This is a genomic window from Streptobacillus felis, from assembly GCF_001559775.1.
GTDB classification, from domain to species: domain Bacteria; phylum Fusobacteriota; class Fusobacteriia; order Fusobacteriales; family Leptotrichiaceae; genus Streptobacillus; species Streptobacillus felis.
Genome location: NZ_LOHX01000152.1, coordinates 57,672 through 153,966 on the forward strand (window position 1 = coordinate 57,672; position 96,295 = coordinate 153,966).

Annotated in this window: 95 protein-coding genes (1 of these 95 running past the window's edge); 89 read left to right on the forward strand and 6 right to left on the reverse strand. The window is 25.4% G+C overall.

From position 1 onward, the window contains the following. From ruvC to eno, 14 genes are all read left to right on the forward strand, one after another. Nucleotides 1–74, forward strand: the end of a protein-coding gene (ruvC, locus tag AYC60_RS02925) for a crossover junction endodeoxyribonuclease RuvC (RefSeq protein WP_067321078.1). Its footprint begins 529 nt before the window's first position; only the last 74 of its 603 coding nucleotides appear in the window; the start codon falls outside the window, past its left edge; the stop codon is at nt 72–74. A 6-nt stretch (nt 75–80) separates the two neighbouring features. Then, nucleotides 81–1,031 carry a DHH family phosphoesterase gene (locus AYC60_RS02930; RefSeq protein ID WP_067321081.1) on the forward strand — a complete coding sequence of 317 codons (951 nt, stop codon included), beginning with the start codon at nt 81–83 and terminating at the stop codon, nt 1,029–1,031. Further along, the gene (locus AYC60_RS02935) at nt 1,028–1,309 is read left to right on the forward strand and encodes a hypothetical protein (RefSeq protein WP_067321084.1); all 282 of its coding nucleotides are present in this window, start codon (nt 1,028–1,030) and stop codon (nt 1,307–1,309) included. Before AYC60_RS02930 ends, AYC60_RS02935 begins: the two co-directional genes overlap by 4 nt. Nucleotides 1,310–1,432: 123 nt before the next feature. Further along, on the forward strand, nt 1,433–2,719 hold the full coding sequence (gene uraA, locus AYC60_RS02940) for a uracil permease (RefSeq protein WP_067321087.1): 1,287 nt from the start codon (nt 1,433–1,435) through the stop codon (nt 2,717–2,719). Between the two features lie 135 nt (nt 2,720–2,854). Continuing rightward, complete coding sequence (locus AYC60_RS02945) at nt 2,855–3,865, forward strand: Fe(3+) ABC transporter substrate-binding protein (protein WP_067321089.1); 1,011 nt, start codon at nt 2,855–2,857, stop codon at nt 3,863–3,865. Next, nucleotides 3,856–5,433, forward strand: coding sequence for an ABC transporter permease (locus AYC60_RS02950; protein ID WP_067321092.1), 1,578 nt, complete (start codon nt 3,856–3,858; stop codon nt 5,431–5,433). The genes AYC60_RS02945 and AYC60_RS02950 overlap by 10 nt, the downstream gene beginning before the upstream one ends. 1 nt (nt 5,434) lies before the next feature. Continuing rightward, entirely contained in the window at nt 5,435–6,052 is a 618-nt protein-coding gene (locus tag AYC60_RS02955) for an ABC transporter ATP-binding protein (protein WP_067321095.1), read from the forward strand. A gap of 118 nt (nt 6,053–6,170) precedes the next feature. Then, nucleotides 6,171–7,082: an N-acetylmuramic acid 6-phosphate etherase gene (murQ, locus tag AYC60_RS02960; protein ID WP_067321098.1), complete on the forward strand. Its 912-nt coding sequence runs from the start codon at nt 6,171–6,173 to the stop codon at nt 7,080–7,082. Then, nucleotides 7,060–7,905, forward strand: coding sequence for a MurR/RpiR family transcriptional regulator (locus tag AYC60_RS02965; protein ID WP_067321100.1), 846 nt, complete (start codon nt 7,060–7,062; stop codon nt 7,903–7,905). The genes murQ and AYC60_RS02965 overlap by 23 nt, the downstream gene beginning before the upstream one ends. A gap of 16 nt (nt 7,906–7,921) precedes the next feature. Continuing rightward, the gene (locus tag AYC60_RS02970) at nt 7,922–9,328 is read left to right on the forward strand and encodes a PTS transporter subunit EIIC (RefSeq protein ID WP_067321103.1); all 1,407 of its coding nucleotides are present in this window, start codon (nt 7,922–7,924) and stop codon (nt 9,326–9,328) included. A gap of 26 nt (nt 9,329–9,354) precedes the next feature. Further along, nucleotides 9,355–10,140, forward strand: a complete 786-nt coding sequence (locus AYC60_RS02975; protein WP_067321106.1) for an alpha/beta hydrolase — start codon at nt 9,355–9,357, stop codon at nt 10,138–10,140. A 14-nt stretch (nt 10,141–10,154) separates the two neighbouring features. Further along, nucleotides 10,155–11,936 carry a penicillin binding protein PBP4B gene (pbp4b, locus tag AYC60_RS02980; RefSeq protein ID WP_067321108.1) on the forward strand — a complete coding sequence of 594 codons (1,782 nt, stop codon included), beginning with the start codon at nt 10,155–10,157 and terminating at the stop codon, nt 11,934–11,936. Then, a complete protein-coding gene (locus tag AYC60_RS02985) occupies nt 11,933–12,949 on the forward strand; it encodes a MupG family TIM beta-alpha barrel fold protein (RefSeq protein WP_067321111.1) in 1,017 nt (338 codons plus the stop codon). The genes pbp4b and AYC60_RS02985 overlap by 4 nt, the downstream gene beginning before the upstream one ends. A gap of 103 nt (nt 12,950–13,052) precedes the next feature. Continuing rightward, nucleotides 13,053–14,351: a phosphopyruvate hydratase gene (gene eno / locus AYC60_RS02990; protein WP_067321114.1), complete on the forward strand. Its 1,299-nt coding sequence runs from the start codon at nt 13,053–13,055 to the stop codon at nt 14,349–14,351. Nucleotides 14,352–14,372: 21 nt separating this feature from the next. On the opposite strand, the gene AYC60_RS02995 is transcribed toward eno, so the two are convergent. From AYC60_RS02995 to sppA, 4 genes are all read right to left on the reverse strand, one after another. Then, nucleotides 14,373–15,239 (reverse strand): DUF4300 family protein, encoded by an 867-nt coding sequence (locus AYC60_RS02995; protein ID WP_067321117.1) that lies wholly within the window; start codon nt 15,237–15,239, stop codon nt 14,373–14,375. A 1-nt stretch (nt 15,240) separates the two neighbouring features. Next, nucleotides 15,241–15,801: a hypothetical protein gene (locus tag AYC60_RS03000; RefSeq protein ID WP_067321119.1), complete on the reverse strand. Its 561-nt coding sequence runs from the start codon at nt 15,799–15,801 to the stop codon at nt 15,241–15,243. Then, a complete protein-coding gene (locus tag AYC60_RS03005) occupies nt 15,801–18,017 on the reverse strand; it encodes an ATP-dependent helicase (RefSeq protein WP_067321122.1) in 2,217 nt (738 codons plus the stop codon). The genes AYC60_RS03000 and AYC60_RS03005 overlap by 1 nt, the downstream gene beginning before the upstream one ends. Nucleotides 18,018–18,089: 72 nt before the next feature. Beyond that, nucleotides 18,090–19,841, reverse strand: coding sequence for a signal peptide peptidase SppA (gene sppA / locus AYC60_RS03010; protein ID WP_067321124.1), 1,752 nt, complete (start codon nt 19,839–19,841; stop codon nt 18,090–18,092). A 134-nt stretch (nt 19,842–19,975) separates the two neighbouring features. On the opposite strand from sppA, the gene pdxS reads away from it, so the two are divergent. The 21 genes from pdxS (at nt 19,976) to AYC60_RS03115 (ending at nt 44,782) form a co-directional block, all read left to right on the forward strand. After that, on the forward strand, nt 19,976–20,851 hold the full coding sequence (gene pdxS, locus AYC60_RS03015) for a pyridoxal 5'-phosphate synthase lyase subunit PdxS (RefSeq protein WP_067321127.1): 876 nt from the start codon (nt 19,976–19,978) through the stop codon (nt 20,849–20,851). Between the two features lie 2 nt (nt 20,852–20,853). Continuing rightward, nucleotides 20,854–21,432: a pyridoxal 5'-phosphate synthase glutaminase subunit PdxT gene (pdxT, locus tag AYC60_RS03020; RefSeq protein WP_067321128.1), complete on the forward strand. Its 579-nt coding sequence runs from the start codon at nt 20,854–20,856 to the stop codon at nt 21,430–21,432. Further along, nucleotides 21,419–21,868, forward strand: coding sequence for a GNAT family N-acetyltransferase (locus AYC60_RS03025; RefSeq protein ID WP_067321131.1), 450 nt, complete (start codon nt 21,419–21,421; stop codon nt 21,866–21,868). The genes pdxT and AYC60_RS03025 overlap by 14 nt, the downstream gene beginning before the upstream one ends. Nucleotides 21,869–21,876: 8 nt before the next feature. Further along, nucleotides 21,877–22,482: a class I SAM-dependent methyltransferase gene (locus tag AYC60_RS03030; RefSeq protein WP_067321134.1), complete on the forward strand. Its 606-nt coding sequence runs from the start codon at nt 21,877–21,879 to the stop codon at nt 22,480–22,482. 1 nt (nt 22,483) lies between these two features. Further along, on the forward strand, nt 22,484–23,176 hold the full coding sequence (yaaA, locus tag AYC60_RS03035) for a peroxide stress protein YaaA (protein WP_067321137.1): 693 nt from the start codon (nt 22,484–22,486) through the stop codon (nt 23,174–23,176). A 7-nt stretch (nt 23,177–23,183) separates the two neighbouring features. Further along, nucleotides 23,184–23,960 carry an inositol monophosphatase family protein gene (locus tag AYC60_RS03040; RefSeq protein ID WP_067321139.1) on the forward strand — a complete coding sequence of 259 codons (777 nt, stop codon included), beginning with the start codon at nt 23,184–23,186 and terminating at the stop codon, nt 23,958–23,960. Nucleotides 23,961–24,263: 303 nt separating this feature from the next. After that, nucleotides 24,264–26,366: a hypothetical protein gene (locus AYC60_RS09305; RefSeq protein WP_067321142.1), complete on the forward strand. Its 2,103-nt coding sequence runs from the start codon at nt 24,264–24,266 to the stop codon at nt 26,364–26,366. Between the two features lie 136 nt (nt 26,367–26,502). Further along, the gene (locus AYC60_RS03050; RefSeq protein ID WP_067321144.1) at nt 26,503–28,302 is read left to right on the forward strand and encodes a peptidylprolyl isomerase; all 1,800 of its coding nucleotides are present in this window, start codon (nt 26,503–26,505) and stop codon (nt 28,300–28,302) included. A gap of 56 nt (nt 28,303–28,358) precedes the next feature. Then, the gene (locus AYC60_RS03055) at nt 28,359–29,687 is read left to right on the forward strand and encodes a TrkH family potassium uptake protein (RefSeq protein ID WP_067321147.1); all 1,329 of its coding nucleotides are present in this window, start codon (nt 28,359–28,361) and stop codon (nt 29,685–29,687) included. A gap of 7 nt (nt 29,688–29,694) precedes the next feature. Further along, nucleotides 29,695–30,348: a potassium channel family protein gene (locus AYC60_RS03060; RefSeq protein ID WP_067321150.1), complete on the forward strand. Its 654-nt coding sequence runs from the start codon at nt 29,695–29,697 to the stop codon at nt 30,346–30,348. Nucleotides 30,349–30,356: 8 nt separating this feature from the next. Continuing rightward, complete coding sequence (gene mnmG, locus AYC60_RS03065; RefSeq protein WP_067321153.1) at nt 30,357–32,267, forward strand: tRNA uridine-5-carboxymethylaminomethyl(34) synthesis enzyme MnmG; 1,911 nt, start codon at nt 30,357–30,359, stop codon at nt 32,265–32,267. A 15-nt stretch (nt 32,268–32,282) separates the two neighbouring features. Further along, entirely contained in the window at nt 32,283–34,136 is a 1,854-nt protein-coding gene (locus AYC60_RS03070) for a ribonuclease J (RefSeq protein ID WP_067321156.1), read from the forward strand. Nucleotides 34,137–34,148: 12 nt separating this feature from the next. Further along, the gene (locus AYC60_RS03075; RefSeq protein WP_067321158.1) at nt 34,149–35,762 is read left to right on the forward strand and encodes a uracil-DNA glycosylase; all 1,614 of its coding nucleotides are present in this window, start codon (nt 34,149–34,151) and stop codon (nt 35,760–35,762) included. A 2-nt stretch (nt 35,763–35,764) separates the two neighbouring features. Continuing rightward, nucleotides 35,765–37,225: an IMP dehydrogenase gene (gene guaB / locus AYC60_RS03080; protein WP_067321161.1), complete on the forward strand. Its 1,461-nt coding sequence runs from the start codon at nt 35,765–35,767 to the stop codon at nt 37,223–37,225. An 8-nt stretch (nt 37,226–37,233) separates the two neighbouring features. Continuing rightward, complete coding sequence (gene ligA, locus AYC60_RS03085; RefSeq protein ID WP_082762553.1) at nt 37,234–39,249, forward strand: NAD-dependent DNA ligase LigA; 2,016 nt, start codon at nt 37,234–37,236, stop codon at nt 39,247–39,249. 3 nt (nt 39,250–39,252) lie between these two features. Beyond that, nucleotides 39,253–40,266 (forward strand): aspartate--ammonia ligase, encoded by a 1,014-nt coding sequence (asnA, locus tag AYC60_RS03090; protein WP_067321166.1) that lies wholly within the window; start codon nt 39,253–39,255, stop codon nt 40,264–40,266. A gap of 108 nt (nt 40,267–40,374) precedes the next feature. Continuing rightward, nucleotides 40,375–40,776, forward strand: a complete 402-nt coding sequence (locus tag AYC60_RS03095; protein WP_067321168.1) for a Fur family transcriptional regulator — start codon at nt 40,375–40,377, stop codon at nt 40,774–40,776. Between the two features lie 113 nt (nt 40,777–40,889). Next, nucleotides 40,890–41,906, forward strand: coding sequence for an ABC transporter ATP-binding protein (locus AYC60_RS03100; protein ID WP_067321171.1), 1,017 nt, complete (start codon nt 40,890–40,892; stop codon nt 41,904–41,906). Continuing rightward, nucleotides 41,906–42,853 carry an ATP-binding cassette domain-containing protein gene (locus tag AYC60_RS03105; RefSeq protein ID WP_067321174.1) on the forward strand — a complete coding sequence of 316 codons (948 nt, stop codon included), beginning with the start codon at nt 41,906–41,908 and terminating at the stop codon, nt 42,851–42,853. Before AYC60_RS03100 ends, AYC60_RS03105 begins: the two co-directional genes overlap by 1 nt. A 3-nt stretch (nt 42,854–42,856) precedes the next feature. After that, a complete protein-coding gene (gene opp4B, locus AYC60_RS03110; RefSeq protein ID WP_067321176.1) occupies nt 42,857–43,819 on the forward strand; it encodes an oligopeptide ABC transporter permease in 963 nt (320 codons plus the stop codon). Between the two features lie 12 nt (nt 43,820–43,831). After that, complete coding sequence (locus tag AYC60_RS03115; RefSeq protein WP_067321179.1) at nt 43,832–44,782, forward strand: ABC transporter permease; 951 nt, start codon at nt 43,832–43,834, stop codon at nt 44,780–44,782. 27 nt (nt 44,783–44,809) lie between these two features. On the opposite strand, the gene AYC60_RS03120 is transcribed toward AYC60_RS03115, so the two are convergent. Continuing rightward, complete coding sequence (locus AYC60_RS03120) at nt 44,810–45,820, reverse strand: M24 family metallopeptidase (protein WP_330996902.1); 1,011 nt, start codon at nt 45,818–45,820, stop codon at nt 44,810–44,812. Nucleotides 45,821–46,025: 205 nt separating this feature from the next. Between AYC60_RS03120 and AYC60_RS03125 the strand changes: the two genes are divergently transcribed. The 26 genes from AYC60_RS03125 to rplS all read left to right on the forward strand — a co-directional run bounded on the left by AYC60_RS03125 (nt 46,026) and on the right by rplS (nt 73,030). Then, on the forward strand, nt 46,026–48,086 hold the full coding sequence (locus AYC60_RS03125; protein WP_067321184.1) for a hypothetical protein: 2,061 nt from the start codon (nt 46,026–46,028) through the stop codon (nt 48,084–48,086). Between the two features lie 92 nt (nt 48,087–48,178). Continuing rightward, a complete protein-coding gene (locus tag AYC60_RS03130; RefSeq protein WP_067321187.1) occupies nt 48,179–48,574 on the forward strand; it encodes a hypothetical protein in 396 nt (131 codons plus the stop codon). 17 nt (nt 48,575–48,591) lie between these two features. After that, entirely contained in the window at nt 48,592–50,157 is a 1,566-nt protein-coding gene (rny, locus tag AYC60_RS03135; protein ID WP_067321190.1) for a ribonuclease Y, read from the forward strand. A 74-nt stretch (nt 50,158–50,231) separates the two neighbouring features. Next, nucleotides 50,232–51,011, forward strand: coding sequence for a TIGR00282 family metallophosphoesterase (locus AYC60_RS03140; protein WP_067321193.1), 780 nt, complete (start codon nt 50,232–50,234; stop codon nt 51,009–51,011). 10 nt (nt 51,012–51,021) lie between these two features. Continuing rightward, nucleotides 51,022–51,681 (forward strand): (d)CMP kinase, encoded by a 660-nt coding sequence (cmk, locus tag AYC60_RS03145; protein ID WP_067321196.1) that lies wholly within the window; start codon nt 51,022–51,024, stop codon nt 51,679–51,681. Further along, complete coding sequence (gene alr, locus AYC60_RS03150) at nt 51,659–52,684, forward strand: alanine racemase (RefSeq protein ID WP_067321198.1); 1,026 nt, start codon at nt 51,659–51,661, stop codon at nt 52,682–52,684. Before cmk ends, alr begins: the two co-directional genes overlap by 23 nt. Then, complete coding sequence (locus AYC60_RS03155) at nt 52,684–53,241, forward strand: CvpA family protein (RefSeq protein ID WP_067321201.1); 558 nt, start codon at nt 52,684–52,686, stop codon at nt 53,239–53,241. The genes alr and AYC60_RS03155 overlap by 1 nt, the downstream gene beginning before the upstream one ends. A 1-nt stretch (nt 53,242) precedes the next feature. Then, the gene (locus tag AYC60_RS03160; RefSeq protein ID WP_067321204.1) at nt 53,243–54,463 is read left to right on the forward strand and encodes a M16 family metallopeptidase; all 1,221 of its coding nucleotides are present in this window, start codon (nt 53,243–53,245) and stop codon (nt 54,461–54,463) included. After that, nucleotides 54,453–55,568, forward strand: coding sequence for a rod shape-determining protein RodA (gene rodA / locus AYC60_RS03165; protein WP_067321206.1), 1,116 nt, complete (start codon nt 54,453–54,455; stop codon nt 55,566–55,568). The genes AYC60_RS03160 and rodA overlap by 11 nt, the downstream gene beginning before the upstream one ends. Then, entirely contained in the window at nt 55,558–56,400 is an 843-nt protein-coding gene (locus AYC60_RS03170; RefSeq protein ID WP_231724619.1) for a pseudouridine synthase, read from the forward strand. The genes rodA and AYC60_RS03170 overlap by 11 nt, the downstream gene beginning before the upstream one ends. Before the next feature lie 87 nt (nt 56,401–56,487). Next, nucleotides 56,488–56,685: a cold-shock protein gene (locus tag AYC60_RS03175; protein WP_067321212.1), complete on the forward strand. Its 198-nt coding sequence runs from the start codon at nt 56,488–56,490 to the stop codon at nt 56,683–56,685. A gap of 77 nt (nt 56,686–56,762) precedes the next feature. Continuing rightward, nucleotides 56,763–57,698 carry an ABC transporter permease gene (locus AYC60_RS03180; protein WP_067321215.1) on the forward strand — a complete coding sequence of 312 codons (936 nt, stop codon included), beginning with the start codon at nt 56,763–56,765 and terminating at the stop codon, nt 57,696–57,698. Further along, on the forward strand, nt 57,688–58,467 hold the full coding sequence (locus AYC60_RS03185; protein WP_067321218.1) for an ABC transporter permease: 780 nt from the start codon (nt 57,688–57,690) through the stop codon (nt 58,465–58,467). The genes AYC60_RS03180 and AYC60_RS03185 overlap by 11 nt, the downstream gene beginning before the upstream one ends. Further along, a complete protein-coding gene (locus tag AYC60_RS03190; protein ID WP_067321219.1) occupies nt 58,448–59,158 on the forward strand; it encodes an ATP-binding cassette domain-containing protein in 711 nt (236 codons plus the stop codon). Before AYC60_RS03185 ends, AYC60_RS03190 begins: the two co-directional genes overlap by 20 nt. Continuing rightward, nucleotides 59,145–59,822 (forward strand): ABC transporter ATP-binding protein, encoded by a 678-nt coding sequence (locus tag AYC60_RS03195; RefSeq protein WP_067321222.1) that lies wholly within the window; start codon nt 59,145–59,147, stop codon nt 59,820–59,822. Before AYC60_RS03190 ends, AYC60_RS03195 begins: the two co-directional genes overlap by 14 nt. A gap of 63 nt (nt 59,823–59,885) precedes the next feature. Further along, entirely contained in the window at nt 59,886–60,515 is a 630-nt protein-coding gene (locus AYC60_RS03200) for an O-methyltransferase (protein ID WP_067321336.1), read from the forward strand. Nucleotides 60,516–60,526: 11 nt separating this feature from the next. Next, nucleotides 60,527–61,846 carry a glycoside hydrolase family 10 protein gene (locus AYC60_RS03205; protein WP_067321225.1) on the forward strand — a complete coding sequence of 440 codons (1,320 nt, stop codon included), beginning with the start codon at nt 60,527–60,529 and terminating at the stop codon, nt 61,844–61,846. Nucleotides 61,847–61,857: 11 nt separating this feature from the next. After that, nucleotides 61,858–63,834, forward strand: a complete 1,977-nt coding sequence (gene uvrB / locus AYC60_RS03210; RefSeq protein ID WP_067321227.1) for an excinuclease ABC subunit UvrB — start codon at nt 61,858–61,860, stop codon at nt 63,832–63,834. Continuing rightward, nucleotides 63,835–64,179 (forward strand): Spx/MgsR family RNA polymerase-binding regulatory protein, encoded by a 345-nt coding sequence (locus tag AYC60_RS03215; protein ID WP_067321230.1) that lies wholly within the window; start codon nt 63,835–63,837, stop codon nt 64,177–64,179. Nucleotides 64,180–64,187: 8 nt separating this feature from the next. After that, nucleotides 64,188–65,516: an exodeoxyribonuclease VII large subunit gene (xseA, locus tag AYC60_RS03220; RefSeq protein ID WP_067321233.1), complete on the forward strand. Its 1,329-nt coding sequence runs from the start codon at nt 64,188–64,190 to the stop codon at nt 65,514–65,516. An 8-nt stretch (nt 65,517–65,524) separates the two neighbouring features. Continuing rightward, a complete protein-coding gene (locus AYC60_RS03225) occupies nt 65,525–66,004 on the forward strand; it encodes a deoxycytidylate deaminase (protein WP_067321236.1) in 480 nt (159 codons plus the stop codon). A gap of 11 nt (nt 66,005–66,015) precedes the next feature. Beyond that, on the forward strand, nt 66,016–69,558 hold the full coding sequence (smc, locus tag AYC60_RS03230; RefSeq protein WP_067321238.1) for a chromosome segregation protein SMC: 3,543 nt from the start codon (nt 66,016–66,018) through the stop codon (nt 69,556–69,558). Between the two features lie 8 nt (nt 69,559–69,566). Beyond that, nucleotides 69,567–70,904: a L,D-transpeptidase family protein gene (locus tag AYC60_RS03235; RefSeq protein WP_067321241.1), complete on the forward strand. Its 1,338-nt coding sequence runs from the start codon at nt 69,567–69,569 to the stop codon at nt 70,902–70,904. Nucleotides 70,905–70,963: 59 nt separating this feature from the next. After that, nucleotides 70,964–71,671, forward strand: coding sequence for a queuosine precursor transporter (locus tag AYC60_RS03240; RefSeq protein WP_067321243.1), 708 nt, complete (start codon nt 70,964–70,966; stop codon nt 71,669–71,671). A gap of 18 nt (nt 71,672–71,689) precedes the next feature. Next, complete coding sequence (locus AYC60_RS03245; protein WP_067321246.1) at nt 71,690–72,544, forward strand: YitT family protein; 855 nt, start codon at nt 71,690–71,692, stop codon at nt 72,542–72,544. Nucleotides 72,545–72,679: 135 nt separating this feature from the next. Then, entirely contained in the window at nt 72,680–73,030 is a 351-nt protein-coding gene (gene rplS / locus AYC60_RS03250) for a 50S ribosomal protein L19 (RefSeq protein WP_067321249.1), read from the forward strand. 68 nt (nt 73,031–73,098) lie between these two features. Here the strand turns inward: rplS and AYC60_RS03255 are convergent, their stop codons facing one another. Next, on the reverse strand, nt 73,099–73,578 hold the full coding sequence (locus AYC60_RS03255; protein ID WP_067321250.1) for a YbaK/EbsC family protein: 480 nt from the start codon (nt 73,576–73,578) through the stop codon (nt 73,099–73,101). 150 nt (nt 73,579–73,728) lie between these two features. Between AYC60_RS03255 and mnmA the strand changes: the two genes are divergently transcribed. From mnmA to AYC60_RS03395, 28 genes are all read left to right on the forward strand, one after another. Further along, a complete protein-coding gene (gene mnmA, locus AYC60_RS03260) occupies nt 73,729–74,808 on the forward strand; it encodes a tRNA 2-thiouridine(34) synthase MnmA (protein WP_067321253.1) in 1,080 nt (359 codons plus the stop codon). A gap of 9 nt (nt 74,809–74,817) precedes the next feature. Continuing rightward, a complete protein-coding gene (locus AYC60_RS03265) occupies nt 74,818–76,608 on the forward strand; it encodes a hypothetical protein (RefSeq protein WP_067321255.1) in 1,791 nt (596 codons plus the stop codon). Nucleotide 76,609: 1 nt separating this feature from the next. Next, nucleotides 76,610–77,146, forward strand: coding sequence for a hypothetical protein (locus AYC60_RS03270; RefSeq protein ID WP_067321257.1), 537 nt, complete (start codon nt 76,610–76,612; stop codon nt 77,144–77,146). Next, on the forward strand, nt 77,121–78,389 hold the full coding sequence (locus tag AYC60_RS03275; protein WP_067321260.1) for a transcription antitermination factor NusB: 1,269 nt from the start codon (nt 77,121–77,123) through the stop codon (nt 78,387–78,389). The genes AYC60_RS03270 and AYC60_RS03275 overlap by 26 nt, the downstream gene beginning before the upstream one ends. 9 nt (nt 78,390–78,398) lie before the next feature. Continuing rightward, nucleotides 78,399–80,129 (forward strand): NUDIX domain-containing protein, encoded by a 1,731-nt coding sequence (locus AYC60_RS03280; protein ID WP_067321263.1) that lies wholly within the window; start codon nt 78,399–78,401, stop codon nt 80,127–80,129. A 14-nt stretch (nt 80,130–80,143) separates the two neighbouring features. Then, on the forward strand, nt 80,144–80,707 hold the full coding sequence (locus AYC60_RS03285) for an RNA methyltransferase (RefSeq protein ID WP_067321266.1): 564 nt from the start codon (nt 80,144–80,146) through the stop codon (nt 80,705–80,707). Nucleotides 80,708–80,715: 8 nt separating this feature from the next. Beyond that, on the forward strand, nt 80,716–81,117 hold the full coding sequence (locus tag AYC60_RS03290) for a PTS-dependent dihydroxyacetone kinase phosphotransferase subunit DhaM (RefSeq protein ID WP_067321269.1): 402 nt from the start codon (nt 80,716–80,718) through the stop codon (nt 81,115–81,117). Between the two features lie 6 nt (nt 81,118–81,123). Further along, on the forward strand, nt 81,124–81,771 hold the full coding sequence (locus tag AYC60_RS03295; protein ID WP_067321272.1) for a hypothetical protein: 648 nt from the start codon (nt 81,124–81,126) through the stop codon (nt 81,769–81,771). A 2-nt stretch (nt 81,772–81,773) separates the two neighbouring features. Beyond that, a complete protein-coding gene (gene rimM, locus AYC60_RS03300; RefSeq protein ID WP_067321275.1) occupies nt 81,774–82,265 on the forward strand; it encodes a ribosome maturation factor RimM in 492 nt (163 codons plus the stop codon). Further along, nucleotides 82,266–83,003 (forward strand): tRNA (guanosine(37)-N1)-methyltransferase TrmD, encoded by a 738-nt coding sequence (trmD, locus tag AYC60_RS03305; protein WP_067321277.1) that lies wholly within the window; start codon nt 82,266–82,268, stop codon nt 83,001–83,003. It abuts the gene before it with no gap. A 38-nt stretch (nt 83,004–83,041) separates the two neighbouring features. Then, nucleotides 83,042–83,737, forward strand: a complete 696-nt coding sequence (locus AYC60_RS03310) for an ankyrin repeat domain-containing protein (protein WP_067321279.1) — start codon at nt 83,042–83,044, stop codon at nt 83,735–83,737. 18 nt (nt 83,738–83,755) lie between these two features. After that, the gene (gene ptsP, locus AYC60_RS03315; protein ID WP_067321282.1) at nt 83,756–85,465 is read left to right on the forward strand and encodes a phosphoenolpyruvate--protein phosphotransferase; all 1,710 of its coding nucleotides are present in this window, start codon (nt 83,756–83,758) and stop codon (nt 85,463–85,465) included. A 7-nt stretch (nt 85,466–85,472) separates the two neighbouring features. Next, a complete protein-coding gene (locus tag AYC60_RS03320; RefSeq protein ID WP_067321285.1) occupies nt 85,473–85,790 on the forward strand; it encodes a hypothetical protein in 318 nt (105 codons plus the stop codon). Between the two features lies 1 nt (nt 85,791). Beyond that, a complete protein-coding gene (locus tag AYC60_RS03325) occupies nt 85,792–86,343 on the forward strand; it encodes a DJ-1 family glyoxalase III (RefSeq protein WP_067321288.1) in 552 nt (183 codons plus the stop codon). Nucleotides 86,344–86,394: 51 nt separating this feature from the next. Next, the gene (locus AYC60_RS03330) at nt 86,395–87,621 is read left to right on the forward strand and encodes an aminopeptidase (RefSeq protein WP_067321291.1); all 1,227 of its coding nucleotides are present in this window, start codon (nt 86,395–86,397) and stop codon (nt 87,619–87,621) included. Nucleotides 87,622–87,730: 109 nt separating this feature from the next. Further along, nucleotides 87,731–88,006, forward strand: a complete 276-nt coding sequence (locus AYC60_RS03335; RefSeq protein ID WP_197416936.1) for a co-chaperone GroES family protein — start codon at nt 87,731–87,733, stop codon at nt 88,004–88,006. Next, complete coding sequence (gene groL / locus AYC60_RS03340) at nt 87,999–89,600, forward strand: chaperonin GroEL (protein ID WP_067321297.1); 1,602 nt, start codon at nt 87,999–88,001, stop codon at nt 89,598–89,600. The genes AYC60_RS03335 and groL overlap by 8 nt, the downstream gene beginning before the upstream one ends. Nucleotides 89,601–89,608: 8 nt before the next feature. Continuing rightward, nucleotides 89,609–90,463 carry a rod shape-determining protein MreC gene (mreC, locus tag AYC60_RS03345; RefSeq protein WP_067321300.1) on the forward strand — a complete coding sequence of 285 codons (855 nt, stop codon included), beginning with the start codon at nt 89,609–89,611 and terminating at the stop codon, nt 90,461–90,463. Beyond that, nucleotides 90,460–90,963, forward strand: a complete 504-nt coding sequence (locus tag AYC60_RS03350) for a hypothetical protein (RefSeq protein WP_067321303.1) — start codon at nt 90,460–90,462, stop codon at nt 90,961–90,963. The genes mreC and AYC60_RS03350 overlap by 4 nt, the downstream gene beginning before the upstream one ends. Continuing rightward, nucleotides 90,963–91,610 carry a DNA repair protein RecO gene (gene recO, locus AYC60_RS03355; RefSeq protein WP_067321306.1) on the forward strand — a complete coding sequence of 216 codons (648 nt, stop codon included), beginning with the start codon at nt 90,963–90,965 and terminating at the stop codon, nt 91,608–91,610. The genes AYC60_RS03350 and recO overlap by 1 nt, the downstream gene beginning before the upstream one ends. Before the next feature lie 14 nt (nt 91,611–91,624). Then, nucleotides 91,625–92,089 carry a PTS sugar transporter subunit IIA gene (locus AYC60_RS03360; RefSeq protein WP_067321309.1) on the forward strand — a complete coding sequence of 155 codons (465 nt, stop codon included), beginning with the start codon at nt 91,625–91,627 and terminating at the stop codon, nt 92,087–92,089. 8 nt (nt 92,090–92,097) lie between these two features. After that, complete coding sequence (nrdR, locus tag AYC60_RS03365; RefSeq protein WP_067321312.1) at nt 92,098–92,562, forward strand: transcriptional regulator NrdR; 465 nt, start codon at nt 92,098–92,100, stop codon at nt 92,560–92,562. Nucleotide 92,563: 1 nt separating this feature from the next. Continuing rightward, nucleotides 92,564–92,938, forward strand: a complete 375-nt coding sequence (locus tag AYC60_RS03370) for a septum formation initiator family protein (RefSeq protein WP_067321314.1) — start codon at nt 92,564–92,566, stop codon at nt 92,936–92,938. A gap of 1 nt (nt 92,939) precedes the next feature. Further along, nucleotides 92,940–93,422, forward strand: coding sequence for a hypothetical protein (locus tag AYC60_RS03375; protein WP_067321317.1), 483 nt, complete (start codon nt 92,940–92,942; stop codon nt 93,420–93,422). 7 nt (nt 93,423–93,429) lie between these two features. Then, nucleotides 93,430–94,581 (forward strand): ABC transporter permease, encoded by a 1,152-nt coding sequence (locus AYC60_RS03380; protein ID WP_067321319.1) that lies wholly within the window; start codon nt 93,430–93,432, stop codon nt 94,579–94,581. Nucleotides 94,582–94,589: 8 nt separating this feature from the next. Next, the gene (locus tag AYC60_RS03385; RefSeq protein ID WP_067321322.1) at nt 94,590–95,249 is read left to right on the forward strand and encodes an ABC transporter ATP-binding protein; all 660 of its coding nucleotides are present in this window, start codon (nt 94,590–94,592) and stop codon (nt 95,247–95,249) included. 62 nt (nt 95,250–95,311) lie between these two features. Then, on the forward strand, nt 95,312–95,620 hold the full coding sequence (gene hpf / locus AYC60_RS03390) for a ribosome hibernation-promoting factor, HPF/YfiA family (protein ID WP_067321339.1): 309 nt from the start codon (nt 95,312–95,314) through the stop codon (nt 95,618–95,620). A gap of 287 nt (nt 95,621–95,907) precedes the next feature. After that, the coding region (locus tag AYC60_RS03395; protein ID WP_197416937.1) for a helix-turn-helix domain-containing protein at nt 95,908–96,295 on the forward strand (388 nt) is incomplete at its 3' end.

Consider the following 96,295-nt stretch of genomic DNA (forward strand, 5'->3'; position numbering starts at 1 on the left):
AAAAGACTAAACTTAAGAATAAAAATGTAATAAGTATAGAGGATTATAAAAATATATTGAAAAAAAAGAAATGAGGAAAAATGAAAGAACTAATTAATATAAAAAATGAGATAGATAAATATAATAACATAGTGCTTTCTGCACATGTAAACCCAGATGGTGATGCATTTGGTGCATTATTTGCATTTAAGTTTATGATAGAAAAATATAATTCTAATAAAAAAGTTGATATAGTAATGCAATTTGAAATTCCTAAATTTATGAAAAAATTTGATGAAAGCAAGTTAATTAAAGATAATTATAGTGATGATGTTGAATTGGTTATTATGCTTGATACTGCAAATATAGATAGAGCAGCAATAGATAATAGAATTTTTGAGATTGCAAAACAAACAATAAATATAGATCATCATGTAAGCAACACTAAATATTTAAATATTAATTATGTAGAAGATATTTCATCGGCTAGTGAGTTATTATATAAGTTTTTAGATATATTTAATATAGAATTAGATGAACAAATAGCCAAGTTTATGTATTTAGGAATAATAAATGATACTGGTAATTTTAGACATTCTAATGTAAAAGAAAGCACTTTTAATGTTGCTGCAAATCTTGTAAAAGTTGGAGTAGATATAAGAAAAATAAATAATATACTATTTTCTAAATCTAGAGAAAAGGTTAAAGTATTTGGTAAAGCTTTAATTGAGTATAAATATTTAGAAGACATAAATTTTGCTTACTTATATATCTCACAAAATGACATGAAAGAACTTGGAGTTACTGAAGAAGATACAGATGGTATTTCTGAATTATTATTAAGTATAGAAGATGTTGATGTATCACTTTTTGTAAGGGAAGATAGTGAAAAAATGTTAAAGGGTAGTTTTAGATCAAAAAATGTTAATGTAAATAAGATTGCTTCTAATTTTAATGGTGGAGGTCATGTATTAGCTGCAGGATTTAAATTTAATGGTAGTTTTGATGAAATAATAGAAAAAGTGATATCAGAATTGAGAGGTTTAAAATGATAAAAAAATTTATTACTATTTCTATAGTTATTTTTTCTTTATCTTGCTCTGCGGTTACCCCTTTATCCAAATATCATATAAAAGAAATTGCAAGTATAGCCTCAAAAAGGATTTTTAGTGAATCCTTTGATAAGGTTCAATATAAAGATATGAGAATATATAAAAAGGGATACGGTACTTGGTATATAAGTGCATATGGGGACTATGGTATATATTTATTGGAAATTGATGAAGATGGAAATGTTATGAAATTTTTAAAAAATGAATATAGTGAATAATACTGAGATAGCTCAGTATTTTTTTCTTTGGAAAACTATTGACAAATATTTTTTGTTTTTGGTATAATTTTAAAAATTACGGTGAATTCTAAGTAGGACTGTAATTAATAAGGAGGAAAAATTATGTCAATTAGAAAAATTATTCAAGTTGATGAAAAAGTGCCAGCTAAATTATTAGTGCCACTAAGTTTACAACACACTTTTGCAATGTTTGGTGCCTCAGTGCTAGTACCTATTATTTTTGGAATTGATACAGGTATAGTATTGCTGATGAATGGTATTGGTACATTGCTTTTTATTTTAATTACAAAAGGGAAAGCACCAGCTTATCTAGGTTCAAGTTTTGCTTTCTTGGCACCAGCAGGTATGGTTATAGCTAATATGAGTTATGAATATGCTTTAGGTGGTTTTGTTTTTGTAGGTCTTGTAGGATGTATACTTGCAGGAATAATATATAAATTCGGGACATCTTGGATTAATATAATATTACCACCTGCTGCTATGGGATCTGTGGTTGCATTAATAGGTTTTGAACTTGCAAGAATAACAATAACTGGAGGTAAAATTGGAGCTAATATTATGACAGATACTTCTACTTTAAATGATAAAATAGTATTTGGGGTAACTTTAACATTTGCTATATTAGGTTCAGTATTATTTAGAAAGTTTTTTGCTACCATACCTATACTTATTGCAATAATAGTAGGATATGTAACTTCAATATATTTAGGAATGGTTGACTTTTCAACAGTTACAAACACAGCTTTATTTACAATACCTAAATTTCAAGTTGCAAAATTTAATTTTACTGCAATATTAACAATGCTTCCTGTAATATTTGTAATAGTTTCAGAACATATATCTCATCAAGTTGTTACAAGTAGAATTATAAATAGGGATTTAATTAAAGATCCAGGATTACATAAAAGTTTATTTGCAGATAATTTTTCAACTATGTTATCAGGTTTTGTTGGAGGAGTACCAACAACAACTTATGGTGAAAATATAGGAGTTATGGCAATAACAGGAGTATATAGTGTACAAGTAATAAAAGGTGCTGCTATTATTTCAATATTTATGGCCTTTGTAGGACCTTTTTCTGCATTAATACAATCTATACCAGGAAATGTTATAGGAGGAGTTACTTTCTTACTATATGGTATGATAGGATCATCAGGGTTAAGATTATTAGTTGAAGAAAAAGTAAACTTTAATAAACCGCAAAATTTAATACTTACATCAGTTACTTTTATTGCTGGATTATCTGGTTTACAAATACAATTATTTGATATTACTTTCCAAGGTATGAATTTAGCAGCGATAATAGGAATATTAATTAGTTTATTATTCTATGTATTTGATAAATTTAATATAATGAATGAAAAATGGAATGAAGAAGTAGAAATATAACTAATAATATATATTATGAGAGAAAGATAAAGATATAAATTTATCTTTCTTTTTATTTACATAAAAAAAAATATATGATATAATATTTTTGTAAGCAAATACTTTTGCTATCAAAATATTTGGAGGTCAAAGTAAATGAAAAGATTATTATTGTTAATTACAGTATTAGTAACAAACTTAATTTTTGGAAGTGGTGTAGTAAATGTATATACATCTAGACATTATGATTCTGATAAATCAATTTATTTAGAATTTGAAAGACAAACAGGGATAAAAGTGAATGTTGTTCAAAATAATGACGTTTCAGCATTAATTAAAAGATTAGAATTAGAAGGTAAATCTACAGATGCTGATGTTTTTATTACTGTAGGTGTAGGAGATCTTTATACAGCTAAAATGAAAAATTTATTACAACCTATTACTTCAAGAAAAGTATTAGATAATGTACCAGCTAATTTTAGAGATAAAAGTAATAATTGGGTTGGATTAACATATAGAGCTCGTATTTTAGTATATAATCCAGAAAAAGTAAATGTTAAAGAACTATCAACTTATGAAGCACTTACAGATAAAAAATGGGATAATAGAATACTTACAAGAAGTTCTTCAAGTTCATATAATAAACATTTAATTTCATTTATGATAGCAAAAAAAGGTGAAAAATCTGCAACTGAATGGGCTAAAGGCTTAGTAGAAAACTTTGCAAGAAGTCCTAAAGGTAATGATAGAGATCAAGCTAAATCTGTATTAGCAGGTGTTGGTGATATAGCTATTATGAATAGTTACTATATGGGTAAAATGACTGATTCTAAAGATCCTCTTGAAAGAGAAGTTGCTTCAAAATTAAAAATATTTTTCCCTAATCAAAAAGATGGTGGAACACACATTAATCTTTCTGGGGCAGGAATTACAAAATATAGTAAAAATAAAGAAAATGCAGTTAAATTTGTAGAATTTTTAACTGATAAATATGCACAAATGGTTTATTCATATGAAAATTATGAATATCCTGTAAATCCAAAAACAGAAATAAGTCCAGTAGTTAAATCATGGGGAACATTTAAACCATCTAAAATAGATTTTGATAAAATTGGTCAAAATTTAGAAAAAGCAAAATTTGTTGCGGATAGTGCAAATTGGAAATAAAAAAAATTGATGTTTGGAAAATACTATCATATATTTTAATAGGGCTAATAATTAGCCCTATAATATATATATTTATAAATAGTTTTAAACCTAATAGTGAGTTAACTAATCATATATTTGATTTTCTATTAAAAGAATATATTATTAATACCACATTAATACTAATACCTACAGTAATATTTACTTTAATTATAGGTTTTGGTTTAGCATATTTTGAAACATTTTATGAATATAAATTTAGAAGTTTTTTTAGATATACGAATTTTCTATCATTTGCTATACCCAGTTATTTATTTGCATATATTTATGTTGATTTTTTAACAGGTCCCTTACATTTATTTCTTGGCAAATATGGATTTAATGTATATATTGATATTGCTAATATTAAAGGAGTTATTTTTATACTAAGTATATCTTTTTACCCTTATGTATATATTACTACAAGAGCGTATATGAAAAGAATTTCTATGGATTTAATTTATTCATCTAAACTACTAGGACAAAGTAATTTTCAAACTTTATATAATATAATATTACCATTATCAAGACCTGCTATAATTACAGGGATTATGTTGGTTATTATGGAAACTCTTAATGCTTTTGGTGTGCCATATTTTTTTGGTATTAGAGTTTTTAGTACAGGAATTTATGACAGTTGGATTAATAATTATGATTTAGATGGCGCCAATAAACTATCTTTAATTTTAATTATTGTAGTACTTCTGTTTCTATTTATAGAAAAATTAAGTAGGAGAAAAATAAAATATGTATTTAATAAAAACACAAAAATAAAAAGAAAAAAATTGATAGGTATTAAACATATATTAGTTTTATTATTCTTTTTTTCAGTATTTTTATTTACTTTATTTTTCCCGATATTATATATATTTAGATGGATGTATTTATCTATAGGTTATGTATATTTTTCAGATATATTAATTAATACCAAAAATACATTGGGTATATTAATGTATTCATCTTTTTTTGTCTTATTTATAGCAATTTATTTAACAAATACAAATAGACTTGATAAGAAAAAATGGATAATTAATAAACTTAGTTCTATTGGTTATTCTATACCGGGTTCAGTAATAGCGGTAGGTTTTTTATCTATATTTATTAGTATAGATTTATTGTTAATAAAATTAGGAATTACAGAGAGTATGACTCTTATAAAAAGTCCTATTATAATAATATTTGCATATACTACTAGATTTTTATCACTATCATATAATCCTATTGAATCAAGTATAGAAAAAAATGGTAATAGTTTACATGAAAGTTCAAGATTATTAGGAATGAATAGATTGAATACATTTTTTAAAGTTGATATATTTATGCAAAAAACAGCTATTATTTCTTCTTTCTTATTATTATCAATAGAAATAATAAAAGAAATGCCACTAGCATCTATGCTTTTAAGTAACAATACACTTTCAATACAAATGAAAAATTATGCAAGTGATGAAGAATTAGTGTTGGTTGGTTTTCCAGCTTTAGTTTTAATATCAATAACACTATTTTTAATTAGTGTATATAATTATATAGATATGAAGGGAGAGGAATAGTTTGAAATTTTTAGAATTTAATAATGTAAGTTTCTCTTATGAAAAAGATCTTATAATCGATAATTATTCTTTTTCTATGGATAAATCAGAAATACTTATGATTAAAGGTAAGTCAGGTATAGGGAAATCTACACTTTTAAGGTTGATATCTGGTTTAGAAAAAATTAAAACTGGTACAATATTTTTAGATGGTGTGAATATAACTAATGAAAAAATAGAAAAAAGGAATATAGGGTATTTATTTCAAGAATTTGCCTTATTTCCACACTTAGATGTATTTCAAAATATTTCATTTGGATTAAATAAATTAAGTAAAAAAGAAAAAGAAGAAAAAGTTTTAGAAATGCTTGATTTAATTGAATTAAAAGGTTATGAAAAAAGATATCCCCATGAACTATCTGGTGGGGAAAAACAAAGAGTTGCATTAGCAAGATCTCTTGCAGTTATGCCAAAGTTATTATTATTAGATGAACCATTTTCATCATTAAATATAGAGCTTAGAGAAAAGCTAAGACTGGAACTTAAAGAAATACTTAAAAAAGTAGGAATTACAACTATTATTGTAAGTCATGATTTAGATGATAGTACTATAGCAGATAGAGTTATTAATATGAGGTAGAAGCAATGCTTCTACCTTTGTTTTTTTCAATATTTGAAAATCACTTTCAATAAAAATTGATTTTTTTGAAAATCAAGGTATAATATATTATACAAAAATAGTAAAGGTGGTGAATGTGATGGTAGACTTATCTAAATTATCAACAGAAAAGAATAACGAAAATAGTAAAGATATTGAGTTACAAGATAGTTATGAAATAGTAAGAAGGATAAATGAAGAAGATAAGAAAGTTGCTTATTGTGTTGAAAAAGCACTTCCTTCTATAGCTAAATTAGTTGATGAGATAGTTTTAAGAACTGCTCCTACTACAAGGATAATATATATAGGAGCAGGGACATCTGGAAGGTTAGGCGTTTTAGATGCCTCGGAATGCCCGCCAACTTATGGAGTTGATTTTGAAGTAGTTCAAGGTTTAATTGCTGGTGGTAAAGATGCTATGTTTAAAGCAAAAGAAAATGTTGAAGATAGCCCTGAACAAGGCAGAAAAGATCTTGAAGAAATAAAATTAACTAAAGATGATGTTGTTATTGGTATAACAGCTTCAGGAAGGACACCTTATGTACTTGGTGCTGTTAAATATGCAAGAGAAGTTGGTGCACTAACAGGAAGTATTACTTGTTCTGAAGATTCAGAACTTTCTAGAAATGTTGATATACCTATAGAGGTTGTAGTAGGAGCTGAAATAGTTACTGGTTCAACTAGAATGAAATCAGGAACTGCACAGAAATTAGTTCTAAATATGATATCTACAAGTGTAATGATTAAAAGAGGAAAAGTTTTTTCAGGGTATATGGTCGATGTTAAAACTTCAAATTTAAAATTAATTGAAAGAGCAAAAAGAATTCTAATGAATACAACTAATATAAGTTATGAAGAAGCTGGAATTTATTTAGAAAAATCAGGTATGAGTGTTAAGGTTGCGATAGCAATGATATTATTAAAAATTGAGAAAGAGGATGCAGAAAAGAAACTTGAACAATACAAGTTTAATGTTGCGCAATTGATACATGAGTTTACTAGTAAAGATTAGAGAAAATAAAAATTTTACGTCAAGTGAAACTGATATATCAAAATACTTGATGGAAAATTATAAAAAGATAAAGAATTTAGATGCAAAAAAAATTGCTTCTGACACTTATACAAGCATTTCAGCTGTAACTAGAACTTGTAAAAAAATAGGATTGTCAGGATTTCAAGAATTTAAGATATCTCTGATAGAAGAGTTGGCAAATTTAGAAGAAAATAAGTTAGAATTTGAAAATGTAGATATTGAAAGAAATAATGATACTAAAATGATAATTGAAAAATTAAACAAACTTAGTATTAGTTCTTTAAGAGAAACTAAATTATTACAAGATGCAGTAATGATAGATAAAGTAGTAGATCTAATAAGAAGTAAAAAAGTTATTGATTTTTATGGAGTTGGAGCATCTCATATAGTGTGTTTAGATGCACAGTATAAGTTTATGAGAATAGGTAAAGTTTGTAATGCATTTGGTCCTTATGATTTACAGCATATACAGGCAATAAACAGTACTAGTGATAATCTTGCAATAATAATATCTTATTCAGGTATGACTGAAGATATAGTTAAAATTAGTGAAGTATTAAAAAATAGAGGAATAGAGACTATATCTATTACTAAATATGGAAGTAATGAAGTTGCATCAAGAGCAAATCATAATCTATATGTAACATCTAGAGAAGCATTAAAAAGAAGTGCTGCAATATATTCAAGAATTTCAATGCTAAATTTAATAGATGTTATTTATTTGAAATATTCAAATATGAATTTTGATGAAGTAAGTACTAAAATTAATGAAACAAAAATAAAAAAAATAAAAGAAAAATAAGAATGGAGTGAAATGTATGGATGCTAAAAAAGTCGCAAAAGAAATCTTTGATGCCCTTGGTGGAAAAGATAATATTTTAAGTAATGCAGTTTGCATGACTAGATTAAGAGTTGGAACAAAACAAGAAGTTAATGTAGAAGCTCTTAAAAAAATTGATGGAGTATTAAGTGTTGTTGAAGCTGATACTTTACAAATAGTTTTAGGACCAGGAAAAGTTAATATGGTAGGTGATGAATTTACTAAATTAACTGGTATACCTTTAGGATTTGCTGATGTTAAAGACGTAGCTAATGAAAATAAAAAGGTAAATAAAGCTAAACATAATGGTCCAGTACAACAATTTTTACAAAAAATTGCAAATATATTTGTTCCATTATTACCTGGAATTATTGCTGCAGGATTGATCTTAGGATTATCTAATGTAGTAAATGTTACAACTAAAGGAGCATTTGCAGGGCAATGGTGGTTTGCTGCTATTAAAACTATAGGATTTGGTATGTTTACATACTTAGCTATTTATGTTGGAATGAATTCTGCAAAAGAATTTGGTGGAACAGCTATTTTAGGTGGAATTATTGGAGCTTTATTTGTTGGTAATGCTGCACATCCATTACTTGCAAAGATTAATGATGTACCAATGAATTTACCAATAGTTGATAAACCTTTCTCACCTGGTATTGGTGGATTACTTGCTTCTTTATTTATGGGAATTATAGTTGCTAAATTAGAAAGAAGTATAAGAAAAGTTATGCCTACAATGTTAGACACATTCTTTACACCATTATTTACATTATTAATAAGTGTTTTCGTTGCTATTTTAGTAATACAACCAGTAGGAACATTTGTAACTAAAGCAATATTTACTGTATTAGATGTAGTTTATAATAAATTTGGTATAGCAGGTGGATATATCTTGTCAGCTGGATTCTTACCATTAGTATCAGTTGGATTACACCAAGCATTAACACCAATACACGTATTATTAAACAGCCCTGATGGACCAACTCAAGGAATTAACTACTTATTACCTATATTAATGATGGCAGGTGGAGGACAAGTTGGAGCAGGACTTGCAATTTACTTTAAAACTAAAAATAAAAAACTTAAAACACTTACAAGAGACGCATTACCAGTTGGTATATTAGGTATAGGAGAACCATTAATGTATGCAGTTACACTTCCTTTAGGTAAACCATTCATTACAGCTTGTTTAGGTGCAGGTTTTGGAGGATTATTAGCATCATTATTCAAAGTTGGTACTATAACTCAAGGTGTTTCAGGATTATTTGGATTATTAATAGTTAAACCAGGAACATGGCATTTCTACTTAATAGCAATGATAGGTGCATATATAGGTGGATTTGTATTAACATATTTCTTTGGAGTAGATGAAGAAAGAATAGAAGAAATTTACGGTGAATAATAAAATAAAAAACTAGGAGTGATTATATGAAAAAATATTTATTAATTTTTTTAATGTTTTTTGCAACACTGGGATACTCTTTTAAAAGAGAAGATATTAAAGTATTTTCAAAAGAAATGAATAAAGAAATACCGGTAACAGTAGTTTTACCAGATTCATATAGTAAAGATAATAAATATTCAGTAATCTATACATTACATGGATGGTCTGGATCAAATAAAAACTTTGTAGAAAAAACTCCTATTGGTGAATTAGCTGATAAATATAATGTTATTTATGTCTCTCCAGATGGAAATTATGATAGTTGGTATGTTGATTCTGAAATAGTTAAAGAATCTAAATATGCTACATTTATTGCTAAAGAGTTAGTAGAAAGTATAGATAAAATGTATTCAACTGTTACTGAATCTAAAAATAGAGCAATAACAGGATTAAGTATGGGTGGATATGGAGCATTTTTCATAGGTATACATAATCAAAAAGTGTTTGGTAATATTGGAAGTATGAGTGGTGGATTAATACCTGAAGATTATAAAGGAAATTGGGGAATTTCTAAATTCATCAATGCTAACTGGGAAAATTATAATATTGATTCATTAGCTCACAAATTATTATTTACAAAAACTAATATAATATTTGATTGTGGTGTAGATGATTTCTTTATAGAAGTAAATAGAGAAGTACATAATAAATTACTTTCATTAAATATTAATCATGACTATGCTGAAAGACCTGGAATGCATAACTGGGTATATTGGGGTAACTCAATTAAATACCAAACATTATTTTTTGTAGAAAATTTTAATAAATAATTGGAAGTGAAATTATGAAAAAAATACTATTGATTATAATTACATTGATATCAACGTTTTTTTCTTATAGTTTTCAATTAGTTAAAGAATTTCCTACAACTAAAGGTTTTGACGATTCTATATTAACTAATCAAATGTTTGAATTTAAAGGATTTAAAGAACAGGGTTATCTAATATTAGAATATAAGAACTTTAAAAAAGCTAACATTTTTATTAATGGTAAAAAATTATATTTAAATAATATAAAGGGAGAAGGTACTGTAAAAATTGATATATCAAAATATACAAGAAATGATAATAATATTTTTCAAATTTCATCACTAGATGGTGAAGTAAAAGTTAAAGTACCTTATCCTGAAATAAAAGTTAATTTAATAAAAAATGAGAGAACTAAATTTTTAGACGAATTTTTAAACTCTCAAATTAAAGCAGGATTTCCATCTGCACAACTTAGTATAGTTAAAGATGGTGTATTAATATATCAAAATAGTTTTGGTTATGTTAATAACTATAAACAAGATGGTACTGTTTTAGAAAATAGAATAAAAGTAAATGATGACACTTTATATGACCTAGCTAGTAATACAAAAATGTATGCAACTAATTATGCAATTATGAAACTTGTATCTGATGGTAAATTAAAAGTTGAAGATTATGTAAATAAATATTTTCCTGAATTCACAGGAGGTGGGAAAGAAGAAATACAGGTAAGTGATCTTCTTAAACACCAAGCAGGATTTCCTGCAGATCCACAATATTTTAATGATGTATATGATAAAGATGATGGAATAGTTAATGGTAAAAATGATTTATTTGCTATAGGTAAAGAAAATGTAGAAAAAGCAATCATGAAAACACCATTGATATATAAACCTAAAACTAGTACAAAGTATTCAGATGTTGATTATATGTTGTTAGGATTATTAGTTGAAAAAATATCAGGACAGGATCTAGATGTATTTTTAAATAATGAAATTTATTCAAAATTATGTTTAAAACATACATATTTTAATCCATTAGAACACGGGTTTGTGAAAGATAATGTTGCTGCAACAGAGTTAAATGGTAATACTAGAGATGGATTTGTATCATTTAATAATGCTAGAACATATACTATTCAAGGAGAAGTACATGATGAAAAAGCATTTTATTCTATGAATGGAATATCAGGTCATGCAGGACTTTTCTCTAATTCATTTGAAGTAGCTAAATTAGCACAAATAATGATAAATCAAGGAGGATATGGAGAATATAAATTCTTTAATAGAACTACTTTAGATCATTTTGTGAAGCCAAAAGATATTAATTCTAGCTATGGATTGGGATGGAGAAGACAAGGAGATTATATATATAGATGGGCTTTTTCAGGAATAGCTTCAAAAGATAGTATAGGTCATACTGGATGGACTGGAACACTTACTATAATTGACCCTTCACAAAACTTAGTAGTTGTATTACTTACAAATGCTAAGAATACAAGTGTAATTAATCCAAAAGCTAATCCAAATAAGTTTTACGGAGATAGATACTATGTTAAAAATTATGGAGCAGTAGCTTCATTGGCATATGATTTAGTATCAACTAAAACTAATTCTAAAGAAGATAAAATTAGATTAAATGAAACTCTAAAAGACTTAATTATGGGTAGATATAAATTAATGCAAGAAGATGCTAATTATACTACTAAAGCTGATTTTATGGAAGTGCTGGAATTAATTAACTTACTTGAAAAAAGAGAGGGTAAATTAAGTCAAGAATTTAAAGAAATAAAAAGGGAAATGGAAATAAATAAATGAGAATAGGATTTTCAATATATTTAAGCACAGAGCTTAATAAAAATAAAGAGATAATAGTTAAAGCAAAAAAATATGGAGCAGAATTTGTTTTTACATCTTTAAATGTACAAGAAGAAGATGTTGACAAGGGTGATCAAATTAACGAAATAATTAAATTATGTTTAGAAAATGATGTCAAGTTAATTGTAGATATAAATGAGAATAGTAAAAATATGCTTAAAACTCATGAAGGTGTATATTATAGAATAGATGATGGATATACTTTAGATGAAATAATTGAATTTAGTAAAAATAATAAGGTAGTTTTAAATTCGAGTGTTTTAAAAGAGAAGGATTTAGAGTATATGAAATCAAAAAATGTTGATTTTAGTAATATTTTAAGTCTACATAATTTCTATCCTAAAAAATATACAGGTATATCTATAGATTTTTTAAGAGAACAAAATAAAAAATATTCTAAATATGGAATATTAAATATGGCATTTGTTCCAGGTGATGAAAAGAGAGGACCGGTTTTTGAAGGGTTACCAACAGTTGAATCACATAGAGAAAAAAGAATATTAACATCAGCACTAGAATTATTTGATAATTATACAGATGTTGTTTTAGTAGGAGATATAGATTTAAATGATGAAAATTGGGAAGAATTAAATTATTTAACTAAAGATATTATACCAATTAAAATTGAAGAAAAAATATTAGTTGGAAATGTATTTGAAGATAGAAGAGACTCATCTGAATATATAATTAGAAATATGGTACATAATAGAAAAGAATTTGAAAAATTTATACTTGAAAATGTTGATACGAATAATCTTGTTAGAGGTGAAGAAATAAAAATGGGAGATGTTTTAATTAGCAACCATCTTTATAAAAGATATTCTGGAGAATTAGAAATAGCACTTAAAGATTTAGGTTTGGATGAAAAAAGAGATAGACTTACTAGAGTAATTACTAATGATTTAGAACTATTAAAATATATTGGAAAGTTTAAGAAATTTATATTTATATAGTTATACATAAATATGCCCACAATTGTGGGCATATTAACTTGTAATTTTTTCCACACTGTGATATAATTAACGATATAGAAAAACAAAAAACGGAGGTTTTAAAATGACAATAATTGAAAATGTTTATGCAAGAGAAATCCTTGATTCAAGAGGAAATCCTACAGTTGAAGTAGAAGTTTACTTAGAAGGTGGAGCTATGGGAAGAGCTTCTGTACCATCAGGTGCATCTACAGGAATACACGAAGCTGTAGAATTAAGAGACGAGGATAAATCAAGATACTTAGGGAAAGGTGTTTTAAAAGCTGTTGAAAACGTAAATGATATTATTGCTGAAGCAATAATTGGTATGGACGCTTTAGATCAAGTAGCTATCGATAAATTAATGATAGATTTAGATGGAACACCAAATAAAGGTAAATTAGGAGCAAATGCTATACTTGGAGTATCTTTAGCAGTAGCTAAAGCAGCAGCAAATCAATTAGGGTTACCTTTATATAGATACTTAGGAGGAGTTAATGCTAAAGAATTACCTGTTCCTATGATGAACATCTTAAACGGTGGATCACATGCTGATTCAGCTGTTGACGTTCAAGAATTCATGGTACAACCAGTTGGTGCTAAAACTTATAAAGAAGCATTAAGAATGGGTGCTGAAATTTTCCACCACTTAGGAAAATTATTAAAAGCTAACGGAGATTCTACTAACGTAGGAAACGAAGGAGGATATGCTCCATCTAAAATCAATGGTACTGAAGGTGCTTTAGATATTATTTCAGAAGCTGTTAAAGCTGCAGGATATGAATTAGGTAAAGACATTACTTTCGCTTTAGATGCTGCTTCTTCAGAATTCTACAATGCTGAAAAAGGTAAATATGTATTCAAAAGAGAAGGTGGAGTTGAAAGAACTTCAGAAGAAATGGTTGCTTGGTATGAAATGTTATGTGCTAAATATCCAATAGTTTCAATAGAAGATGGATTAGCTGAAGACGATTGGGACGGATTCAAATTAATGACAGAAAAATTAGGACACAAAATACAAATAGTTGGAGACGATTTATTCGTTACAAACACTAAGAGATTAGAAGAAGGAATTAAAAAAGGAATTGCTAACTCTATCTTAATTAAATTAAACCAAATCGGTACTTTAACTGAAACATTAGATGCAATTGAAATGGCTAAAAAAGCAGGATATACTGCAGTAGTATCTCATAGATCAGGAGAAACTGAAGATGATACAATAGCAGACGTTGCAGTAGCTACAAATGCAGGACAAATTAAAACAGGATCAGCTTCAAGAACTGATAGAATCGCTAAATACAATCAATTATTAAGAATAGAAGATGATTTAGCTGGAGAAGCATTATACAAAGGAATTGAATCATTATATACAATTAAAAGATAATAAATAAAGAAGAAGGAATTTTTATTTTCCTTCTTCTTTTATTTTATATGTTTCTAATAATTTGTTATTTTCAAGTAACATAGCATGAGCTGTTGGTTGATTATATGAAGTATCATAATGATTCATTAGGTAATCATTAAGTTCTGTTTTATTATTAAATATTATTACTTGGTAAGGCTCTTGGAAAGATAATTTTTCTATGAATACAAACTTATCTTTATTTTTAACAAGTACTCCTATGTGACCTATAAATAGTGAATTTGGTTCATCAAGATCACTATGTAAGAATACAGATATCATACTAATATTATCATTAGTGAAGCTTATTTTTCTATTTTCCCATTCAGTCTGTATATTTTTTAAATGTATGTTATAGTCTTTAGTTTTTTCAGTAGGTATATCTGTATAAAGAGAAATAAATTTATCTCTATCAAGTTTTAGTTCTAGCGGTATGTTTTCAAGACTGTTTTTGTCTAAGAATAAGAAATTAGAACTACCATTTATTTTACCATCATTTTCTATATTAATTAAATCTTTCATTATAGTATATGAAGTTATTCTGCAATTACATCCTACAAAATCAGGATATTTTTTTTCAAGCTTTTCTATCATAAACTCAACATCATATTCTAAAGACTCTAAATTGTCAATTTGTTTAAAATCATCAATTAAATCTTTATTTTCAACTGCTTCATTAAATAGTTTAACTTGTTCTAAAAATGAATCTACATTTTCTTCTTTAATTCCATTTTCAATTAATAAATTTTTTACAAAAGTCTGTGATTTTTCACCTGCTAGATTACTATACATAATTACATCATTATTTGCTTTTTGATTACAAGAAATGATAGTAATAACAGTAATAATTATTATTAAAATTTTTTTCATGTTATTCTTCTCCTAAATATATGTTTTCTAATTTTTCGCTATAGAAAAAATCAAATGGAAGTATAGGGAATCTATTTTTAACTAAATTAATTTCTTCCATATTAAGATTTTTACTTGCTTCGTTAAATATGTTAAATACAAAATTTGAACAGTAAGTATAAAGATTATCGGGATCATTACCTACAAATACTGTGTAATGTTTGTTATAGTATTTTGGTAATAATCTATCTATTTCATTTGATAACTCTTCTGTCATATTTTTGTATCTTAATATAGATATTTTTCTATCTTTTATATGTGCGAATGAATAAATTGGATTATCTGAATAATATTCACTCATCCCTTTAATTTCAACTAATTTTTTATCCTTGTTTATTATAAATAAATGTCCAAACTGTTGAGTTATTTCTTTACCTCTACTTAAAACTACTATATCAAATGGTTCTAATTTACTAATATTTCTATTTACATGTCTAAAAGTATACCAATGGAAATCATCAAGATTACTTGAAAAAATATTTAATGATAAAAATAGTGTAAGTATTAATATTATTTTTTTCATTAATCTAACCTTTCTAAGAATTTTTCAGCAAATTTTAATGCTATTTTCTTTGTCCCTAACGAGAAGTTTACACTTATTGATTTTGGTGTTATTTCTTTTACTACTCCAATACCATATTCATTATGCTTAACTTTATTTCCTACTTTAAAATTAGTTTCTATTTCTGGTATATTAATTTTAGTGTTGTTAATAAACTTGAATGGATTAAAATTTTCTATAGATTTTTTGTTAGGATTTACATATCTATAATTTTCTAAATCTTCATCTTTTTTATTAGTTCTGATATTTGGATTAAATATTTCTGTTTTAAGATTACTACTTATTTCTCCAATAAATCTAGATGGTCTAATAAAATAGTTAGTCATACTTCCCCATGTTTTTCTTTCAAGGGAATGTGAAATAAATAAATTCTCTTCAGCACGTGTAACAGCTACATAGAATATTCTTCTTTCTTCTTCAAGTTCTTCTTCTACAAGTGAATTATCTTCATTAGGAAATAAACCTTCTTCTACTCCTACTAAAAATACAGTGTTAAATTCTAAACCTTTAGATGCGTGTATAGTCATAAGTTTAACAAAATTTTCTTCTTCAACTAGATTATCAGAAGGTGAGTTTAAAGCAACATTCTCTAAGTATTCCTCTATTGATAAAAATCCGGTTTCTTCTTCCATAGTTATTATAGAGTTTATTAATTCTTGTATGTTTTCAGCTCTATCTTCTTTATTTTCATAAGTATCTAGTGCAGAATTATAGTCTATATCATCCATTAATTCTCTTAATATTTCAGATGTTGTTAATTCATTTTTAAGCATAATATATTTATCAATTAAGTTTTTAAATGCTGTTATTTTACTTTTTGCACTAGCGCTAATCTCATTTTCTATACTTAGTATTGCATCATATAAAGATAATTGATTTTTTGTAGCTATTTGAACTAAAGTTTCTATAGTTTTAGGTCCTATAGATCTTTTAGGGAAGTTTATTATTCTTTCAAAGCTTAAATCATCTTTGGTATTATTTATTAATAATAAGTATGAAATTATATCTTTTATTTCTTTTCTATCAAAGAATCTTAACCCTCCGTATACTTTGTATGGTATCTTGTTTTGAATTAAACTTTCTTCTAAAGCTCTCGATTGAGAATTAGTTCTATATAGTATTGTAAAGTCTTTATATTCTTTATCTTTTTTTATTTTTAATTCTGATATTTTATTTGTTACAAAGTTTGCTTCGTCAGATACATTTGTTGCTGTATAAATTCCAATTTTTTCACCAGCATTATTGTCTGACCATAATTTTTTACCTTTAGAGGTTTTATTATTTCTTATTACTGAATTAGCTGCATTTAATATAGTTTGAGTAGATCTATAGTTTTGCTCTAATTTAATAATTTTAGCATTAGGATAATCTTTTTCAAAGTTTAATATATTTTTTATGTTAGCTCCTCTAAAAGCATAAATACTTTGATCTTCATCACCAACTACACATATATTCTTATATTTTTTTGCTATTTTTTTTACTATTTGATATTGTATTTCATTAGTATCTTGATATTCATCTATTAAAATATATATGTATCTATTTTGAATTTTATCTAAAACATAGTCATCATCTAAAAGAGCTTTTGCATTTACTAATAAATCAGAAAAATCCATAGCATTACTTCTTTCAAGTTTTTCTTGATATTCTCTAAATATTTCTTTAAATTCTCTGTTGAAAGGTAAATTCATATCAAGTTCCATACCTAAATTAGTGTAATTTAAGCCTAATTCTTTTAATCTACTGATTTTAGAAATAATCTGTGATTCTTTGTATTTTTTTTCAAAACCAAGACTTTTTAATATTTTTTTTATTATGGACTTTTTATCATTACTATCATAAATATTAAAGTTTGTAGTATATCCAATTCTTTCGGCATAAGTTCTTAATAATCTAACAGCAAAAGAGTGGAAAGTTGAAATTAAAACATCGTTATAGTCTCCTACTAATGTACCAACTCTTTCTTTCATTTCTTTAGCTGCTTTATTGGTAAATGTAAGCGCTAATATATTTTTAGGATTAATATTTTTTTCTTTTATCATATATGCTATTTTAAAAGTTAAAGTTCTTGTTTTACCACTACCTGCTCCAGCTAATATTAATGTTTGTCCTTCTATTAATTTTGCAGCTTCCTTTTGCTGTGGGTTTAAGTTGTTAATGATACTCAATTTTTTCATCTCCCTTTAAAAATATTATATAAATTATATCATAAAAATGAGAAACTGTAACTATAAAGTTACAGTTTCTTTTTAATATTCAAGTGGAAGGATGTCAGAATAGTACATTGCCTTACCTTTTTGATTTAATATAAATTGTAATTTTTCTTCTATTTGGTTTATTGCTTCAATTTTTTTGTTTTTTAGTTTAAATTTTATGAAAAATCTATTAAATAAAGAGAATACATCTTCATAATTTTGTTCAGAATATATATTTACTATATTATAGTCTTCATTTAATTTTAAATCTTTTTGTAGTGAATTAATAGTGTGATTTAAACCACCAAATTCATCAACTAGTTTAAGATTTAGTGCCTCTGACCCTAACCAAACTTTACCTTGTGCTATAGATTCTAAACTATCTGGTGTAAGTTTTTTATTATTGCTTAATATATCGTTTTTAAATTCTTCATAAACATCTTGAAGTTTTCTTTGGTATACATTTCTTTCTTCATCATTTAGTTCTTTTTCTGGATCTAATAATCCTATATATTTTCCTTTATTTACTCCATCTATATTAATTCCAAATTTTTGTAAAGTTCCATAGTATTTTGGTATCATAGAAACTACTCCAATAGAACCTGTTAGTGAAGATGGGTTAATAAATCTCTTGTCCCCAGCACTAGAGATATAGTAACCACCACTTGCGGCTATATCTCCTATAGAAATATATACTGGAACTTTAGAATTCATTATTCTTTCATATATTTGTTTAGCTTCTATTGCGGAACCACCAGGAGAGTTGATTCTAATAACTATACCTTTTAGACCATCTAATTTCTCTGCTTTTTCCATTTTATAATTAAAGTTATCATAAGAAATGAATGGTATAGAAGGATTATTATTGTATTCTGAAATATCTCCATCTAAATATATTACTGCAATTTTATTTGAACTAGTATTTATTTCTTTAACTTTTTTTTCTGCATATACTTGTATAGGTGTTGTATTTTCTTCATTTAGTTCTATTTTTTCAGATAATTTATCATAGAACATTAAATGATCTATAAGTGATAAATCTCTTGCTTTCTCAGGACTAATATATGCATATTCTCCATTTAATAATTTATCTTTAAATGTTTCTGAATTAATTTTTCTAGCATTCGAATTTTTCTCTATGAAATTATTTAATCTCTTATCAAGTATTCTAGTTAATGTTTCTTTTTCTTCTTCACTTATACTATTTCTAACATAATTCTGCCCGAAACTTTTATGTGTTCCTACATGTATTACTTCAAATTTAAATCCATATTTATCAAATAAATCTTTATAATATTTATTGCTATTTGAATAACCAGTTAGTATAATATCTGAATTTTGTGTATCAGGCATTATTATTTCGTTAGCATAAGTTGCAATACCATAATTCCTATTATTTATTACAGTACCATATGCGTATATTTTTTTATTTGATTTTTTGATTTTATCTAAAACAGTATCTAATTCTTCAAGCTGTGTAGGAGAAAATGCAGTAGTATCCAAGTTAATAAATATGTTTTGTACTTCATCATCTGATGCAATTAAATCAAGTGATGAATATATATCTGAAAAACTTATTTCTTTTCCTTCTATGTATTTTATAGAATTTGAAAATTTATCTTCTCCAGGGAAGTATATATCAGAAATAAGTATGTTAGTATTATTTGTATGAATTTCTTCCTTAACTAGTAATCCTCCGATTATTGCTGTAAATACTATGAATAACAGGAAAATATATACAAAAAAAGAATAAATTTTCTTTAAAGTATAAACAAAAAGATTTTTTAAAAATTTAAAAATAAACATTATATAATATATCTCCTTTCTTTTTCTTTCATTGTAAATAATATCACATTTGGTATATAAAAGCAATTTAAAGTTGTTAAAACATGTATAGTTATGATATAATTAAGAAAAAAATAAATATAAGGGAGATAGATATGGAAAATAACAGATATGAACTTAATAAAAATTTAGCACAAATGTTAAAAGGTGGAGTTATAATGGATGTATCTACACCAGAACAAGCAATAATTGCTGAAAGAGCTGGAGCATGTGCAGTAATGGCATTAGAAAGAATACCTGCAGATATAAGAGCAGTTGGAGGAGTAGCTAGAATGAGTGATCCTGCGATGATAAAAAGTATACAAGAAGTAGTAAGTATTCCTGTAATGGCAAAAGCTAGAATTGGACATTTTGTAGAAGCTCAAATATTAGAGGCAATAGAAATAGATTATATAGATGAATCTGAAGTATTAACGCCAGCAGACGATGTTTTACATATAAATAAAAAAGATTTTAAAGTTCCTTTTGTTTGTGGAGCAAAAGATTTAGGTGAAGCATTAAGAAGAATTAATGAAGGTGCATCTATGATAAGAACTAAAGGTGAACCTGGAACAGGTGATATAGTACAAGCAGTTAGACATATGAGGGCTATGCAAAATGAAATAAGAAGAATCGCTTCTTTAGATGAAAGAGAGTTATATAATGTTGCTAAAGAACTACAAGTTCCATATGATTTATTAAGATATGTTTATGAAAATAAAAAATTACCAGTAGTTAATTTTGCAGCAGGTGGAGTAGCTACTCCTGCAGATGCAGCATTAATGATGCAACTTGGAGCAGAAGGTGTATTTGTTGGTTCTGGTATATTTAAATCTGGAGATCCAGAAGCAAGAGCAAGAGCTATAGTAAAAGCAGTAACAAACTATAATGATCCTAAAGTTTTAGCAGAGGTATCAAGTAATCTAGGTGAAGCTATGGTAGGAATTAACGAATCTGAAATTAAAATTTTAATGGCTGAAAGAGGGAAATAGTAATGTTGATAGGTGTATTAGCATTACAAGGCGCTTTTGCAGAACATAAAAAAATATTAGATAAATTAAATGTTGAAAGTTTTGAAATAAGACAAAAAAAAGATATTCTTAAAGAATTTGATGCTGTGATCTTACCTGGGGGTGAAAGTCCTGTTATTGGTAAATTACTTAAAGAATTGGATATATTTGAAGAACTTAAAATTAAAATAGTAAATGGTATGCCAGTATTTGGTACTTGTGCAGGAATGATACTACTTGCAAAGGAAATTGAAAATGATGATAGAAGACATTTGGCGCTTATGGATATTAAAGTTAAAAGAAATGCCTATGGTAGACAATTGGGTTCTTTTACATGTAGTGAAAAATTTGGTTTAATAGAACAATTTCCTATGGTATTCATAAGGGCACCTCATGCTATAAATGCAGGTTATAATGTTGAAGTTTTATCTGTAGTAGATGATAAAATAGTTGCAGCTAGACAAAACAATATTCTTGTTACAGCATTTCATCCGGAACTTACTGATGATACTAGAATACATGAATATTTTATAGGAATGGTAAAAGAAAATGATAGAGTTTAAATTATTAGATCCTATTAAGGATGAAAATATATTGTATTCTATAGTTGAACTTGAAGATGTTATATTTGAAGGGGCATCTATAGGTAACTATAATATTAAGCCTATGGCTAAATATGGAAGAGTATACGCTTTGTTAAATGGTGAAGAAATTGTATCAGTAATAGAAGTTATGTCATCTTTTAATAGAGAACTTGCATATATTTATGGATTATTTACTAACACTAAATATCAAAATCAAGGTATGGGTCATAAGATTTTGGAATTAGTATTAAAAGAATTAAAAAAAATAGGTATAAAAAAAGTACAATTAACAACTGGTACGGGAAATGTTAAAGCAAATAAACTTTATCTAGATTTTAATTTCTATATTAAAGAACTTCTTAAAGATGAATACAAGGATGGAGAAGAAAGATATCTTTATGAAGTTTTAATTTAAGGAGTAGCATGAATCACTATTATACAAACAACACTGATTTAAAAACAAATAGAAAAGAAATGCAAATAGAATTTTTGAATAGAAAATACACCTTTATTACAGATATAGGTGTATTTTCTAAAAATAAGTTAGATTTTGGTACAGAGGTAATGCTTGAAGAATTTATAAAAAATAATAAAAAGAATAAGTTTTCTTTATTAGATATAGGTTGTGGATATGGAACAGTTAGTGTCATCTTATCTAAATTTTTTAATGATTCGTTTTATACATTAACTGATGTTAATGATAGAGCTTTAGAACTTGCAGAATTAAACTGTGTTAATAATTTGGTTAATAATTATAATATTTTTAAATCAAGTTCTTTTGAAAATATAAATGAAAGTTTTGATGTAATAATATCAAATCCACCAATTAGAGCAGGGAAATCAACTATATTTGATATTTATGAAAATTCATTTAAATATTTAAATTTTGATGGGGAATTTTATTGTGTAATTCAAACTAAGCATGGAGCTAAAAGTACTGAAAAAAAACTATTAGAAATATTTGGAAATTGTAAAACTTTAGGAATACATTCAGGTTATAGGGTTTATTATTGTAAAAAGGAAAAATAAGATGAAAATATTAATACCTACAGCAAAACAAATGAAGGAAAGAAAAGAAGTTGAAAAAAAGGGAATTAGTGATAAAAGTAGAAAAGTACTTTTATCTATATTAAAAGTTGAAGACTTAGCAAAATTTTTTAAAATTAAAAATGAACAGGCTATAGTTGAAAGAAAAAGATTTGAAGATATTAAAAATAATAGATCTAAGGAATATTGTGCATTGGAATTGTTTGATGGTTTAATGTACAGAAATATTAAAAGAGATAACTTAAATGAAGTAGAAAAAAAATATTTGAAAAATATTTTTATTACTTCATCTTTTTATGGAATAATTAATGTTTTAGATAATATTTCCCCACATAGATTGGATTTTTTAAACAATTTAGATGTTGAAGGTGAAAGTTTAAAAAAATTTTGGCAAAATGAATATGATGATGCTTTAAAAAATGAAGAAATTATTTTATCATTGTTATCTTCAGAATTTGAAGAAGTTTTTAGTAAAGAAATAAGAGAAAAAATGTATAAGGTAGTATTTAAAGATAATGGTAAAATTCATTCAACAATTTCTAAAAAAGCAAGAGGGATGTTTATTACTAAAATGATGGAAGAAAATATTCTAGATATAGAAGAAATTGAAAATATTGAATTTGAAGGATATAAATTGAAGGAAAAAAAAGAAAGATTATATATTTTTGAAAGATGAGGTATTTATGTTAAGTAATGAATTAATTACAAAAGTTATAGAAATTGTAGTAGAAGCAGGGAATCTAATAGAAGGTACAGAAATTAGTAATATTTATTCTAAAGGTGATTTAGTAAATGTGGTAACTGATGTAGATATTAAAAGTCAAAATTTCTTAATAAAAAACTTGAATCCATTAATAGAAAATGCAATTTTTTTGGCAGAAGAAAAAGAAAATGAAATTCTAACTGATGAATATACATGGATAATAGATCCTATTGATGGTACTACAAATTACACATATTCATTTAAACACTCTGCAGTATCAGTGGCATTATTAAAAAATAAAGAAGTAATATTAGGTGTTTGCTATAATCCATATTTAGAAGAAGTGTTTTATGCAATAAAAAATAATGGTTCATATTTAAATGGAGAATTATTAAAAATAGAAGATAAAAAGTTAGAAGAAAGTTTGATAATGTGTGGAACTAGTCCATATAAAAAAGAATTAGCAGATGAAACTTTTAGAGTAATGAAAGTACTTTATTTAAAAGGTAAAGATATAAGAAGAAGTGGTTCGGCAGTAAATGATCTATGTTATTTAGCTGCAGGTAGAGTAGATGGATTTTATGAAGGTGAACTTGCTATATGGGATTTTTCTGCTGCAAAATTAATAATAGAAGAAGCAGGAGGGGTATTAGAGATATTAAATGGAAAATGGGGAGATAAACATTCGGTTAAAGTAATAGCTGGTAATAAAAAAAATATATCTGAAATTAAGGAAATAGTATTAAAAAATAAATAATTTTAAAAAATACTTGCAATTATATAGAAATTAGAGTATAATAACTTTGACTAACATAGCGTTAGTCAACCTCAATTAACCCCCCCTTTAAGGGTTACCCGGCAGGGTAACTCTTTTTTTTTAAAAGTGTTGGAAAGCTAGAAAAATGATTTTGAGAAAAATATACTTTAATATAGATAATTATTTGCTCTAAGGTTATTTTTTTAGCATGATTGAATTTTCAAATAAATATTGACAAAAAAACAGAAGTAAGGTATAATATTTTTGAAAATATATAATAAAATAAAATTAGGAGGATAAGACATGAAAAAAATCTTATTAGGAGTTATAGCATTAACTTCTGCTGCATCTTTTGGTGCTAAATATGAACACTTACATGGTTACTTAGAATTAGAAGGTAAAGCTTCTGTTGAAAAACCAGTAACTTATGAAGAAGTAGATGGAGAAGTAAAAGTTAAAGATTTAGGTTCTCAAGAAGATGTAACTTATAAATTAGGTGCAAAAGGTGACTTAGGTGTATTTATGCACAAAGATAAAGAAGTATTTGCATTTATAGGAACAAACTTAAGTGGAACTAAAAAAGGTCAAGAAGATCTAGCATTTAATCAAAAAACTCCATATCATTTTGGATTAAGATGGGATTCTGACATAATTGATACATTTAATGTACAATTAACTGCAGCTCACAGAAGAGGTGGAGAAGGAATTGCATGGGTTGAGAAAACTAAATTAAATGATGAAAAAGAAAAAGTACACAACGTAAATGGAATCAAATACGCAGTTGAAAAACACTTAGGAGCTAAAGGTAAAGAAACTAAAGCAACTACAGATCAAGGATACAAATTAAGACCAGAAGATACATTCTTATTATCAGGTGTATTAAATGGTAAAATTTACAACAACTTTGAATTAACAGTAGCTGGATTATATAACTCAGCTGATTTCAAAGATGGTACACATGAATTAGAAACTTATGTTAAAACTAATGGAAATTTAAGAGAAAACGTAAGAATAGCTAATGCTGAAATCAAACATACTTTAAACAGTGCTAACTATGATAGAATAGGTAAATTATATGGAGACGTTAAAGTTGAAACTAAAGCAAGCGATGTTGTTGAATTAACTAACGAAGCTAAATTTACTTTAGATAGCATCTTAAAAGGTCAAGAAAGAAAAACTAAAGTTGAAGTATTAAACCACGGTAAATATACTGGAATCAAAAATGTTGAGTTAAGAGGAGATGTAAACTATACTTTAGGAATTAAAGAAACAGCAGCAACTGAATTAACTCACGAACCAGAAGCTAAATTAGGAATTACTTTCAAACCAGTAGCTGGTTTAACTGTAAGTTCTGATAATACAAACAAAGTTACTTATAAACATGAAGTAGGTCAAGCAGGAACTGAATTTAAAAACAACTTTAAAACTACAAACAAAATTATGTACAATGTTGCTAAAGGTGTAGATTTACATACATTAGCAGAATACAAATTAGAATCTAACTTATTAAGCAATGCTTCAGACCCTAAACATTCACATGCTGTATTAGCAGGTGCTGGATTAAATGCTAACACAGAAGTAGCAGGAGCTAAAGTAGAATCTTCATTAGAAGGAAGATACTTATTCAATGCTAAATCTAAAGATGCAAATAAAGAATTCAGACATCAAGGATTTGTATGGTCAGAAAATAAAGTATCATATGATATTAACGATAACAACAAATTAAGTGGAAAAGTTAATTTATATAACTATATTAACTTATCGACTAAAGATGATAACGGTAAACATAAATTAGATAAAGCAAAAGATTTTGGTGATGTATTCTTAGCAAACGTTGCTGTTGATTATACTAACATGACAGGGAAATTTACTAACAAAGTTTATGTAGATGCTAAATATGGACTAGAAGCTGAATTAAAAGCTAAAGAAATTAAACAAGGTGTTATAGTTGGGTTTGGTGGAGAAACTTCATTCAAAGCTAGTGAAAATGTTGATGTAATCTTTACATTAGATAATGAATATACATTAAATGGATTAAATGGAGATGTTCATGGAGTTTATGTAGATTACATTAAAGATGCATCTAATTATCAAGAAAACGTTCATGCATATGCTGCTGATAAATATGATGCTTCTAAACAACATGATTTAAGAAAAGCTAAAGACACAATTAAAGATTTAACTGATGGTGCTTTACAAACTAAAGAACAATTAGAAGCTGTTAAACATGATTTATCAGTATCACCTAAATTAACAACTAAATTTACTTATGTAGATGGTAGATTAGTAGTTAAACCATGGATAGGTGCTGGATTTGACTTTAATAACAGAGGAACTGAAAAAGAAGGATTTGCTTTAAGAAAAATAAGTGGAAATGCTGGAGTAAACGTTAAATATACTTGGTAATTATAATTAATATAAATTGACTACAACTTAGGTTGTAGTCTTTTTTTTCTACATATATTTTACTTATAAAACTTGAATTTAATAGGCATAATATGATATAATTACATATAAAACATTTAATAGGAGGAACAAAAAAATGGCATTAAAAAAAATGGGAAGACCTATGAAAATTATTACGGTCTTTATAGCAATTGCAATGCTAATTCCAGTATTTATGTCTGCTTATACTTACTTTACTAATAAAGAGAGCAAAACTGTTATATTAAAAATTGATGGAGAAAAAATATATAAAGAGGATTTTGAACAAAAATTCGCTGATTTTTCAAAACAAATTGAAGGCTTAAACGAGCAAGTAATTAAAGCAAATAACTTGGATAAAGAAAAATTTGAAGCTTTGCCTGAAGAAATTACAAAAGGGTATGTATTAGCTGGACAAATTTATGAAGCATTAAGCAATGTACTTACAACTGAATTAGGAGCAACAGTTTCTAAAACTGAGATTAATCAAAAATTTAAAGAATTAGAAGATCAAATGGGTGGAAGTAAAGGTCTTGTAGCAGCTTTAAATGCTCAAGGACAAACTATAGAAGGTTTAAGAGAAACAATAAAAGGTTTCTTATTAAATGATAAAAAATTAGATATTATTAAACAAAAAATATCAGTTTCTGATACAGAAATTGAAAATAGATTTAATCAACAAAAATTCACTGAATTTGAGGGTAAATCATTTGCTGAAGTTAAGGATGATGTTAAAAATCAAATATTAACTGAAAAAGCAAGAATATATGAAAAATCTTTAATGGAAAATAAGTTTAACACTGCTAATTTTTCTGTAAGTGATAAAACTATTGAACCAGTTTTAAATAAATTAAAAGAAATAATTTTTGAAAAAGATGAATATAAATTTACATATATGGATGTAATATCTCAAGTAGTAAATTTATTCTTCCAAGAAGGAAAAGGATATACTGAAGAATTCCAAACTAAAGTAAGAACTTTACTAGAAACTGATTTAGATAAAAAAATTAGAATTAAAGATAAAGCATTAGAAGCTGGATTATCATTAAATCAAGATTTATTACCAAAATATCAATTAGAATATATAGCTGAAGATTATGTTTCTCAATTATTAGGGTCATATAAAGCTAGTGAAGAAGAAATGAGAGCTATATTTAATAAATATGAAGGTGCATTTGATATACCACATACTGTGAGTGGTGAAATAATAGGTATGGCATTTATACCAAATGATGAAGATGCTAAAGAAACTGAAGCTAAGGTTGCAGAATTAATGAAAACAATTACTAAAGAAAATTTTGCTGAAAAAGCAAAAGAATTATCTAAAGACCCAGGAAGTGCACAAAATGGTGGAGATTTAGGTAAGGCAAATATTAATAATTATGTACCTGAGTTTAAAGAAGCAGTTGCAAAAGCTGAAGCAGGAACTATAGTAGGACCTGTAAAAACACAATTTGGATATCACATTATCTTAGTTGAAGAAAAAGATAAAGATAATAAAGATATTGCAACATTAAAACATATATTAATAGGTGTTGAACCTGGAGATAAAACTAAAGAAGAAACTAAAGGTAAAGTTTTAGAAATAAAAGATTTAATTACAAGTAAAAAATTAACTTGGGAAAATATTACTAGTGATACAACTGGTAAGTATAAAGAATTTGGTATTAAAGATCATTTCTCAAAAATAAAAGAAAATGATAAATTACCTGTAGTTGGTTATGATAAAGCTATTAATTCAAAATTATTCTCAGCAAATGTAGGGGAATTTATAGAAATATCATTAGAAGATTCTTTTGTAATTATTCAAAAAACAGAAGATATACCATATAAAAAAGTTGGATTTGATGAAGTAAAAGAAAAATTAAACTACATCGCAGCAACTGAATATGTTACAAAACATTTATTAGAAATATAATTTGAATAAGGACAATCTTTTTTTAGATTGTCCTTATTAAAAAAATGGAGTGTAAAATGGGAAAAAAAATATCACCATATATATTGATAGTATTTTCATTCATATCAATAATTATATTAGGTGCAATCTTATTAACATTTAGAATTAGTCTTAAAAATGGAATAAATATTACTTTTTTTGATGCATTATTTACTGCTACGTCCGCTGTAACTGTTACAGGTTTAAGTGTATTAGATGTAAGCAAAACGTTTAATGGATTTGGTAGGGTAATAATATTAATATTAATACAACTTGGAGGATTAGGAGTATTAACTTTTTCTTCACTTATTGTTTTGCTAATTTCTAAAAAAATAGGATATTATACCAAAAAATTAGTTAGGGAAGATTTAAATTTTGAAGATAAATTAGATATTTATTTATATATTAAAAAAGTTGCTATGGTAGTATTTGGAATAGAATTACTAGGAGCGTTCTTTTTACTAACAGATTTTTTAAAAAAATATAGTTTAGGTAAAGCAATTTTTTATTCGATTTTTCATTCTATTTCGGCGTTTTGTAATGCAGGTTTTTCTTTATATAGTGATAATTTAGAGGGGTTTGTTGATAATATATATGTAAATATTATTATTGCATTATTAATATTTACAGGTGGGGTAGGATTTGCAGCAATTATAGATATATATAATTATATTAATGGTAAAAGTAGAAGATTAACTATAAATACTAAATTTTCTATAAATATTACTGTTTCACTTTTATTAATTGGTATGTTTATGTTCTTTATATTTGAATATACTAATTTAAGTAGTATAGGATCAATGTCTATAGGGAAAAAGATACTCGCAAGTTTCTTTCAATCTGTAAGCTTAAGAACTGCAGGATTTAATACTGTAAATTTAAATGAATTAAGAGTACCAACTGTGTTAATTTCTTGTGTACTAATGTTTATTGGTGCTTCTCCTGGATCTACAGGTGGGGGAATAAAAACAAACACTGTAGGAATACTATTTTTAGGTATCAAAGCATCACTTAAGAATAAAGGAGAAATGGTATTTTCAAAAAGAAGTATTTCATTTAAAACCTTTAATAAGGCTGCTGCTTTATTACTAATAGCAATATCATATGTTTTCTTTATATTCGCATTAATGAGTATATTTGAAAGTGATAAAGATATAGTGAAAGTTTTATTTGAATTAATTTCTGCTATGGGTACTGTTGGATTAAGTATGGGTATTACAGCAGAACTTACAGTTTACTCTAAAATATTAATAATAATAACTATGTTTTTAGGTAGAGTTGGTTTATTAACTGTAGTATTAGCTTTATCTAGAAATACAGGTAAAGGTAAATATGCATATCCAGAAGAAAATATATTAATTGGTTAGGAGAATTATGAAAAATTTTTTAGTAATAGGTTTAGGAGAATTTGGAAAGTCAGTTGCAAGAACTTTATATAAAAACGGTAATACAGTTTTAGCATTAGATTCATCTGAAGAACTAGTTAGACAAGCTTTAGAAGAAGAGATAGTTGATGAAGCTATAATACTTGATGTTACAGATGAAACAACTTTAAAAAATGTAATAAAAGATGATTTCGATGTTGCTTTTGTATGCATTGGAACAAATATACAATCTAGTATTTTAGTTACTTTACAATTAAAAGAATTAGGAATAAAAAAAATAATTTGTAAGGCTGTCTCTCATACTCAAGGTAAAGTATTAAAAAAAATTGGTGCTGATATGGTTGTTTATCCTGAGGAATCTATGGGAGAAAAAATAGCTTTAGCATCTTTAAGACCAACTGTAGTTGAGCATTTTAGATTTTCTGAAGAATATTCAGTTTTTGAAATAATTATGCCTGAAGACTTTATTGGTAAAACTTTAAAAGAACTTGATTTAAGAAATAAATATGAAGCCAATGTTATGGCATTAAAATATTCAGATGGAACTATGAATGTTACACCAAATCCAAATGATATTTTAAGGGAAAATGATATGTTAATAATGTTGCTTAAAACAGAAATGATAGATAGAATAATAAAATAGGGGTGAATATGAATAATAAATACGATATTCTAGTAATAGGAGCTGGGCATGCAGGTATAGAAGCAGCTCTTGCTGGTGCTAGATTAGGATTAAAAACAGCTATGTTTACAATTACATTAGATAATATTGGGGTTATGTCATGTAATCCTTCAATAGGTGGACCAGCTAAGTCACATCTTGTAAAAGAACTTGATGCGTTAGGTGGACAAATGGCTAAAACTATAGATAAGTCTTTTGTACAGATAAGAATTTTAAATACAAAAAAAGGTCCTGCAGTTAGAGCTTTAAGATCACAAGCTGATAGAAAAATTTATGCAAGAAATATGAAAAAAATAGTTGAAAATCAAGAAAATCTTGATGTTGTACAAGATATAGTTACAGAATTAATATACGAAAAGGATAATGAAAAAGAATTTGTAGTTAGAGGGGTAAAAACTAAAAATGGATTAGAATTTTATGCTAAAAGTGTAATTATTTGTTCTGGAACATTTTTAAATGGATTACTTTACGTAGGAGATAAAATTATAGAAGGTGGACGTATGGGTGAACTTTCAGCAAAAGATTTAACTTCTTCTTTAGTTGATATGGGCTTAGCTGTTAGAAGGTTTAAAACAGGAACTTCACCAAGAATAGATGCAAGAACTATTAATTTTGATATACTTGAAGAACAACCAGGTGAAACAGATAAAGTAATAAAGTTTTCTAATTCTACACCAGATGAAGTGATTGAAAATACAAAACAACTTTCTTGCTATATAACTAGAACAAACCTAGATTTACATAAAATAATAAGGGATAATTTAAATAGATCACCATTATTTAACGGAACTATTAAAGATTCTGTAGGTCCAAGATATTGCCCATCTATAGAGGATAAAGTAATTAAATTTAATGATAAAGATTCCCATCATTTATTTTTAGAGCCCGAAGGATTTGATACAAATGAAGTATATATTTCTGGATTATCTACATCTTATCCTGCAGATTTACAACAAGAGATGGTAAGACAAATTGAAGGATTAGAAAATGCAAGAATTATGAGATATGGATACGCAGTAGAATATGATTTTGTAAATCCAAATGAACTTGAATATACTTTAGAAACGAAAAAAGTAAAAGGTCTTTATTTAGCAGGACAAATAAATGGAACAAGTGGATATGAAGAAGCAGCTGTTCAAGGCTTAATTGCAGGAATTAATGCAAGTTTAGCTATAAAAGGAGAAGAACCTCTTTTATTAGAAAGAAATAATTCATATATTGCAACTTTAATAGATGATTTAATTACTAAAGAAATTGAAGAACCATATAGAATGTTTACAGCTAGATCCGAATACAGACTAATACTTAGAGAAGATAATGCTGATTTAAGATTATCTCATATAGGACATAAAATTGGACTTGTAGATGATGCCACTTTTGGTAAAGTATTAGATAAAATGAATAATGTAGCTAAAACTATAGAAGTATTAGAAAATACTAAACTAGGTGTAAGTAACAAAAAATTAGTTGAAGTATTAGAAAAAAATAATGAAACATTAAAGAGTGGAACTACATTAAAAGAATTACTTCGTAGACCTAGTTTTACTTATGATGACATTAAATATATATCTGAAGATATAGAAAATATGGAAAATATTCATTTTGATGAAGAAACAGAATATCAAATTGAAGTACAAATTAAATATGAAGGATATATTAACAAAGCAAATGCAATGATAGAGAAACAAAGAAAATTAGAGGAAAAAATAATTCCAAGTGAATTAGATTTCTTAGAAATTAAAGGTATAACTGGAGAAGCTAAACAAAAACTACATGAAAGAAATCCGCATACTGTAGGTCAAGCTTCTCGTATAGCAGGTGTTACACCAGCTGATATATCAGTTTTATTAATGTATTTAGATGGAAAAATAAAAATATAGAAGAAAGGAGAATAAATGGATAAAAAAGAAAAAACATTTTCTAAAAAGAAAAAAGAGCTAGATGAAAAAATGAAAGCTATGAAAGAACTTTTTGAAGAAGACGAAGTTATATTAAAAAATAAGAAAAATAATATATCTAAAAGTAAAAAAGTAAAAAAAGTTGAAGAAAAAATTGAAGTAGTTGAAAAAGTTAATGATGTGACTACTGATAAAACATACATAATTCCATTAGGTGGATTAGAAGAAATAGGGAAAAATATGACAGTTATCCAGTATAGAGATGAAATGATAGTTATAGATGCTGGACTTACATTTCCAGAAGATGAACATTTAGGTATAGATTTGATTATACCAAGTTTTGAATATTTATCTTCAAATGTATCTAAAGTTAAAGCCTTACTTATTACTCATGGCCATGAAGATCATATAGGAGCTGTTCCATATTTTTATCAAAAATTAGGTTCAGAAATACCTATGTATGGTGGTAAATTAAGCTTAGAATTAGCATTAGCTAAATTTGAAAAAATAGTGACTAAAAAACCAAGATGTAATTTTATTTCAAATAGAAATGAAGTTAAAATTGGTAAATATTTTACAGTAGAATTTATAAGTGTAACACATTCAATACCTGATTGTTATGCGATAAGAATAAAAACACCTACAAGCACTATATTACATACAGGAGATTTTAAAGTAGATTTAACACCTATTAATGATGAGAAATTTGATTTTGGTAGATTAGCAACTATAGGGGAAGAAGGGGTTGATTTATTACTTTCAGATAGTACTAATGCTCAAATTCCAGGATCTACTCCATCGGAGTCAGTAGTTGGAAGAAGTATAGATGCAGAAGTTTCAAAAGCAACTGGAAGAGTTATACTTGCTTCGTTTGCATCACATGTACATAGAATACAACAAATTATATTAATAGCACAAAAATATGGTAGAAAAATTGCGATTGATGGTAGAAGTATGTTAAAGATATTTGAAATCTGTTCTAAATTAGGATATTTAAAAATTCCTAAGAGTATGGTTATTACACTAGAACAGGCTGAAAATTTACCAGAAAATAAGGTGATGATAATTTGTACAGGTACACAAGGAGAACCTTTATCAGTATTATCTAGAATAGCTAATGGTACACATAAGTCTATTTCATTAAGAGCTAATGATAAGGTAATTATTTCAGGCTCACCTATACCTGGGAATGAAAAAGCAGCATATAAAAACATTAATCAATTATTGAAAAAAGAAGCATCAGTAATATTTGAAAAAATAATGGGAATACATGTTTCAGGACATGGATGTCAAGAAGAACAAAAATTAATGCTTAATTTAATAAAACCAAAATATTTTATGCCAGTACATGGTGAATATGTAATGCTTAAAAAACATAAAGAGTTAGCTATGCAAGTTGGAGTTCCGGAAGATAATATTTTACTTGCAGAAAATGGTTCTAAATTAGAACTAACACCAAATAGCTTTAAAAATGTTGGCAAAGTTCCAAGTGGAGCTGTATATATTTATGGTGATAGTGTTGGTAATGTAAGAGAACATATTTTAAGAGAAAGACAATCTTTAGCAGACAACGGAGTATTGACAATATCAGTTGTTCAAAATTCTGATTTGAAATTTATTGGAGATCCAATAATATTTAGTAAAGGTTTCTTATATAAAAAAGATGATAGTACTTCTCAAATTTCTGAGAGTATGAAGGAGGTTGTTAACTCTAAACTTGCAACATTGGAGCAAAATAAAGAACAAGATATAGAAAAAATTAAGAATGGTATCGTAAATACTTTAAATAATTTCTTTAACGATAATATAGGTAAAGTTCCTACGGTTATAGTTACAGTTGTAAGAATATAGGTAGGTAAATATATGGAATTGATATTAAAAGACAGTATTAATTTTAATTTTAATATATCTGATTTTGAATTAGACCCACTAAATAATACTTTAATAACTACTGGTGAATCATTAAATTTTTTGAAGGATTTAAAAGTATTTAAAAGTATAAAGGGGAAAATGAAAAATTCTGAAAGTATTACATTTATTAAATATGAAAATCAGTTATTTCAAAGTAATGACTTATATATAGTCTCTATGGATAATAAGATATTTAAAGTAGATGGTAAAAGAAAAAAAATTGTTAATGAAATTATATTACCAATAAATAACATAGAGAATATAGTTGTAAGTAAATCTGGTAAGATAGCATATATTTCTAATGGTATACTTTATGTAAATGAAGTAGATTCAGAAACTTTAAAAGCCTTTCCTTTAACAGAAAATGTTGAGGGTAGATTTAAAATATATATTAGTGGTGAAAATATTTTGATAAAGTACAGAAAAATGCATGAAAGTACTATAAAAATAATTATTTTCTCTTTACAAAATTTAAAAAAAATTGCTGAAATTAGTTCAACAACTAATCATATTTATTCTAAAATAGATAAATTGGATTATGTTGCTTCAACTGATGAAGGATATATAGAAATTTGGGATATTTTAGAATCACAAATAAAAGAATCGCATAGAATTTCTAAATATAAGATAACATATATAGAAAAAGATGAAGACTATTTTTATTTTGGTAATATTAATGGAGAATTAATAGTAACAGATAGTAATTTAAATATTTTAAAAATATATAAGATTTTTCAAGAAGAAATTAAAAAAATACAAATATTTGATACAAAAATTTATGTGCTTTCATTTAGCAATAGAATGAAAATATTTGATAAAATAAATTCTGAAAATAAATTTGATGATGTTGTAAATGAATTTATGTATAAATACAAAATACATGAAAGTTATAAAGATTTTTTCGATATTAATATAGTTTCAAAAATTAAAGGATTTATAGATAATTTAGATGCAGATTATGTAAGTTATACACCAAGTTCAGAAAAAATATTTAAAGCTTTAAATCAAGATATTTCTAATATTAAAGTTTGTATTATGGGTAAAGATCCATACTTTCAAAGAGGCGTTGCAACAGGACTTGCTTTTGAAGTAGAAAGTGATAATTGGCATGATGAGAAAGTAAATACATCTCTAAAGAATATTTTGAAATTGATATATAAAACATATACAGGTAAGATGGGAGATATTTCTGAAATAAGAAATTCTATATTAAAGAAAGAATTTAATATTTTACCACCAAATAAAATATTTAAGAGTTGGGAAAAACAAGGTGTATTATTATTGAATTCCTCTTTAACAACTTTAATTGATAAAGCAGGTGCTCATCATAAATTTTGGGAGAATATAATTAATGATTTAATAGTATATATTAGTAACAAAAACCTAAATATAACATATCTATTATGGGGTAATGATGCTGCCTTAATGGAAAAATATATAGCTAATGGAGAAATAATTAAACATAATCATCCAGCTATATGTGGTAACTTAAAAAATGAAAATGATTTTATGTTAGGTAAATCTTTTGAATTAACAAAAAAATATATAAATTGGTTAGGAGTGTAGAAATGAGTAAAATTGTATTAGAAGGATTAACTTTTGATGATGTATTATTAATACCTCAAAGTTCAACTATTATTCCAAGTGAGGTAGATTTAAAAACTAAATTAACAAAAAAATTAACGTTAAATGTACCTATTATTAGTGCGGCTATGGATACAGTTACTGAAGCTGAACTTGCTATTGCTATAGCAAGAGAGGGTGGTATAGGATTTATTCATAAGAATATGACTATAGAAAGACAAGCAGAAGAAGTTAATAAAGTTAAAATATTTGAAAGTGGTATGATAACTAATCCTATTACTTTAAATGTTGGATCTGATTTACAAGAAGCAAACGAAATTATGAGAAAATATAAAATTTCTGGGTTACCTGTAATTAATGGTGAAAATGAATTATTAGGTATAATAACTAATAGAGATTTAAAATATAGAGAAGATTTAACTTCAAAAGTTGTAGATGTAATGACTAAAGAAAATTTAATTACTGCAAAAGTTGGAACTACATTTGAAGAAGCAAAAAAAATATTATTAGAACATAGAATAGAAAAATTACCTATAGTTGAAAATGGTAAATTAAAAGGATTAATTACTATTAAAGATATAGACAATGTTTCAAATTACCCTAATGCATGTAAAGATGATAAAGGTAGATTAAGAGTTGGAGCAGCAGTTGGGATAGGAACTGATACTTTAAGAAGAGTTAAAGCATTAGTAGAGGCAGGTGTAGATATTATTACTGTAGATTCTGCTCATGGACATTCTCATGGAGTTATAGAAAAAATAAAAGAAATAAGAAGAGAATTTCCTAATTTAAATCTAATAGGTGGTAACATTGTTACTAAAGAAGCTGCTATAGCATTAGTAGAAGCTGGAGTAGATGCAGTTAAAGTAGGAGTAGGACCAGGATCTATTTGTACAACTCGTGTTATTTCTGGAGTGGGAATGCCTCAATTATCAGCTGTAATGGAAGTTGCTGAATACTGTAATGAAAAAGGTATAGGAGTAATTGCTGATGGAGGAATAAAACTTTCTGGAGATATAGTTAAAGCTATTGCTGCAGGTGCTGACTGTGTTATGTTAGGAGGATTATTAGCAGGAACACATGAATCACCAGGTGAAGAAATTCTATATAATGGAAGAGCTTATAAGAGTTATGTTGGAATGGGTTCATTAGTGGCTATGAAAAGAGGAAGTAAAGATAGATATTTCCAATTAGAGTCTGCAACTGATAAACTAGTACCAGAAGGTATAGAATCTATGGTTCCATTAAAAGGAAAATTAAAAGACGTATTATTCCAATTATGTGGTGGATTACGTTCAGGAATGGGATATTGTGGTACACCTACTATTGAAGATTTAAAAGTTAATGGTAAATTTGTTAAAATTACTAATGCTGGATTAAAAGAATCACATCCTCATGATGTTATAGTTACTAAAGAAGCACCAAATTATAGTGGAATTAAATAGGAGATAGAATGTTGCTTTTTGATTTCGAAAATTTAGAGGATAAAAAAAAAGAATACGAAAAATTAAGACAAGATATAGAAAAATATAATCACTATTACTATAATCTTGATGAAAGTTTAATCACAGATCAAGAATATGATATGTTGTTGAAAAAATTAGAACAAATGGAAAAGGATTTTCCAGATTTTAAATTGGACAACTCACCCACGGAAATATTAGGTGGGAAATCTAGTGAAAAATTTAAAAAAGTTAAACATAAAAATCCTATGCTGAGTCTTTCTAATACATACTCTATGAATGATCTTAGAGCTTTTGATTTAAGAATAAAAAAAGATACAGGAGAAAATGTAGAATATATACTTGAATTAAAACTTGATGGATTAAGTATAAGTCTTATTTATGAAAAAGGTAAATTAGTTAAAGCAGTCACTAGGGGAGATGGAAGTATAGGAGAAGATGTTACAGAAAATGTTTCTCAAATTTTTAGTATTCCAAAAGTATTAAAAAAAGAAATTGATTTGGAAGTTAGAGGAGAAATAGTTTTACCTTTAAAAGAATTTGAAAGAATTAATCTTGAAAGAGAAGAAAATGGAGAAACTGTTTTTGCAAATCCTAGAAATGCTGCTGCTGGAACTATTAGACAGTTAGATAACACTATAGTAAAAGATAGAAATTTAGATTGTTACCTATATTATTTAGTTAATCCAGAAAAATATGGAGTTTCTACACATCTAGAGTCTATTGATTTTATTGAAAAATTAGGATTTAAAACTACAAAAGTTTTTACTAAATGTAATTTTATTGATGATTTAGAAAAAGAAATAGAATTTTGGGATAAAAATAGAAAAAATCTAGAATATGAAACTGATGGGTTAGTTATAAAAGTAAATGAATATAAATGGTATAACATTTTAGGATTTACATCTAAATCACCTAAATGGGCTATAGCGTATAAATTTAAAGCTGAACAAAAAGAAACTAAAGTATTGGATGTAAGTTTTCAAGTTGGTAGAACAGGTGTCATAACACCTGTTGCTGAACTTGAGCCTGTAAATATATCAGGTTCTGTTGTTAAAAGAGCTTCATTACATAATATGGATGAAATAGAAAGATTAGGCTTAAAAATTGGTGATACAGTATTAATAGAAAAAGCTGCAGAAATAATACCACAAGTAGTTAAAACTATATTTGAAAAAAGAGATGGTTCTGAAAAAAATATAGAATATATAAAAAAATGTCCTAGTTGTAATAGTGATGTAATAAAAGAAGAAGGACAGGTTGCAATTAAATGTAAAAATTTAAACTGTCAAGAAAAATTGAAGAGAAAAATAGAATACTTTGTAAGTAGAGATGCATTAAACATACAAGGACTAGGTAATAAGATAGTTGAAAAATTCGTTGATTTAAAATTGATAAAATCTGTTACAGATATTTTTTCTTTAAAAGATTATAGAGAAGAATTAATGAGTTTAGATAAAATGGGTCAAAAAAGTGTTGATAATTTATTAAACAATATTGAGAATTCAAAAAATATTAGTTTTGAAAAGTTTTTTTATTCTTTAGGTATTGAATTTGTAGGTAAAACTACATCAAAATTAGTGGTAAAGCATTTTAAAACTATAGATAAAATTATTGATTCAAGTCATGAAGAGTTAATGTCTATAGAAGGTGTAGGAGAAAAAGTAGCTTCTTCTATATATAACTATTTTAAGGACACAGAAAATATCTTATTAATAAATGAATTTAAAAATATTGGCATTAATTTAGAATACATAAGTGATGAAATAGTAAATAATGATTTCATAACTAATAAAAAATTTTTAGCAACTGGTAAGTTTACAAATTTAAAAAGAGAAGAAGTTAAAGAATTGATAGAAAAAAATGGAGGAATCTATTTATCATCTGTTAGTAAAAATTTAGATTATTTAATAGTTGGTGAAAAAGCAGGTTCTAAATTAGAAAAAGCTAATAAATTAGGGGTTAAAATATTAACAGAGGAAGAATTTTTAAAATTGAAAGGTTAAAAAATGAAATTATTCGTACCAGAGGGATATAAAACAAGTTTAAATATTATGCAAACAGAGGTTGCAATTAAGGAAATTAAAGATTTTTTTGAGAGAGGTCTTGCAGATGCTCTTAATTTAACAAGAATTTCAGCACCTCTATTTGTAGTTAAATCAACAGGACTAAATGATAACTTAAATGATGTAGAAAGACCAGTTGCATTTGACATGAAGGAAAGTCCAGAAACAACAATTGAAATTATACATTCACTTGCAAAATGGAAGAGAATGGCATTAAAAAGATATGGAATAAAAGAAAATTATGGTATATATACAGATATGAATGCCATAAGACGTGATGAAGATTTAGATAATACTCATTCAATATATGTAGATCAATGGGATTGGGAATTAGTAATATCAAAAGAAACTAGAGAAAGAGGAATAGAATTCTTAAAAGAAACTGTAACTAAGATATACAAGGTATTTTTAGCAACAGAATCATATGTTAATATGAAATATCATGATTTAAAACAATTATTACCTAATGATATTTATTTCTTAACTTCTCAAGAACTTGAAGATATGTATCCAAACTTAAGTCCAAAAGAAAGAGAAAATGAGATTACAAGAAAACATAGAGCAGTATTTTTAATGCAAATAGGTAAAGAATTAAAAAGTGGAGAGAAACACGACGGAAGAGCACCAGATTATGATGATTGGGAGTTAAATGGTGATATATTAGTATGGAATGATATTTTAAAATCAGCATTTGAATTATCGTCTATGGGAATTAGAGTAGATAAAGATACATTAAGAAAACAATTAGAGATTTCAGGTAATAAGGATAGAGAAAATTTAGATTATCATAAAATGTTATTGAATGATGAATTACCACTAACTATTGGTGGAGGATTAGGACAATCAAGAATATGCATGTTTTTTTTACAAAAAGCTCATATAGGAGAAGTACAGGCTTCTATTTGGACTAAAGAAATTGAAGAAGAATGTATAAAAAATGGGATAAATTTATTATAAAAAACCTCACTGTGTGAGGTTTTTATTTTTCAAAATTGTATGCATTACAAACTTGACAAAAATACAATGAGGTTATATAATAAATAAAACAATATATAAGGTGGTAATATGCATTTAATAGAAAAATATTTAAAAGATAAGGGAATAAAACCCTCAATACATAGGATAAAAATTCTTGATTATTTACATTCTAATCACATACATCCAACTGTAGATAAGATATATAAAGATTTATTGCCAGAGTTGCCAACTTTATCTAAAACTACAGTATATAATACTTTAAATTTATTTGTAGAAAATAAAATTGCAAATGCAATAGTAATAGAGGGCAATGAAACAAGATATGATGTTGAAAATTATCCACATGGACATTTCAAATGTTTAAACTGTGGTAAAATGGTTGATTTTGAGATAGATTATAATAAATTTGATTTAGAAATATTAAGAGAAATTAGTATAGATGATGTACAATTCTACATAAAGGGTAAATGTAAAAAATGCAAAGATTGATATTATATATATTTATATATATAATTTATATAGTTAATATATGGAAAAAAAATAAAAAATGTAGTAAAATAGTAATTAAGTGAATGAAATAAGTAGAAAGGAGTAGAATTAATATGGACGATAAAAAACAAAATGATCTACTATTAGAAGTAAGAAATTTAATAACAAGTTTTCGTATAAAAGATACATATTATAATGCTGTTGATGGTGTAAGTTTTGATTTAAGAAAAAATGAGGTTTTAGCCATAGTTGGTGAGTCTGGTTGTGGTAAATCTACACTTGCAACTTCAATAATGGGATTACATAATCCAATATATACAAAAGTTTCTGGAGAAATTAATTTTGAAGGAAATAATTTAGTTGATTTTACAGAGAAAGAATTCAATGATATAAGAGGAGCTAAAATAGGAATGATATTCCAAGATCCATTATCTGCATTAAATCCTTTAATGAGAATAGGGAATCAAATAGAAGAAGGATTAAAATATCATACAAATTTAACTCCAGAAGAAAGAGTAAACAGAGTTAAGGAATTAATAACAAAAGTAGGGATAAATAATCCAGAAAGAGTTATGAGACAATTCCCGCATGAGTTATCTGGAGGAATGAGACAGAGAATAATAATAGCTATTGCACTTTCTTGTAGACCAGATATACTAATTGCTGATGAACCTACAACAGCATTAGATGTTACTATACAAGCTCAAATTCTTGATTTAATTCGTGAATTACAATCAGATATAGGAGCGGGTATAATACTAATTACACATGACTTAGGAGTAGTTGCTGAGATAGCTGATAGAGTTGCTGTAATGTATGCAGGAGAAATTGTAGAGCTTGCTTCAGTATATGATTTATTTAGAAATCCGCAACATCCATATACTAAATCATTATTAAGTTCTATACCACAAATGGATTCAAACTCTGATGATGATTTACATGTTATACATGGTACAGTTCCATCATTAAAAAATCTTCCAAGAAAAGGATGTAGATTTAGACATAGAATTCCTTGGATAGCAGAAGGGGAACATGAAGAAGTACCAACATTGCATGAAGTTGAAGAAGGACACTTTGTAAGATGCACATGTTACAAAAACTTCTATTTTGCAAAAGAAGGTGAGGAATAGTGAGCAAATTAATTAAATTAGAAGGACTTAAAGTTCATTACCCAATTAGAGGAGGTTTTTTTAATACTATTCAAGATTATGTTAAAGCCGTTGATGGTGTAAGCATGGAAATAGAAAAAGGAAAAACTTATGGATTAGTTGGAGAATCTGGTTCTGGAAAGTCAACTATAGGGAAATCTATAATAGGATTAGAAAAAATTACTGAAGGCAAACTTTTCTATGAAGGTGAAGAAATTAATTTAAATAGAGTAAAGAGAAAATCAATGTATAGAAAGAATGTGCAAATGATATTCCAAGATTCAATGTCTTCATTGAATCCTAAAAAAAGGGTTTTAGATTTATTATCTGAACCTTTAAAAAACTTTGAGAACTTTACTCCAGAACAAGAAAGAAAAAGAGTAGTAGAATTACTTGAAATAGTTGGTATGACTGAAGATAATATAGTTAAATACCCACATGAGTTTAGTGGAGGACAAAGACAAAGATTAGGTGTTGCAAGAGCGATAGCAACTAATCCCAAATTAATAATAGCAGATGAGCCTGTATCAGCTTTAGATTTATCTGTACAAGCTCAAGTATTAAATTACATGAAAAAAATACAAAAACAATTAGGTTTAAGCTATATATTTATATCTCATGATTTAGGTGTTGTAAAACATATGTGTGATCATATTTCTATAATGTATAAAGGAAGATTTGTTGAAACAGGAGATAAAAAAGTAATTTACTCTCAACCACAACATATTTATACTAAGAGATTAATAGCAGCTATACCTGATGTTAATCCTTTAATTAGAGATGAAAAGAGAGACTTTAGGGTACAAATTGATAAAGAATATAAAGAATTAGAAAAAGTATACTATGATGAAAATGGAAAAGTATTTGATTTAGAATTATTTGATGAATCAAATGAACATTATGTTGCTTTAAAAAAGGGAGGTAAATAAAATATGTGGAAAACGGTTTTAAGAAGAGTTATTGCAATGATTCCTCAATTATTTATCTTAAGTATTATAGTATTCGTGGTTGCTAAGTTAATGCCAGGGGATCCGTTTACTGGGTTAATATCTCCGACAACACCACCTGAAGCAATAGAAAAATTAAGAAGAGAAGCAGGGTTATACGATCCTTTATATGTTCAATATGTTAATTGGATGAAAAGAGCATTTAGTGGAAATTTTGGTATAAGTTATACATATAAATTACCAGTAACAAGAATAATAGGTGAAAGAATATATAATACATTTTTCTTATCATTATTATCAGTTATTTTAATGTATTCAATTGCAATTCCTTTAGGGATTTTAAGTGGAAGATATGATGGTTCAAGATTAGATAAAATTGTTACAGTTTATAACTTTATAAGTTATGCAATGCCTACATTTATCTTATCATTATTAATGGTATTTATTTTTGGATATAAATTAAGAATATTCCCTACTGGAGGTTCAGTAGATTTAGGATATACACCTGGTACTTCAGCTTATGTAATTAATAAGATATATCACTTATTATTACCAGCTATAACATATGCTTTACTTGCTACAACATGGACTATAAGATACTTAAGAAGTGAAATTATAGATTCAAAATCATTAGATTATGTTAAAACAGCAAGAGCAAAAGGTGTACCTGAATCAGTTGTTTATTCAAAACACATCTTTAGAAACTCTGTATTACCTATAGCAGCTTTCTTAGGTTATACTATTACAGGTTTATTTGGTGGATCTATATTTATAGAAACTATATTTAATTATCCAGGTATGGGACAATTATTTATTTCATCAATATCATCTAGAGATTATTCAGTTATTACAACATTAATATTATTTTATGGATTCTTAAGTTTATTAGGTTCATTATTATCTGATATCTTATTAATGATAGTAGATCCAAGAATTAGAATAGAGTAAAGGAGGAGAAAAATGAAGACAAACGAAGATTTAGAATTAGAAATGGATGAAATGCACGAAAAATCAGAACAAAAAGAAAATGTTGATAATTTTAAAAGTGAAGTTCCATCAGGATTTAATGTAATTAAAAGAGAGTTTCAGAAAGATAAAGCTGCTTTATTTTCTCTAACTTTATTTGTAAGTTTAATATTAATAATATTTATATCTGCAACATTTTTCTTAGATGTTAACGATGTAATGAAGGTTAGGTTATTAGATAAGTATGCAGCTCCATTAGAAGGTTATTGGTTAGGAGCTGACTATGGTGGGCGTAGTATACTAGGTCAGTTAATTATTGGTGCTAGAAACTCAATAGTAATAGGATTCTCAGTAACTATAATTACATCATTTATTGGAATAGTAGTAGGAGTAATTATTTCTTATTATGGTGGTTGGATAGAAAATATTGCAATGAGAATTATAGATTTCATAAGTATTTTACCAACTACATTAATAATAATAGTTTTTGTTACTATAGTGCCTCAATACAATGTTGTTACATTTATATTAATAATGTCAGTATTTTATTGGACAGGAACAGCAAGACTTATTCGTAGTAAAGTATTATCAGAAGTTAGAAGAGACTATATTAATGCATCAAAAACTATGGGTACTAGTGATGTTAAAATAATTTTTAGAGAATTATTACCAAATATTTCATCTTTAATTATTGTTGGTTTAACTTTAGGTTTTGCAGGGAATTTAGGGATAGAAACAGGATTAACTTTCTTAGGTTATGGTTTACCTCCTCAAGTTCCATCTTTAGGAATATTAATAAGTTATGCAACAGCTCCAGAAGTACTTGCTGATAAATGGTGGGTATGGATGCCAGCATCATTATTAATCTTAGTTATTATGTTATGTATTAACTATATTGGAGAAGCATTAAAGAGAGCTAGTGACGCTAGACAAAGATTAGGATAAAAAAAGCTGAATTTTAATTCAGCTTTTTTATTTTATATATTTAGTTAAAACCTTACATCCATCTTCAGTTACAAATATGTCATCTTCAATTCTAATACCTACTTTATCAGGTATATATATACCTGGTTCAATAGTAAATGTTATCCCTGGTTCTAATAAATCTTTTGTTTTTTCTGATACATCAGGGTATTCATGACAGTCCATACCTAATCCATGACCTAATCTGTGATTGAAATATTTTCCGTATCCAGCTTCAGTAATTATATCTCTTGCAATTTTATCTAAATATGCAAATGATATTCCAGGTTTTACAGCCTTTATTGCCTCTGTATTTGCACGTAATACTAAATCATATATTTCTTTTTCAAATTTTCCAACTTTACCAAATTCTATACATCTAGTAATATCGCTTGCATATCCTTTGTAATAACATCCTAAATCTAGTAAAACATATTCATTTTCTTTAAGTTTTCTAGAACCGCTTACACCATGTGGACTAGCTGCATTTTCACCGAATAATACAATAGTATCAAAACTCATTTTACAAATATTATGTTTTTTTATTTCATTTTCTATTATTGATTTTAATTCAAGTTCAGTAATACCAACCCTTAAATTTTTAACTGCAATATCTATACATATATCAGCATAATATGCTGCCTTTTCCATAAGCTCTAATTCTTTATCATTTTTTTTCTTTCTAAAATTTCTAACCAAAGATGAAATATCTTTTACTTCAGAAACATTATATACATCTTTTATAGATTCATATCTTGATACTGTTAAATGATCTTTTTCTATTCCCAATTTACTTATATCAGAAGTATATTTTTTTAAAACTTCATATGGATTTTGTGTATCTAAGTATCCGATAACTGTAATATCATTTGTAGATTTTTTCGCATCTTCTTCCTCTAATTTAGGACATAGAATAAATTCTTCACCTTTATTATTTAAAGCATATATCAATGTTCTTTCGTGAGGATCACATGCAAAATTTGTTAAGTATTCTACATTTTTTGGTGTTGTAATCATTATTGTATCAAGTTTTTAATTTTGAATAAATTCTAGTAATTCTTTCTTTTTCATATTATCACCTCTTTTTTTATTATACTCGTATAATTTGAATATTGCAATAAAAAAATATGCAAATTCCAATAATAAACTTATAACTCTATTAGTTCCATTGACATTTGATTTTATTCGGTGTATCATTAGTGTATAACAAGGAGAGGTGAAGAAAATGAAAAAAAATTTAAGAAATTTATTTATTGGTATAGTAGTAAGTTTATTTATTACGTCATGTTCTGCTTTAACAGCAAAAGAACAATATGAAAGAGGAGATTATATAGGAGCTCTTGAAACTACAGCATATGAACTGAAAAATGCTAAAGGTCCTGTTCCTGTAGAAATTGAAAGAGAAATCATAAACAGAATAAGAGAAACAGAAAATAGGTATGTTTCTATAATAAATAATGCAACAGATGAAAGAACTATTTCAAATACATATTTTGAATTATGGCAGATGGGTAGTATTATAGAAAAAAATCCTATTTTAGAAAAATATACAGATTTTAGATTAAGACAAGATAATTATAGAAATTTAAATAAAGCTATTGAATCAATTAAAAAATATGCTAATTATGACTTAAACGATAGAATTAATTCTTTAGGGGAATTTATTAATAAATTAAGAAATGCTGGTGCAAAAAACGGACAATATTCATCATTATTTGAATCATTTGCAAGATATACAGCAGATATATATATTAATAAAGCTGAAAGTTTAGAAAGACTTGCAAAATTTGAAGAAGCTAAAGAATTATATTATAGAGGATATGAATCATATAAAGACTTTAGTGATAATTATAGAAATTCTCAACAAAAATACATTAACCTTAAAAAAGATATTGATTTAGCTTTAGCTTCTGAGTATTATACTTCTGGAATAAGCTTATATAATTCATCAAGATTTTCTGAAGCTAAAACTAAATTAGAACAATCAAGATCTATTTATTATAAATATTCTATGAGTAGAAATGTTGATCAAATTGATACTTATTTAAAAGATATTAAACGTAGAATAGACTTTGATGTTGCAAATAGAAATTTTGATGAAGCTAAGAAAAACTATAATTCAGGTAGCTATGACAGAGCTAAAACAAGATTTTTAGAAGCTAAGAAAATTTATGAATATTATGGTAATTATACTTTATCTAGAGAAATTGATGTATATTTAGAAAATATAAAATATAGACAAGAATTACAAATAGCAGATAAATATTTTGAAGAAGGTCAAAGAAACTATAACTTACAAAGATATGATGTAGCAAAAACATCATTTGAAAAAGCAAGAGAAATATACATTTCTCGTGGTGAAAGATCTAAAGTAAGTCAAATAGATGTATATTTAGAAAATATTAGAACTAGAACAGGAAACAATCAAGCTAATAATTTTGATGTATATTACAGACAAGCTATGTCATATAGAGAACAAGGTGATAAAGCTTATAGATTAGACGATGCAAATTATTACTATAAATTAGCAATAGATAGTTTTAAAAAAGCTTTAAATTATACAAATGATTACTATAAACGTAATGAAGTTAATAGATTAATACAAGATTTAGAATTAAAAATAAAAAATAATAATTCTAATTATGAAAAAGAATATAAGTTTGTACAAGAGTTTAATAAGGCTGTAGAGTTTGTAAATTTAGGAGATAAACAAACTACTTATGAGAATGCAAATTATTACTATAAACAAGCAATAACTGCATATAAAAATGCATATGATTTAACTAATGATAGAAATAGAAAAAATGAAATAAACACATATATTAAAAATTTAGAGCAAAAAATAAATCAAAATAATAAAGAGATAAGTAATTTGTCAAAATATACAGAATTATATAACAAAGCTAAAAATCTTATAAAACTTGGAGAAAGTAAACAAAATAGATTTGATGCTAATTACTATTTTAGACAAGCAATTAACTTATTAAATGATTCTTTAAAATATACTAAAGATTCTAAAATGATTAAAGATACAAAAAATTTAATTTCTGATTTAGAAAAAAGAATTAATATGGATTTCTATATCAATGATTTCACTAAAATGTACAATGAAGCACAAGAATTTGTTAAATTAGGTGATAGTAAAATAAGAGTTGAAGATTCAAATTATTACTATTTAAAAGCAATAGAAACATTTGAAAGAGCAATTAAATATACAACTGATCAAACAAAAATAAATGAAATAAATATTATTATAAAAGATTTAAAAACAAGAGTAGTGTTCTAATACTTAAAAGACTAGTAAAAACTAGTCTTTTTTTTTAGAAAATAATTGAAAAAAAAGTAAAAATATGATAGACTGAATATAATGGGAGGAATATGAAAAGATATATATTTCTAATGTTTTATTTACTATTGTTAAGCTGTTCAAGTATTGAAAATAAAGCAACGATAACTAACTTTGAAAAAAAAATTATTTCAAATGAAGTAATTAAAGTGCAAAATGAAATTATTGATTTAGCAAAAATAGATAATAAAGACGAAATAAAAAAAAGGATAGTAACAACACTTAAAAATGAAATGATATTGTCACACTTATCAAATTATAATTTTTCAGAGTTTATAATTATGTTTTCTGAAGAATTAGAAGTATTATCAAGTAATAAAGTAAAATCTATTTTATTAATAAATTATGAAACAGAAACTTGGTATTTTGATATAATTTGGGAGAAAGAAGATAATAATTGGATGATTAGTAGTGTTGAATTTGAATAAAAAAGAAGGGAGAAAAAATGGTTGTTTATATATTAATCATCTTAATTGCGGTAATTATTGTTTTAGTTGGATATAATTTAACTAAAAGTAAATTTACTAAAAAATATGGTGAATATAGTGACTTAGAATTGAAAATATTTAATTTAAAAAGAAAATTAGAAACTACAAAAAAAGATGTAGAAAGAGAAATTGAATCATACAAAAAAGAAGAAACTTTAAAAGTTAAAGAAGAACTTTTAGCTCAGAGAAAATTAGTTGATGAAGAAATTAAAGTTATGAAGTCTGAAATTTTAGTTAAAGAGGAAAGGATAGCTAAAAAAGAAGAAAATTTAGAATTAAGAACTAATAAATTAGAAGAAAAAGAAGCTAAATTAGAAGAAAGAAAAGAAAAAATTGTTGAAATTGAAAATGAATTAAATTCAATGATAGAAAAAGAAGAAAAAGAATTAGAAAGAATTTCAGGTCTTACTTCTGAACAAGCAAAAGAGATAATTTTAATTAAATTAGAAGATGAATTAGAATATGATAAAGCTCGTTTAATTAGAGATTATGAATACAATTTAGAAAGAGAAAAAGAAAGATTAGCAAAATCTGCAATAGCAATTGCAATAAATAAATCAGCTTCAGATTATGTTGCTGATGCAACTATTTCTGTAGTTCAATTACCTAGTGAAGAAATGAAGGGTAGAATTATAGGTAAAGAGGGAAGAAATATTAGAGCTTTAGAAGCTGCAACAGGTGTTGATTTAATTATAGATGATACTCCTGAAGCTGTTGTACTTTCATCTTTTGATGGAGTTAGAAGAGAAGTTGCAAGACTAGCTCTTGAAAAATTAATACAAGATGGAAGAATACACCCTACTAAGATAGAAGAATTAGTTGAAAAATGTCAAGCAGAAGTTGAAAATTCAATGATAAGTGCAGCTGAAGAAGCAATATTAGAAGTTGGAATTCCTGCTTTACCAAAAGAAGTTTTAAAAACTTTAGGTAAGCTTAAATTTAGAACATCTTTCGGGCAAAATATATTACAACATTCAATAGAAGTTGCACATTTATGTTCTGCCTTAGCAACTGAATTAGGTGTAAATGTTGATTATGCAAAAAGAGCTGGATTATTACATGATATAGGAAAAGCATTCTCTCATGAACAAGAAGGTTCTCATGCAATTAATGGAGCAGATTTCTTAAGAAGATTCTCTAGAGAAAATGAAATAGTTATTAATGCTGTAGAGGCACACCACAATGAAGTTGAACCTACTTCAGTTGAAGCAATTATTGTACAGGCTGCAGATGCAATTAGTGCTGCAAGACCAGGTGCTAGAAGAGAAACATTATCAAATTACTTAAAACGTTTAGAGCAATTAGAAGAAATTGCAAATTCACATCATGGAATAGAAAGTTCATATGCTATTCAAGCTGGAAGAGAGTTAAGATTAATTGTTAAACCAGAAGAAATTAGTGATGATCAAGCAGTAATATTATCAAGAGAAGTTGTTAAAGATATTGAAGAAAAAATGCAATATCCAGGACAAATAAAAGTTACTGTTGTTAGAGAAACAAGAGCAACTGAATATGCAAAATAGTTTTTAAGTTAATTAAGTAGAATATTAAGCAGTCATATTTAATTGACTGCTTAAATTTTTAGAATGGGGAAATTATGAAATTTGCAATTATAGGAGATGTAGTTGGATTACCAGGAGAAGATACACTTTTTAAATTTTTATCAAAAAGAGCAAAAAATTATGATTTTATTATAGTAAATGCAGAAAATATAGATAGAGGTTTTGGTATAGTACCAAATAATGCAAAAAGTATGTTTAATTATGGTGTTGATGTAATAACTTTAGGAAATCATACTTTTGATAAAAAGGAAATTTATGATTATTTAAATAATGAAGAAAGAATAATAAGACCATATAATTTTTCTAAGGAAAATCCGGGAAAAGGTTATGCAATAATCAAAAAAAATAATGTTAAAATAGCAGTAATAAGTTTACAAGGTAAAGTATATATGAATACAAATCATTGTCCTTTTTTAGCTGTAGATGAATTGATTGAGGAGTTAAAATCTGAGGTGGATATAATCATTGTAGATTTTCACGCCGAGGTTACGTCTGAAAAAAATGCTATGGGATGGAATTTAGCAGGTAAAGCGTCATTAGTATACGGTACTCACACCCATATACAAACGGCTGATGAAAGAATATTGTTAAACAAAACTGGATATATTACAGATGTTGGTATGACAGGTGGTCATGATGGTATAATAGGTATGAATAAAAAAGAGATAATAAAGAAGTTTAAAAATGGAATGCCAACTAAATATACTGTATGTGAAGAAAATAAGAGAATTAATGGTATAGAGGTGGTTATAGATCCAAAAAACGGTAAAACAACTTCTATTACGAGAATAAATTTATCATATGAAGAAATATAGAGGTGAAAAAATGATAATTGCTATTGATGGTCCATCAGGTAGTGGGAAAAGTAGTGTAGCTAAAGCTATAGCAAAAAAATTAAATATTACTCACTTAGATACAGGAGCTATGTATAGATTATTAGGATATAAAATAATTAAAGATAATTTAGATATTAATAATATTAATAATATTAATAATATTAATAATATTTTGAAAGAATTAAATATTGATATTGTAGGAGAAAAATTCTTTTTAGATGATATAGATGTAACTAAAGAAATTAGGGCAAATAATGTATCTATGATGGCTTCTTCAGTTTCTAAAATTAAAGAAGTAAGAGAATACATGGTTGCAATGCAAAGAGAAATATCTAAAAATAAATCTGTCATATTAGATGGTAGAGATATAGGTACAGTTGTATTTCCAGATGCTGATATAAAAATATACTTAAATGCATCTGCAAGTGTAAGAGCGAATAGAAGATATTTAGAAGATAATAAATTAGACTATAATAAAATACTTGAAGATATTATTAAAAGAGATTATGATGATATGAATAGAGAGCACTCTCCTTTAAAAAAGGCAGAAGATGCTATAGAAATAAATACTGATAATTTATCATTTGAAGAAGTATTAAATAATATATTAGAGTTGGTGAGTGATTATGTGTGCGTATGCAATAATTAATTTGGATGCTTATGAAAGAAATTTAAAAAAAATAATTGATAAAGTACCATCTGAAAAAATTATGGCCGTTGTAAAGGCTAATGCTTATGGACATGGTTCATTAGAAATTGTAAAAAGAGCTATTAAGTTAGGTGTAAACTTTTTTGGTGTTGCAAGAAAAAGTGAAGCATATGAGATAATAGAAATGTTTTCAAATGTAAATGTTTTAATACTTTCACCTATATCTAGAAGTGAAATAAAAGAAGCAGTTTCAAAAGGAATACATTTAACTATTTCTAATTTTGAAGATATAGAATATATTTTAGAAAATAAAATAGTAGGTAATTTTCATTACGCTATAGAAACTGGTATGGGTAGAATAGGTTTTATGGAAGATGAAATTGAAAAAGCATATAATTTATTAAAACCTGTTGGTATATTTTCACATCTATCTTCTGCAGACTTTGATGAAGAATATACAAAATTACAAATAGAAAAATATGCTAGAATAGTTTCAAAATTAGATGTAAAATATAAACATTTGTTGAATAGTTTTGGAAGTATTAAATATAATAAAGAATATGATTTATATAGAGTTGGAATAATAATGTATGGTGGAGAAATGAATGAAATATTTGAACCTGTTATGACTTTTAAAGCTAGAGTAAATCATATTAAAATATTAGAAGATGATGCATTTATTGGGTATTCAAAAACTTATTTTGCTAAAAAAGGAGATATAATTGCAACTGTATCTTGTGGTTATGCAGATGGAATGTTGAGATATATGTCTAATAAGTCTAGAGTTTATTTTAATGGTAAATTTTATCCTATAGTTGGTAATATATGTATGGATCAATTTATGATTAAAGTTGATGATGAAATAAAAATTGATGATTTTGTTGAAATTTTTGGAGAACATATATTGGTAAATGATTTAGCTAAAGAGTTAAATACCATTAGTTATGAATTATTATGTGCTGTTTCTTCGAGAGTTGAAAGAAGTTATTGGACGGAGGAATAATGATTTTAGATATATTAATTGTGATATTAACAATATTTTTTATAATAGGTGGTTATAGAAAAGGTTTTGTCAAGTCTGCTTTTAACTTGATAAAACTTTTAGTAGTAATTTATTTTACTCCTATATTCTTACCTTTAGTGGAGCTATTTACTAATATCAAAACAGATAATACATTATTTAGATATGTAGCATATTTCTTGATTTTTATATTCTTATATATATTAATATCTATTTTGGTAAATTTTATTACAAAATTATTATCAATTACGCCATTAGGTATAGTAAATAAATTATTAGGAGCTGTTTTTGGATTTATTAAATCAAGTATTATTATTCTTATTACTATAATAATATTATTATTTCTTTCAAACAAAACAGAAAGTGCGAAAGAGTTATTAAATAAATCGGTATTAGTAGAATATATTTCAATATATACAGGTAGATATAATTCTTTATTTCCTAAGTTTATTTCTGAAAAACTTGATGAATTTAGAATAGAAAATCTTGAAAAGAATTTTAAAAGAAGTCTTTTAAAAGATATAGAAGAGGGTAAGTAATATGGTGAAAATAGTAGATATTTTGGGTATAAAAACAATAATTAATAAAATTGAAGATGATGCTTCATTTACATTATCTATATGCTTTAATACAGGTTCTATGGAGGAAAAAGAAAATGAAAAAGGTATTTCTCATATGTTAGAGCATATGATGTTTACAGGAACAAATAAAAGAAATAATTTTGAGATATCAGAAGAAATGGATTTTTATGGAGCTAAGTACAATGCTTATACTTCTAAAGAAATAACTTGTTACTACTTTACTTCTTTATCTAATAAGCAAAAAATTACTTCCGAAATATTTTTTGATATGATAACGGATCCAATTTTCCCTGAAGATCAAATAAAAAAAGAAAAAGAAATTATCTTTGAAGAAATAAAGATGTCTAAAGATGATATATGGTCAGTTGTTTATGAACAAATGCAAGAAAATTTATTTAAAGGTAATGTTAAATATAATGTTATAGGAACAGAAGAAAGTGTAGGTATAATTAATCGTGATATGTTAATTGATTACTATAGAAGAAACTATACTAGAGATAATATGATAATTTCTGTTTCGGGAAATTTTGATGAATTATTATTAGAAAATCAAATTAAAGAATATTTTTCAAGATTATTACCTAATAAAACTATATTAGATTTTGAAAAAAATGATTTAATAAAAATTGATTATATAGATCAAAAAGTAATTAATCAGGTCAACATATATTTACTAACTAAAAATACTAGTTATAAAAAAACAATTAAAGATTATTATATAGAATTTTGTTTAGAATGTATAATGGGAGATGGATTTAGCTCTAGATTATTTCAAGAAGTTAGAGAAAAAAGAGGTCTTGCATATTTAGTAAATACTATTAATCTTGAATATCAAGATTTAAAAACTTTTGCTATATATATAGGTACATCTACTAATAAGTATAAAGAAGCTATAGATGTTACATATAATGTAATAGATGATTTAATAAAAAATGGAGTTACAGAAAGAGAATTAGAAAAAGTAAAAAATTCTATACTTTCTTCTCGTGCAAGTTCTAAAGAAAATAGTAAAATAGTAGGTAAGTATATAAATATGTATAGAAAATTTGGTGATATATATACAGATAAAGAAGTAGAAAAAATATTACTTTCAATTACTGTAAAAGATATAAATGAAAAAGCTAAATCATTATTAAAAGATTTTAGTACGTGTGTAATAGGAGATATAGATGGTAAATAAAAGAAATTTAACTAAATTAAAAAGTAAAATTGGAAGATTAGATAAAAGATTACTTCTAATTGTTTATTTGCTTGTTTTCATTAGTACATCTTTTGTTTATAGTGCTACAAGATCTATGTATTATGTCAAAAATAATTTATTGTGGATTGCAGTAGGAACTATAATTCTTTTTATGTCTGTATTTATTGATTATAGATTTACTAAGAAGATAATGAAACCAATATATGTATTTTCATTGTTGATATTGATTTATACACGTTTTTTTGGAGTTGTTAAGTTGGGTGCTAGAAGGTGGATAAATATAGGGATTACACAAATACAACCATCTGAATTTGTAAAAATTTTATTGATAATGATTTATTCTTTCTGGTTTGTAAAAAAGTTTTCAAACGGAATAAATTCTTTTAAAGCTATTGTTTTAGCTTTTATACCAGGTATACCAATTTTAGGATTACTATTATTACAACCAGACTTAGGGACTACATTAATTTTATGTTTTTCATTTTTATGTATGCTATATCTATCTAATGCAAATATAAAACCAATTTTAGTAATATTTATGATGGTTGGAATTTTAAGTATTCCTACATATATGTTTGTTTTAAAAGATTACCAAAAAACGAGAATAGAAGTTTTTTTGAATCCTGAAAAAGATTTAAAAAATAAGGGTTGGCATGTTGCTCAATCTAAAATATCAATAGGTTCTGGAGGTATAACTGGTAAGGGGTATTTAGAAGGAAGTCAAAGTAGACTTAAATTTTTACCAGAACCACAAACAGACTTCATATTTTCAGTTATAGGTGAAGAAGTTGGGTTTATTGGTTCTACATTTGTATTATCACTATATTTTTTACTTATTTACACTATTATAAATATTTCAAGAAAAATAATTGATGATTATGGAAGAATAATATTATATGGAATTTCTGGAGTATTTTTAGCACATGTAATAATAAATGTTGGTATGACACTAGGTATAGTTCCAGTTACAGGTAAACCTTTATTATTAATGAGCTATGGAGGGTCTTCATTTTTATCTTCATTTATTATGATAGGTTTAATACAAAGTATTAAAATACATAATGGTGATGATGATGATAAATAAATATATAGTTGATAATGAACATGCTAATATGAGGTTGGATAAATTTATTAGAAAATATTCAAAAGAAGAAAGTCTTTCGGTAATTTTTTCTTTAATTAGAAAAGGTTTTATCAAGGTTAATGGAAGAAAAAGTAAAGAAAATTATAGGCTTATCTTAAATGATGAAATAAATTTCCCTGATGAAGCAAAGATTAATATGGGCAAAAAAGTTAAAGATGAAAATATGAAAACAGATTTACTGAAGAATAATATAGTTTTTGAAGATGAAAATATATTTATAGTAAATAAGCCTAACAACATACCTATGCATAAGGGAGATAAACATAAGTATGGTTTATCTGAAATGGCAAAAATATATTATAATAGTAATAATGTAAATTTTGCAAATAGATTGGATCTTGAAACAGAAGGTTTAGTTATAGGTTGTAAAAATTTAAAGATATTAAGAAAAATAAATGATGAAATAAAAAATAAGAATATAATAAAGAGATATATTGCTGTGGTAAAACAAAAAGAACTGAAATTAAATGATGAATTTATGTCTAACAAATTTATTAAAGTATTAGAAAATAAAGTAATAGTTTCAAATGAAGGGCAATTTGCTAAAACTTTCTTCAAGGTAATAGATATATTTGATGGTAAGGCATTATTAGATATAGACTTAATTACTGGCAGAAAACATCAAATTAGAGTACATTTGTCAGATTTAGGATATCCTATTATTGGAGATAGGAAATATGGTAAAAATAATGTAAATTCAAGAATGTACCTTAAATGTTACTATATAAAATTTTTAGATTATGAAATAAAAATTGAAAGAAATTTTAATTAGTATGATAATGACTATTGACTTTTTATGAATTCGAGGTATAATCTATTATAACTTGGTGTAATGCCAATAGGAATAGGAGGAAGTATTTTGTTAGGTAAAGTTAAATGGTTTAACGAGAAAAAAGGATTTGGATTTATTTCTGGTGAAGATGGAAAAGATTATTTCTTACATTTCTCAAAAATAAACAAAAGTGGGTTCAAAACTGTTAATGAAGGTGAAGAAGTAGAATTCGACGTAGAAGATGGAGAAAAAGGACCACAAGCAACAAACGTAGTTTCTAAATAATAGATCTAAAATAGATAAATAGAATTAGTTTGGCTATCTCTTTTAAAGAGATAGTTTTTTTTTAGAAAAGAGGTTAGATGTTAAAAAAAATTTTTTCGAAATTATTAAGATCTTTAGTAGTTATAATTTCAGTAATTACTTTAACTTTTTTTATGATACATGCTCTACCTAATAATTTTATAGATGAGGAATTAGATGAAAGTGTTAAAGAACAAATTATAAAAACATACAATTTAGATAAACCTATAACAGAGCAGTATGTAAAATATATTAAAAACGTAGTTAAAGGAGATTTTGGCAAGTCTATAAAATATGAAAATATAAAAGTAGTAGATGTAATTAAAAAAAATTTTCCTACATCTCTAGATTTAGGATTAAGAGTAATATTGATTTCATCAGTTATTGCTTTATTATTAGCTATGCTATCAATTAACTTTGAAAAAATAGATAGGTTATTCTTACTTTTTTCTAGTATTTTAGTAGCTATTCCCAGTTTTGTTGTTGTTGGATTATTACAATTTTATGCAGTATATATACATAAAGAATTATTAGGTTTTTCAAAAATAAGTATTATTGGTTATTATGGTAAGGGAGAAAAAATATTACCAGTATTAACTTTAGTACTTTATTATTTACCAATAATTTTTAAATTACTTAGAAAAAAAATAAAGGAAGAATTTAAAAATGAATATGTAGAATTTGCTATGAGTAAAGGATTTAGTATTAATTATGTAATAAGAAAACATATTTTAAAAAATATTTTTCCATCATTAATTACTAGTTTGATGCCTTACTTTGTTTCTTTGATTACAGGATCATTCATAGTTGAAACCTTATTTGGTATACCAGGATTAGGTAGATATTTTACAACTTCAATAATAGAAAGAGATTATCCTATGATAATGGGACTAACAATTTTTTATACTATTATTTTAGTAATTATATTTAGTATTATGGATATTTTAGTTCTTTTACTTGATAAAAGGTTGAAGGTGATAGAAGATGAAGAATAATAAGACTTTTATAATATTTTTAATAGTAATTTTATTGTTAATTTTATTAGAAAAAATATTTAATCCATTTAATTATAGTAATCAAAATCTAAATGAAATAGACATGTCTATATTTCAAAATGGACATATATTAGGTACAGATTTCTTAGGCAGAGATATTCTAGCAAGATTATCAGAAGGTATATTAATATCTTTGCTTATTACTATAATTGTATGTATAACCTGTTTGTTTTTTTCTCTTTTAATAGGTAGCGTTATGGGTTATTATGGTGGTAAAATTGATAAATTATTTATGATGTTAATTGAATTAATATTATCTATACCTAGTATTATTATTATAATATTCATACTATTAATTTTTGGAAATAGTTTCATACTACTTGTTATTGCAATTAGTTTAACTAGAACTATCAGACTTAGTATATTAGTAAGGAATGAAGTAAAAAAAATAAAGATTTTAAATTATGTAGAAGTTGCAAAAAGTATGGGGGCAGATACTTTTTATTTATTAAAAAGACATATTATCCCTAATATTTTACCTATAATATTTGTTAGAATAACTTTAATGATACCAGGTATAATCTTTACTGAAAGTTATCTATCATTTATGGGTATAGGAATTAAACTTCCAACACCATCTTTAGGTAATTTAATTTCTAGTGGTTTTTCTAGATTTTTAGTTCAACCTAAACAATTTCTTCTTGCAAGTTTTGTATTGATAATTATTACTCTAATTTTTGGAGGTATTTATGAAAATAGTAGAGATTAATAATTTAATTATAAAAAGTTTAGAAAAAAATATAGTAGATAATATTAGTTTCTATATTAATAGTGGAGAGGTATTATCTCTTATTGGTAGTTCAGGTAGTGGTAAAAGTCAAATAGCAAAAACCATTAAAGGTATTTCAAAATTAATAATTAATGGCGAAATAAAATTAAATAATATAGATAAAAATGAAATAGGGTATATATTTCAAGATTTTTCTTTAAGTTTAAATCCAGTATTAAAAATAAAAAATCAATTAATAGAAGCTGTAATATATCATAAAAAAATGAAAAGAAATTTAGCTATAGAAAAAGCTAAAAATATTTTTAAATATTTAAATTTAGAAGAAAGTATATTAGAAAAATACCCTTTTGAATTAAGTGGTGGTCAAAAACAAAGAGTTGTAATAGCTATATGTTTGATGATGGAACCTAAGTTATTAATATGTGATGAAATAACAACTGGACTAGATAATATAAATGAATATGAAATATTAAAGTTAATAACGAGTTTAAATATTTCTGTGCTGTTGATAACTCATAATATTTATGCAGTAAAAAAATTAAGTAATAGAATTTTACTTTTAAATAAAGGAAAAATTTTACAAGTTGATAATATTGAAGAATTAAAAAAATATAATGACATAGAATATATAAATGCAATGAATAGGGTGTTTTTAAATGAAAATTATTAAGTTTTCTAATGTATATAAGAAATTTGAGTCTAAATATGCATTAAAAGGTATAGATTTAGAAATAAAAAAGAATAGTATAGTAGCTATAATAGGTGAAAGTGGAAGTGGTAAGAGTACCATAGGAAAAATAATATCTGGATTAATTTTACCAACTAAAGGTGAAGTAGAAATAAGTGGAAAAAGTTCAATGATATATCAAGAATATACAACATCTATTAATCCTAAATTTTCAGTTTTAGAAGTTTTAGAAGAAGTATATAGAATTAAAAAATGCAGTATAGATATGGAAAAGATTCATGAAATACTAAAATTTGTTTCACTTAATGAAATTAATTTAAATATGAATTCCATGCTTTTATCTGGTGGTGAAAAACAAAGGTTAGTTATAGCAAGAGCTATAATATATAATCCAGATATATTTGTTTTCGATGAAGCAATTTCTTCACTTGATATACATCTACAATTACAAATAATAGATATCATTAAAGGTATTAATAAAGAATTCGGTAAAACAATAATATTTATTACACACAATATTGAATTATTGAAAAATTTAACGGAAGATATAATAGTATTACAAAAAGGGAAAATAGTAGAAAGAGGTAATATTTTAAAAGAAAGTAAAAATGAATATACCAAAAAATTATTAAATATATGGAGATAGCATAAAAAATAGATTTTTTCAGTGTTTTATGGTATAATTTATGAAAAGTGTGAAAGGGATTTTATGATACAAAATTTTGAAAATTCTAGTATTTATGCTAGAGAATTGTTTAAACTTGATGAGAAAAAGAAAAATTTAGAAAAAATTGCTCTTGAAAATAATATACCAATTATTACAAGAGAAGTATTAAAATATATGCTTTTTTTAGCAAAAAATATTAATGCAAAGAATATATTAGAAATTGGAACTGCAACTGGGTTTTCTAGTATTTTTTTAGCTGAAATTTCTAAAGAAAATAATGGAAAGTTAACTACAATAGAAATTGATGAGGAAAGATATATAGAAGCTAATAAAAATTTTGTAAACTTCAATCTAACTAAATATATTGAAAGTATTAATGATGATGCATTAAATATTTTACCAAATTTAAACAAGGAATTTGATTTTATTTTTATAGATGCATCTAAAAGTAAATATGAGTTATTCTTTGATTATTCATTTAAGTTATTAAAAAATGGTGGAATAATATTCATAGATAATTTAATGTTTAGAGGATATGTAGCTGAAAATGAAGCACCAAAAAGATATAAGACTTTGGTAAAAAATCTTAAACACTTTATAAATAATTTAAATGAAAAATATAATTTTACGTTATTGCCTTTTGGTGATGGTGTAGGTGTAGTAATAAAATAATGGAGGTAAAAATGAAAAAATTATTAATGGGTATAGCTTTTGTAAGCTTTTTAATTTCTTGTTCTTCAGTAGTAGAGAAGGTAGATATATATAAAGATTATCAACCTAAATATGAATTAGGTGAAAAGAAAAATGTAGAAGAAGAAATTAAAATAACATCTAAAACTACTAATGAGGAAATCCTAAATAGTGAAAAATTAAGTACAGTAATATTTAACAGAGAAAATAGAAAAATAAATAAAAATCTAAAGGGAGTTTGGGCAGCGTCAGTAATTAATTTAGACTTCCCTAAAACTACTTCTGCAGAAGATCAAAAAAGAGAAATTGATGAAATGATGGATAATATTAAAAAATGGGGATTGAATGCAGTTTTTTTCCATGTAAGACCATCTGCAGATGCACTATATGAATCTGAATTTGAACCTTGGTCTATATATTTAACTGGAGTTCAAAATAAATATCCTGGATATGATCCACTTGAATATGCTGTTAACTCTGCTCACAAAAGAGGAATTGAATTACATGCATGGATAAATCCATATAGAGCATCTATGACTACAGATTTAACACAACTTTCAGATAAAAGTATTGTTAAAAGAAAACCAGAATGGATATTTGAATATGAAGGAAAATACTATATGAATCCTGGAAATCCTGAAGTGGTTAATTATGTTTCTAATGCAATCGAAGAGATAGTTGAAAAATATGACATTGATGGATTACATTTAGATGACTATTTTTATCCATATCCATCAGCAACTGCAAAAATGGGAGATAATGTAGATCAAAAAGAATTTGATACTTATGGTAAAGGATATAATACTAGAGGAGAATGGAGACGTGATAATGTTAATAATATGATTAAGAATTTATCTGTTTCAGTACATAAAATAAAACCAAATTTATCATTTGGAGTAAGTCCATTTGGTATATGGAGAAATATAGATAATGATATGAGAGGATCTAAAACAAAAGGATTACAAAGTTATGATTCACTTTATGCTGATAGTTTAAAATGGATGAAAGAAGGATGGGTTGACTATATAGCACCTCAAATATATTGGAATATTGGTTTTGAAAAAGCAGACTATGAAGAATTAGTTAAATGGTGGGCAGAAAAATCAAAAGAAACTAATACTCCTTTATATGTTGGACATGGTATTTATAAATATTTAGAAAATAATCCATGGAAAGATCCAAATGAAGTAGAAAAACAATTAAAATTCAACGAAAATTTTGATGCTGTAAATGGTTCTATATTCTTTAGATACGGAACATTATTAGAAAATCCATCTAATATATTAAAGCAAATAGAGGATAATTTAAAATAAGGAAGTAAAAAATGGAATTTAAATTACATTCAGAATATAAGCCTACAGGAGATCAGCCTAAAGCTATAAAACAGGTAGTTGAAAATATAAAAAATGGTATAAGTGATCAAATAATATTAGGTGTTACAGGGAGTGGAAAAACATTTACTATAGCAAATATTATTAATGAACTTAATAAACCTGCATTAATAATGGCACCAAATAAAATTTTGGCAGCACAGTTATATAATGAATATAAACAATTTTTTCCTGAAAACGCAGTAGAATATTTTGTTTCATATTATGATTACTATCAGCCTGAAGCATACATACAGTCTACTGATACATATATTGAAAAAGATTCAGCAATAAATGAAGAAATTGACAAATTAACACATGCGGCAACTGCAGCCTTATTAAATAGAAAAGATGTAATTGTTATTGCATCTGTTTCAGCAATTTATGGTCTAGGTTCTCCTAATTCTTATTCTGATAGAAGTATATACATAGATGTAGATTTAAATGGTATAGAAAGAAAAGAATTGATAAAATCATTACTCTCATTAAGATATGAAAGAAATGATATGATACTTGAAAGAGCCAAGTTTAGGGTTAAGGGTGATGTTATTGATGTTTACCCTATATATCAAGATACAGTATATAGATTTGAGTTCTTTGATGATGAACTAGAGAAAATTTCAGAACTTAATACTTTAACATATAAAAAAGTTAGAGATATTAAAAGACTTAATTTAATGCCTGCGACTCATTATTTATCTGAAGTAGATACTAATACATTGGTGCAAAATATTAGAGAAGAAATGAATGAAAGAATTAAGTATTTTGAAGATAGATTACAACTTGTAGAAGCACAAAGAATTAAGCAAAGAACTGAATATGATTTAGAAATGATAAGAGAAATAGGATATTGTAAGGGTATGGAGAATTATTCAAGATATTTAACTGGAAAGAAAGTTGGAGAAGCTCCTTACACATTATTAGACTATTTCCCTGAGCCACCAGTAGTATTTTTAGATGAATCACATATAATGGTTCCACAAATAGGTGGTATGTCTAATGGTGATAGAAGTAGAAAAGAAATGTTAGTTAATCATGGATTTAGATTACCAAGTGCTTTGGATAATAGACCTCTAAGGCATGAAGAATTTTTCAATAAAGTAGAACAGGTAGTTTATGTTTCTGCAACACCTAGCGATTATGAAATTAATGAATCTAACGGTGAAATTATTGAATTACTTGTTAGACCTACGGGTATAGTTGAACCTAGTATAGAAATTAGACCAACAAAAAACCAAGTAGATAATCTTATGGATGATATAAATGAAAGAGTATCAAAGGGTGAAAGAATTTTAGTTACAACTTTAACTAAAAAGATGGCTGAAGAGTTAACAGAATATTATTTAAGTTATGGAATAAAAGTTAAATATATGCATTCTGAGATTTCAACTATAGATAGGGTTGAAATTGTAAAAGGATTAAGAAACGGAGAATTTGATGTTTTAGTTGGTATTAATTTATTAAGAGAAGGATTGGATTTACCAGAGGTTTCTTTAGTAGCTATCCTTGAAGCAGATAAAGAAGGATTTTTAAGATCGAGAAGATCTTTAATTCAAACTATGGGAAGAGCTGCAAGAAATGTAAATGGTCATGTAATACTATATGCTGATAAGATTACTAAATCTATGAAAGAGGCGATAGATGAGGTAAATAGAAGACGTGAAGTACAATTAAAATATAATGATGACAATAATATCATTCCAAAAAATGTAAAAGCACATATTACAGAATCTTTATTAGAATATAGTGATGAAAATGAAGATAAGGTAATAAATAAAATTGAATTTAAATCAGTTAAAGATTTAGAGAAAGAAATAAAAAAAGTAGAAACAGAAATGAAAAAGTTAGCTGAAAACTTCCAGTATGAATATGCTATAGAAAAACGTAATAGATTAAATGAATTGAAAAAAATGTTGATGGAGGTAATGTAATTGAAGTTAATATGTTATCCAAAATGTAGTACATGTCAAAAAGCACAAAAACATTTAGAATCTAAAAAACTTGTTTTTGAAAAGAGACATATAGTTGAAGAAAAATTAAGCATGGAAGAATTAAAAGAAATATATGAAAAATCAGGATTGGATATAAAAAAAATGTTCAATACTAGTGGGAATATGTATAAAGAGTTAAATTTAAAGGATAGATTAAACACTATGACTTTAGAAGAAAAGTTAGAACTGTTATCAACTAATGGCATGTTAGTAAAAAGACCTATATTATTATTTAGAGATAATGTAATAATAGGTTATGATGAAGAAAAATATAATAATATTTAGGAGTATTAATGAATAAAGTATTAACAGTATCGGAAATAGGAGAAATCTTAGAAAGAACATTTAACCAGTTATTTTTAGATGCATATGAAATTGAAGGAGAAATTTCAAATATCACTTATCAAAATACAGGACATCTTTATTTTACATTAAAGGATAAAAATGCACAAATAAAATGTGCAGTTTTCAGATATAAAGACAAGGGTATTATAAGAGATTTAAAAGATGGTGAAAAAATACAGGTTAAGGGAACTGTTAGTTTCTATAAACCTGGTGGTTCTGTTACTTTTAAAGTAACTAAATTACAAAGATTAGATTTGTTAGGTAAATTACATCAAGAATTAGAAAAACTTAAATTAAAATACTATGAAATGGGATATTTTGACGAAAACAAAAAAAAACCTATACCAAGAATAGTTAAGAGATTAGGTGTAATAACTTCACAAACTGGAGCTGCTATTCAAGATATAATAAATACTACACATAATAGAGATAAATATGTAGATATATTTCTTTATCCGGTAAAGGTGCAGGGTGAAGGTTCAAAAGAAGAAATCTCTAATGCTTTAAATTATTTCAATGATAATCAAGAAATATATAATTTAGATGCAATAATTGTAGGTCGTGGTGGTGGATCTATTGAAGATTTATGGTCTTTTAACGAAAAAGAAGTGGTTGAGGCTATATATAATTCAAAAATATTTGTAGTATCTGCAGTAGGACATGAAACAGATACACTTTTATCAGATTATGTTGCAGATTTAAGAGCTTCAACACCTACGCAGGCAGCAGAAAAAATAATAAAGAAATTAGAAGATGAAGAAAATACTTTAAAAACGTTTGAATATAAGATAAATAAAAGTTTAGAGAATAAATATAAAGTATTGAAAAATGAAATATTAAGTATTAAAAATTCATATATAATTAGAAAATTTGATGAAAGAATAAGTGAAAAAAGAATTATTTTATCTGATTTAGAAGATAAATTGATACAAAAATTAGAATATAAGTTTGAAAAGGTTAAGAATAATTTTGATAATATTAAATTGAAAATTAATATAAATAATGTCTATACAAAAATTGAGATGTTAAAGAACATGATAAATAATGAAAAAGTAAATTTAATTAAAAATATGAATATTAAAATTGAAAAGAAAAAGAATGAATTAGAGAATTTAAGATTAATTACGTCAAAGCATTCTAATGAAGATATACTTAAGAAAGGCTATACTATAACTACATATAAAGGTAAAGTAGTAAAGAGAAGTATAGATCTTTCTAAAGGAAGTAAAATTGAAACTATGTTTCTTGATGGATGTGTTGAAAGTAAAGTTGAATAGGAGGTATTATGAAAAGAGAAAATTATTTATCTTGGGATGAATATTTTATGGGAATTGCTTTTTTATCAGCTAATAGAAGTAAGGATCCTGTTACTCAAGTTGGTGCTTGTATAGTAAAAGACAGTAAAATTGTAGGAATAGGATATAATGGATTTCCTATGGGATCTAGTGATGATGAAATACCTTGGGGTAAAGAAGGTGATTTTTTAAATACTAAATATGCATATGTAGTACATGCTGAATTAAATGCAATACTAAATAGCAATAGAGATCTTAAAGGTTCAACAATTTATGTGACACATTTTCCTTGTAATGAATGTGCAAAAAGTATTATTCAAACAGGAATATCTAAAGTAGTGTTTTATTCTGATAAACATAAGGATAAAGACAGTAGTATAGCATCAAGAAGAATGCTTAATAATGCTGGTATAGAAATAGTTAAATTAGAATTAGGTATAGATGAATTAGTTATAAAATTTAAAGATTAAGAGGATAAAAAATGTATTTAAAGGCGTTAGAAATAAATGGATTTAAGTCTTTTTCAACTAAGACAGTAATAGATTTTACTCAAGGAATTACATCTATTGTTGGCCCTAATGGGAGTGGTAAAAGTAATATATTAGATGCAATACTATGGGTATTGGGAGAACAAAGCTATAAAAACATACGTGCTTCTATGAGTAGTGATGTAATTTTTTCTGGTGGAAAAAATAAAAAACATGCAAATAGTGCAGAAGTAAGCTTATTAATAGATAATGAAGATAGATATTTAGACTATGAAGCTGATGATGTAAAGATAACTAGAAGAATCTATAGAAATGGTGAAGGTGAATATTTAATTAATAATAAAAAATCAAGATTAAAAGATATTCATAATCTTTTCATGGATACAGGTATTGGTAAACAAGCTTATTCTATTATAGGACAAGGTAGAGTAGAAAGAATAATTGGTTCTAATCCAAAAGAAATAAGAGAAATACTTGAAGAAGCAGCTGGAACTAAAAGAGCTAAGTTAGAAAAAGATGATGCTTTAAAAAAATTATCAAATGTACAGGTTGAATTAGAAAAAATTACTTATGTAGAAAGAGAATTAGAACAAAGAGTAAAAAGATTAAAAGAAGAATCTGAAAAAGCAGGGCTATATAATAGTTTAGTCCATCAAATTAATGTCAATAAATATATGCTTTATGAATTTAATATTAACAAAATTGAAGTAGAACAAAATTTACTTATATTAGAAAAAGAAGCAAATAGTAAAAAAATTGAAAATATTCAAGAAAATCTTGAAAAAGAAAATGAAAAATTAAAGGAGACTTCAATAAAGAAAAATGAGATGATACATCTTATTGAAGTAGAAAAAAATAAATTAACATTAATATTTAATGAATTAGATGTTTTAAAAGAAGAGTTAAACTCAATATTATTAGAAAAATCAAATTATGAAGTAAAACTTGCTGAGAAGTTATTAATAAAAGATAAATTGTTAAGTGATGAGAAGATTTATGATGATAAAATAAAGGTAGAAAATAAAGAAATTAATCATTTAAATAAGGACTATATTAAGAAAAAAGATTCTATAGATAATTTAAAAGAAAAAATAGAATATTTAACGAAATTACGTAATGAAATAGAAGAAAAATTATCAATTCATGAAAAAACTATAAACGAAATTGAAATGAAAAGATATAGATTAAGAGGAGAAAACGAAGATTTAGATAGAAAAAATAAATTGACTGAAAATAATAAAATTAAATTGGAAGAAGAAAAAAATAACATCTTACTTAATTTAAAAAAGGTTAAATTGGAATTTGATGCCTTAAAGAATAGAGAGAGTAATCATGAAAAGTCTAATAAAAGTATTATAGATAAACAAAAAAAATATACAGAAGAGATTTCTATTTTAGATAAAGAAAGAAAAATTCTAAATAATGAAAGTCAAAAAATAATATTTGAAAAAGAATCTAAATTATCTAAATTCGAATCTATACAAAAAACTTTAGATGATAATGTATTTTTAAATGCTTCAAGTAAGTTTATTCTAGATAATTTTAAGGATGATAATAATGTTATTAATACAGTATCAAATCTTTTGGATATACCAGAAAAGTATCTTACAGCTATTTCGGTATTAGTAGGTTTTAGTCTAAATGATATAGTAATTAAAAGAGCAAGTGAAAGTAAAAAATATATAACTGAATTGAAAAATAAAAAGATAGGAACAATATCTTTTTTACCTTTAGATAATATCAAGACTTTTTCAAAAATCACTAAATTACCAGAAGGTGATGGTGTAATTGATTTTGCAAGAAATGTTGTGAAAATAAAAAACTCTGAATATGATAAAGTTTTAGATTTCATATTTTCAAATGCTTTAATAGTTGAAGATATAGACATAGCGAATAAATTAATAAAAAATGGATTTAGTGACAGAGTAATTACTTTAGATGGAGATCTTGTTACTGCAAGAGGTAGAATATCTGGCGGATACAAAAAAAATAAAGTAGATTTAACGTTAAGTAAAAAAGATGAATTAAGAACTATAAAAAGAGATATGGAGTTATTGGATAAAAAGAAAAAAGAAATTGACGATAAATACAAAAATATCTTAGAAAAAATTGAAGATTTTGAAGAAAAGTTAAGCAATGAAAATGAAAAAGTTAATAAATATAAGTTAGAATATAACGATATTAAATATTTAATAGATATGAAAAACAATGAAATTTCTAGTTTAGAAAGAAAAATAGATACTATAGATTATGAAATTAAAGATAGCAACTTAATTATTATTGAAAATACAAATAAAATTGATAAAAACATTCAAGAAATTGATCAATCTATTAATATTATTGAAGAAATATATAGTGAAAGAGAAAGTTTAGAATTTAAATTAGGTGAAATAGAAGATGTTGATAGACATCAAACTAAATTACATAATATGTTAGTTGAATTTGCAGTAATTAACGAAAAATTAAATAATAAAAATAAAACAAAAGATGAATTAAAACTAATGTATAATAAAATCAGAAAAGATTTAAATGAAATAGATATCTTTGAACATAATAAAGATGAATTGTTTAGTAATTTTAATGTAAATATTTTAGAAAAAAATGTTAGAATAGAAAATATTACTAAGGATAGAGATATCTTAAATGAAAGTATAAAAAATAATGAAGTTATGTTAAAGTCTATAGAGAAAAACGAAGTTGATCATTTTAACAAGATTAGTGAATTAGAAAAAGAAACTATAAAAATGATTAATATAGTTGAAAAATTATCTGAAAATATTGGTAGAAATTCAAATGAGTTAGAAAACTTAAATGAAAAGATGGAAGAATTACATGAAAGTAAAGAAAGTATACTTAATGATTTTAACTATAACAAACTTGAAGAAGATAGAGTTAGTCAGGTAAAATCAAATATAACTAGGTTAGAGAATAAAAAAGAAAATATTGGTAGTGTAAATTTAGCATCTATAGATGAATATAATTTTGAAAATGAAAGATATATGGTATTAGTTAATCAGAAACAAGATTTAGAAAATAGTTCAAATTCAATAAAAAATCTTATTTCAAATATTGAAAATGATATGATAACTAAATTTACCTATGCTTTAAATGAAATAAAAAATAATTTTAAATATATGTGTAATGAAATTTTTTATGGTGCAAAGGCAGATATAAAGTTAACAGATCCTGATAATATATTAAATACTGGTTTAGAACTAAGTGTAAAATATAAGAATAAACCTGAACAAACATTAATGTTACTTTCAGGAGGAGAGAAATCAATGTTAGCTGTTTCGTTTATAATGGCAATATTTATGTTTAAACCTTCACCGTTTACTTTCTTTGATGAAATAGAGGCAGCTTTAGATGAAGCTAATACAAAGAAAATAATAGAGTTATTAAGAAGATTTATAGATAAGTCACAATTTATTTTAATTACACATAATAAAGAAACTATGAAAGGTTCAGATAGATTATATGGTGTAACTATGAATAAAGAAATAGGAGAATCTAAAATAGTTTCTGTAGATATTTAGGAGGAAAAATGAAGAAATATTTAATGCTTTTATTGCTATTGGGAATGTATAATATTAACTATGCTAAAGAAGAAAATATAGATATAAAAGAAGAAAATGTAGCAATAAAAACAGAAGAAAAGAAAGAAGAAACAGAAAAAGAAATTGTTGAAGAGGTAGTTGAAAAAAAAGAAGAGGATAGTAAAGAAGAAGTTGTAGAAGAAAAGAATTATGTAGAAAAATTTGAGAGTAATGAAAAAAATATAACTTTAAATCTTAAATTTGATAAATATTTTGATGAAAGTTTAAATAAATTTGCTTATGTGAAAGTCACTACTAATATTAGAAATAAACCTACAACTAAAGGTTCTAAGGTTTTAAGTAGTTTAAAAACTGGAACTAAATTACCACTTTTAGGTATAGTAAAAGGAAATGATGGTAAAGAATGGTTAGAAGTAATGTATAAAAATCAAAAAGCATATATATTTATTTCTAATGCATTAGTAAGAGGTTTTAACTGGCAAAAAGCGGCTGAAAAAGCTAATAAACTTAATGATTTTATAGCTAATTCTAAATTAAGAAATAAAGAAATATATTATTTGGATAGTTATGTATCATTGAATACAGAATCAAGTGGTAAAAAAGATAAATACGGTAATGCTGCTAATCAAAGTATTAAAGCTTATTACAATAATAATAAAGAATATATCAATTTACCTGATAGAACTTTAGTTACTCTTGAAGGTCAAGATGATAAATATGTTTATATTAAAACAGCTTCTTACGGGGATATAACTTATGCTATTTTAAAAAGTGATGTGAAGAGATTCAAAAAATCAAATATTAATAAAAAAGTAAATAGATTCATATATATTGATAGAGATAGTCAAACACAAGTTACTTTAGAAAGAAGTAGTAGTGGATTTAATGTAAATACTGTAGGTTATGTAACTACTGGTATTACAAAAGGTGCTGGGTTTGTAACACCATATGGAGATTTTTTAGTTGCATATACTAAGCCAGTAATGGCATATGCTTCTGATTTTCAAAAAGAACCTATATTAAATTCTAAAGGAGAAAAAATAGGTGAAAGACCAATAGTTATTGGTGATGCAAGATTTGCTATAAGATTTTCTGGTGGTGGATATTTACATGGTATACCATCAACTTTTGAACCAAAAGAAAATAGAGAAGCAAGAAAAAGAGCTACAGCAGCAAAATTAGGTACTATACCTTTATCACATAAATGTGTAAGAAATGAAGATGATGTAATTGAATATCTATATAGATGGGTAAATGGTAAAAATAAAATTCAAAAAAATGGGTTTACATATCCAGAAGAACATGTTATAGTAATAGTTGATTAATATAATAATAAAATTAGTTCATAGGTGGCAGCGTTGAACAAAAAAAATTAGGAGGAATTATGTTAAGTATTTTTGGTTATAACGAAGTCATCTGGCTTCTTTATGTATTAATTAATTATTCTGTTATTTTATTTGCTTATAGAAGATGGGGGAAAGTTGGATTAATGATTTTTGCACCTATATCTATAATATTAGCAAATGTACAGGTAAATAAATTAGTTTATCTTTTTGGTATAGAAACAACTTTAGGGAATATTGCCTATAGTTCTATTTTCCTTATTTCTGATATTTTATCAGAGAATTATGGTAAAAAAGCCGCATCAAAAGTGGTTGGAATTGGGTTTTTAACAATGATATTCACTACAGTTGTAATGAATATTGCTTTAACTTTAACACCATCAGCAAATGATGTACAACAAGTTCACTTAGAAGCAATATTTACACCATTTATAAGACTTATGATTGCTTCATTATTAGCATATGTTATTTCATCTAATGTTGATATAAATTTATATCAAATTATTAGAAAAATATTCCCAGATTTTAGTAATATATGGATAAGAAATAATTTAAGTACATTATTAAGTCAAATATTAGACAATCTTATTTTTAATTTTGTAGCATTTTATGGTGTGTTTCCTATATCTTTAATTTTAACAATTACATTTTCAACTTACTTCTTGAAAATAATTACATCAGCATTAGATACACCTTTTGTGTATATAGCTACATATTGGAAAAATAAAGGAGTAATAGAAGAAATATAAGTATTTTAGGAGAAAATTATGTTTCAAAAATATAAGTCATATATAATACCTACAATGTTAATAATATTTTCAGCATTAGTACAATCATATACAATACAGGTATTTATTGTACATTCTAAATTATTAACAGGTGGATTTACTGGTTTATCAATATTGATAAATATGATTATGTCAGAATTAGGTATAAAGTTATCGGTAGGAACTTTACTTTTAATTTTAAATTTTCCAGTTGCACTATTGTGTGCTAAGGAAATAAGCAAAAAATTTGTTTTTCTTTCATTGTTACATATAGTAATGACATCAATTTTTTTAAAGACATTTAAGTTTGATCCTTTATTTACAAACATATTATTGAATCTTACTATAGGTGCTGTAGTACATGGACTTCAAATGGTTCTTGCTTTAAAAGTAGGTGGTTCAACTGGAGGAACAGATTTTATTGCACTCTATATTTCTAATAAGATTAATAAATCAATTTGGATATATATATTTATTTTTAATATGTCTATAATATTAATTTTTGGATATATGTTTACTTGGGATGGAGCAGGTTATTCTATAGTATTTCAATTTGTAACTACAAAAGTAATAGATACTTTTTATAATAGGTATAGAAGAATTACTCTGCAAATTTTCACTAAAAAAGCTGATGAAGTATCAAAAATGTATATTAGTAAATATAGACATGGAATGACTAAAATATTGGGTGAAGGAGCTTATCTAAGAGAAGATATATCGGTATGTTATACAGTAGTTTCTGTTTATGAAGTAAATGATATAGTAAAGGCAATATTAAAGGTTGATAAAAATGCTATAATTAATACATTTAAAACAGAAGCCTTTTATGTTAAATTCTATATTCCACCAATTTAAAAAAATACTTGAAATATTTTTGAAAATATGATATTATCTATTAGTAAATTAAGCCAATATTCCGCTGTTTTTAGTGAAGCATAAATATATATGTGGAGAAAATACGAATGTTGTAGAAGGAAGGATGTGGATTTCTTGAAAGAGAAATTAATAGAGTTAGTAGAAAAAGAATACTTAAAAGCTGATTTACCAGAGTTTAAAGCTGGAGATACAGTTGCAGTACACTACACAGTAAAAGAAGGAAACAAAACTAGAATACAGGTTTTCGAAGGTGTAGTAATAAGAATAACTGGAGGAAGTATTCAAAAAAGCTTTACAGTAAGAAAGGTGTCTTCAGGAATTGGAGTAGAAAGAATTATACCAATTAACTCTCCATTAATCGATAAAATCGAAGTTAAGAAGATAGGTAAAGTAAGAAGAGCTAAATTATACTACTTAAGAGGATTAAGCGGTAAAGCAGCAAGAATTAAAGAAATTAGAAAATAAGTATATAAACCTAGCAAAAGCTAGGTTTTTTCTTAATTAAAAAGCCTAGAGATTATCTAGGCTTTTTACTATAATTCAATAAAATTAATTTTATGTCCAGTATGTTTAAAGAATTTTTCAAAATCTTTAAATTGTATATTTAATGTTTTAGTATTTATGAAAGGATGAGCTCCTATAGTAGTGTTGATATCAACAGCTGTATCAACTATTAAATTTATTTTATGTTCTTTATCAAATAAAAGACCAAAAGGTGTAAGTACTCCTGGTTCACAACCTGTTAGTTCTAACATTGTATCACTACTAGCAAATGATAGTCTTTTTTCTTCTAATTTTTCTGCTAAATCAGATAAGTTAAGTGATTTTTCATCATGTATTAATACTAAATAGATATTGTTTGTTTTTTTTGCTTTTAGTAGAAGATTTTTTACTTGTTGACCTTCTAATTCAAATAAATGATCCTTTACAGAAGATATTGCTTCATGTTCCAAAGTTTTGTATTTAATATTCATTTTATTTAATAATTCATATATCATTTCTTCGTTTCCCATAAAATTTTACCTCCATATTGTATATATATATAATAATAACATAAAAAAATATATTTTTAAAGTTAGTTTTACTGATTGTATTTGTTGCATTAAAGCTAAAAAATATTGTATAATATAAATAATGTAAAAATTTTGAAAGTAGGAATAAATATGAAAAAAAAGGTAGTACTAGGAATGTCTGGTGGGGTTGATTCTTCTGTTGCTGCTATATTACTTAAAGAGGCAGGATATGAAGTAATAGGTGTCTTTATGAAAAATTGGGAAGAAAAGGATGAAAATGGAGTTTGTATGGCTGATATAGATTATGAAGATGTTATAGCAGTTGCAGAACAACTTGAAATTCCATATTATTCTGTAAACTTTGTAAAAGAATATTGGGATAGAGTATTTGAATACTTTTTATCAGAATATAGATTAGCAAGAACACCTAATCCTGATGTTATGTGTAATAAAGAGATAAAATTTAAAGCTTTTTTAGATTATGCTAATAAACTTGGAGCAGACTATATTGCAACAGGACATTATGCTAGATTAACAACTAATGAAAAAGGTGAAAAAGTTTTATTAAGAGGAATAGATAATAATAAGGATCAAAGTTATTTTTTATGTGGCTTATCACAAAAACAATTAGAAAAAGTTTTATTTCCTATTGGTGAATATGAAAAACCAAAAATACGTGAGATTGCAGAAAAATATAATTTGAAAACAGCTAAGAAAAAGGATAGTACAGGTATTTGTTTTATTGGTGAAAGAAACTTTAATGAATTTCTATCAAAATACTTACCAGCACAAGATGGAGATATAGTAGATATTAATGGTAAAGTATTAGGGAGACATCATGGTTTAATGTACTATACTATAGGTCAAAGAAAAGGTATTGGACTTGGAAATACAAAGGAAGGTACTGGAGAACCATATTTTGTTGTAGATAAAAATGTTGAAAAAAATGAATTAGTTGTTGCACAAGGTGATGATAACTTACTTTATTCTAAGGGATTAATTGCTAATAACTTTAACTTTATAAATCAAATAGAACTTCCATATAGATGTACAGTAAAATTTAGATATAGACAAAATGATGTATCTGCTATTATAGATAAAGTAGGAGAAGATAAATATAAAGTAATTTTTGATGAAAAACAAAGAGCTGTAACACTAGGACAAATAGTAGTTTTATATGATGGTGAAAAATGTTTAGGTGGAGGAATAATAGACCAAATAATAAAGTAGGAGGGAATTATGTTCTGGAATTTGTTTAATAAAAAAGAAGAACAAGAAGTAGTAGTTGAAAAAGAAAAAATAAAAGTTTATGATGAAGAAAAAGGTCAAGAAGTAGTTGTAATAAAAGAAGACTGGATAAAAAAGTTTTTAATTCCAAAAATTGATCAAAATATTAATAACACAGAAATGTTGTATAATTTATTATTAGATGGGATAAATTATCAAGTTTATGAAGAATTACTTGAACCTACTTTAAAATTTAGAGAGATTGAAGAAAATTCAAAAAGATCTACAGAGTTATTAACAGAAATATATTTTAAGTCATCTGCATATAATGAAGTGGTAGAACTTTATGAGGAATACAAAGGAGAAATGAGTCCTATGATGTATTATTATCATTCTCTTTCATTACTTTATACAGGACTTGACTATGAATATGTAGAAATGATATTAGAAGGCCTATATTCATTCCCTAATAATGATTTATTAATAAAAGAATTTAAGGAAATATTCAAAAATAAAAGTTATGATATTCAAGATAAATATATGCAAACACTTTGTGAAATAGATGGGGCACATAAGATTTCAATATATTTTGCAAAAGTTGAATATAAAAATAATAATATTCTAAAAGCAAATGAATATATAGTTAAAGCACTAAATCATGCAAATTTTAGAACGGAAATTATGACAGAAATAACTAATTTATTATTTGAAAATAAACAATATATGGAGTTTGAAAATCATATTTTACCAAGATATTCAGTTGAAAATAAAGATATGCAATTTACAAAATTGGTATTGAGATTCTACAAAGAATTATTAAGGTATGAAGATGGTTTAAAATTAGTAAATGAATTATACATATATAGAAGAAACTATATCGGTATGATTAGAACTATTGCAAAATTTGAAGAAGAATATTTAAGAATTAAATTTAGAACTGAACACCCTGCAAGTTATGATGCTTTAATTAATGGTAAAAATATGGGAGAAGTAAAATATTTTAATATATCACATCCTATACATTACTATATTTTAAATAGAGATGAAAAATTATTGGTTGATAAAAGTTCTAAAAAAACAGTTATGTTTATACCTATTGCTACATCATTATTAGATAATATTTCTAAAAACGATGCAGATTTTATTAATTCATTATCTATATTACTTTTAGAAAAAGTATATAGATCAACTGATGTAAAAATCCAAATTACTTTAAGTAAGGATGATATTTCTATAAAAGAAAAAATAAGAGATTATTCAGATGATTTTTACGAAGGAATTTGTGAAACAAATCCACAATTAAAATACATAATTACAGGATTTTTAGAAGAAGAGAATCAAGGAACTAAATATTTGACTTTATATAGATATGAATGTGAGAAAAAGCAAAAAATAAAAATAATGTTACCTTTATTATTACAAAATAATGAAGTAGAAATATTAAACAAATATGTAGATGCAATCAAAGATTTCTTCTCTATAAGAGTATTTGATATACAATCTTCTTTTGAAAAAGAAGATATATATAACTGTGCTAAAAGATTAGGACTATTTTTTGATTTTGATGGTAATAATAATTTAAGAAAATGGAATTTATTATATCTATTAAACTACTACATTTCTAAGATAAAAAATGAAGACGAATTATTAATAGCTTTATCTATAATTCATTTTATGAATATATATGAAGTCGAGTATGATATGGATTATAAAAATATCTTTTATGAAAAGAATTTAAATATATATGATAATCCAGAAATAAGAAGATTAATAAATTTTGTTTTTGAAAATAAAGGACAATAATATGAAAGAAATAATAAAAAATAATAAATATAGATTATTATCTATAATAGTGGCATTTGTATATAATTTTATTGCAAGTAGACCCAATTCTAATTTATTGATGTTTATATCATCTTTAATCTTTATGCTTGCAATAACATACATAAATTTTGATTTCTTAGAAGTTATTGAAAGTAAAAGTAAAATAATTTTTACTTTATCTATTGTTAGTACTTTTGCAGCATATTTATTTGAGGCTATTTTTTCATCATCATTTTATTTAAATGATATGATAGTACAAAATTATTCTTTATCTGTAGTTGCATTTGTATTTAGGTTTATATATTTTATTTCAAATATAGTATTAATATTTCATATTTTGGATTTAAAAAAGAATAAATATTTATTTTTCTCAATATTTAATATATTTTTTTCAATTTGCCTATATATAGAGGTAATATCATTTTTGATCCCTGTATTTTTAATACTAGAGATAATAATATTAATAATAATAGAATATTTGGAGAAGAAAAATGAAAATAAAAAAAGATTTGATTAATCTATTAGATGAAGTAATAGAAAATAAAAAATATAGTAATTTACAATTAAAATATATTTTTGATAATAATACGTATAATAAAAAAGAAAAAGCATTTCTAAATAATATGTTAAATGTTACACTTAAGAATTTGATATATATAGATTATGCTATTTCTAAGCTTGCAAGAAGTGTTAAAAGAAAAACTAGGCAAATACTTAGACTAAGTATAGCTCAATTAATATATACTGATGCAGATGCTGCTGGAGTAATATATGAAGCAGTTGAATTAGGAAAAGAAGAAAATGTTTTTCAAGCTAATTTCATAAATTCTTTTTTAAGAAATTTTGAAAAGAATAAAAAAGATATATATGATTTAGCGCCTGATCATATTAAAATATCTTATCCATTATGGTTTTATGAAAAAGTTAAAAATCAATTTGGAGAAGATAAATACATAGATGTTTTAAATAGATATAAGGGAAAAAGCTTTTTTTCAGTAAGAGTTAATCATAATAACTTAAGTAAAGATGATTTTTTAGATTTATTAAAACTTGTAGATAGTGAAATATTGTGGAATGTATCAGATGTATATTATTTAAATAATAATAATATACTTAAAACGAAAGCATACTTAATAGGAGATGTAGTAATACAGGATGGTTCTTCTTTGTTAGTTGTAGATATGCTTTCACCGAAAGAAACAGATATAGTACTTGATGTAGCTGCTGCCCCAGGAGGTAAATCATTAGCTATATTACAAAAATACAGACCTAAAAAATTGATAGCAACAGATATACATGAGCATAAGGTTAAAATTTTAAAAGAGTTTGAAAAAGATTATCTAAATTTTGAAGCTAAATTAGCTGATGGTAGAACTTTTTCTGAAGGTATTTATGATAAGATTTTATTGGATGTTCCATGTTCTGGACTTGGAGTATTAACTAAAAAACCTGAAAAAGTATATGAAATTGATTTAAAAATAATAAAAGCAATAAAAAAATTACAAAAAAAAATATTTGATAATACATATAACCTTTTAAAACAAGGTGGAGAGATGGTATATAGTACTTGTACTATATTAGAAAATGAAAATACTAATAATGTATCATATTTTCTTGAAAAGTATAAAGATTTGGAAGTTGTAGATTATGAATTTCCCAAAGATGTAATAGTAATAAAGGATGAATTTGGTGGTAATTTAATTTCATATGAAAATAAATATTTAGATGGATTTTATATGATAAAATTTAAAAAAAAGTAGGTATTTAGTATGTACATAAACTTAGATGAGAGATTACAACTTATTTTAAATATGTTAAATGAATATGGTGAGGGATATTTAGTTGGAGGTGCATTAAGAGATATATTTTTAGGCCTAAAACCTAAAGATTTTGATATGGCTACAAATATACCTATGGAGGAACTATTACATATTCTTAATGAGTATAACCCTATTATTATTTCAGAAAAATATCAAGTAATTTCAATACAAGTTGATGAATTTAAAATTGAAATAGCAAGATTTAGGAAAGAAAGTGGAGTATTAGACGGAAGAAATCCAAAAAATTTTTACTTTGTAGAAAATATTGAAGAAGATTTAAGTAGAAGAGACTTTACTGTAAATGCATTAGCATACAATAATAATAAAGGATTAATAGATAAATATTCATCATTGAAAGATATTGAAAATTTAGAATTAAATATTATAGGTGAAGATAAAGTGTTAAGATTTGCAGAGGATAATACTAGAATTTATAGGGCTCTTTATTTGATTTCTAAATATAACTTTAAATTAAGTAATGAAACTAAAAATGCTATTTTAAGTTTTAAAAATCATAAAAAATTAAATGTAAGTATCAGTGGATTCGGGAAATTATTGGATAAAATTTTATTTGACAAATATTCATATAAATCACTTAAAATAATGTTGGAATGTAATTTATTTAAATCATTTATTCCTGAATTATCAACAAATAATTTAGATGATGAAACAATAAAAAAAATAATTAATATATATAATGTATATTGTAAATATAACGTATTTGAAGATAAAACAATAGGTTATGCTATTATATTTCTTTATTCGGGGAAAAAAATTGATGATGATTGCAAATATTTAGTAAACAGTATGGTTATATCTGAAACTTATTTGAAAAAAATTGGATTTAATATTACTGATATAATACTTGTAAAAAATCTAATTTATTATAGCAATATTATTAGTAGAACTATAAATAAAGAGACAGTTAAAAGAATGTTGTTTGAATTTAGAAATAATAAGAATGTTTCTAAACTACTAAATTTTATTTCTTTTATACATCATAATCAGAGTGACTATAATGAAGCTGTAAAGAAAACTTTAGAATTACTAGGCAGAATACAGGCTATATACTTTGAAGGAGAAGTTGTTTTTATAAATGACTTGGATATAAATTTAGTTGATTTATATAATATAGGATTAGATCTTAATATAAGTAAAGAATCTATAAGACAAGATATATATAAACAAGTAAATGAAGGTAAATTGAATAATAAAAAAGAAGATATAATAAACTATATAAAAGAAAGATATAGTATTAAGTACGATATAGATAAAGTATGTTCTTCTGGTGGTATAGTTTATAGAATTAATAAAGATAATAAAATAGAATTTTTACTTGTAAAAATACTTGGTGGTAATTGGGGATTTCCTAAAGGACATATAGAAGAAAATGAAACTGAGATAATGACAGCAATTAGAGAAATAAAAGAAGAAACAAATCTTGAAACTGTAATAGTTGATTCTGATAAATTTAAAAAAGATATATCATATATTACTAATATGGGTGAACTTAAATATGTAACATTTTTCATTGCAAAAGCTACTAGTCATAATGTTTTAATTGATTTAGGTGAAATTAGTGAATATAAGTGGTGTAATTATAATGATGCATTAAAAATAGTTACATATTCTTCTCAAAGAAGACTATTACAAGAAGCGAGACTATATATATTTAATTAATAGAAAGGATATTTATGAGAAATAATATATTTTTAGGTTTAGTACACTATCCTGTGTATAATAAAAATAGTGAAGTAGTAGCAACATCAGTAACAAACTTTGATATACATGATATATCAAGAACATGTAGAACTTATGATATTAATAAATACTTTATAATAACACCTGTAGATGCACAAAAGGAACTTACACAAAAAATATTAGGTTTTTGGCAAGAAGGTGACGGAATAGATTTTAATAAAGATAGAAATGAAGCTTTTGAGAATACATTATTATCAGATAGTATAGAAAAAAGCATTGAAGAAATAATTAAAATAACAGGTAAAAAACCAAAAATTGTAACGACTTCAGCTAGACTGTTTGAAAAAACTATTTCTTTTACAAATTTAGGTGAAAAAATATTTAATGATGATGAAGTATATCTAATTTTATTTGGTACTGGTTGGGGCTTAACTCAGGAAATTATGGATAGTTCAGATTATATACTTGAACCAATTAGAATAAATACTAAATATAATCATTTATCAGTAAGAGCAGCAGTAGCTATAATACTAGATAGATTATTAGGAGAAAAATAGGAGGCATAATGAAAAAAGAAACAGTAGGTATAGTTTTAGTTTGTCATAGTAATTCTATGACTGATGCATTTTTAGAATTTTGTAATGTATTAAAACAAGAAGATTTTGAATTATTAAATGGTGGTGGAACTAATTATGATACATATGGTACTACACCAGAAATAGTTGCAGATGTAATTAAAAAAGCAAATAGAGGTAAAGGAGTTTTAGTTTTAGTTGACTTTGGTAGTTCAATTAATGCTGTAAAAGGAGCTATTAAATTAATTAATAATGAAATAGATGTAGAAATAGCAGATTGTCCTTTAATAGAAGGTACTGTAAGTGCTATAGTAGCTAACGATGAAAATATGGATTTAAAAACTTTAAAAGCTATAGCAGAAGATAGTATTAATTTTAAGAAAATTAAGTGATACAATATGTTTATAGAGATTTTAAATACAATTTACAAATTAATAAAGAAAAATATTGCTTTTCTTGTTATATTTTTTATAGTAAATTTTTTCTTATTAAAATTTTCTTTATTAGAGAGTAGTAGTTTTGAATTAGTAATATTTTTAAAATTAATACAAAATATTATGTTAATAGGGTTAATAATATTATTATCTAAGAGTATGAAATATAAAATAAACTATAAAAGATCTTTAATATATTTTTTTGCGTATTCAATAATTGATTTACTACAAATATTTTTTCCTTCTATATTAACTATAGTTTTAATATTAAAAATGTTTTTAGTATTTTTCCCATATTTATATTTTGTTGAAAATTTAAATGTTAATGATTCAATAAAATATTCAATGAATTTATTCCGTGAACTATATGTAAATATATTACTTCTATTTATTAATTATTATACTATATTTACATTGTTCATATATTTTTACATCAGAAATGACATAGTTAAAATTGAGGATATAAATATCACTGTATTAGAAATGGTAAATAAATTAGGGAATAAATTACCATATATTTTAACAACAGACACTATGTTAAAAATAATAATGATAGCAGCAATATATTTTGCTTTTAAAATAAAGACTGAAAGAAAAGAAAACGAGGAATAATAATGGATGATTTAATATTAATTGGTACCATTACAGGTACTCACAGATTATTGGGGACTTTAAAAATAAATACTATATTCCCATTATTAAATGAAATAATAGGTAAAAATGTAATTATAAAAAATAATTTTAATGATATTAGAATAGTTAAAGTTGAAGAAGTTAAAGGTATTACAGATAAAAGAGCATTAATAGATGTAGATAAAATAAAAAATGTTAATGATGCAAAGGAATTAACAGGATATAAAATATATATAAGGCATGATTTAATTCCTGAATATGAGGAGGAAACAACTGTAATTGGATATTCTGTATTTGATATGGAGGATAATATAGGTGAAGTTGTAGATATTTTAGATACTGCAGCACATCCAATTTTAGTAGTCGAAAAAGAAGATAATGAAATACTTATACCTTTTATTGATGTTTTTGTATTAGAAATTTTAGATGAGGAAAGAAAAATAAAAGTTAAGTTATTAGAAGGAATGAGATAGATGAAAATTAGAATTTTGACCTTATTTAATGAGATATTTAATCTATATTTATCTCAGACTATAATGAAAAGGGCTGAAGATAATAATACTGAAATAGAAATAGTAAATATAAGAGATTTTTCAGATAATAAACATAAACAAGTTGATGACACTCCTTTTGGAGGTGGAGCAGGTATGGTTCTTAAACCTGAACCATTTTGGAAATATTTTAGTGAACTTAGAAAAAGTAAAATAAAAAAACCTTATACTATTTTTGTAACTCCACAAGGGAAAACATTAAATCAGGAAAAAATTATAGAATTATCAAAAATGGAAGATATTTGTATTATTTCAGGTAGATATGAAGGTCTTGATCAAAGGGTAATTGACAAATTTGTTGATGAAGAAATATCTATAGGAGATTATGTATTAAGTAGTGGAGATTTACCTTCTTTGGTACTAGTTGATGGAATAATAAGATTGAAGGAAGGAATAATAAAAAAAGAATCTTATGAAACAGATTCTTTTTATAACGGATTATTAGGATTTCCACAATATACAAGACCTCAAAAAATAGACAAATTTGAAGTTCCTGAAGTGCTTACATCAGGTAATCATAAATTAATTGAAGAATATAGAGAGTATATGTCTATATTAAAAACAATAAAAAATAGGCCTGATTTATTGGTAAGAAAAATGTCTGATAAAGAATTTTTAAATAAATATTTTAAATTTTTAAAGTTGATAGAAAAACACTAATGTGATATAATTAAATATAATGAAAAAGAGGTGAATGTATGAAAAAAATATATATATTACTCTTTTTGGTACTTTCTTCTTTTATTTTTTGTAAAGAAAATAATATTTTTATTTCTACACAAATGTTAGAATTAGAACAAAAAAAAGAAAATAAATTAAACGAATTTTTTAATGCAATAAAATTTTCAAACAATACTTTAGCTTATTCATTTATCAACGGTGAAGAAGAGAAAAGTATTAGTATTTATCCTGAAAATGCTTATGCACCAGGTTTTGGACCTGTAATAAAAAAAGGGATAGAAAAAGTAGATATTAATGCTAAAAATAAGTTAGGTGAATCTGCATTGATGCTTGCCATAGAATACGGTAATACATATATTCTAGAAGAGTTATTAAAAAATAATGTTGACTTAAATATTAAACATCATATTTTAGGTAAATATCCTCTGCATACTGCAATTTATTTTGATAATTTTGATGCAGTTAAGTTATTAGTTGAATCAAACCCTGAAATGGTTAATTTTCAAAATGATGTAGATGGATGGCATCCACTTGAAGATGCTGCATTAACTGGAAATTATGAAGTAACAAAATATCTGTTAGATCATGGTTCTAATCCTTTGCATAAAGATTTTAAAGGGAATAGTGCAATAGATTTAGCAGCAAATTTTGGTAAAGGTAATATAGTTAAATTATTGAGAGATAAAATTAAGGAAATAAGAAAAAATAAATAAAATTGGAGGAAAATTACTATGATGAGATTAACGGGTATTGGAGCTTCTGAGGGAGTTGCTATTGGTAGAGTTTATGTATTTCATGAAGAAGAAATCGTACTTCCTGAAGAAAAATTACTTACAGAGGAAACTTATGAATCTGAAATTATTAAACTAGAAGAAGCTATGAAAAAATCAAAAACTCAACTTATATCTATTAGAGAAAAAGTTAGAATTAAGATGGGTGATGATAAAGCTGATATCTTTGATGGTCATATTCTATTATTAGAAGATGAAGATTTAGTGGATGAAATTAAAAACAAAATAATGGAAGATGGTCTAAAAGCAGCGCATGCTTTAAAAGAGGGTATAGATGAATACTCATTAATGCTTTCACAATTAGATGATCCTTATTTAAGAGAAAGAGCAGCAGATTTCCAAGATATAGGTAAAAGATGGTTAAAAAACTTATTAAACATTAAAATAAGTGACTTAAGTAATTTAGAACCAGATACAATAATTATTACTAATGATCTTACACCTTCAGATACAGCTCAGTTAGATTTAAAAAATTGTAGAGGGTTTGTTACTGAAGTTGGAGGTAAAACAGCTCACTCAGCTATTATGGCAAGATCTCTTGAAATTCCAGCAGTAGTTGGTACTAAATCTATAATTAGTGAAGTTAAAGATGGTCAAAGAATAGTTATAGATGGAGAAAAAGGTGAAATATATATTGAACCTACAGATGCTATTATTAAAGAATATGAAAATATAAGAGAAGAGCAACAAAAAGCTAAATTAGAATTGAAAAAAATAAAAGATTTAAAACCTATTACTAAAGATGGACATGAAGTTGAAATTTGGGGTAATATAGGAAAACCAGAAGATATAGATGCAGTTATGGAAGCTGGAGCTACTGGTGTAGGACTTTATAGAACTGAATTCTTATTTATGAATTCAGATCATATGCCTACTGAAGAAGAACAATATAGAGCATATAGAGAAGTAGTAGAAAAAATGAAAAATTGTCCTATAACTATACGTACTATGGATATAGGTGGAGATAAAGAGCTACCTTATTTAGATTTACCAAAAGAAATGAATCCATTCTTAGGATATAGAGCTATAAGAATATCTCTTGTTCATAAAGATATGTTCAAAACACAATTGAAAGCAATATTAAGAGCATCAGCTTATGGTACAGTTAAAATTATGTATCCAATGATTACTTCAATAAATGAAGTTAGAGCAGCTAATGTAATATTAGAAGAATGTAAAAAAGAATTAGATGAAATTGGTAAGAAATTTGATAGAAATATTAAAGTTGGTATCATGATAGAAACTCCATCATCTGCAATTATTGCATATAAATTTGCAAAAGAAGTTGATTTCTTCTCAATAGGTACTAATGATTTAACTCAATATTTCTTAGCAGTAGATAGAGGAAATGAAATGGTTTCAGATCTTTATTCTGCATTTAACCCTGCAGTTTTAGAGGCAATACAAAAAGTTATAGATGCAGCACATGATAGAGGAATACCTATAAGTATGTGTGGAGAATTTGCTGGTAATAAACAAGCTACAGAACTATTATTAGGAATGGGACTTGATGCATTTAGTATGTCAGCATCATCTGTATTACAAGTTAAAAATAAAATATTAGAGTCAAATTATGCAGAAGCTCAAAAATATAGAGATTTAATTTTAAGTAAAAATACTCCAGAAGAAGTAGTTGATGCATTAAGATAGGAGTAGTATGAGAAAATTAAAAACAAAAAAAGAAGAAGTTAAAAATGAAATTTTAGATAAAAAAGAAAATAATGAAATAGATAATCTACCTTTTACTAAGCTTGATTATGTATTCTACTTTTTATTTTTTGTTGTTTCAGTTATAAATCAAACTCCAGTAAAATTAGTGTTGATAATGTCAGCTATATTTATAGCATCTGTAATTTTTAAAAGAATTTCAGATAAATTATCTATGGGATTTGTATACAGAATGTTTGTTTTTGCATTGTTATCATTAATTGCATGGCCAGTAAATGTATTAATTAAATATTTTGTAGGAGTTTAATATGAAGAAAATAGCAGTATTAATGTTTAATGGTGTGGAAGAAATAGAAGCACTATTTCCAGTTGATTTATTTAGAAGGGCAAATATACTTGTAGATACGGTAAGTATATATAATGAAAAAAAAGTAAATGGTTCTCATAATATTCAAATTTTAACTGACAAATTATTAAATGAAGTTGATTTTAACGAGTATGATTGTGTATTTTTACCTGGTGGTCCAGGAACAAAAGAATACTTTAATTCTCAAATACTTGAAGAAAAATTAGTAGATTACTACAATCAAAATAATTTAGTTGCTGCTATATGTGCAGCACCAATTTATATAGCTAAATTAGGTTTTCTTGAAAGTAAAAAATCAACGGTATTTAAAGGTTTAGAAATGGATTTAATAGAAAATGGAGCAATATATGAAGATGTTCCTGTTATAGAAGATCAAAATATAATAACAGCTAGGTCAGTTGCTGCAGCAAAAGAGTTAGGATTTGCAGTTATTGAATATCTATTAGGTGAAGATGATTTGAATAAATTAAAAGAACAAATAATAAATTATTAATATTGGGGATTACTGTTTACAGTAATCCTCTAATTTTAGAAAGAGGTAAAAATGGAATTTATTGAAAAATTAAAAAAATATGCAGAAACAGTAATTAAGATAGGCGCTAATGTACAAAAAGACCAATTAGTAGTGATAAGAGCATTAACTGAAAATAGAGAGTTTGTATATTTATTAAGTGAAGAAGCATATAAAGTAGGAGCAAGTGATGTACAAGTTATATGGAGAGATGATGTATTAGCAAGACAAAAATATAAATATGCTTCAAAAGAAACTTTAGAAGAAGTTAAAAGTTACATTGTGGATCAATATGATGATTGTGTTAAAAATAATGCTGTTTTCATATCGATAGTTGGTTCTGATCCAAATAATTTAGAAGGATTAGATCAAGAAAAAATTAAAGCTGGAACTATGGCAGTATCTAAATCAATGACTGGTTTAAGAAAAGCTTTAATGAGTGATGAAAATTCATGGGTTGTAATTGGTGCTGCAACAAAAGCATGGTCTAAAATTGTATTTCCTGAATTAAACGCAGAAGAAGCTGTAAGTAAATTATGGGAAACAATTTTTTATACAATGAGAATAGATGGAGATGCTGTAGGAAATTGGGAAAAACATATAGAAAACTTAAGTTCTAAAGCTAAATATTTAAATGATATGAAGTTTAAATATTTAAAATATACTAGTGAAAAAGGTACAAATTTAACTATAGAATTACCTAAGGGTCATATTTGGACATCAGGTAAGTCTTTAAATTCTAAGTGTGTTGAATTTACTGCTAATATGCCTACTGAAGAAGTATTTACTTTACCACATAAAGATGGAGTTAATGGAGTAGTTTATAGTACTAAACCATTAAATTACAGTGGAAATTTAATTGATGAATTTAAACTAGTATTTGAAAAAGGTAAAGTAGTAGACTATTCTGCAAAAAAAGGAGAAAGTGTACTTAAATCTTTATTAGAAACTGATGAAGGAGCCCTTTCTTTAGGAGAAGTAGCTTTAGTACCATTTGATTCACCTATATCTAATACTAATATTATGTTTAGTGAAACATTATTTGATGAAAATGCATCATGTCATTTAGCATTAGGTAGAGCATACCCAACATGTATAGAAGGTGGAACTACTATGAATGAAGAAGAATCTTTAAGAGCTGGAGTTAATAATAGCTTAGTTCATGAAGACTTTATGATAGGTGATGCCTCATTAAATATAGTTGGAATTACTGAAGATGGAAAAGAAATCCCTGTGTTTATAAATGGAAATTGGGCATAATATAGAAATAATGATATTTAGAGTAGTCTTAAGACTACTCTTTTTTGTTGATAATAATCACAATATATGGTATAATTTAAAGAAAATTTCACATAGAAAGGTGTATGAAATGGAAATAAAACCATTAGGTAATAGAATATTAATAGAAAAAGTGAAAACAGAGAAAAAAACTAGAAGTGGATTAATTTTAAGTGAAAATGTAGAAGCAGAAAATAACTTTGCTAAAGTAATAGAGGTCTCTGAAAAAATAGAAAAAAACATACAAATAGGTCAATATATTTTAGTTGATTTAGATAAAGCTATGGAAGTAAGATATGATGGTTTAATTAGATATATAATAAATGTAGAAGATGTTTATGCAGTTATTGGAGGGTATAATGAGTAAAATAATAAAATTTAATGAAGAAGCAAGATTAGCACTACAAAAAGGAGTAGATGTATTAGCAGATGCAGTAAAAATAACTTTAGGTCCTCGTGGAAGAAATGTTGTTTTAGATAGAGGTTATGGTGCTCCGTTAATTACTAATGATGGTGTAACTATAGCTAAAGAAATTGAATTAGAAGATTATACAGAAAATTTAGGTGCTCAACTAATGAAGGAAGTAGCTATAAAAGCAAATGATGTTGCAGGAGATGGTACTACTACTGCTACTGTTTTAGCACAAAGTTTAATTAAAGAGGGATCTAAGATGATACAAGCAGGTGCAAATCCTGTTTTTATAAGAAGAGGTATAGAAAAAGCTACTAAACTTGCAATAGAAAAATTAAGAGAAAGATCAGTTTCTATTAAAAATAATAGCGAAATAGAACAAGTTGCATCAATTTCTGCAGCTGATGAAACTGTTGGTAAATTGATAGCAGATGCTATGAAAATAGTTGGAGATAATGGAGTAATAACTGTCGAAGAAGCAAGATCTTTAGATACTACTATGGAAGTTGTTGAGGGAATGCAATTTGATAATGGGTATTTATCGCCATACATGGTTACAGATACAGAAAGAATGACAGTTGAGTTAGAAAATCCATATATATTATTAACAAGTAGAAAAATAAACTCTATGAAAGAGATATTAGGATTATTGGAAAAAGTTGTAGAAAGTTCTAGACCTTTATTAATAATAGCTGATGATATAGAAGGAGAAGCACTTTCTACTTTAGTTCTAAATAAAATAAGAGGAGCACTAAATGTTGTTGTAGTAAAAGCACCAGCATTTGGCGATAGAAGATTAGCTATGTTAGAAGATATAGCAATTTTAACTGGTGCAATAGTTATTTCTGAAGAAAAGGCTATGAAATTAGAAGAAGCGGATATAGATGACTTAGGATCTTCAAGAAAAATTAAAGTAACTAAAGATAAAACTATTATAGTAGATGGATTAGGAAATACCCTTGAGAGGGAAGAAAGAATTACACAAATAAAAGGTCAAATACTTGAGACAAAGTCAGATTATGATAGAGAAAAATTACAAGAAAGATTAGCTAAACTTTCTGGTGGAGTTGCTGTAATAAGAGTTGGTGCAGCTACAGAAACAGAAATGAAAGAGAAAAAAATGAGAATAGAAGATGCTTTAAATGCTACTCGGGCAGCTGTAGAAGAAGGTGTAGTTGCAGGTGGAGGTACAGCTCTAATTCAAATATACAAAGATATTAAAAAATTTAATATAGAAGGTGAAGAAGGAATAGGAGTTGAAATATTTAAAAAAGCATTATTTTCTCCTTTAAAACAAATAGCAATAAATTCAGGGGTTGATGCTGGTGTAGTATTAGAAAAAGTATTAAATTCAGATGTTAATTTTGGATATGATGCTTTAAAAGGAGAATATGTTAATATGTTTGAACGTGGAATAATAGATCCTACTAAAGTTACTCGTTCTGCAATACAAAATTCTTCTTCTATAGCTTCTCTATTATTAACAACTGAAGTTAGTGTAGTTACAAAGGAAGATAAAAATAATCAACAAATGCCAGGTATGTATTAGGTGATATAATGAGAAAGAAAAAAAACATTATAAAAAGATTCTTTTTATTTGGATTAATGTTATTGATTTTTTTTCTAAATAGAAATAGAATTTTTAATATTACTAAAGTAATGTTATCTGATATTAATTTTAAATTAGTAGACACCAAAACTTTAATTTATAATAGTTATATGAAGTATAATCAAAAATTAGATTATTTAAGAAATGTCAAAGAAAATGTAGATGAATTAGAAAAATTAAAATCAGAAATACAATTATTAACTGCAGAAAAAATGGAACTTCAAAAAATAGTAGAAGAAAATATAGAATTAAGAACTTATCTTGAACTTGAAAATACTGATAATAAAAATTTTGTAGTTGCAGAAGTAATACTTAAAGATAATTTACAAGATCAGGATATAATATATATTAATAAAGGTAAAAATCAAGGAATAACTGAAAATTCACCTGTAATATTAAATGGTAAATTAATTGGTAAGATTAATAAAGTTTCTGAAAAATATTCTGAAGTTTATTTATTGTCTAATCCTAATTTTAAAATGTCTGTAAATGTTAATAATATTTTTACAGGTATTATTCGTGGAAAAGGTTCTTTAAATTTTGTGATTAAGAATTTCAATGTTGAGAATTCGGAAAAAATATTTCAATTTGATATTGAAACTTCTGGAATTAGTGAACTTTATCCTAAGGGATTACCTATAGGAAGCTTTAGATTAGAAGATAAAACTAAACTTATAGATAATAAAGAACTTAATTTTACTATAAGTGATAGAATCATAGGAATAAATACTGTAGTAGTTTATCAATATGATAATAATAAATTGAAATTATTAAAGGAAATAGAAGGGGAAGAAAATAGATGAAAAAGTTATTAATAGTATCGTTGTTGTTTGTCAATATCTCTTTTTCTAAAACTTTTCAATTTTTACAACAAAATTTTAGTGCAGAAGTAATTGAGAATTTTTTGATAAATAATAAGAAAAAAATAAAAAAATATAAATTTGATTACACCCCTGACGTTGTAAAATTAGAAGTAATAGAACCAAAATTAAATAAAGGTGAAGTAATTACATACACGAGTGGTAAAAAAACATTATACTCACCTAAAATTAAACAAACAGTACAACAAAAATTAAGTAATGAAGATAGTTCTATTTATTCAATATTAGAGGAATTATCTAAAATGGATAAAAAAGAAACTTATGAGAATAAAAATAAGAAATATATATTTGAAAATGATATTTTAATAGAAATAATAGCAGACAAATACAGTATTAAAATTAAGGAATATATTGGAAATAAACCGAAAAAAATACAGTATATTTCTAATACAGTAACTCTTGAATATTTGATTAATTACTAATGAAAATTATAAATGATGTTGCTATTATTTTAAATAAAAAAGAAATATCGGGAAGTAGCATTTTAGTTACATTATTTACCAAAAAACATGGTAAAGTATCGGCAATAATATTTAATGCCAGAAATTCTAAGAAAAAGCATTTAGCATCTTTAATGCCATTAAGTATTTCAGATGTTGAAATAGAAATAAAAAATAGTTCAAAAATAATTACAAATAGTATATTACAGCATAGTTTTCAAAATTCTATGAATAAAATTGAAAAATTACAACTATTATTCTATATAGCTCATTCTTTAAATCAAGTATTAGAATTTGATAATCCAGATGAGGAATTATATAATAAAAGTATAGAGATTATTCAATATATAGATGCTTTAGATAATGAATTAATTGAAAATATAGATTTTGAAAGATATATTTTGATTACTTTTTTAAGAAGATTAATGGTAGTTTTAGGAATATTTGATCTTAATCAATTAGTTAATCAATATGATTTACTTAATCAATATAATGATTATGTTGAATATTCAAAAACTAGCGTTTTAAATAATCCAAATAGTTTAATTACATTGTTAAACTGCTTTGAAGGGTATATTAATAATTATTTCGAAATAAAATTAAATTATAAAAAAATATTGATACTTTAATGAAGGAGATAGAGATGAAGACTAATTACATATTCGAGAAAATATATGTAGATGGAATTAACTTAAATTTACAAGCAAAAAATAAAAATGCATTATTAAAAGAAATGTTTAAAGGTTTAGAAAATAATGAAAATATTATAAACAAAGAAAAAGCATTTGAGGATTTATTAGAAAGAGAAGTTTTAGGTACTACTGGAATAGGAAGAGGAGTTGCTATCCCTCATGCAAAAACGGACGCAGTTAAGGATATAATAATTACAGTTGGTGTAGTTAAAGATGGAATAGAATATGAAGCAGTAGACGAAGAAAAAGTAAATACTTTATTTATGTTTTTATCTCCAGTTGAATTAAGTAGAGAATATTTAACAATATTAGCAAAAATTTCTAGATTTTGTCAAAGTGAAAATTTTAGAAAAAAACTTTTAGAATGTGAAAGTAAAGAAGAATTAATTGATTTAATAAAGAGTAAGGAAGTTTAGGGGTTATTATGAAGTGTCCATATTGTGGTGATAAAGAAACTAGAGTAGTTGATAGTCGTTCATATAGTGATGGGAATTCTATAAAAAGAAGACGTCAATGTGATATTTGTAATAAAAGATTTAATACTATAGAAAAGATATTTAATTTACCTATAGTTGTAATTAAAAAAAATGGTGAGATAGAAGAGTTTGATAGAAATAAGGTATATCAAGGTATTATAAGATCTCTTGTGAAAAGAACTTATGTTCAAAATAAAGTTGATGAGATGATAGATGAGATAGAAAGAGATATATTAACTAATTATGATGGAAAGATTAATAGTAATAGATTAGGTGATATGATACTTGAAAAATTATTTCTTTTTGATGAGGTTGCTTATATTAGATTTGCGTCGGTATATAATAAGTTTGAAAATTTAGATAGTTTCTTAAATACGATAAAAGAAGTTAAAAAAAGAAAAGAGAAGAGATAAAATGAAAAAAAAACTATATACAATATTATTTATTTTTCTGTTTTTCTTAATATTTACTACATTATTATTTAGAATATATAATAATATGAAATTAAGTAGAGAAATGAATATGAAGTTAACTGAAAGTACTGAAAAATATGAAAAATTAAAACAAGAAAAGGAAAAACTTCAGAAAGAATTAGAAGAATCTAGAAAAGGTATTAATAAAGAAAAATTTGTTAGAGATAATCTTAATATGAAAAAAGAAGGAGAAAGAATATATAAGATAGTTAATAATGAAGAAGAAAAAAATGAAGAAAATTCTAAAGTTGATGTAGAAACTGATAAAGAAGAAAATACAAAAACTGACAAAGAGAATAAAGAAAACGGAGAATAATATGTATAATTTAAAAGATAAAATAAATGAAGTCAAAATAATTAATCCTGATGAAAAAGTTAAATATAGGCTTTCTAATACATATTTTTTTAGAAGTTTTGTATTAGCAGGTATAATAATGTTTACCATATTTTATGTAGGTAAAGATATATTAAGTAGTGAATTTTCAAAAGATTATGTATACTTAATAATAGTATTAGGATTATTTGTATATATTATATTTCATCTATATACTGTATTTAAATTTAAAATTATTGTAGATAAAAATAATATTATTGATGATAAAAATAAATTGTTAGTTAAAGATATTACTAAATTAAGTATAAGAGTAATGAAAATTTCAAATAAAATTAATGAAAATTGTCTAGTTATTACTACTAAAGACAATAAAGAATATGTATACAGATTAAATATTAATAATAAATTTAAGTTTATTAAACAAATTTCTTTATTATCAAATAATGAAGTAATAATAGAGGGGTAGAGTTTAAATGATAGAATTTTTTATAGCAAAAAGACATATTATTGAAAGAAAATTTCAATCAATAGTTTCCATATTAGGTATAGCAATTGCATTAACTGTTTTTGTTGTCTCTCTTGCTATTTCTAATGGATTAAAGAATAATATGTTGAATTCACTTCTTTCACTTTCACCACATGTTAGTGTAGATATTTATCAAGACTATCAGGAACAATATCTTGATATTAGTAAAGAATTTGAACAATATGACATAAAGAAAATTAATTATAGATTACAAGCTCAAGGATTAGTTAGTGTAAACGGATACTCTACATCTACATTAATTATAGGGACTAAACTAGAGGATTTAGATATAAATATAGTTGAAGGTAAAATAGAAAGTAATGAACTAACATCAGTATTAGTGGGTAATGAATTTTTAAAAAAAACAGGTACAGTTTTAGGAGATGAAATTACGGTTTTAACATCAGAAATGAGGGAAATTAAAGCTAAAATATCTGGTGTATTTAAAACAGGTTTTTATAATTATGACTCAGATTTATTATTATTTCCACTTGAAACTCTTCAAATTTTAGAAGAAAGAGGAGAAGTGGTATCAACCGTTTCTATTTTAGTGGATAATCCAACTAATATAGAAAAACTAGATATTTTGGTTAGGGATATAAATGAAAATTATGGAGATAAAGTTTTTGCAAGAAGTTGGAGTATGGATAATCAAAGTTTATTAAGTGCAATAAATTTTGAAAAATTTGTATTAGTTTCAATACTAAGTTTAATAATATTAATTGCATCTTTTGCAATATCTGTAATTTTAAATATGATAGTAAGAGAGAAAATAACTGATATTGGGATTTTGAAAGCAACTGGATATAATGACAGGAATATTTTAAAAATATTTCTATTTGAAGGTCTAATAATAGGAATAGTGGGAATGATAATATCTATATTACTTTCACCATTAATAATAATATTTTTAAGAATAATATTTAAATATTATGTGACAACTACTTATTATTTAGATACATTACCTATAAGAATTAGTATAGTTGAAATGATAATTATCTATTTTATATCATTTATACTTATACTACTATCAACTATACTTCCTTCTATTAAGGCATCAAAAATGAATCCAACTGAAGCAATAAAATATAATAATTAGGAGTAAAAATGCTTGAATTAAAAGATGTAGGTAAAACATATGTAACTAAAGCTGAAAAAATAGAAGTATTAAAGGATATAAATTTTAAATTTGAAAATGGTGATTTTTTTTCTATACAGGGTAAATCTGGTAGTGGTAAGACAACTTTATTAAATATTTTAGGATTACTTGATTTTCCAACTGAGGGTGAAGTATTTATAGATGGAGAAAAAGTACTGAATAATAAATTGACAGATTTAAGAAGGAAAAAAGTTGGTTTTGTTTTTCAATTTCACTATTTATTAAATGAATTTACTGCACTAGAAAATGTGATGATACCAGCATTAGTTGATGGTAAAAATAGAAAAAAAGAAATAGAAGAAAAAGCAAAAAAAATATTAGAAGAGGTTGGTTTAAAAGAAAGAATTAATCACAAACCAAATGAACTTTCAGGTGGAGAAAAACAAAGAGTTGCTATTGCGAGAGCTTTAATAAATGAACCTGAAATTATTCTTGCTGATGAACCTACAGGAAATTTAGATTATGAAACTAGTAATTTGATTAATGAACTATTTGTGAATTTAAATAAAAAAGGGCAAGGAATAATAATAGTTACTCATAGTATAGAGCTAGCTAATTTGGCCAAAGTAAAATATAAGATAGAAAATGGTAAATTAAAACAAATTTAAACTTGAAAAAAAAGATTTTGAGGGTATAATATAGTAAGGAAGCAATGAAGGGAAGTGCTATTATGAAAATAATTATTAGTGGTAAACAATTAGAAATGACAGAACCTATTAAGGAATATGTTGAAAGTAAAATTTCCAAAATTACTAAGTATCTAGAAAATATTAATGAAACTCATGTAACATTAACTGTTGAACCTACAAAATCTGAAGGTAAAATATATAAAGCAATTGCTACAGTTTATGCACCAAATAAAACACTTAGACAAGAAGAAAGTGATCCAGATTTATATGCTGCTATAGATAATTTATCATCAGGATTAGAAAGACAAGTTAGAAAATATAAAGAAAAAATGAAAGATAGAACAGAATAAAATATTGTATTATTTAATTCCTCAAAACTATTGTTTTGGGGAATTTTATTTTTAAATAGGTAATGTTTACAATGAAATGCACACAATAAAAAATATGGACTAAATACCATAAATACAGGATTTTAATCTTGTTTGGTATATGGTCCATTTTTTGATTTCATTGACACAATAGCTATAACTTTTTAAAATAGGTGTGTTGGAATAATATTTTGTTCTACATTTTTAGGAGCAAATGCACAATTTTTTTTAAATGAAATGCACAAAATTAACTAAGAATGGAGATAAAAATGCAATTAAAAATTAATGATAGAATTAAAATTGAAATGTATTTAAGAAAAGGTAAATCAATAAAATATATTTCAGAATTAATAGGGGTTTCTTATCACACAATACTTAGAGAGATTACCAATAGAAGGGTACTAAAATTTAATTCTAGATTACCATATGGACATATTTCAACAATTGATGAACATAATTGTGACATATTAAAGAAACAACCTGTAGTTTGTAATAAGTGCCCTAGATTTCATAAAAATAATTGTACCCATGATTTTGTTGTTTATGATTCTATTAAGGCTAATGAAATATATTTAGAAGGTAAAAAGAAAAAAAGTACACCAAAAAGAGATAAATTTCTTAAATTAGTTGAAAAATATATAAAAAGAGGTCAACCAA

Bases quoted from the DNA above. Each gene is read 5' to 3' on its own strand.
- AYC60_RS02930 (WP_067321081.1), top strand. From the start codon at position 81: ATGAAAGAACTAATTAATATAAAAAATGAGATAGATAAATATAATAAC.
- AYC60_RS02935 (WP_067321084.1), top strand. From the start codon at position 1,028: ATGATAAAAAAATTTATTACTATTTCTATAGTTATTTTTTCTTTATCT.
- uraA (WP_067321087.1), top strand. From the start codon at position 1,433: ATGTCAATTAGAAAAATTATTCAAGTTGATGAAAAAGTGCCAGCTAAA.
- AYC60_RS02945 (WP_067321089.1), top strand. From the start codon at position 2,855: ATGAAAAGATTATTATTGTTAATTACAGTATTAGTAACAAACTTAATT.
- murQ (WP_067321098.1), top strand. From the start codon at position 6,171: ATGGTAGACTTATCTAAATTATCAACAGAAAAGAATAACGAAAATAGT.
- AYC60_RS02965 (WP_067321100.1), top strand. From the start codon at position 7,060: ATGAGTTTACTAGTAAAGATTAGAGAAAATAAAAATTTTACGTCAAGT.
- AYC60_RS02970 (WP_067321103.1), top strand. From the start codon at position 7,922: ATGGATGCTAAAAAAGTCGCAAAAGAAATCTTTGATGCCCTTGGTGGA.
- AYC60_RS02975 (WP_067321106.1), top strand. From the start codon at position 9,355: ATGAAAAAATATTTATTAATTTTTTTAATGTTTTTTGCAACACTGGGA.
- pbp4b (WP_067321108.1), top strand. From the start codon at position 10,155: ATGAAAAAAATACTATTGATTATAATTACATTGATATCAACGTTTTTT.
- AYC60_RS02985 (WP_067321111.1), top strand. From the start codon at position 11,933: ATGAGAATAGGATTTTCAATATATTTAAGCACAGAGCTTAATAAAAAT.
- eno (WP_067321114.1), top strand. From the start codon at position 13,053: ATGACAATAATTGAAAATGTTTATGCAAGAGAAATCCTTGATTCAAGA.
- AYC60_RS02995 (WP_067321117.1), bottom strand. From the start codon at position 15,239: ATGAAAAAAATTTTAATAATAATTATTACTGTTATTACTATCATTTCT.
- AYC60_RS03000 (WP_067321119.1), bottom strand. From the start codon at position 15,801: ATGAAAAAAATAATATTAATACTTACACTATTTTTATCATTAAATATT.
- AYC60_RS03005 (WP_067321122.1), bottom strand. From the start codon at position 18,017: ATGAAAAAATTGAGTATCATTAACAACTTAAACCCACAGCAAAAGGAA.
- sppA (WP_067321124.1), bottom strand. From the start codon at position 19,841: ATGTTTATTTTTAAATTTTTAAAAAATCTTTTTGTTTATACTTTAAAG.
- pdxS (WP_067321127.1), top strand. From the start codon at position 19,976: ATGGAAAATAACAGATATGAACTTAATAAAAATTTAGCACAAATGTTA.
- pdxT (WP_067321128.1), top strand. From the start codon at position 20,854: ATGTTGATAGGTGTATTAGCATTACAAGGCGCTTTTGCAGAACATAAA.
- AYC60_RS03025 (WP_067321131.1), top strand. From the start codon at position 21,419: ATGATAGAGTTTAAATTATTAGATCCTATTAAGGATGAAAATATATTG.
- AYC60_RS03030 (WP_067321134.1), top strand. From the start codon at position 21,877: ATGAATCACTATTATACAAACAACACTGATTTAAAAACAAATAGAAAA.
- yaaA (WP_067321137.1), top strand. From the start codon at position 22,484: ATGAAAATATTAATACCTACAGCAAAACAAATGAAGGAAAGAAAAGAA.
- AYC60_RS03040 (WP_067321139.1), top strand. From the start codon at position 23,184: ATGTTAAGTAATGAATTAATTACAAAAGTTATAGAAATTGTAGTAGAA.
- AYC60_RS09305 (WP_067321142.1), top strand. From the start codon at position 24,264: ATGAAAAAAATCTTATTAGGAGTTATAGCATTAACTTCTGCTGCATCT.
- AYC60_RS03050 (WP_067321144.1), top strand. From the start codon at position 26,503: ATGGCATTAAAAAAAATGGGAAGACCTATGAAAATTATTACGGTCTTT.
- AYC60_RS03055 (WP_067321147.1), top strand. From the start codon at position 28,359: ATGGGAAAAAAAATATCACCATATATATTGATAGTATTTTCATTCATA.
- AYC60_RS03060 (WP_067321150.1), top strand. From the start codon at position 29,695: ATGAAAAATTTTTTAGTAATAGGTTTAGGAGAATTTGGAAAGTCAGTT.
- mnmG (WP_067321153.1), top strand. From the start codon at position 30,357: ATGAATAATAAATACGATATTCTAGTAATAGGAGCTGGGCATGCAGGT.
- AYC60_RS03070 (WP_067321156.1), top strand. From the start codon at position 32,283: ATGGATAAAAAAGAAAAAACATTTTCTAAAAAGAAAAAAGAGCTAGAT.
- AYC60_RS03075 (WP_067321158.1), top strand. From the start codon at position 34,149: ATGGAATTGATATTAAAAGACAGTATTAATTTTAATTTTAATATATCT.
- guaB (WP_067321161.1), top strand. From the start codon at position 35,765: ATGAGTAAAATTGTATTAGAAGGATTAACTTTTGATGATGTATTATTA.
- ligA (WP_082762553.1), top strand. From the start codon at position 37,234: ATGTTGCTTTTTGATTTCGAAAATTTAGAGGATAAAAAAAAAGAATAC.
- asnA (WP_067321166.1), top strand. From the start codon at position 39,253: ATGAAATTATTCGTACCAGAGGGATATAAAACAAGTTTAAATATTATG.
- AYC60_RS03095 (WP_067321168.1), top strand. From the start codon at position 40,375: ATGCATTTAATAGAAAAATATTTAAAAGATAAGGGAATAAAACCCTCA.
- AYC60_RS03100 (WP_067321171.1), top strand. From the start codon at position 40,890: ATGGACGATAAAAAACAAAATGATCTACTATTAGAAGTAAGAAATTTA.
- opp4B (WP_067321176.1), top strand. From the start codon at position 42,857: ATGTGGAAAACGGTTTTAAGAAGAGTTATTGCAATGATTCCTCAATTA.
- AYC60_RS03115 (WP_067321179.1), top strand. From the start codon at position 43,832: ATGAAGACAAACGAAGATTTAGAATTAGAAATGGATGAAATGCACGAA.
- AYC60_RS03125 (WP_067321184.1), top strand. From the start codon at position 46,026: ATGAAAAAAAATTTAAGAAATTTATTTATTGGTATAGTAGTAAGTTTA.
- AYC60_RS03130 (WP_067321187.1), top strand. From the start codon at position 48,179: ATGAAAAGATATATATTTCTAATGTTTTATTTACTATTGTTAAGCTGT.
- rny (WP_067321190.1), top strand. From the start codon at position 48,592: ATGGTTGTTTATATATTAATCATCTTAATTGCGGTAATTATTGTTTTA.
- AYC60_RS03140 (WP_067321193.1), top strand. From the start codon at position 50,232: ATGAAATTTGCAATTATAGGAGATGTAGTTGGATTACCAGGAGAAGAT.
- cmk (WP_067321196.1), top strand. From the start codon at position 51,022: ATGATAATTGCTATTGATGGTCCATCAGGTAGTGGGAAAAGTAGTGTA.
- alr (WP_067321198.1), top strand. From the start codon at position 51,659: ATGTGTGCGTATGCAATAATTAATTTGGATGCTTATGAAAGAAATTTA.
- AYC60_RS03155 (WP_067321201.1), top strand. From the start codon at position 52,684: ATGATTTTAGATATATTAATTGTGATATTAACAATATTTTTTATAATA.
- AYC60_RS03160 (WP_067321204.1), top strand. From the start codon at position 53,243: ATGGTGAAAATAGTAGATATTTTGGGTATAAAAACAATAATTAATAAA.
- rodA (WP_067321206.1), top strand. From the start codon at position 54,453: ATGGTAAATAAAAGAAATTTAACTAAATTAAAAAGTAAAATTGGAAGA.
- AYC60_RS03170 (WP_231724619.1), top strand. From the start codon at position 55,558: ATGATAAATAAATATATAGTTGATAATGAACATGCTAATATGAGGTTG.
- AYC60_RS03180 (WP_067321215.1), top strand. From the start codon at position 56,763: ATGTTAAAAAAAATTTTTTCGAAATTATTAAGATCTTTAGTAGTTATA.
- AYC60_RS03185 (WP_067321218.1), top strand. From the start codon at position 57,688: ATGAAGAATAATAAGACTTTTATAATATTTTTAATAGTAATTTTATTG.
- AYC60_RS03190 (WP_067321219.1), top strand. From the start codon at position 58,448: ATGAAAATAGTAGAGATTAATAATTTAATTATAAAAAGTTTAGAAAAA.
- AYC60_RS03195 (WP_067321222.1), top strand. From the start codon at position 59,145: ATGAAAATTATTAAGTTTTCTAATGTATATAAGAAATTTGAGTCTAAA.
- AYC60_RS03200 (WP_067321336.1), top strand. From the start codon at position 59,886: ATGATACAAAATTTTGAAAATTCTAGTATTTATGCTAGAGAATTGTTT.
- AYC60_RS03205 (WP_067321225.1), top strand. From the start codon at position 60,527: ATGAAAAAATTATTAATGGGTATAGCTTTTGTAAGCTTTTTAATTTCT.
- uvrB (WP_067321227.1), top strand. From the start codon at position 61,858: ATGGAATTTAAATTACATTCAGAATATAAGCCTACAGGAGATCAGCCT.
- xseA (WP_067321233.1), top strand. From the start codon at position 64,188: ATGAATAAAGTATTAACAGTATCGGAAATAGGAGAAATCTTAGAAAGA.
- AYC60_RS03225 (WP_067321236.1), top strand. From the start codon at position 65,525: ATGAAAAGAGAAAATTATTTATCTTGGGATGAATATTTTATGGGAATT.
- smc (WP_067321238.1), top strand. From the start codon at position 66,016: ATGTATTTAAAGGCGTTAGAAATAAATGGATTTAAGTCTTTTTCAACT.
- AYC60_RS03235 (WP_067321241.1), top strand. From the start codon at position 69,567: ATGAAGAAATATTTAATGCTTTTATTGCTATTGGGAATGTATAATATT.
- AYC60_RS03240 (WP_067321243.1), top strand. From the start codon at position 70,964: ATGTTAAGTATTTTTGGTTATAACGAAGTCATCTGGCTTCTTTATGTA.
- AYC60_RS03245 (WP_067321246.1), top strand. From the start codon at position 71,690: ATGTTTCAAAAATATAAGTCATATATAATACCTACAATGTTAATAATA.
- AYC60_RS03255 (WP_067321250.1), bottom strand. From the start codon at position 73,578: ATGGGAAACGAAGAAATGATATATGAATTATTAAATAAAATGAATATT.
- mnmA (WP_067321253.1), top strand. From the start codon at position 73,729: ATGAAAAAAAAGGTAGTACTAGGAATGTCTGGTGGGGTTGATTCTTCT.
- AYC60_RS03265 (WP_067321255.1), top strand. From the start codon at position 74,818: ATGTTCTGGAATTTGTTTAATAAAAAAGAAGAACAAGAAGTAGTAGTT.
- AYC60_RS03270 (WP_067321257.1), top strand. From the start codon at position 76,610: ATGAAAGAAATAATAAAAAATAATAAATATAGATTATTATCTATAATA.
- AYC60_RS03275 (WP_067321260.1), top strand. From the start codon at position 77,121: ATGAAAATAAAAAAAGATTTGATTAATCTATTAGATGAAGTAATAGAA.
- AYC60_RS03280 (WP_067321263.1), top strand. From the start codon at position 78,399: ATGTACATAAACTTAGATGAGAGATTACAACTTATTTTAAATATGTTA.
- AYC60_RS03285 (WP_067321266.1), top strand. From the start codon at position 80,144: ATGAGAAATAATATATTTTTAGGTTTAGTACACTATCCTGTGTATAAT.
- AYC60_RS03290 (WP_067321269.1), top strand. From the start codon at position 80,716: ATGAAAAAAGAAACAGTAGGTATAGTTTTAGTTTGTCATAGTAATTCT.
- AYC60_RS03295 (WP_067321272.1), top strand. From the start codon at position 81,124: ATGTTTATAGAGATTTTAAATACAATTTACAAATTAATAAAGAAAAAT.
- rimM (WP_067321275.1), top strand. From the start codon at position 81,774: ATGGATGATTTAATATTAATTGGTACCATTACAGGTACTCACAGATTA.
- trmD (WP_067321277.1), top strand. From the start codon at position 82,266: ATGAAAATTAGAATTTTGACCTTATTTAATGAGATATTTAATCTATAT.
- AYC60_RS03310 (WP_067321279.1), top strand. From the start codon at position 83,042: ATGAAAAAAATATATATATTACTCTTTTTGGTACTTTCTTCTTTTATT.
- ptsP (WP_067321282.1), top strand. From the start codon at position 83,756: ATGATGAGATTAACGGGTATTGGAGCTTCTGAGGGAGTTGCTATTGGT.
- AYC60_RS03320 (WP_067321285.1), top strand. From the start codon at position 85,473: ATGAGAAAATTAAAAACAAAAAAAGAAGAAGTTAAAAATGAAATTTTA.
- AYC60_RS03325 (WP_067321288.1), top strand. From the start codon at position 85,792: ATGAAGAAAATAGCAGTATTAATGTTTAATGGTGTGGAAGAAATAGAA.
- AYC60_RS03330 (WP_067321291.1), top strand. From the start codon at position 86,395: ATGGAATTTATTGAAAAATTAAAAAAATATGCAGAAACAGTAATTAAG.
- AYC60_RS03335 (WP_197416936.1), top strand. From the start codon at position 87,731: ATGGAAATAAAACCATTAGGTAATAGAATATTAATAGAAAAAGTGAAA.
- groL (WP_067321297.1), top strand. From the start codon at position 87,999: ATGAGTAAAATAATAAAATTTAATGAAGAAGCAAGATTAGCACTACAA.
- mreC (WP_067321300.1), top strand. From the start codon at position 89,609: ATGAGAAAGAAAAAAAACATTATAAAAAGATTCTTTTTATTTGGATTA.
- AYC60_RS03350 (WP_067321303.1), top strand. From the start codon at position 90,460: ATGAAAAAGTTATTAATAGTATCGTTGTTGTTTGTCAATATCTCTTTT.
- recO (WP_067321306.1), top strand. From the start codon at position 90,963: ATGAAAATTATAAATGATGTTGCTATTATTTTAAATAAAAAAGAAATA.
- AYC60_RS03360 (WP_067321309.1), top strand. From the start codon at position 91,625: ATGAAGACTAATTACATATTCGAGAAAATATATGTAGATGGAATTAAC.
- nrdR (WP_067321312.1), top strand. From the start codon at position 92,098: ATGAAGTGTCCATATTGTGGTGATAAAGAAACTAGAGTAGTTGATAGT.
- AYC60_RS03370 (WP_067321314.1), top strand. From the start codon at position 92,564: ATGAAAAAAAAACTATATACAATATTATTTATTTTTCTGTTTTTCTTA.
- AYC60_RS03375 (WP_067321317.1), top strand. From the start codon at position 92,940: ATGTATAATTTAAAAGATAAAATAAATGAAGTCAAAATAATTAATCCT.
- AYC60_RS03380 (WP_067321319.1), top strand. From the start codon at position 93,430: ATGATAGAATTTTTTATAGCAAAAAGACATATTATTGAAAGAAAATTT.
- AYC60_RS03385 (WP_067321322.1), top strand. From the start codon at position 94,590: ATGCTTGAATTAAAAGATGTAGGTAAAACATATGTAACTAAAGCTGAA.
- hpf (WP_067321339.1), top strand. From the start codon at position 95,312: ATGAAAATAATTATTAGTGGTAAACAATTAGAAATGACAGAACCTATT.